The organism is Pseudomonas sp. EYE_354, from assembly GCF_023148575.1.
GTDB lineage: Bacteria > Pseudomonadota > Gammaproteobacteria > Pseudomonadales > Pseudomonadaceae > Aquipseudomonas.
Genome location: NZ_JAHXNQ010000004.1, coordinates 172,453 through 287,795 on the forward strand (window position 1 = coordinate 172,453; position 115,343 = coordinate 287,795).

102 protein-coding genes, 1 pseudogene and 1 riboswitch (2 of these 104 only partly in view) are annotated in these 115,343 nt (G+C 61.0%); of the genes and pseudogenes, 41 read left to right on the forward strand and 62 right to left on the reverse strand.

Annotated elements, in window-relative coordinates; all coding sequences use genetic code 11:
• Positions 1-1,350, forward strand: partial view of a glycosyltransferase gene (locus tag KZX66_RS07245; RefSeq protein WP_248077931.1) — the 3' end only. It extends 2,985 nt beyond the left edge of the window; 1,350 of the gene's 4,335 nt are visible here — the last part of the coding sequence; its start codon lies beyond the left edge, outside the window; it ends in the stop codon at positions 1,348-1,350.
• 104 nt (positions 1,351-1,454) lie between these two features.
• Here the strand turns inward: KZX66_RS07245 and ltrA are convergent.
• From ltrA to KZX66_RS07310, 13 genes and pseudogenes are all read right to left on the reverse strand, one after another.
• Positions 1,455-2,733 (reverse strand): annotated as a pseudogene (gene ltrA, locus KZX66_RS07250) (group II intron reverse transcriptase/maturase).
• Positions 2,734-3,241: 508 nt separating this feature from the next.
• Positions 3,242-4,642 (reverse strand): flagellar filament capping protein FliD, encoded by a 1,401-nt coding sequence (gene fliD, locus KZX66_RS07255; RefSeq protein ID WP_248077933.1) that lies wholly within the window; start codon positions 4,640-4,642, stop codon positions 3,242-3,244.
• 81 nt (positions 4,643-4,723) lie between these two features.
• On the reverse strand, positions 4,724-5,074 hold the full coding sequence (locus KZX66_RS07260; RefSeq protein WP_248077935.1) for a flagellar protein FlaG: 351 nt from the start codon (positions 5,072-5,074) through the stop codon (positions 4,724-4,726).
• Positions 5,075-5,150: 76 nt separating this feature from the next.
• On the reverse strand, positions 5,151-6,572 hold the full coding sequence (locus tag KZX66_RS07265) for a flagellin (RefSeq protein WP_248077937.1): 1,422 nt from the start codon (positions 6,570-6,572) through the stop codon (positions 5,151-5,153).
• A gap of 273 nt (positions 6,573-6,845) precedes the next feature.
• On the reverse strand, positions 6,846-7,775 hold the full coding sequence (locus KZX66_RS07270) for a ketoacyl-ACP synthase III (protein WP_248077939.1): 930 nt from the start codon (positions 7,773-7,775) through the stop codon (positions 6,846-6,848).
• A gap of 276 nt (positions 7,776-8,051) precedes the next feature.
• Positions 8,052-9,668: a flagellar hook-associated protein 3 gene (locus tag KZX66_RS07275; RefSeq protein WP_248077941.1), complete on the reverse strand. Its 1,617-nt coding sequence runs from the start codon at positions 9,666-9,668 to the stop codon at positions 8,052-8,054.
• Positions 9,669-9,682: 14 nt separating this feature from the next.
• The gene (flgK, locus tag KZX66_RS07280; RefSeq protein WP_248077943.1) at positions 9,683-11,731 is read right to left on the reverse strand and encodes a flagellar hook-associated protein FlgK; all 2,049 of its coding nucleotides are present in this window, start codon (positions 11,729-11,731) and stop codon (positions 9,683-9,685) included.
• Positions 11,732-11,741: 10 nt separating this feature from the next.
• Positions 11,742-13,010 (reverse strand): flagellar assembly peptidoglycan hydrolase FlgJ, encoded by a 1,269-nt coding sequence (gene flgJ / locus KZX66_RS07285; RefSeq protein WP_248077945.1) that lies wholly within the window; start codon positions 13,008-13,010, stop codon positions 11,742-11,744.
• 4 nt (positions 13,011-13,014) lie between these two features.
• A complete protein-coding gene (locus KZX66_RS07290; protein ID WP_248078194.1) occupies positions 13,015-14,103 on the reverse strand; it encodes a flagellar basal body P-ring protein FlgI in 1,089 nt (362 codons plus the stop codon).
• Positions 14,104-14,130: 27 nt separating this feature from the next.
• The gene (gene flgH / locus KZX66_RS07295; protein WP_065924947.1) at positions 14,131-14,826 is read right to left on the reverse strand and encodes a flagellar basal body L-ring protein FlgH; all 696 of its coding nucleotides are present in this window, start codon (positions 14,824-14,826) and stop codon (positions 14,131-14,133) included.
• A gap of 53 nt (positions 14,827-14,879) precedes the next feature.
• Positions 14,880-15,665, reverse strand: coding sequence for a flagellar basal-body rod protein FlgG (gene flgG / locus KZX66_RS07300; RefSeq protein ID WP_248077947.1), 786 nt, complete (start codon positions 15,663-15,665; stop codon positions 14,880-14,882).
• A 62-nt stretch (positions 15,666-15,727) separates the two neighbouring features.
• Positions 15,728-16,468 carry a flagellar basal body rod protein FlgF gene (locus tag KZX66_RS07305; protein ID WP_248077949.1) on the reverse strand — a complete coding sequence of 247 codons (741 nt, stop codon included), beginning with the start codon at positions 16,466-16,468 and terminating at the stop codon, positions 15,728-15,730.
• Between the two features lie 318 nt (positions 16,469-16,786).
• The gene (locus tag KZX66_RS07310) at positions 16,787-18,349 is read right to left on the reverse strand and encodes a sigma-54-dependent transcriptional regulator (protein WP_248077950.1); all 1,563 of its coding nucleotides are present in this window, start codon (positions 18,347-18,349) and stop codon (positions 16,787-16,789) included.
• Positions 18,350-18,607: 258 nt separating this feature from the next.
• Here KZX66_RS07310 and phhA point away from each other — a divergent pair, with 258 nt between their 5' ends.
• From phhA to KZX66_RS07325, 3 genes are all read left to right on the forward strand, one after another.
• Entirely contained in the window at positions 18,608-19,414 is an 807-nt protein-coding gene (phhA, locus tag KZX66_RS07315) for a phenylalanine 4-monooxygenase (protein ID WP_248077951.1), read from the forward strand.
• Positions 19,415-19,512: 98 nt separating this feature from the next.
• On the forward strand, positions 19,513-19,869 hold the full coding sequence (locus KZX66_RS07320; RefSeq protein WP_213547755.1) for a 4a-hydroxytetrahydrobiopterin dehydratase: 357 nt from the start codon (positions 19,513-19,515) through the stop codon (positions 19,867-19,869).
• Positions 19,869-21,068: an amino acid aminotransferase gene (locus KZX66_RS07325; RefSeq protein ID WP_248077952.1), complete on the forward strand. Its 1,200-nt coding sequence runs from the start codon at positions 19,869-19,871 to the stop codon at positions 21,066-21,068. Before KZX66_RS07320 ends, KZX66_RS07325 begins: the two co-directional genes overlap by 1 nt.
• 60 nt (positions 21,069-21,128) lie before the next feature.
• Here the strand turns inward: KZX66_RS07325 and KZX66_RS07330 are convergent, their stop codons facing one another.
• Positions 21,129-21,938 (reverse strand): UDP-2,3-diacylglucosamine diphosphatase, encoded by an 810-nt coding sequence (locus KZX66_RS07330; RefSeq protein WP_248077953.1) that lies wholly within the window; start codon positions 21,936-21,938, stop codon positions 21,129-21,131.
• A gap of 137 nt (positions 21,939-22,075) precedes the next feature.
• Between KZX66_RS07330 and KZX66_RS07335 the strand changes: the two genes are divergently transcribed.
• The 3 genes from KZX66_RS07335 to KZX66_RS07345 all read left to right on the forward strand — a co-directional run bounded on the left by KZX66_RS07335 (position 22,076) and on the right by KZX66_RS07345 (position 24,224).
• A complete protein-coding gene (locus KZX66_RS07335; protein WP_248077954.1) occupies positions 22,076-22,831 on the forward strand; it encodes an AraC family transcriptional regulator in 756 nt (251 codons plus the stop codon).
• 98 nt (positions 22,832-22,929) lie between these two features.
• The gene (locus KZX66_RS07340) at positions 22,930-23,814 is read left to right on the forward strand and encodes a DMT family transporter (RefSeq protein ID WP_248077955.1); all 885 of its coding nucleotides are present in this window, start codon (positions 22,930-22,932) and stop codon (positions 23,812-23,814) included.
• Between the two features lie 128 nt (positions 23,815-23,942).
• Positions 23,943-24,224: a hypothetical protein gene (locus tag KZX66_RS07345; protein WP_248077956.1), complete on the forward strand. Its 282-nt coding sequence runs from the start codon at positions 23,943-23,945 to the stop codon at positions 24,222-24,224.
• Positions 24,225-24,265: 41 nt separating this feature from the next.
• On the opposite strand, the gene KZX66_RS07350 is transcribed toward KZX66_RS07345, so the two are convergent.
• Complete coding sequence (locus KZX66_RS07350) at positions 24,266-24,553, reverse strand: SelT/SelW/SelH family protein (protein WP_248077958.1); 288 nt, start codon at positions 24,551-24,553, stop codon at positions 24,266-24,268.
• Positions 24,554-24,637: 84 nt separating this feature from the next.
• Here KZX66_RS07350 and KZX66_RS07355 point away from each other — a divergent pair, with 84 nt between their 5' ends.
• The gene (locus KZX66_RS07355) at positions 24,638-26,827 is read left to right on the forward strand and encodes a patatin-like phospholipase family protein (RefSeq protein WP_248077960.1); all 2,190 of its coding nucleotides are present in this window, start codon (positions 24,638-24,640) and stop codon (positions 26,825-26,827) included.
• A gap of 227 nt (positions 26,828-27,054) precedes the next feature.
• Here KZX66_RS07355 and KZX66_RS07360 read toward each other — a convergent pair whose 3' ends face one another.
• Both KZX66_RS07360 and recQ read right to left on the reverse strand, forming a co-directional pair.
• The gene (locus KZX66_RS07360; RefSeq protein ID WP_017527592.1) at positions 27,055-27,489 is read right to left on the reverse strand and encodes a MarR family transcriptional regulator; all 435 of its coding nucleotides are present in this window, start codon (positions 27,487-27,489) and stop codon (positions 27,055-27,057) included.
• A gap of 121 nt (positions 27,490-27,610) precedes the next feature.
• Complete coding sequence (gene recQ / locus KZX66_RS07365; protein WP_248077963.1) at positions 27,611-29,737, reverse strand: DNA helicase RecQ; 2,127 nt, start codon at positions 29,735-29,737, stop codon at positions 27,611-27,613.
• A 277-nt stretch (positions 29,738-30,014) separates the two neighbouring features.
• On the opposite strand from recQ, the gene KZX66_RS07370 reads away from it, so the two are divergent.
• The 3 genes from KZX66_RS07370 to KZX66_RS07380 all read left to right on the forward strand — a co-directional run bounded on the left by KZX66_RS07370 (position 30,015) and on the right by KZX66_RS07380 (position 34,591).
• Entirely contained in the window at positions 30,015-30,602 is a 588-nt protein-coding gene (locus tag KZX66_RS07370) for a YecA family protein (RefSeq protein ID WP_248077965.1), read from the forward strand.
• 20 nt (positions 30,603-30,622) lie between these two features.
• Positions 30,623-31,006, forward strand: a complete 384-nt coding sequence (locus tag KZX66_RS07375) for a YbaN family protein (protein ID WP_248077966.1) — start codon at positions 30,623-30,625, stop codon at positions 31,004-31,006.
• A 114-nt stretch (positions 31,007-31,120) separates the two neighbouring features.
• Positions 31,121-34,591, forward strand: coding sequence for a PAS domain-containing hybrid sensor histidine kinase/response regulator (locus tag KZX66_RS07380; protein WP_248077967.1), 3,471 nt, complete (start codon positions 31,121-31,123; stop codon positions 34,589-34,591).
• A gap of 11 nt (positions 34,592-34,602) precedes the next feature.
• On the opposite strand, the gene rmuC is transcribed toward KZX66_RS07380, so the two are convergent.
• Positions 34,603-35,967, reverse strand: a complete 1,365-nt coding sequence (rmuC, locus tag KZX66_RS07385; RefSeq protein WP_248078196.1) for a DNA recombination protein RmuC — start codon at positions 35,965-35,967, stop codon at positions 34,603-34,605.
• Positions 35,968-36,142: 175 nt separating this feature from the next.
• Complete coding sequence (locus tag KZX66_RS07390) at positions 36,143-36,466, reverse strand: sel1 repeat family protein (protein ID WP_248077968.1); 324 nt, start codon at positions 36,464-36,466, stop codon at positions 36,143-36,145.
• Between the two features lie 457 nt (positions 36,467-36,923).
• Here KZX66_RS07390 and KZX66_RS07395 point away from each other — a divergent pair, with 457 nt between their 5' ends.
• From KZX66_RS07395 to KZX66_RS07410, 4 genes are all read left to right on the forward strand, one after another.
• Entirely contained in the window at positions 36,924-37,229 is a 306-nt protein-coding gene (locus tag KZX66_RS07395) for a hypothetical protein (RefSeq protein ID WP_248077969.1), read from the forward strand.
• Between the two features lie 445 nt (positions 37,230-37,674).
• Positions 37,675-37,899, forward strand: a complete 225-nt coding sequence (locus KZX66_RS07400) for a hypothetical protein (RefSeq protein ID WP_003175353.1) — start codon at positions 37,675-37,677, stop codon at positions 37,897-37,899.
• A 279-nt stretch (positions 37,900-38,178) separates the two neighbouring features.
• Entirely contained in the window at positions 38,179-38,661 is a 483-nt protein-coding gene (locus tag KZX66_RS07405; RefSeq protein WP_248077970.1) for a hypothetical protein, read from the forward strand.
• Between the two features lie 146 nt (positions 38,662-38,807).
• Positions 38,808-40,094, forward strand: a complete 1,287-nt coding sequence (locus KZX66_RS07410; RefSeq protein ID WP_248077971.1) for an outer membrane protein transport protein — start codon at positions 38,808-38,810, stop codon at positions 40,092-40,094.
• Between the two features lie 65 nt (positions 40,095-40,159).
• Here KZX66_RS07410 and KZX66_RS07415 read toward each other — a convergent pair whose 3' ends face one another.
• The 14 genes from KZX66_RS07415 to cobO form a co-directional block, all read right to left on the reverse strand.
• Complete coding sequence (locus tag KZX66_RS07415; RefSeq protein WP_248077972.1) at positions 40,160-40,711, reverse strand: redoxin domain-containing protein; 552 nt, start codon at positions 40,709-40,711, stop codon at positions 40,160-40,162.
• Positions 40,712-40,746: 35 nt separating this feature from the next.
• Positions 40,747-40,869 (reverse strand): hypothetical protein, encoded by a 123-nt coding sequence (locus KZX66_RS26365; protein WP_282445859.1) that lies wholly within the window; start codon positions 40,867-40,869, stop codon positions 40,747-40,749.
• Positions 40,866-42,065, reverse strand: a complete 1,200-nt coding sequence (locus KZX66_RS07420) for an MFS transporter (protein ID WP_248078198.1) — start codon at positions 42,063-42,065, stop codon at positions 40,866-40,868. The genes KZX66_RS26365 and KZX66_RS07420 overlap by 4 nt, the downstream gene beginning before the upstream one ends.
• 63 nt (positions 42,066-42,128) lie before the next feature.
• Positions 42,129-42,533, reverse strand: coding sequence for a MarR family winged helix-turn-helix transcriptional regulator (locus KZX66_RS07425; protein ID WP_248077974.1), 405 nt, complete (start codon positions 42,531-42,533; stop codon positions 42,129-42,131).
• Positions 42,534-42,575: 42 nt separating this feature from the next.
• Positions 42,576-43,304, reverse strand: coding sequence for an adenosylcobinamide-GDP ribazoletransferase (locus tag KZX66_RS07430; protein ID WP_248077975.1), 729 nt, complete (start codon positions 43,302-43,304; stop codon positions 42,576-42,578).
• 2 nt (positions 43,305-43,306) lie between these two features.
• On the reverse strand, positions 43,307-43,882 hold the full coding sequence (gene cobC / locus KZX66_RS07435) for an alpha-ribazole phosphatase family protein (RefSeq protein WP_248077976.1): 576 nt from the start codon (positions 43,880-43,882) through the stop codon (positions 43,307-43,309).
• Positions 43,879-44,934, reverse strand: a complete 1,056-nt coding sequence (gene cobT / locus KZX66_RS07440) for a nicotinate-nucleotide--dimethylbenzimidazole phosphoribosyltransferase (protein WP_248077977.1) — start codon at positions 44,932-44,934, stop codon at positions 43,879-43,881. The genes cobC and cobT overlap by 4 nt, the downstream gene beginning before the upstream one ends.
• Complete coding sequence (cobU, locus tag KZX66_RS07445; RefSeq protein WP_248077978.1) at positions 44,931-45,452, reverse strand: bifunctional adenosylcobinamide kinase/adenosylcobinamide-phosphate guanylyltransferase; 522 nt, start codon at positions 45,450-45,452, stop codon at positions 44,931-44,933. Before cobU ends, cobT begins: the two co-directional genes overlap by 4 nt.
• Positions 45,440-46,906, reverse strand: a complete 1,467-nt coding sequence (locus KZX66_RS07450) for a cobyric acid synthase (RefSeq protein WP_248077979.1) — start codon at positions 46,904-46,906, stop codon at positions 45,440-45,442. The genes cobU and KZX66_RS07450 overlap by 13 nt, the downstream gene beginning before the upstream one ends.
• On the reverse strand, positions 46,903-47,892 hold the full coding sequence (cobD, locus tag KZX66_RS07455; protein WP_248077980.1) for a threonine-phosphate decarboxylase CobD: 990 nt from the start codon (positions 47,890-47,892) through the stop codon (positions 46,903-46,905). Before cobD ends, KZX66_RS07450 begins: the two co-directional genes overlap by 4 nt.
• A complete protein-coding gene (gene cbiB / locus KZX66_RS07460) occupies positions 47,885-48,793 on the reverse strand; it encodes an adenosylcobinamide-phosphate synthase CbiB (RefSeq protein ID WP_248077981.1) in 909 nt (302 codons plus the stop codon). The genes cobD and cbiB overlap by 8 nt, the downstream gene beginning before the upstream one ends.
• Positions 48,790-49,440: a 5,6-dimethylbenzimidazole synthase gene (bluB, locus tag KZX66_RS07465; RefSeq protein WP_248077983.1), complete on the reverse strand. Its 651-nt coding sequence runs from the start codon at positions 49,438-49,440 to the stop codon at positions 48,790-48,792. The genes cbiB and bluB overlap by 4 nt, the downstream gene beginning before the upstream one ends.
• A complete protein-coding gene (locus tag KZX66_RS07470) occupies positions 49,437-50,741 on the reverse strand; it encodes a cobyrinate a,c-diamide synthase (RefSeq protein WP_248077985.1) in 1,305 nt (434 codons plus the stop codon). The genes bluB and KZX66_RS07470 overlap by 4 nt, the downstream gene beginning before the upstream one ends.
• Positions 50,738-51,349, reverse strand: a complete 612-nt coding sequence (gene cobO, locus KZX66_RS07475) for a cob(I)yrinic acid a,c-diamide adenosyltransferase (RefSeq protein ID WP_248077987.1) — start codon at positions 51,347-51,349, stop codon at positions 50,738-50,740. The genes KZX66_RS07470 and cobO overlap by 4 nt, the downstream gene beginning before the upstream one ends.
• Positions 51,350-51,427: 78 nt before the next feature.
• Positions 51,428-51,674: riboswitch (cobalamin riboswitch) on the reverse strand.
• A gap of 99 nt (positions 51,675-51,773) precedes the next feature.
• Between cobO and KZX66_RS07480 the strand changes: the two genes are divergently transcribed.
• Positions 51,774-53,087: a sorbosone dehydrogenase family protein gene (locus KZX66_RS07480; protein ID WP_248077989.1), complete on the forward strand. Its 1,314-nt coding sequence runs from the start codon at positions 51,774-51,776 to the stop codon at positions 53,085-53,087.
• 43 nt (positions 53,088-53,130) lie between these two features.
• Here the strand turns inward: KZX66_RS07480 and KZX66_RS07485 are convergent, their stop codons facing one another.
• The 5 genes from KZX66_RS07485 to KZX66_RS07505 form a co-directional block, all read right to left on the reverse strand.
• A complete protein-coding gene (locus KZX66_RS07485; protein ID WP_248077991.1) occupies positions 53,131-53,670 on the reverse strand; it encodes a C40 family peptidase in 540 nt (179 codons plus the stop codon).
• A gap of 144 nt (positions 53,671-53,814) precedes the next feature.
• Positions 53,815-54,444 (reverse strand): NlpC/P60 family protein, encoded by a 630-nt coding sequence (locus KZX66_RS07490; protein ID WP_248077993.1) that lies wholly within the window; start codon positions 54,442-54,444, stop codon positions 53,815-53,817.
• Positions 54,445-54,656: 212 nt separating this feature from the next.
• Positions 54,657-55,361, reverse strand: coding sequence for a DnaA regulatory inactivator Hda (gene hda / locus KZX66_RS07495; protein ID WP_027603798.1), 705 nt, complete (start codon positions 55,359-55,361; stop codon positions 54,657-54,659).
• A 204-nt stretch (positions 55,362-55,565) separates the two neighbouring features.
• Positions 55,566-56,639 carry an AI-2E family transporter gene (locus tag KZX66_RS07500; protein WP_248077995.1) on the reverse strand — a complete coding sequence of 358 codons (1,074 nt, stop codon included), beginning with the start codon at positions 56,637-56,639 and terminating at the stop codon, positions 55,566-55,568.
• A gap of 36 nt (positions 56,640-56,675) precedes the next feature.
• A complete protein-coding gene (locus KZX66_RS07505) occupies positions 56,676-57,716 on the reverse strand; it encodes a DUF2066 domain-containing protein (RefSeq protein WP_248077997.1) in 1,041 nt (346 codons plus the stop codon).
• A gap of 355 nt (positions 57,717-58,071) precedes the next feature.
• On the opposite strand from KZX66_RS07505, the gene purM reads away from it, so the two are divergent.
• The 4 genes from purM to KZX66_RS07525 all read left to right on the forward strand — a co-directional run bounded on the left by purM (position 58,072) and on the right by KZX66_RS07525 (position 60,959).
• The gene (gene purM, locus KZX66_RS07510; RefSeq protein WP_248077998.1) at positions 58,072-59,130 is read left to right on the forward strand and encodes a phosphoribosylformylglycinamidine cyclo-ligase; all 1,059 of its coding nucleotides are present in this window, start codon (positions 58,072-58,074) and stop codon (positions 59,128-59,130) included.
• A complete protein-coding gene (purN, locus tag KZX66_RS07515) occupies positions 59,130-59,780 on the forward strand; it encodes a phosphoribosylglycinamide formyltransferase (RefSeq protein ID WP_248077999.1) in 651 nt (216 codons plus the stop codon). Before purM ends, purN begins: the two co-directional genes overlap by 1 nt.
• Before the next feature lie 8 nt (positions 59,781-59,788).
• Positions 59,789-60,502 (forward strand): DUF3108 domain-containing protein, encoded by a 714-nt coding sequence (locus KZX66_RS07520; RefSeq protein WP_248078000.1) that lies wholly within the window; start codon positions 59,789-59,791, stop codon positions 60,500-60,502.
• Between the two features lie 268 nt (positions 60,503-60,770).
• Positions 60,771-60,959, forward strand: coding sequence for a hypothetical protein (locus KZX66_RS07525; RefSeq protein ID WP_248078001.1), 189 nt, complete (start codon positions 60,771-60,773; stop codon positions 60,957-60,959).
• 167 nt (positions 60,960-61,126) lie between these two features.
• On the opposite strand, the gene KZX66_RS07530 is transcribed toward KZX66_RS07525, so the two are convergent.
• From KZX66_RS07530 to KZX66_RS07565, 8 genes are all read right to left on the reverse strand, one after another.
• Entirely contained in the window at positions 61,127-61,672 is a 546-nt protein-coding gene (locus KZX66_RS07530) for a DUF2058 domain-containing protein (RefSeq protein WP_248078002.1), read from the reverse strand.
• A 25-nt stretch (positions 61,673-61,697) separates the two neighbouring features.
• Positions 61,698-62,531, reverse strand: coding sequence for a nucleoside triphosphate pyrophosphohydrolase (gene mazG / locus KZX66_RS07535; RefSeq protein ID WP_248078003.1), 834 nt, complete (start codon positions 62,529-62,531; stop codon positions 61,698-61,700).
• An 8-nt stretch (positions 62,532-62,539) separates the two neighbouring features.
• The gene (relA, locus tag KZX66_RS07540; RefSeq protein ID WP_248078004.1) at positions 62,540-64,786 is read right to left on the reverse strand and encodes a GTP diphosphokinase; all 2,247 of its coding nucleotides are present in this window, start codon (positions 64,784-64,786) and stop codon (positions 62,540-62,542) included.
• Between the two features lie 123 nt (positions 64,787-64,909).
• Positions 64,910-66,262, reverse strand: a complete 1,353-nt coding sequence (gene rlmD, locus KZX66_RS07545) for a 23S rRNA (uracil(1939)-C(5))-methyltransferase RlmD (protein ID WP_248078005.1) — start codon at positions 66,260-66,262, stop codon at positions 64,910-64,912.
• Positions 66,262-67,164, reverse strand: a complete 903-nt coding sequence (gene cysM, locus KZX66_RS07550) for a cysteine synthase CysM (RefSeq protein WP_248078006.1) — start codon at positions 67,162-67,164, stop codon at positions 66,262-66,264. Before cysM ends, rlmD begins: the two co-directional genes overlap by 1 nt.
• Positions 67,165-67,270: 106 nt before the next feature.
• On the reverse strand, positions 67,271-73,177 hold the full coding sequence (locus KZX66_RS07555; protein WP_248078008.1) for an NEL-type E3 ubiquitin ligase domain-containing protein: 5,907 nt from the start codon (positions 73,175-73,177) through the stop codon (positions 67,271-67,273).
• A gap of 73 nt (positions 73,178-73,250) precedes the next feature.
• Positions 73,251-73,841, reverse strand: a complete 591-nt coding sequence (locus KZX66_RS07560) for a DTW domain-containing protein (RefSeq protein ID WP_248078010.1) — start codon at positions 73,839-73,841, stop codon at positions 73,251-73,253.
• Positions 73,842-73,845: 4 nt separating this feature from the next.
• Entirely contained in the window at positions 73,846-74,739 is an 894-nt protein-coding gene (locus KZX66_RS07565) for a LysR family transcriptional regulator (protein WP_028617381.1), read from the reverse strand.
• A 148-nt stretch (positions 74,740-74,887) separates the two neighbouring features.
• On the opposite strand from KZX66_RS07565, the gene speB reads away from it, so the two are divergent.
• The 4 genes from speB to KZX66_RS07585 are packed head-to-tail and all read left to right on the forward strand — an operon-like array spanning position 74,888 to position 79,209.
• The gene (gene speB, locus KZX66_RS07570; protein ID WP_248078012.1) at positions 74,888-75,838 is read left to right on the forward strand and encodes an agmatinase; all 951 of its coding nucleotides are present in this window, start codon (positions 74,888-74,890) and stop codon (positions 75,836-75,838) included.
• A complete protein-coding gene (locus KZX66_RS07575; protein ID WP_248078014.1) occupies positions 75,838-76,260 on the forward strand; it encodes a nuclear transport factor 2 family protein in 423 nt (140 codons plus the stop codon). The genes speB and KZX66_RS07575 overlap by 1 nt, the downstream gene beginning before the upstream one ends.
• Positions 76,261-76,281: 21 nt before the next feature.
• The gene (locus KZX66_RS07580) at positions 76,282-77,793 is read left to right on the forward strand and encodes a cytosine permease (RefSeq protein WP_248078016.1); all 1,512 of its coding nucleotides are present in this window, start codon (positions 76,282-76,284) and stop codon (positions 77,791-77,793) included.
• 33 nt (positions 77,794-77,826) lie between these two features.
• On the forward strand, positions 77,827-79,209 hold the full coding sequence (locus tag KZX66_RS07585) for a sodium:solute symporter (RefSeq protein ID WP_248078018.1): 1,383 nt from the start codon (positions 77,827-77,829) through the stop codon (positions 79,207-79,209).
• 132 nt (positions 79,210-79,341) lie between these two features.
• Here the strand turns inward: KZX66_RS07585 and KZX66_RS26370 are convergent, their stop codons facing one another.
• Positions 79,342-79,464 (reverse strand): PA1414 family protein, encoded by a 123-nt coding sequence (locus KZX66_RS26370; protein WP_003193089.1) that lies wholly within the window; start codon positions 79,462-79,464, stop codon positions 79,342-79,344.
• 143 nt (positions 79,465-79,607) lie between these two features.
• On the reverse strand, positions 79,608-80,501 hold the full coding sequence (locus KZX66_RS07590) for a LysR family transcriptional regulator (RefSeq protein WP_248078020.1): 894 nt from the start codon (positions 80,499-80,501) through the stop codon (positions 79,608-79,610).
• 105 nt (positions 80,502-80,606) lie between these two features.
• Here KZX66_RS07590 and KZX66_RS07595 point away from each other — a divergent pair, with 105 nt between their 5' ends.
• On the forward strand, positions 80,607-81,806 hold the full coding sequence (locus KZX66_RS07595; protein ID WP_248078022.1) for a YbfB/YjiJ family MFS transporter: 1,200 nt from the start codon (positions 80,607-80,609) through the stop codon (positions 81,804-81,806).
• On the opposite strand, the gene KZX66_RS07600 is transcribed toward KZX66_RS07595, so the two are convergent.
• From KZX66_RS07600 to KZX66_RS07610, 3 genes are all read right to left on the reverse strand, one after another.
• A complete protein-coding gene (locus KZX66_RS07600) occupies positions 81,718-83,160 on the reverse strand; it encodes an NCS1 family nucleobase:cation symporter-1 (RefSeq protein ID WP_248078024.1) in 1,443 nt (480 codons plus the stop codon). The genes KZX66_RS07595 and KZX66_RS07600 overlap by 89 nt on opposite strands.
• 198 nt (positions 83,161-83,358) lie before the next feature.
• Positions 83,359-83,757, reverse strand: a complete 399-nt coding sequence (locus KZX66_RS07605) for a DUF2177 family protein (protein WP_248078026.1) — start codon at positions 83,755-83,757, stop codon at positions 83,359-83,361.
• Between the two features lie 52 nt (positions 83,758-83,809).
• Positions 83,810-84,646 carry a S1-like domain-containing RNA-binding protein gene (locus tag KZX66_RS07610; RefSeq protein WP_233891841.1) on the reverse strand — a complete coding sequence of 279 codons (837 nt, stop codon included), beginning with the start codon at positions 84,644-84,646 and terminating at the stop codon, positions 83,810-83,812.
• Positions 84,647-84,968: 322 nt separating this feature from the next.
• On the opposite strand from KZX66_RS07610, the gene KZX66_RS07615 reads away from it, so the two are divergent.
• The 3 genes from KZX66_RS07615 (at position 84,969) to KZX66_RS07625 (ending at position 87,010) form a co-directional block, all read left to right on the forward strand.
• Complete coding sequence (locus KZX66_RS07615) at positions 84,969-85,148, forward strand: hypothetical protein (protein ID WP_017527541.1); 180 nt, start codon at positions 84,969-84,971, stop codon at positions 85,146-85,148.
• Between the two features lie 206 nt (positions 85,149-85,354).
• Entirely contained in the window at positions 85,355-86,077 is a 723-nt protein-coding gene (locus tag KZX66_RS07620) for a TorF family putative porin (RefSeq protein ID WP_248078028.1), read from the forward strand.
• A 66-nt stretch (positions 86,078-86,143) separates the two neighbouring features.
• On the forward strand, positions 86,144-87,010 hold the full coding sequence (locus KZX66_RS07625) for a DUF6279 family lipoprotein (RefSeq protein WP_248078030.1): 867 nt from the start codon (positions 86,144-86,146) through the stop codon (positions 87,008-87,010).
• Positions 87,011-87,079: 69 nt separating this feature from the next.
• On the opposite strand, the gene KZX66_RS07630 is transcribed toward KZX66_RS07625, so the two are convergent.
• Entirely contained in the window at positions 87,080-87,469 is a 390-nt protein-coding gene (locus KZX66_RS07630; RefSeq protein WP_248078031.1) for a transcriptional regulator, read from the reverse strand.
• Positions 87,470-87,621: 152 nt separating this feature from the next.
• On the opposite strand from KZX66_RS07630, the gene KZX66_RS07635 reads away from it, so the two are divergent.
• Positions 87,622-87,897 carry a hypothetical protein gene (locus KZX66_RS07635; protein ID WP_248078032.1) on the forward strand — a complete coding sequence of 92 codons (276 nt, stop codon included), beginning with the start codon at positions 87,622-87,624 and terminating at the stop codon, positions 87,895-87,897.
• Between the two features lie 49 nt (positions 87,898-87,946).
• Here the strand turns inward: KZX66_RS07635 and KZX66_RS07640 are convergent, their stop codons facing one another.
• Positions 87,947-89,293: a DEAD/DEAH box helicase gene (locus KZX66_RS07640; RefSeq protein ID WP_248078033.1), complete on the reverse strand. Its 1,347-nt coding sequence runs from the start codon at positions 89,291-89,293 to the stop codon at positions 87,947-87,949.
• A gap of 194 nt (positions 89,294-89,487) precedes the next feature.
• Here KZX66_RS07640 and KZX66_RS07645 point away from each other — a divergent pair, with 194 nt between their 5' ends.
• From KZX66_RS07645 to KZX66_RS07655, 3 genes are all read left to right on the forward strand, one after another.
• Positions 89,488-90,786, forward strand: a complete 1,299-nt coding sequence (locus KZX66_RS07645) for a mechanosensitive ion channel family protein (protein WP_248078034.1) — start codon at positions 89,488-89,490, stop codon at positions 90,784-90,786.
• Positions 90,787-91,042: 256 nt separating this feature from the next.
• Positions 91,043-92,503, forward strand: a complete 1,461-nt coding sequence (locus tag KZX66_RS07650; protein ID WP_248078035.1) for a PAAR domain-containing protein — start codon at positions 91,043-91,045, stop codon at positions 92,501-92,503.
• Positions 92,500-93,114 carry a hypothetical protein gene (locus tag KZX66_RS07655; protein WP_248078036.1) on the forward strand — a complete coding sequence of 205 codons (615 nt, stop codon included), beginning with the start codon at positions 92,500-92,502 and terminating at the stop codon, positions 93,112-93,114. The genes KZX66_RS07650 and KZX66_RS07655 overlap by 4 nt, the downstream gene beginning before the upstream one ends.
• 135 nt (positions 93,115-93,249) lie before the next feature.
• Here the strand turns inward: KZX66_RS07655 and KZX66_RS07660 are convergent, their stop codons facing one another.
• From KZX66_RS07660 to KZX66_RS07670, 3 genes are all read right to left on the reverse strand, one after another.
• The gene (locus KZX66_RS07660) at positions 93,250-94,128 is read right to left on the reverse strand and encodes a carboxylate/amino acid/amine transporter (RefSeq protein ID WP_248078037.1); all 879 of its coding nucleotides are present in this window, start codon (positions 94,126-94,128) and stop codon (positions 93,250-93,252) included.
• Between the two features lie 202 nt (positions 94,129-94,330).
• Positions 94,331-94,930, reverse strand: a complete 600-nt coding sequence (locus KZX66_RS07665; RefSeq protein WP_248078038.1) for an FMN-dependent NADH-azoreductase — start codon at positions 94,928-94,930, stop codon at positions 94,331-94,333.
• Positions 94,931-95,081: 151 nt separating this feature from the next.
• Positions 95,082-95,396: a 3-phosphoglycerate kinase gene (locus KZX66_RS07670; protein ID WP_248078039.1), complete on the reverse strand. Its 315-nt coding sequence runs from the start codon at positions 95,394-95,396 to the stop codon at positions 95,082-95,084.
• 49 nt (positions 95,397-95,445) lie between these two features.
• Between KZX66_RS07670 and KZX66_RS07675 the strand changes: the two genes are divergently transcribed.
• The 4 genes from KZX66_RS07675 to KZX66_RS07690 all read left to right on the forward strand — a co-directional run bounded on the left by KZX66_RS07675 (position 95,446) and on the right by KZX66_RS07690 (position 99,669).
• The gene (locus tag KZX66_RS07675) at positions 95,446-96,369 is read left to right on the forward strand and encodes a LysR family transcriptional regulator (protein ID WP_248078040.1); all 924 of its coding nucleotides are present in this window, start codon (positions 95,446-95,448) and stop codon (positions 96,367-96,369) included.
• Between the two features lie 14 nt (positions 96,370-96,383).
• Positions 96,384-97,187 (forward strand): alpha/beta fold hydrolase, encoded by an 804-nt coding sequence (locus KZX66_RS07680; protein ID WP_248078041.1) that lies wholly within the window; start codon positions 96,384-96,386, stop codon positions 97,185-97,187.
• A gap of 3 nt (positions 97,188-97,190) precedes the next feature.
• A complete protein-coding gene (locus KZX66_RS07685) occupies positions 97,191-97,754 on the forward strand; it encodes a peptidylprolyl isomerase (protein ID WP_248078042.1) in 564 nt (187 codons plus the stop codon).
• Between the two features lie 82 nt (positions 97,755-97,836).
• Complete coding sequence (locus tag KZX66_RS07690; RefSeq protein WP_248078043.1) at positions 97,837-99,669, forward strand: ABC transporter ATP-binding protein; 1,833 nt, start codon at positions 97,837-97,839, stop codon at positions 99,667-99,669.
• A 75-nt stretch (positions 99,670-99,744) separates the two neighbouring features.
• On the opposite strand, the gene KZX66_RS07695 is transcribed toward KZX66_RS07690, so the two are convergent.
• A complete protein-coding gene (locus KZX66_RS07695; RefSeq protein WP_248078044.1) occupies positions 99,745-100,869 on the reverse strand; it encodes a GNAT family N-acetyltransferase in 1,125 nt (374 codons plus the stop codon).
• 283 nt (positions 100,870-101,152) lie between these two features.
• Here KZX66_RS07695 and KZX66_RS07700 point away from each other — a divergent pair, with 283 nt between their 5' ends.
• Positions 101,153-102,499, forward strand: coding sequence for a putative porin (locus tag KZX66_RS07700; RefSeq protein ID WP_248078045.1), 1,347 nt, complete (start codon positions 101,153-101,155; stop codon positions 102,497-102,499).
• A gap of 121 nt (positions 102,500-102,620) precedes the next feature.
• On the opposite strand, the gene KZX66_RS07705 is transcribed toward KZX66_RS07700, so the two are convergent.
• The 5 genes from KZX66_RS07705 to aceK all read right to left on the reverse strand — a co-directional run bounded on the left by KZX66_RS07705 (position 102,621) and on the right by aceK (position 110,707).
• Positions 102,621-102,854: a zf-HC2 domain-containing protein gene (locus KZX66_RS07705; RefSeq protein WP_248078046.1), complete on the reverse strand. Its 234-nt coding sequence runs from the start codon at positions 102,852-102,854 to the stop codon at positions 102,621-102,623.
• Complete coding sequence (locus KZX66_RS07710; protein ID WP_248078047.1) at positions 102,848-103,462, reverse strand: RNA polymerase sigma factor; 615 nt, start codon at positions 103,460-103,462, stop codon at positions 102,848-102,850. The genes KZX66_RS07705 and KZX66_RS07710 overlap by 7 nt, the downstream gene beginning before the upstream one ends.
• A 27-nt stretch (positions 103,463-103,489) precedes the next feature.
• Positions 103,490-104,611, reverse strand: coding sequence for a beta-ketoacyl-ACP synthase III (locus tag KZX66_RS07715; RefSeq protein ID WP_248078048.1), 1,122 nt, complete (start codon positions 104,609-104,611; stop codon positions 103,490-103,492).
• Positions 104,612-104,952: 341 nt separating this feature from the next.
• The gene (gene hrpA, locus KZX66_RS07720; protein WP_248078049.1) at positions 104,953-108,864 is read right to left on the reverse strand and encodes an ATP-dependent RNA helicase HrpA; all 3,912 of its coding nucleotides are present in this window, start codon (positions 108,862-108,864) and stop codon (positions 104,953-104,955) included.
• A gap of 127 nt (positions 108,865-108,991) precedes the next feature.
• Positions 108,992-110,707, reverse strand: a complete 1,716-nt coding sequence (aceK, locus tag KZX66_RS07725) for a bifunctional isocitrate dehydrogenase kinase/phosphatase (protein WP_248078050.1) — start codon at positions 110,705-110,707, stop codon at positions 108,992-108,994.
• 389 nt (positions 110,708-111,096) lie between these two features.
• On the opposite strand from aceK, the gene KZX66_RS07730 reads away from it, so the two are divergent.
• The 4 genes from KZX66_RS07730 to KZX66_RS07745 all read left to right on the forward strand — a co-directional run.
• On the forward strand, positions 111,097-112,722 hold the full coding sequence (locus KZX66_RS07730; RefSeq protein WP_248078051.1) for a methyl-accepting chemotaxis protein: 1,626 nt from the start codon (positions 111,097-111,099) through the stop codon (positions 112,720-112,722).
• A gap of 64 nt (positions 112,723-112,786) precedes the next feature.
• Positions 112,787-113,683: a DMT family transporter gene (locus KZX66_RS07735; RefSeq protein WP_248078053.1), complete on the forward strand. Its 897-nt coding sequence runs from the start codon at positions 112,787-112,789 to the stop codon at positions 113,681-113,683.
• 69 nt (positions 113,684-113,752) lie between these two features.
• Positions 113,753-114,544 (forward strand): CPBP family intramembrane glutamic endopeptidase, encoded by a 792-nt coding sequence (locus KZX66_RS07740; protein WP_248078055.1) that lies wholly within the window; start codon positions 113,753-113,755, stop codon positions 114,542-114,544.
• 102 nt (positions 114,545-114,646) lie between these two features.
• On the forward strand, positions 114,647-115,343 hold the start of the coding sequence (locus tag KZX66_RS07745) for a PAS domain-containing methyl-accepting chemotaxis protein (protein ID WP_248078057.1). The gene runs 869 nt beyond the window's last position; 697 of the gene's 1,566 nt are visible here — the first part of the coding sequence; the start codon lies at positions 114,647-114,649; the stop codon falls past the right edge of the window.

The window sequence follows — 115,343 nt, forward strand, 5'->3', positions numbered from 1 at the left end:
ACCGCTGCCTGCCTGATGATCCGTACCGAGTTGTACCGCCAGGTGGGGGGAATGGACGAGACCCAGCTTGGAGTTTCCTATAACGATGTAGACCTGTGTCTGAAAGTCGGCCAGGCCGGGCAATTGATCGTATGGACACCGTATGCAGTGTTGATGCATGAGGCCAACGTAAGCCAGAACAAGGTCGACAAGACAAGACTGGAAGCCAAACGCGAGCGTTTCAAGCGTGAACAATCAGTGATGTACGAGCGATGGCTACCGCAGCTCGCAAGCGACCCGGCCTACAATCGCAACCTGACGCTGGAGGGCAGTGGCTTTGCTTACGAATGCCGCAGTGAAGTGAGCTGGCAACCCTTCGCCAGTCGCGCTCTGCCTTACGCATTGTGCTACCCCGGCGACTCTTTCGGCAGCGGACATTATCGGGTGCGTCAGCCCTTCGCTGCACTGCAAGCGGCGAGATTGATCGAGGGGGAAGTGAGCGACTTGCTGCTGCAACCAGTGGAACTGGAGCGTCTGAACCCGGACACGATCCTATTCCAGCGCCAATTTACCAAAAACCATCTGGAAATCATCCAGAACACTCGGTCGTTCTCCAAGGCATTCAAGGTTTACGAGTTGGATGACTACATCCTTGATGTACCCGCCGGCAACATAACCCGCGGACTGTTTCCCAAGGACACTGCCAAGCGTCTAAAGAAAGCAGTGGGCCTTTGCGATCGACTGGTGGTGTCGACCCAGCCGCTGGCCAATGCGCTGAATAGCTTTAATACCGATATCCGCGTGGTAGAAAACCGCCTGCCAATCCAGTGGTGGGGCGGCTTGGTCGCCCGCCGCCGGCAGGGCAGCAAACCTCGGGTCGGCTGGGCGGGAGGCTCAAGCCACGGTGCCGACTTACAAGTCATTACCGAGGTAGTCCGCGAACTGACCGATGAGGTCGAATGGGTGTTCATGGGTATGTGCCCGCCAGCCCTGCGACCTTATGTCCATGAGTTCCACAGCGGAGTCAATATCGAGAAATACCCGGCGCGACTGGCCGGTTTGAACCTGGACTTGGCGCTGGCTCCCCTGGAAGACAATTTTTTCAACGCCTGCAAAAGCAACCTGCGCTTACTGGAATACGGCGCGTGCGCTTTTCCGGTCATCTGCTCGGACATCCTCTGTTATCGAGGCGACCTGCCGGTGACAAGGGTGAAGAACAATGCAAAGGCCTGGGTTGCCGCCATTCGCGAACACCTCGCTGAACCGGACGCCAGCGCTGCGGCTGGAGATGCTTTACGCCGCGTAATCCTGGATCAATGGATGCTCAAGGAGCAACACCTGTTGGCCTGGCGCAATGCCTGGCTGCCTTGACTGGTTTTGCCACTCAATCGGCATAGGGGGCGGCCTTCATAGGCCTCTCCCCTGCCGCACCACCCGGCATGCGGGTCCGCACTGGGCGGTTCGAGAGATTGAGATTATGAGAGACGCACCAATCCCAGCCTGTCGAACCACGCCAGATCCAACGCTCGATTCAGCTCAAATAGGCTGTTACGCCACCAGCTATACGAGCTGGCCGCCACGTTTCCGGCCGATTGGCTGCTGGCTCCCAACGCCCGCAGTTCACGGTAGATCGTCGGACCGCGCTTCCGTTGCTTAAGCTGGATCGCTCGCAGTCGGTGTCGTATCCATTCATCCAGCTCTCGCCAGATTTTCGGTGTTTGCGACAACCCAAAGTAAGTTTTCCAGCCCAGGAGATACGGGCGTAGATTCTAGACAACTTGTCACAGACTGCGACCGCATGAGCGACGGGTGAGCTCGCGTATCCGTTGCTTGAACTGCTTGCGCGCCTTGACCGCTACCGCTCTTTTGACGCCTTGTGGAGATGCCCAGAAACTTGCAACCATACGCACGAGCCACCGCACTCTTGCTCTCGTTGACGCTCAAGTGCCGCTTTTCATACAGACGCTTCAGTAAAGCCATCACCCGCTGCCCCGCCCTGCGGATGCAAACGTACACGTTCGCATCGTCGGCGTAGCGCACGAAACAATGGCCTCGACGTTCAAGCTCTCGATCCACTTCGTCCAGCAGCACATTCGCCAGCAGCGGCGACAGCGGGCCGCCTTGCGGCGCCCCGCAGCGGCTTTTCTCGACCATGCCATGATTCAGCGTTCCTGCATCCAGATACGCACGAATCAGCCGGATAACCGCCCGATCCGCGACCCGCTTGCGTAAACGACCCATCAAAATATCGTGGTCGACCCGGTCGAAGAATTTCTCCAAATTAACATCCACCACCGCTTTGCGACCCGAGGATACGTAACGCTGAGCCGCCAATACGGCGTCCTGCGCAGAGCGTCCCGGACGAAAGCCGTCGCTGTGTTCACTAAAAGTCGGATCGAGTAATGGTTGCAAGACTTGCAGCAACGCTTGCTGGATCAAGCGGTCGGTGACCGTTGGAATACCCAACTCGCGTTCGCCGCCGTCAGGCTTGAGGATGACCACGCGGCGTACCGGACTGGGTCTGTAGACACCTGAGAGAAGCTGTTCATGAATCGCCGCCCACTGAGTCAGTAGATGTTCGGCCGTCTGTTCAATATCCAGACCGTCGACTCCTGCTGCACCTTTGTTGGCCTTGACCCGCTTCCACGCTCGCTTCAGGTTTTCTCTCGCAAAGGCTCGTTCCAGCAGCCCTTGGCCTGCGTTATAGGGTTTATTTTGCGGGCGATTGACCTCGTCGCTGATGGGACCTCTCACGGTTTCACCGCTCGTTATCTCCATCCGCCCCGCGTTTGGCAAGCATCTGACTTCCGGTCGTTCGCATCAACATGGCCTATGACGCTTTCTCTCGTTCGGCCCTTCGTCAAAAAAAGACTACTACGGCCTCTGCTGACTTCTCGCTCCGGCTAGCACCGTTGCCCTTTCAGGCACAAGGCGAGATCTCCCCAGGTAAGAACGCAATCCTTCCCCGCACAACCGCCGGATTTACGCAGCCTGATCTTTGACCACAAGAGCTTCGCGATTTTTGGCTCGCTCGCCTTGTATCCGGTTCTAGTCCATCGGCTCACGGTTTCGATTCACGCTTCCTCCCCACACTCAGTCACCCTCCTGCAGTTGCGCTTCACTTCGTTCGCTGTGGTCAGCTTATGGCGGAACTTTCACCCACAAGATTGCGCCCATGCTGGGCGCACCAAAAATAAAGCCCGGGTCAAGAACCCGGGCTTTATTTACAGTAAAACCTATTTCAGGACTAGACACCCCTCAATCAGCTGTCTTTCTGATTATTCAGGGCGTTGAGGGTGCCCATGACGTTGTTACTTTGCTGACGCAACTGCGCGACCAGGGAGTCCATGGCTGCATATTTGTTGGTAAGCGTAGTTTGATAGTCAGCGATACGCTGATCCAACGCAGCTTGTTGCTTGGTAAGGTCTTTGAGGCTATCGGACAGCGAGGACGCGCGCGTCGCCAGCAGACCGGTGGTGGGCTTAGCATAGTCTTCGGTTGCTGCGGTCAGACGCGCCAGCAGACCGCCCTTGCCATTGAAAATACTGCTGATGTCTGCAGAATTGGTTTTCATTGCATTGTCCCACTGCTTGTCATCGATCGACAGCATGCCAGTGGTCTGATCAGTCTCGACGCCGAACTGTGCCAGGGACTTCAAGGTCCCGCTGCCCGACAATGAGTTGAACTCGTTGCGGATCGACGCCTGCAACGTACGCATTGTGGAGTCGCCGGTCAGAGTGGCCGCGACTGGGTTACCAGCGGCATCCTTGGTCACCGCAGTTTCGGCGGTCATTGCCTTGAGCAACGCATTGTAGGTGTCGACAAATCCCTTGACGCCGGATTTGAGCGCGGTCGTACTGGTGCTTACAGAGATCGTCGAAGCATTACGTTTAGGGTTTGTAGAAAGATCGCCTGCGGTCGTCAGTGGCGAGACCGAGAGCAACTTGATACTAACGCCACTCACTGCATCGCTGATGTCGTTGGTCTTCGACTCGGCGGAGATACCGTCGATGGTGTACTTGGCGTTCTGCGGCGGATCGACGACCGTATAGCCTGTGTCGATGCCGGAATTACCCGACATAGTCAAGTCTGTACCCACACCGCCGGTGGTAGACGTCAGGATCAACCGAGAACCATTGGAGTCGTTGAGTACGTTTGCACTGAGGCCGGCGGTCGCGAATTGCGTGTTGATAGAGTCGCGCACCTGTTGCAGGGTCGCGCCAGGCGGCACACTCAAGTCGAAGTTCTTGCCTGACTGACTGATCGTCAGCGTGGTTGCCGAAGCGGTTTTGTTGACGACCGTTGACGCGCCACCGGAGAAACTAGCGGTCGTCAACTTTGAAGGCTTCGCCAATTGCGATACCACCAGGGAGAAAGAGCCGTTGGAAGCGCCCTGCCCTGCCGTCATGGTGGCGACCTTTTCATCCGAGGAGGTGCCGGTCAACCCACTGAAGCTGTTGTCGGTGCCCATTGTCTTAAGCGCACCACGAAATGCGTCCAAAGCCGCCTGAATCTTACCGATGGACGAAAGTTGAGTGGTAGCTTTCTGCGATTGAGTGTTGATCTGAAGCTGCTTCGGTGCTTTTTCAGCATTCACCAGCGACGTGATAATCGAACTGGTATCGATTCCAGAACCAACACCACTGACCGTTGTACCCGCCATCATCTTTCTCCTAATTCGGTAGTTGCCGTCTTCTTGACAGACAACGCTTCAAGAAATGACCGCAACAAGTTTCATGCCAGCTCAGACCTTTTCGTCGAACAGCACGCTCCGCACATTCGCCAAATCTTGCGCCAACTTCAAAGCAGTTTCCGACGGGATCTGACGAATGACTTCGCCGGTATCTGTGGCGATAACCTTGACAACTACCTGATGCGTGGAGTCATCAATTGAAAAGTCCAGGCTGCGTTGAGACGCCTGTACAAATTCTCGAATATCTGTAACAGCTTTTTCCAGGTCAGCCCGTTGCGGCTTACCTGCCGTCGGTGCAATGGCTTCGACCTTGGTTTTATCTTTGTCCGCGATAACCGGAGCAGGTGCGCTTTGAGGTGCAACCGGTGGATATGACGAGGCAAGTTTTACACTCATGTCCATGACCAATCTCCTCTACAACCGAAAAAGACGAAAGGGCACGTAAACGCGCCCTTCCGTCAGTCACCCAGCGCCGTTATTACTGAAGCAGCTTCAGTACAGCAGATGGCAGTTGGTTGGCTTGCGACAGGATCGCGGTAGCCGCCGATTGCAGTGTTTGTTGCTTGGTCAACTCGGCTGTTTCAGCAGCGAAGTCGGTGTCTTGTACGGTGGAACGTGCAGCGGTAGAGTTTTTCTGAATGTTGGTCAGGTTGTCCACGGTAGTGGTCAGACGGTTCTGAACAGCACCCAAGCCCGAACGAACGCTGTCAATGCCGCCAATAGCCTTGTCGATCACTGCCACTGCGGCCTGTGCGTTGAAGGCACTGGTCACGTCGGTTTGAGCGACGCTGGTTTTGGTCGAAGCAGCCGAAGTACCGGTAGCAGCGAACAGACCGGTTACACCAGCACCGTTCAGCGCGTAGCCTTTAGAGGAATCCAGGTTAACTGCACCGGTAGCGATCAGGCCGTTAGCCAGGGCAACACCTGTACCGTAAACCCCAGAGCCGTTTTTGGTAGCAACAGTGATCGAACCGGCAGCAGTCGAAGCACTGAAGTTCAGGTTCTCACCGGAATCGGATTTAACCGACAGAGTGCCTTTGGACTCGTCATAGTTAACACTGATACCGAGCTTGGCGGAGTTGGACTTCAACTGGTCAGCCAGGCTGGCGGTATCGGTTACACCGGTGAAGGTGGTAGCTTGGCCGCCAACAGTCATGGTGAACGAAGCCGGGGTAGTAGCGGCAGCAGCGCCGACTACGAACTGAGCTTCAGTGCTGGCGGTAGCCGACAGGCCGCCTACAGCGCCGTTCAGTTGGCTGGCGATGGTTTTGGCCGAAGAACCTGCTGCTACGGTAACGCTGGCAGTCTGGCCATTACCAGTGATACCAATTGCACCTGCTGCTACGCCTGTGGTGCTAGGCGCAACGCCGACGCTTTTGATCTGCTGCGAACCGATGTTGTTGGCTGCAACGTTGTCCAGGCTCAGGTTGATGGTTTCGTTGGCGTTGGCGCCAACCTGAATGGCTTTGGTGCCGTACGAACCGTCCAGCAACTTCTGGCCACCGAAGGTGGTGGTCTGGGAAATACGTGTCAGTTCCGAAGTCAGCGCCTGATATTCTTCGTTGTTCGAAGTACGGTCAGCGTCGCTCAGGGAGCCGGTAGCCGAGGACAGAGCCAGGGTACGCATTTTTTGCAGAATGTCGGTCGAAGCCTGCATTGCGCCTTCAGCGGTTTGCGCGATGGAGATACCATCGTTGGCGTTCTTGACTGCTTGGCCCAGGCCGTTAATTTGGCTGGTCAGACGGTTGGAAATCTGCAGGCCCGAGGCGTTATCTTTAGCGCTGTTGATGCTCAGACCAGTGGACAGGCGCTGCATGGAGGTTTGCAGCGAGCTGGCCGCTTTGCCAAGGCCGTTCTGGGTAGTGATCGAAGCAATGTTGGTGTTTACTGTTAAAGCCATGACGAAATCCTCGTTGGATGGATACTGCGGCTTCCGGCCCTGGCAACCGCCGGGTGTGGCCTGAGAACCTACGTAATAGTTATCGTCGTGGTAGCCGGTTGCTTGAGGATTTTTTTGATTTTTTTTACTGGCGCCGTGCCACCCCTTGCAATTCAAGGGCTTAGACCGCCCCCAACACCCGATTTTGCCGGTTTTTTTGACGCCAAATAAAAAACGCCGATGATCTTTTGATCATCGGCGTTTGCGTTTGCGGTAAATGGGGACTACGCAGCGTCACGGACGGTGAAGAATCGCCGAACCCCACGACAGCCCCACACCAAACCCGCTGATGGCTACGCGCTTCCAGGCGGCGTCCATCACGTGCTTTTCCAGCAGCAATGGAATGCTCGACGACACGGTGTTACCGGTCTCGACCATGTCCTTGATGAACTTGTCCACCGGCGCGTCTTCAAAGCGCCGCGCCACGGCGTCGACAATCGCCGCGCTGCCCTGGTGGATGCAGAACGCATCGATCTCATCGGCCTTGAGGTCCGACTCATTGAGCAGCTCGTGCAAATGCGCCGGCACTTTGAGCAAGGCGAAGTTGAACACCTGGCGACCGTTCATAAAGAACACACCATTACTGACCTTCAAGTGCGGCGCGCCGGAACCGTCGGTGCCGAACTTGGCCTTGCCGAGGTGCCAGGCGGCGTCTTCGCCCATCCAAGTGGCGGTGGCGGCATCGCCGAACAGCATGGTGGTGTTGCGGTCTTCCGGGTCGACGATCTTCGAGTACGGATCGGCGGTGACCAGCAGGCCGTTTTTCAGGCCGGCGGCTTCCATGAAACCTTTCATCGCGTAGATGCCGTAGACGTAGCCGGAGCAACCCAGGGAGATATCAAAAGCAGCAACGTGGGTCGGCAGGCCGAGCTTGTCCTGGACGATGGCCGCGGTGTGGGGCAAACCCTCTTCATCACCGTTCTGTGTGACCACGATCAGCGCGTCAATCGACTCGCGCTTCAAATTCGGGTTGTTGGCAAACAAAGCGTTGACCGCCTCGACGCACAGATCGGAGGTTTCCTGCGCCGCTTCCTTGCGCGGCAGAAACGCCGAACCGATCTTGCCAATGATGAATTCTTCATCCTTGGCGAATTTGGCACCCTGGGCGTAGTTATCGATCCCGTCTGCCGGCACGTAACTGGCGATGCTTTTTATGCCAATCATTGTGGCTTCCCAATACTAAATAGCTGGAGAACACCCCTCGGGCTAAGCCTGGAGTGCTGACAATAAAGGGGATAACCCCATAACAATCTCACTGAAAGCCGCCGCGCAAGGACCCTGCGACGACTTAGCCTTTTCACACGATACAGTGAAGATGCGCTTTATGACTCACAGGTCACTCAATTTTGTGCGCTTTGTGCAAAACGTTTCAACCGTTTGACCCCAGAAACGACAACGGCCCACCCCGTTTCCAGGGTGGGCCGTGTGGGGGCCAGCCGCTTACATCTTGTTGAACAGGCTCAACTGCGAGACTTTCACAAAAGCCAATTGCGAGGCTTCCAACATACTCTGCTGCAACGTCAAATTGATCGCTGCCTGCGCCGTATCCATATTACCCAGGTCGCTCATGGTGGTCGTGTTGGCCAGACCGATGCTGGTATTTTCCGCGGACTGTATATCCAGCGCATTCTGCCGGGCTCCCAGGGAGCCACGCACATTGTCGACCTGGGTACGGGAGTTGGACAAGTTGGCGATGGAAGCGTCCAGCACATCCTTGAGCTTGACCATGGCTCCAGGATTGCCGTCAGCAGGCTTTTCCAACTGCTGACGTAACTGACTAAGCGTATCCAGCGCATTCTGGGTTTTTTGGGTGGTAGCGCCTACCGAAAACTGGTCGCCGGATTGCGGGGTGTCACCACTCACATCGAAAGTGATGCCTGCCGCGGTCACCGTGGTACCGCCCGTTGGACTCAGCCCCGTAACCCCCGAAGCGATTGCCTTGCTGTTGGCGGTATAAGGCTGTGCGTAGACCTCGTAGGCCGTGGCGCTGGTGAACTTGATCACCGCCCCGCTGTTGGCTGGAAAAGTGCTGGCGTATGTTGTCTGGTTGGTGACGGCGCCACCAGTCAGTTGAGCCTTGGAAGCATTGCTCGGGGTGCGCGAGACACTGAAAGTGTCAGGCTTGGTTTCCAGAGTAAAGGCGCGATCCTTGACTACCGCGTCAGAGTCCGGGCCCGACGCTATGTTGCCGAGGTTGAGGCTGATATCGAACTTCACCCCACGCAGGTTCACGCTGGAACTGCCGTCCTTGGTGGAATCAAACGTGCCGTTACCTTGAATCTCCGAGGTGATGTCGTTGTTGTTTTTATCCAGTACTACGTATTGGGTACTGCTGGTGAACGTCAGCTTGTACGGCTGGCCTTCGGCGAACTTCTGGGCGTAGTCGGTGCTAGACGTCACCAGACCGGCAGACAAGGCCACTTTGTCGTCGTTGGCCACCGGCGCGGCAGGCGGTACCACCGTCGGCTGGATCCATTTCGCCTGGGTGCGACCGGAGTTGACAGCGCCTTCGAGGATGGTTTTGCCCGTGTCGCCTGCACTGATATTCAGCGTGTCGGAAACCTGCAGGCTCAGCGGCGTTTCATCGCCCTGGTAACTGTAGGTGCCATCATTGTTACGCGCGTATGGCGGAGTCTGGGTTTTCGCCCCGGAGAATAGATAGTTACCCGACGAGTCCTTGCTGTTAAGCAAACCCAACACCGAATCTTCAATGGCGCCAATTTCTCCGGCAATCGACCGGCGATCCGCGTCACTGAGCGAGCCTCCCGCACGCAGCGCCAGCTCACTGGCACGCTGAAGCGCATCATTAACCGCCGTTAGCACGCCTTCTTCATTGGTCAGGGAGTTTTTCAGGCTGGTAATGTTGCCATTGAACTGGCCCAACATGTCTTTCTGTTGCTGAAGCAGCAACAACCGTGCAGCCGCCACCGGATCATCGGCGGCGGTTTGCACACGTACGCCGGAGGACGCCTGGTCCTGGGACTTGACTACGCTGGAATAATTTTCCTGATACTTGGCGGTGCTGGTGTCGTAATACTGCTGTGTAGAAATGCGCATCGTCCCAGACTCCCTTAAAGACTATTGATCAGCGTGCTGAAGGTTTCTTGCGCAGCTTTGATGATCTGCGACGACGCTGTGTAGTACTGCTGGAACTTGATCATGTCGCCCGCCTCTTCATCCAGGTTGACCTGGGACACCGAGTTGCGCGCGTTCTTGTTGGCGGTCAGCAGTGCACCGGTGGCGCTGCTGTCGGTGCCGGCCGACGCGGCCTTGGCGCCGACGGTGGAAACCAGCTTGCTGTTGGCGCCGACCAGGCTGGCGCCGCCGCTGCCGTCAGTCGCCAGGCCCACGGTCGCCTTGGTCTGCAGGTTAAGCAGAGCCTGGGCGTTGCGGTTGTCGGACTTGCCGGAAGCATTGAACGAGAACGTGGTGCTGTCGCCGTTCGCCGGCGAGCCGCCCATCGTCGTGTCGAAGCTGAAGCTTTTCGCCGGTGTCACCAGGACTCCGCTGGCATCGCGCATCGGTACGCTGATGCTGATTTTATTGGCCTGCCCCGGAATGATGGTGCCGGAGCCGATCGGATCGCCCTGGGCGTTACTCAGTGTGTAGGACTGGGTGCCATCCGCCGCCGGCGAGCCGAACACCATCTTCACCGGCATCGAATGCTCAATAGCGGTACGCAGTTGCGCGGTGTCGGCGCCGCCCTGGATATCCAGGGGCACCGTCAGCGTCGGCGATGTGAACGTGCCCGTGCCTATGTTGGTCTTGCCGGCCTCGCCTTGCAGCGGAGCGGCAAAAGCAATCTTGCTTGGATCGGTCAGGACCGTGCCGATTTCCTTGGCGCCATTGGCGGTGGGGCTGACTTTGAAGCTGTCGCCGGCCTGCACCGCGCCGGTCTTGACCGCCAGCGTGAAGCCATCGATGACCGGCGGCGGCGTGGCACTCAGATCGTACGTGCCCATGGCTTTGCCATCGGAACGCAGCACGGTGATCTTATTGAGGTCGGTACCGTCGTTGAAGCTGACCTTGTAATCGAAGTTGGTCAGCTTGCTGCTGTCTTTAATAGTGACGCCCAACGCACCGTCGCCCAGATTCCCCTGGGCCGCCTGGCTGCGCAGGGCAACGGACGCTGCATTGTTGATGTCAGTGAACATCGAGGCGCCGAATTCACCATTCAGGTCCACGCCCTGGCCTAACTGACTGTTGATGGCATCGGCGGTGACCAACGCAATACGCCCCAGGTCATTGATCGCCGGCATCAACGCATCGCTGCGGTAACGCAACAGGCCGCCGATGCTGCCGCCACTGATCACACCGCCCAGGTCCAGCGTCGTACCGCCGGCCGCGTTGAGCTGGATCGTGTATTGGCTGGTATCCGACTGGCTTGGCACCGCGGAAATGGTGTTGGAGCGATCACCCAGCACCAGGGACTGACCGCTGCCCGTGCTGACACTGAATACACCGTTCTTTTCAGTGGCGGTCACGCCGATCAGCTCATTGAGCGAACGCACGGCTTCGGCACGCGCGTCCAGCAGGTTGGCCGGCGTGGTGTTTGACGAGCCTTGCACCTGGGCAATCTGCTTGTTGAGCGAAGCGATCGACGTCGTCAACTGGTTGACCTGATCGCTCATCGTGCTCAACTGGCCGTTGATGGACTCTTTCTGCTGGCTCAATTGGGTGGAGATCGAGTTGAACCGGTTGCTCAAGGTCTGGGCACTAGTGAGCAAGACCTGACGGGCAGATGTGTCGCTTGGGTTGGCCGAAGCCGTCTGCACCGCCGCAAAGAACGAACTGAGCACCGCCGACATGCCGGTGGTCTTGTCCGAAAGCGTCTTGTCGACCGCGCTCACCTGGTCCAGGTACGCCTTGGCATCGCTGTTGAGCGAGGTGCTGTTCTGGTACGCGGTGTCCAGGTATTCGTTGTACACCCGGCGCACGTCGGCCAAGGTGGTGCCGCTGCCGATGAACACGCCACCGTATTGGTTCGCCGTGTTCGCGCTTTGGGTGGTCTGCTGACGCGAATAGCCGGCGGTATTGGCGTTGGCGATGTTGTTACTCAAGACCGACAACGATCCTTGAGCGGCGTTAAGCCCCGACATCCCGATATTGAGCAAACTCATGGTTCAGACCTTATAAATGAGTGGTCGCGCCCGCGGCAGCGTAGTTCTGGTAACTGTTCATCGTTTTTGCGATCTGCGAGATCTTGCTGGCGTAGGCCGGGTCGGTGGCGTAACCGGCTTTTTGCAACTCGCGCACAAACTGTTCCGGGTTGTCGGCAGACTTCACAACTTCTTTATAGCGATCATTGCTTTGCAGCAATGTGACCAGGTCGTGGAAGCTGTCCTGATAGGAATCGTAGGAACGGAACTGCGCCGTCTCCTTGACCATCGCCCCATCCCGAAACTCGCTGGTGATCGCACGGGCCTGACCGCCCTGCCAACTCTGGCCGGCCTTGATGCCGAACAGGTTGTGGCTGCTGCTGCCATCCTCGGCGCGCATCACCGACTTGCCCCAACCGGTTTCCAGCGCGGCCTGGGCCACCAGGTACTTAGGATCGACCCCAATGCGCGCGGCGGCCGCCTCGGCCATCGGCAACATGGTGGCGACGAATTCATCCTGGGAGCTGAACGCTTTCTTCGCCGGCGCCAACGGCGGCTGGGCCACTGCGCGGCTGTAGATCTGCATGCGATCGCTGGGTACGGCAAAGCTGCGCGCGCTGCCTTTAATCACGTTGTCATCGGCCACACTATTGCGCAGCGGCGCGGCCTTGGCGTCGCTCGGCACCTGGGTGCTCGGCACGATACCGGCGAGCAGGCGGTCGGTCAGTTTGCTCGGCAAAGCGATGCGACGCTGGTTCATCAGCGCCATGTCGTTGCCATGGACGGCAGCGGCGTCGGCTTGAGGCTCGGCCACGCGGTAGGCCCACAACGGACGCTGGCCATTGGAGCGCCCCAACGGGCCCTCGGCCTGGGTACCGGCGGCGATCTGGGTCGGCACATCGACCTTCTTCACCGGTTCGGCCGCGGCCGGGCCCTGCAAGGTGGCCGCTTGAGCGTCCACCGGTTTGTTTTTCTGCATCTGCCGCATCAGCACGTCGGCCAGGCCAATGCCGCCGCCTTCGCGGGACATCGACACCGCCAACTGCTGGTCGTACATCTCTTGGTACTGCTTGGCCGCCGGCGTGTTCATCGGGTTGTCTTTACCCAGGGCTTCAGTGGCCGAGCGCATCGACTTGAGCATTTCACTCAAAAACAGCGACTCGAATTCCTGCGCCACTTTGCGCATGTTGCCTTCGCTGTTCTTGTCGCCGACCTTCAGCTGGTTCAAGCGATTCAAGTCGGAATACGAGCCCGAATCCGCCGTGCTGGTCAGGCCGCTCTTACGCATGTCCATAGCCATGGCCTTAAATCACGATCAGGTCGGCTTGCAACGCGCCGGCCTGCTTCAACGCTTCGAGGATCGCCATCAAGTCGCCTGGCGCCGCGCCTACCTGATTCACCGCCCGCACGATCTCATCCAGGGTGGTGCCGGGGCCGAATTTGAACATCGGCTTGGCTTCCTGCTGGGCGTTGACACGCGAGCGCGGTACGACCGCCGTCTGGCCGTTGGACAGCGGCCCCGGCTGGCTGACGATAGGGTCTTCGGTGATGGTCACGGTCAGGCTGCCGTGGGTCACCGCGGCCGGCGACACCTTGACGTTCTGGCCGATCACGATGGTACCGGTGCGCGAGTTGATGATGACTTTGGCCACCGCCTGCCCGGGATCGACTTCGAGGTTTTCCAGGATCGACAGGTAATCCACACGCTGGCTTGGGTCGAGTGGCGCGGTCACGCGAATCGAGCCGCCATCGATGGCCTGGGCGACGCCAGGGCCGAGCATGTCGTTGATTTTGTCGACCACACGCTTGGCGGTGGTGAAGTCGGAGCGGTTAAGGTTCAGGGTCAGGCTGTTGCCCTGGTTGAAGCCGCTGGGCACGGTGCGCTCCACCGTGGCACCGCCGGGAATCCGGCCGGCCGACGGTACGTTAACGGTGATTTTCGAACCGTCACGGCCCTCGGCATCAAACCCGCCCACCACCAGGTTGCCCTGGGCGATGGCGTAGACGTTGCCGTCGATACCTTTGAGCGGCGTCATCAGCAAGGTGCCGCCACGCAGGCTTTTGGAGTTACCGATGGACGACACGGTGATGTCCACCACCTGGCCCGGCTTGGAAAACGCCGGCAAGTCGGCGCTGATGGACACAGCCGCCACGTTCTTGAGCTGCACGTTGCCCGACCCCGCCGGCACCTTGATGCCGAACTGGGAGAGCATGTTGTTGAAGGTTTGCAGGGTGAACGGGGTCTGGGTGGTCTGGTCACCCGTGCCGTTGAGCCCCACCACCAGGCCGTAGCCGATCAACTGGTTGGAACGCACGCCGGAGATGCTGGCGATGTCTTTCAGGCGTTCGGCCTGGGCGACTGCGCTCAGGCTCAGCAACACTGCGGCCGCCATCAGCTGTTTGAATTTCAAAGTGGCCACCTAGAAAGGGAACAGCGGGCTGAGGAAGAAACGGTCGAGCCAACCGGGCTGACTCGCATCAGCAAAAGCACCGGTACCGGAATAGGTAATGCGTGCATCGGCAATCCGCGTGGAAGGCACGGTGTTGTCCGTGGAAATATCATCGGCGCGGACCATACCGGCAATGCGCACCAATTCGTCACCGGTGTTGAGGGTCATCCACTTCTCACCGCGCACGGCAATGATGCCATTGGGCAATACGTCAGCGACCGTCACGGTGATCGAGCCGGTCAGGCTGTTGCCCTGCCCCGCCGCACTCTTGCCGTCGGTAGCGCGGCTGCCGCTGTAGCCGGCGTTCAAGGTCAGGTCACCGTCGCTCAACGGGTTATTGACGTTGGGCACGGCGCCAAACAGCGAACTCAAACCAAGGCTGGCGGTGCTGTTCTTGCCCACCTGGGAGTTGGCATTCTTGCTGGCCTGGGTGCGTTCGTTCAGGGTGATGGTGATGATGTCACCGACCCGGAATGCCTTGCGGTCGCTGTACAGGTTCTGTTCGAAACCGGCCTGGTAGATCGAGCCATTGTTGGCTGCCGCCGGCAACGGCGTGCGCGGCAACACCGGGGCGTAGTACGGGTCATTGGGTTTTGGCGTCGGGGCGACACAGCCCGCGAGCACGGCAATCCCACTCAATGCCAGAACGGAAACATAGCGATTCATGACCCTAACCTCACGGTGTTGCAGACGCCGTCAGCGGCGCCCCATAGACTTGATTACAGATTCTGCGTTACGAACGAAAGCATCTGGTCGGCGGTGGAGATCACCTTGGAGTTCATCTCGTAGGCGCGCTGAGTGGTGATCATGTTGACCATCTCTTCAACGGTGCTCACGTTGGACGTTTCCAGGGTGCTTTGCAGTGTGGTGCCGAAGCCGTTCAGGCCAGGGGTGCCGATTTGCGGCGCGCCGCTGGAGGCGGTTTCCAGGAACAGGTTGTTACCCACCGCCTGCAGGCCGGCCGGGTTGATGAAGTCGGCGGTTTGCAGGTTGCCGATCACTTGCGAAGCCGGGTTGCCGGCCACGGTGATAGACACGGTGCCATCGTTGCCGACAGTGAAGGTCTGAGCGTTGTTGGGCACGACGATCGCCGGCTCCAGGGCAAAGCCATTGGCGGTCACGATCTGGCCGTTGGCGTCCAAGTGAAACGTGCCGTCACGGGTGTAGGACGTGGTGCCGTCCGGTTGCAGGATCTGGAAGAACCCTTTGCCGTTGATGGCCATGTCCAGGGGCTGACCGGTTTGCTGCAGGTTACCGGCGTTGAAGTTCTTCTGGGTGCCGACGATCTGCACACCGGTACCCAATTGCAGGCCCGACGGCAGCTCGCTGTCCTGGGTCGATTGGGCGCCCGGCTGGCGTTTGATCTGATAGAGCAGGTCCTGGAACTCGGCACGGTCACGTTTGAAGCCCGTGGTCGAAACGTTGGCCAGGTTGTTGGAAATGGTGGTCAGGTTAGTGTCCTGGGCAGACAGACCTGTTTTGGCAACCCATAGAGCCGGAAGCATGCTGTTCTCCTTCTTGCGCCTGTTTGTTGGCGCCGTACTTCAAAAATTGATTAGTGGGCTTGTCAGCTCATCTGCATGACGCGAGTCATGGCCTGATCATCTTCTTTAGCGCTGTTCATCATCTTGATGTGCAGCTCGAACTGCTTGGAAAGCGCCAGCACTGCCGTCATCTCTTCAACCGCATTGACGTTGCTCGCCTGCAGGAAGCCCGAAGTCAGCTTGACGTTCGCCTCGGCTACCGCCGGCTGGCCATCCTTGGTACGGATGGTGCCGTCCAAGCCTTTATTCATGTTTCTGAGATCGGGCTGCACCAGCTTGATCCGGTCCACTTCGGCCATCACCCGCGGGCCTTCGCCCATGGCGCGGATGCTGATGGTGCCGTCGGCGCCGATTTCGATCTTCTGCTGAGGCGGCACCGCAATCGGGCCACCGTTGCCCATGATCGGCATGCCGTTGCCGGCGCGCAGCACGCCCAATGCATCGACGTTCATGCTGGCGCTGCGCACGTAGGCCTCGCCGCCGTCCGGGGTCTGCACGGCCATCCAGCCGTCACCGTTAACCGCCACGTCCAGGTCACGACCGGTCTCGATCATCGCGCCAGGCGTGAAGTCGGTGGCTGGGCGTTCGGTCATGGCAAAGGCACGCGCCGGAAAGCTGTCACCGAACACCGGCATCGAACGCGCCTGTTCCAGGTCACGTTGAAAACCGTTGGTGGAAATGTTCGCCAAGTTGTTGGCATGGGCCTTCTGCGCCAGTGCATTCTGGCTGGCGCCGGTCATTGCCACATAAAGGTACTTGTCCACACTCTTTCCTCTTTCTGACGCAGGCTTGCCGCCCACCGCTGTACTGATGAGGCTTAAGCAATTTGCGAACCAACTTTCAAAAAGAGGACCAAGTGCAGACAGGACGGGGGTTTGGCGGCGGGGCTCGAGTTTGCAAGTGTTGCATAGAGTCGAAAAAACGGCGGACTACTGCCGCCTGCGGCAAGCCCCGGTCTCACCGGCGACAAAGATCCACTGCGGGAGCGGCTTCGCGCAGATGAGAGGCTGGCGTTGGTGAGCCGTTTTGTTGTGCTGAGCAGGCTTGCCCTGCGCCGGGCTGCGCAGCTGCCCTCTTGATGCCTATTTATCACCCTTGAGAATTTCATAATCGCGCAATTTATTGGCGATCGTCGTGTGCGACACCCCCAGCCGCTTGCCCAACTGGCGACTGCTCGGATGCTCGGCGTACAAACTCTCCAGTACCGCCTTCTCGAAGCGCCCCACAATCGTCTCCAGCCCCCCCTCCAGGGAAAAATCGCCAAGGGGCTGACGCACGCCGTAATCCGGCAAGCGAATATGCTCGGCCTTGACGGTCCCGCCTTCACACAAAGAGACGGCCTGGAACAGCACGTTCTCCAACTGCCGTACGTTGCCCGGCCAGTGATAGTGACTGAGCCGCTCCATCGCCGCCGGTGCCAGCCTGGGCAGCGGGCAGCCGATCTGCCGACTGGCCTGATCGAGAAAATGCTCGACCAGCGGCGCCAGCCCATCCAGGCATTCGCGCAGCGGCGGAATATGCAGGGACAGCACGTTGAGCCGGTGATAAAGGTCCTGGCGGAACTCGCCACGGGCGCAGAGTTCGGACAAATCCACCTGGGTGGCGCAGATCACGCGCACATCCAGATAGACCTCTTCATCACTGCCCACCCGGCGGAAACAACCGTCCTGCAGAAAGCGCAGCAATTTCGCCTGCAGGCGCGCACTCATTTCCCCCACGCCGTCGAGAAACAACGTACCGCCCGACGTCAGCTCCAATAGCCCCAACTTGCCTTCGGCCCGCGCACCTTCGAATGCGCCGGGGCCATAGCCGAACAATTCGGTCTCGGCCATCGATTCCGGCAAACCGGCGCAGTTGAGCGCCATCAGCGGCGATTGCCCACGCGGGCTGGCCAAGTGGCAGGCGCGCGCCAACAGCTCTTTGCCGGTGCCGGTTTCACCCTCTATTAATAGAGGCGCATCCAGCGGCGCCATGCGCCGGGCTTCACGCACCACCGCCGCCATGACTTTGGAGCTTTGGAAGATGCTGTCAAAGCCGCGCAACTCCTGCTTACGCACGTTGTAAATGCGCTCACCCACGCGGTCGGCGCGGTGCAGGGTCAGCACGGCGCCGGCCATGGCCTCGCTGTCATCGTGTTCGGACGATTGCAGGGGCGCGATATCCGCCAGGAACACGTCGCCCTTGACCTTGACCCGTAAGCCGTTGATCCGCGACTTGCTGGCGCGCACCAACTCCGGCAAGTCAAAATCCTCGGCGTAACGCGACAGCGGAATGCCCGGCACCTCGTCGACCCGCACGCCGAGCAACTGCGCGGCCGCACGGTTGGCGGCGACGATCGACCCGCCCATGTCGATCGACAGCACCGGAAACTCCAGCGCGCCGAGCAAAGCGTTGAGCTCCATATGCCGACGCTCGCTGGGCATAAGCCCTACCCGCTTCACACCGAACACACCGGCGATGGCCTCGAACTGCGGGCGCAGCGCCTGGAACTGCATGTTCACCAGGTTCGGGCAGAACAGGTAAATGGCATTGCCATGCTCCCCGCCGACCTCACCCTTGGCGACGTTGACGCCGTACTCCACCAGCAGGTTAAGAATGTCCCGCAGGATGCCGATGCGGTTCTGGCAGTGCACTTTGATACGCATGAAAAGGCCCGAAAAGGTGGGTAGGCGCCGCGTCTTTTTGTCGCTGAGCGCAGATAGTCGTCAAGATTATGTGACAGGTTGTGTGCTTTTCCCAGCCCGATACAGCGACCAAGCGCGTATACGTAACGAATACTTTACGAATAGCCGCGCATTTTCCTACGCCAGCACGTTCCAGACCGATGGAATCCCACCATCAACGGGGTATCAATACAGGCACAGCAGGACATAACAAAAACGAATGCCTAGCAGGAGAGCCGTATGAAGCAGACGCAGTACGTGGCCCGCGAGCCCGATGCGCAAGGTTTTATCCACTATTCGCCTGAAGAACACGCGGTGTGGAACACCCTGATCACGCGCCAACTGAAAGTGATCGAAGGCCGCGCCTGCCAGGAATACCTGGACGGCATCGACAAACTAGGGCTGCCCCTGGACCGTATTCCGCAATTGGGCGAGATCAACAAGGTGTTGGCCGAGACAACCGGCTGGCAAGTGGCCCGTGTACCCGCGCTGATTCCCTTCCAGACCTTCTTCGAATTGCTCGCCAGCAAGCAGTTTCCGGTGGCGACGTTTATTCGCACCCGCGAAGAACTGGACTACCTGCAGGAGCCGGATATTTTCCACGAGATCTTTGGCCACTGCCCGCTGCTGACCAACCCCTGGTTCGCCGAATTCACCCACACCTACGGCAAGCTCGGCCTGGCCGCGACCAAGGAACAGCGCGTGTACCTGGCGCGCCTGTATTGGATGACGATCGAGTTCGGCCTGGTGGACACGCCCGCTGGCCGACGCATCTACGGTGGCGGGATTCTGTCGTCGCCCAAAGAGACGGTGTACAGCCTGTCGTCCGAACCCCGGCACCAGGCGTTCGACCCACTGGAAGCGATGCGCACGCCTTATCGGATCGACATCCTGCAACCGCTCTATTTTGTGCTTCCCGAGCTCAAGCGCCTGTTCGACGTGGCCCAGGAAGACATCATGGGCATGGTCGAACGCGGCATGCAGCTGGGTCTGCATACGCCGCTCTTCCCCCCAAAGGCAGTCCCGCCCAAACCAGAGGCTGCGTGAACCTGAGGTTTTGCGGCCAGGTGAGTCTTTTCCCTGGCCCTGCGTTGCTTTAGGGTAACCCCCACTGATCTTCACTCATTCGAATTCAGGACACCCCCATGACCACCTTGAACCAAGCCCACTGCGAAGCCTGCCGCGCCGACGCCCCGCAAGTCAGCGATGAAGAACTGCCGGTGCTGATCAAGCAGATCCCCGACTGGAACATCGAAGTGCGCGACGGCGTGATGCAGCTGGAAAAGGTTTTCCTGTTCAAGAACTTCAAGTTCGCCCTGGCCTTTACCAACGCCGTGGGTGAGATCTCCGAAGCCGAAGGCCATCACCCAGGCCTGCTCACCGAATGGGGCAAAGTCACCGTGACCTGGTGGAGCCACTCGATCAAAGGCCTGCACCGCAACGACTTCATCATGGCCGCGCGCACCGACGAAGTGGCCAAGAGCGCCGAGGGCCGCAAGTAATGCATTTCGATGCCATTGGCCGCGTGCCCGGCGATCCGATCCTCGGGCTGATGGACCTGTACGCCAACGATACCCACCCGAACAAGTTCGACCTGGGGGTGGGTGTGTATAAGGACGATCAGGGCCTGACACCGATTCCGCAGGCGGTAAAACTGGCGGAGCAGCGCCTGGTCGACACCCAGACCACCAAGACCTACATCGGTGGGCATGGCAATGCGGCCTTCGGCGCGCGGATCAGCGAACTGGTACTCGGTGCCGATTCGGCCCTGCTTCACGCACGGCGTGCCGGCGCCACGCAAACCCCTGGCGGTACCGGCGCCCTACGCCTGAGCGCCGACTTTATCGCCCACAGCCTGCCGGGCCGTGGCGTGTGGCTGAGCAACCCGACCTGGCCGATCCACGAAAGCATCTTTGCCAAAGCCGGGCTCAAGGTCTGCCACTACCCCTACGTAGGCGCCGACAACCGCCTGGATGTGGCGGCGATGCTGGCCACCCTGGCCAGCGTGCCAGAGGGCGACGTGGTGCTGCTGCATGCCTGCTGCCACAACCCCACCGGTTTCGACCTGTCCCAGGATGACTGGCATCAAGTGCTGCAGATCGTGCGCGAGCGCCATCTGCTGCCATTGATCGACTTTGCCTACCAAGGCTTTGGCGATGGCCTGGAGCAGGATGCCTGGGCGGTGCGCCTGTTTGCCGCCGAACTGCCGGAAGTGTTGATCACCAGTTCCTGCTCGAAGAACTTCGGCCTGTACAGCGACCGGGTCGGCGCCTTGATCGTGTGTGCCGCCGACGCGGAAAAACTCACCGATGTGCGCAGCCAATTGGCGAATATCGCGCGCAATCTGTGGTCGACGCCACCGGATCACGGCGCCGCTGTGGTGGCAACCATCCTCGGTGACACGCAGCTCAAAGCGCTGTGGAGTGGCGAAGTCGAAGCCATGCGTTCGCGCATCGCCCAATTGCGTGCAGGGTTGGTCGAAGCGTTGGCGCCCCATGGGTTGGCCGAGCGGTTTGCCCATATCGGCGCGCAGCGTGGGATGTTTTCCTACACGGGTTTGAGTGCCGAGCAGGTCAAGCAGCTGCGCGAGAAGCACAGCGTGTACATGGTCAGTTCCGGGCGGGCCAACGTGGCCGGCGCTGATGCGACGCGGTTGGCGCTGCTGGCAGAAGCAATCGCGGACGTCTCGCGCGCCAACTGACAGGACACGCACTCAAATGTGGGAGCTGGCGCGCTTCCACATTTAACCTGAGCAGGGCTTTCAGCTTGCGGCCACCTGCGCTTTCAACTGCGCCTCTTTGGCCTGCGCATCCGCCAACCGATACAACTCGATCTGCCCGTCCCAGTGCTCGATCAACGCGGTGCACGACTCCACCCAATCCCCGCAGTTGAGGTAGTCCACCTCGCCGACTTTGCGGATCTCCGCATGGTGAATATGCCCGCACACCACACCATGTAATTCGCGCTTGGTCACTTCGTGGGCAATGGCTTCTTCAAAATCGCTGATGAAACTCACGGCCGTCTTGACCTTGTGCTTCAAATACGCCGACAACGACCAGTAGCCATAGCCGTACCGGGCGCGCCAGTGGTTCAACCAGCGGTTCAACGTGAGGGTGAACTCGTAGGCCGAATCGCCGAGAAATGCCAGCCAGCGGTGATAGCGGGTGATCACATCGAACTGGTCGCCGTGGATCACCAGCAGGTGGCGGCCGTCGGCGGTCACATGCACCGCCTCGTCCACCAGTTGGATATTGCCCAGGATCAGCTTGGAGTAGCGACGCAGAAACTCGTCATGGTTGCCGGTGACGTAGATCACCTCAGTGCCGCGCTTGGCCATGGTCAGCAGCCGGCGGATCACGTTGGTGTGGGCCTGGGGCCAATACATGCCGCCGCGCATTTTCCAACCGTCGATGATATCGCCCACCAGGTACACCTTGTCGGCGTGGTAACCCTTGAGGAACTGCGACAAGTGTTCAGCCTGGCAATCCCGGGTGCCCAAATGCACATCGGAAATCCACAGGGTTCGCACGCGTTGCTTGCGGCTGGGCTTGGTCAACTCGGCACTGGTCATGGGCATCACTCGACGCTGTTTTGACGAGCTTGCGCCCTGGCGATTAATAGCCCATGACAGCCGTGCGTCAGTCTGATGACAGCGCCCATCAATCGCCAAGCGTTGTAGACTGGCGCCCTGCGACCCAGGAGACCGCGATGAGCCCGACCCTCACGCTACGCCACTACCTCGAAGCGCCCATCGCCCATAGCCATGACCATGCGCAATTGGTGTTCGGCCTGTCCGGACATCTGGACCTGGAAGTCGAGGGCCGCGCCAGCCAGGTGCGTGAAAGCAGCGTGATGGTCCTGCCTTTTTCCGCTCATCACGCCTGCGGCAGCCGCGATGGCAGCCGCTGCCTGGTGCTGGACGTACCCACCGAACACTGGCTGCTGCAATCGCTGGGTGATCACGCCGATGCCAGCCGCCGCCTGCTCGAACAACCCGCGCGCCTGGCTCTGGATGCCCGGCAGCACCAATTAGTGCAATGGCTGGCCCACAGCCCGGTGAACGACACGTTGATCGTGCAGCAAGGTGCGGTGCTGTTGCTGGCCAGCCTCAATCAAGCGCTGGCGCTGGCGCAACCGCAGCCGGGCCGACGCCTGCCCTATGCCGCGTTCGATGCGCATATCCAACGGCACGTCGCGCACCCCTTGCAGGTGGCTGACCTGGCGCGCATCGCCGAGCTCTCGGTGGCGCGCCTGCATGCGCGTTTTGTCGCCGAATGCGGGCAAACACCCATGGACTACATTCGCAGCCGTCGCCTGCATAAGGCCTTGAACCTGTTGCGCGACACCTCGCTGCCGGTTGGCGAAATCGCCGAACGCGTCGGTTACACCTCGCAAAGTGCATTTGCCGCCGCCATGCTGCGCGAGTTCGGGGCGTCTCCGGGAGCCCTGCGGCGGTCTGGATAGCGAGAGTCTGGCGCTAAACATCGAGAGCCTCGCAACAGACGCCTGCCCCGCCACCCTCTAGACTGCGAAGCTGTCACCCCGTTGGTTCAAGGATCGCAATGACTCCCCGCTCAGCCCTCGGCGCCCTGCATATCGGCGCGTTAATGTTTGGCCTTACCGGCGTACTCGGCAAGCTGGCCGCCGCCTCACCGTCGATCATCGTATTTGGCCGCGCCGTGTTTGCCGTCCTGGCCCTGGCGATTTTCGCGCGATTCGCCAGCAACACGGCGTGGAAGCCACTCGAACGTCGCGACTGGCGCCGCCTGCTGGTGAGCGGCCTGCTACTGGCCGCGCATTGGGTGACATTCTTCATGGCGGTCAAGGTGGCCGGCGTTGCGGTTGCCACCCTGGGGTTCACAGCGTTTCCGGCGTTTACCGTGATCCTTGAAGGCTTGATCTTTCGCGAACGCATCCGCGCCAATGAAATCGTGCTGGTGGTGCTGGTCAGCATCGGGCTGGTGTTGGTGACCCCCGACTTCGACCTTGCCAGCCAAGCCACCGGTGGCCTGCTCTGGGGCATCGCCTCGGGCCTGTTGTTCTCGCTGCTGTCGCTGAACAACCGTGCCAGCTCCGGGCGGATTCCGGCGGTGCAGGCAGCGTTGTGCCAGAACGTGGTGGTCGCGCTGTGTCTGCTGCCAGTGGCGGCGCCGGGTTTGACCGAGGTACGCGCGCTGGACTGGCTGTGGATCGGTCTGCTCGGGGTGTTCTGTACCGGGCTGGCCCATAGCCTGTTTGTTGCCAGCCTCGCGGTGATCAAGGCGCGCACCGCCTCGGTGGTGTTTGCCATGGAGCCGGTGTACGGCATCACGGCGGCCTGGCTGCTGTTTGCCGAAACCCCGACCCTGCGCATGCTGCTGGGCGGCGTGCTGATCATCGCCGCCATCGTGCTCTCAGGGCTGATGGGCAGCGCCAGCCAAGCCAAGCAGCCCGCTGCAACGGCCTGATCTATACTCCGAACATCCGCAACAGTCTGCCGTCGTTCAACGGATAACCGACCGCTCGACGACAGCCATGACGCTTGAAGTTGCTGCACGCGAGGGTCACTCCATAAACGCGATGCAAGGGCTTGATCATGGAAATGCTCATCAACGTATTGGTTCAGATCATCAGCGGCACCATCGGCGGCAACCTCGCCGGCATGACCAAACAGAGCCTGGGCGCCGGGCTCAATACCCTGCTGGGCGGTATCGGCGGGCTGGTCCTGGGCCAACTCGTCTCGGTCATGACCGGTAGCCCGGGCGCTGAAGCGCTGGATGTGGCGACGGTCGGCAGCAATGTGGTCGGCGGCGGCTTAGGCGGCCTGGTGTTGACGTGGGTCGTGGGCTTGATCAAAAGCAAGATGGCCGAGAAATAGCAACGTACCGCCCGGTCACCGTCCGCCCGCGGCGGTGGCCGTCACGCTGTACGGTCGTTGTGCCCGAGGTCGCGTTGCGGGTCGATCTGATCGCGCACGCGCTGCTTGAGCACCTTGGCTTCCGGGAAACCACCGTCCAGCTTGCGCTCCCAGATCTGCACGCCATTGCACGTGATGCGAAACGCACCGCCGGTCGCCGGCTCCAGCGACACTTTGCCCAGGTCATCGGCAAAGGTGCTCAACAACTCCTGGGCCAGCCACGCCGCGCGCAACAGCCACTGGCACTGGGTGCAATAGGTGATGACAATCTCGGGTTTGCTCGCGGACATAATTTGACTGGCTCCAGGCATAACGAGGGAGGAGAAACGGGTGGCTATAATACCGGCCTTTATCGCCCAGCCTCGAGATTCATGATGCGCCGCCTGTTGTCCTGTCTTTTCCTGTGCCTCCTCCCTTTACTTGCCGATGCCGTAGAGCCGCCACGCCCTAAAATCGGCCTGGTACTGTCCGGCGGCGCCGCCCGTGGGCTGGCGCATATCGGCGTGCTCAAGGCGCTGGAGGAACAGGGTATCCATATCGACGCCATCGCCGGCACCAGCATGGGCGCCGTGATTGGCGGGCTGTATGCCTCGGGCTACAAGATCGATGAGCTGGAGAAACTGGCGCTGAGTATCGACTGGCAGCAGGCCTTGTCCGACGCGCCGCCGCGCGAAGACGTGCCATTTCGGCGCAAGCAGGATGACCGCGATTTCCTGGTCAAACAGAAGCTGAGCTTTCGTGATGACGGCAGCCTGGGCCTGCCGCTGGGGGTGATTCAGGGGCAGAACCTGGCGCTGCTGCTGGAAAGCATGTTCGCCCACAGCAGTAACACGCGGAATTTCGACAAGCTGCCGATCCCCTTCCGCGCCGTGGCCACCGACATCACCACCGGCGAAAAAGTGGTGTTCAGCAAAGGCCACCTGCCCCAGGTGATCCGCGCCAGCATGTCGATCCCCGCCGTGTTCGCCCCGGTGGAGCTGGACGGCCGGCTGCTGGTGGATGGCGGCATGACCGACAACATCCCCCTGGACGTGGCGCGGGAGATGGGGGTGGATATCGCCATCGTGGTGGACATCGGCACCCCGCTGCGCTCGCGCAAGCAACTGGCAACCGTGGTGGACGTGCTTAACCAGTCCATTACCCTAATGACCCGGCGCAATTCCGAAGAACAGCTCAAGGCCCTGAACCCCAAAGACGTACTGATCCAACCGCCCCTGGCCGCCTACGGCGTGACCGACTTCGGCCGCGCCAAAGACATGATCGACGCCGGCTACCGTGCCACCCGCGCCCTCGACCTACGCCTGGCGCATTTACGCCCCGCCGAACCCATCGACCCGACCCTGGTGGCTGCACGCACGCCGGGCGAACGAACCCCAGTGATCACCGCAATCAAGCTGGAAAACGACTCGAAAGTCAGCGACGACGTGATCCGCTACTACATTCGCCAGCCATTGGGCGAACCCTTGGAACTGGGTCGCCTGCAGACCGACATGGGCACGCTGTACGGCCTGGACTACTTCGAGCAGGTGCAATACCGCGTGGTGAAAAAGGGCCAGGAAAACACCCTGGTGATCAGCGCGCGCGGCAAGCGCAGTGGTACTGACTACCTGCGCCTGGGCCTGAACCTGTCGGACGACATGCGTGGCGACAGCGCCTTCAACCTCGGCGCGAGCTACCGCATGAACGGCATCAACCGCCTTGGCGCCGAATGGCTGACGCGCGTACAGATCGGCGACCGGCAGGAGCTGTACAGCGAGTTCTACCAACCGATGGACGCCGGTTCACGTTACTTCGTCGCACCTTACCTCAGCGCCCAGGCGCAGAACGTTGAGCTGATCCTGGACAACGACCCCATCTCCGAATACCGCCTGGAACGCTACGGATTCGGCCTGAACGTAGGACGCCAAATCGGCAACAGTGGCGAGATCCGCTTCGGCGTCGGCGAAGCCTGGGGCAAGGCGGATGTGCGCATTGGCGACCGCGACCTGCCGAGTGTGAGCTTCAGCGAAGGCTTCTATGAGCTCAAGTATTCCTTCGACACCCTGGACAACGTCTACTTCCCGCACACCGGCGAGGACATCGGCTTGGCTTTCCGCGAATTCGCACCAGGGCTGGGCTCGGACCAGCGCTATCGACAGTGGGAATTCAAGTTGGACAAGGCCATGAGCCACGGCCCGGACACGCTGGTGCTGGGCGGACGCTACGGGCGTACTCTGGACGATTCGGACGTGGTGATATCCAGCTTCCTGCTGGGCGGTGCGCGGCAGCTGTCGGGCTTCCGTCAGGATGCGATCTCGGGGCAGAACATCAGCCTGATGCGCGCGGTGTACTACCGCCGACTGACGCCGCGTTCGTACTTGCCGCTGGATTTCCCGCTGTACCTGGGCGCGTCCCTGGAGCGGGGCCGGGCTTGGAACAACGACAACGAATTCGACAGCGGCTACATCAATGCTGCGAGTATTTTCCTGGGCTTTGATACGCCGTTGGGACCGCTGAATTTCAGCTACGGGTTCAATGATGACAATCAGAGGGCGGTGTATCTGAATCTGGGACAGACGTTCTGATAGAACATTACCCCTATAGCGGCGTGTTATGGGGTGCGCAGGATTTTTGTGGTGAGCGGGCTTGCCCCGCGCTGGGGCGCGAAGCGGCCCTGAAAACCAGACGCAGCGGTTTATCTGGATAACTGCGGTAACGATGGTGGGGCTGCTTCGCAGCCCAACGCGGGGCAAGCACGCCCTGCCACTGCAAGCCAGCTCACCAAACCAGGTGCGCCAGGCATAAGCGCCGCCTAGGACTTTTCCAGATTCGCCAGAATGTGCCCATGCACCCGCATGCACACACGCAGGTCAGCCTCATCCACCCCCACGAACAGCTCATGGCGCAAGGCAGTGGCAATGGTTTCGATCTGCTCGATCAACGGGCGGGCGGTATCGCACAGCAGGATGCGTTTGGCACGACGGTCTTCTACCACGGCCTGGCGCTGTACCAGTCCCTGACCTTCGAGGCTGTCGAGCAAACGAGCCAGGGTCGGCCCTTCCACGCCAACGCTTTGAGCCAGCTCACGCTGAGTGGGCGCTTCTTCGAAACGGGCCAGGTGCAGCAGCACCAGCCAGCGCGCCTGGGACAAACCCAGACCCGCCAAACGGCGATCCAGCTCGGCGCGCCAACCACGGGACATTTGCGCCAACTGCATACCAAAGCGGTGTTGATCGGTTAACGGCATAAAAAACTCATGATTTAGACTGAAAATAAATTGTGGCTAATTATTAGCCAGCTAAGCATGAGCCATGTCAGTAGGCAAGAGTGGCTATGTACTGATTCGTTACATTGTCGTAATTGGCACACTAAATTTCGAATTCAGACTGCAAGGCGGCCCGTACACAGTACAAAACGCCTTCAGGAACGCGCCCGGTGAACAGCGGCGCGATCTCGGCCACGGGGGGCAATTCGCCTTCGCCATCCAGGAACGCGTCCTGGATCTCGCCGAGCAGATCTTCCGGCAAATCCAGGCCCTGCTCCAGCGACAACTGCTGATCGCCGATGGCTTCGGCGAGCAGGGTGTAGACGTTTTTCTCAGAGCATTGCAATTGGCCGGCGATCTGGATCGGGGTCATGCCGGCCCGTGCCAGACTGATCAGCTCGTGGCGGATATCGGCCACTTCCTTCGGCGCTTCGGCCTGGCCACCGAGCACTTCAAGGAACGCCTGACCATAACGTTCCAGCTTGCGCGCACCCACGCCACTGACCCGTGCCATTTCGGCCATGGTGGTGGGTTGCTCGCGCAGCATCTCCAACAACGTGGAGTCGGGGAAAATAACGTAAGGCGGCACGCTGTGTTCCTGGGCCAGTTTGCGGCGCAGCGTACGCAGGGCTTCCCACTGTTCACGCTCCTCAAAGCGCACCAGTTGGCTGGCCTGGCTGGTGCTGCTCTTGGCGGTGGTCTGCGGCTTGAGGTCGCGGCGCAGTTCGAGGCTGACTTCCCCCTTGAGCAGCGGGCGGCAACTGTCGTTCAGGCGCAGGCCACCGAACCCTTCGATGTCGATGTCCACCAGGCCACGCGCGACCATCTGCCGGAACAACGAGCGCCACTCGCCTTCGGCACGGGCCTTGCCCACGCCGTAGACCGACAGTTTTTCGTGACCGAAGCTGCGGACCTTTTCGTTGTCCTTGCCCAGCAGCACATCCACCAGATGGCCTACGCCATAACGCTGGCCGGTGCGGTAGATGGTCGACAACGCCTGGCGTGCGGGCTCAGTGGCGTCCCAGGTCTGCACGCCATCGGTGCAGTTGTCGCAGTGACCGCAGGGCTGCGGCATGTCTTCGTCGAAATACGCCAGCAAGGTCTGACGGCGGCAACGGGTCTCTTCACACAACGAAAGCATGGCATCGAGCTTGTGTTGCTCCAGACGCTTGTGGCGCTCGTCACCTTCGGAGTTTTGCAGCATCTGCTTGAGCATCACCACGTCCTGCAGGCCGTAGACCATCCAGGCGTCCGCCGGCAGGCCATCACGGCCGGCACGACCGGTTTCCTGGTAGTACGCCTCGAGGGACTTGGGCAGATCCATATGGGCCACGAAACGCACGTTGGATTTGTCGATACCCATGCCGAAGGCGATGGTGGCTACCATGATCAGGCCTTCCTCGTTGAGGAAACGCTTCTGGTGCGCCGAGCGTGTTTCATTGGGCAAACCGGCGTGGTACGGCAGCGCCGGATAGCCCTGCTCGCAGAGAAACGCGGCCACTTCATCGACTTTCTTGCGTGACAGGCAATACACGATGCCCGCATCGCTGCGCCGCTCGGAGAGAAACGCGAGCAACTGCTTGCGCGGCTGCTCCTTGGGCACGATGCGATAGAAGATGTTCGGGCGGTCGAAGCTCGACAGGAAACGCTCGGCGTTCTGCAGGTGCAGGCGCTCGACGATTTCTTCACGGGTACGCTTGTCGGCGGTGGCGGTCAGGGCGATACGCGGCACATCGGGGAAGAGCTCGGCCAACTGGCCCAACTGCAGGTATTCGCGACGGAAATCGTGACCCCATTGTGAAACACAGTGGGCTTCATCGATGGCGAACAGGGCGATTTCCAAACTCTGCAAAAACGCCAGCATGCGCGGCTGCACCAGACGTTCAGGGGCAAGGTAAAGCATCTTGACTTCGCCGCGCTTGATGCGTGCCGCCAGGTCGCGCTGCTGCTCGGCGCTGAGGGTGGAGTTCAGCGAAGCGGCAGCGACGCCCAGTTCTTCCAGGGTCGCCACCTGGTCGTCCATCAACGCGATCAACGGCGACACCACCACGGCCAGCCCATTGCGCAGCAGCGCCGGCACCTGGAAGCACAACGACTTGCCGCCGCCGGTCGGCATCAATACGAGGGCATCGCCCCCCTTGGCCACGCGCTCAATGATCGCACCCTGGCGGCCACGAAAACTGTCGTAGCCGAAGATGTCCTTGAGGACGCGTTGAGCCTGCTCGAGCATGTAAAACTCCAAAAATAGTCCCGAAAACCCTCTGCACAGGCTGGCCGAAAAAATACGGCTTGACGGAAAATAATCCGTAAGCGAAGTTTTCGCGGACTGTCGCCGAACCTGCAAGGGCATCACAAAACGCGGCAGTATACCCGAGCGTTATCCGCCAAAGGGCGCCGTTGACGAATTGCTGCCCGTCTCAAAAACCTGGCAAATCTGCATGCCGACTGGCTTGGGCGCGCAAGAACGCCTAGAATTCAGCATCGTTTATTCCCAAGGTAGTCCTTCAATGTCCTTCGCTGAGCAACTAACCCGCCTGCAAGCCTTCCTCGACGCCGATGAGCTGCATGACGAGGCGCTGGACTACGTGGCCGCCCACGGCTACCTGACCGCCCTGTCGATCTGCGCCGAAGAAGTCCCTGATCGTGAATGGATCGATGCACTGTTCGCCGAAGAGCCGCATTACGCCGACGCCGCTCAGCGCGAAGAAATCGAATCCACCCTGCTCGCCCTCAAAGCCCACATCGGTCGCCAACTGGCCTCCGACGAGGAATTCGAACTGCCTTGCGAGCTGGACCTGGGTGAAGACCCGGACGACTCCGACCTGCGCGGCTGGTGCATCGGCTTCATGGAAGGCGTATTCCTGCGTGAAGCCGCCTGGTTCGAAACCGCCGAGGAAGAAGTCAGCGAAATGCTGCTGCCGATCATGGTCGGTTCGGGTCTGTTCGACGACCAGCCGGAATTCTCCGACATCGCCAGCGATGCCAACCTGATGGACGACATGATCGTGCAGATCCCGGAAGCCCTCACCGCGCTGTACCTGCTGTGCAACGCTCCTGACGAAAAACCGGCGATCCTCAAGCCACGTCACCACTGAGTCGTTTGCCCGTGACACCCATGGGCACCCGCTCGCCGCTCCTGCGCTACGGGCTGCTGGCCATCGGCTGGCTGAGCGTAGCGCTGGGGGTGATCGGCATTTTCCTCCCGGTGCTGCCGACCACACCCTTCCTCCTGCTTGCCGCCGCTTGCTTCGCCCGAAGCTCCCCGCGTTTCTACCAATGGCTGGTGGAACACCCGCGCCTGGGCCCCTGGATTCGTGACTATCTGGACGGCAATGGCATTCCGCTCAAGGGTAAGGTCTACGCTATCGGACTGATGTGGCTGAGCATCGGTTTTTCGTGCTACCTGGTCCCCCTGCCGTGGGCACGCGGGTTCATGCTGACCAGCGCGGTGCTGGTGACGATCTATATCCTGCGCCAGAAAACCCTGCCGCCTCGCTAGACAGCGACATCAAGTCGCGCTCAGACCATGGTCGACACTGACTAACCCCAAGCATCATGCGAGACTGTCCAACCGGGCCTGGAATGCCCAGGTGTTCTTATGCTCGGAGTTACCATGACGCTGTCCAGCGGGCTTATCGCCGCCGTTGCCCTGGCCTATATGGCCATTATGTTTGCCATCGCTTTTTACGGTGACCGCCGCCGCGCGCCATTGCCGCCGCGCATGCGTGCCTGGGTATATAGCCTGTCGCTGGCGGTGTATTGCACCAGTTGGACGTTCTTCGGCTCAGTAGGCCAGGCCGCAGAACAACTGTGGGCATTTTTACCGATCTACCTGGGACCCGTGCTGCTGCTGATGCTGGCCCCCTGGGTCCTGCAAAAAATGGTGTTGATCAGCAAGCAGGAAAACATCACCTCCATCGCCGACTTTATCGCCGCACGCTACGGCAAATCCCAGTCTTTGGCGGTGGTGGTCGCGCTGATCTGCCTGGTGGGCGTGCTGCCCTATATCGCTCTGCAACTCAAAGGCATCGTGCTGGGGGTGAACCTGCTGATCGGTGCCGGTGCCGACGCCACCGGCACGCGCGCGCAGGACACCGCCTTGATCGTGTCCCTGGTGCTGGCCTTGTTCACCATTGTGTTCGGTACACGCAACCTCGACGCCACCGAACACCACCGCGGCATGGTGCTCGCGATCGCGTTCGAATCCCTGGTCAAGCTGTTAGCGTTTCTCGCGGTCGGTGCGTTTGTGACCTACGGCCTGTACGACGGTTTCGGCGATCTGTTCAGCCAGGCGATGCTCGCGCCCCGGCTGGAAGAATATTGGAAAGAAACCGTCAATTGGCCATCGATGGTGGTGCAAACCGGCGTGGCAATGATGGCGATCATCTGCCTGCCTCGGCAGTTCCATGTCACGGTGGTGGAGAACATCGAGCCCCAGGACCTGCGCCTGGCCAAATGGGTATTCCCCGCCTACCTGATCCTCGCTGCGCTGTTTGTGGTGCCCATCGCCCTCGGCGGCAAAATGATGCTGCCCGCATCAGTGCTGCCGGACTCATACGTCATCAGCCTGCCCATGGCCGAAGCCCACCCGGCGCTCGCCGTACTGGCGTTTATCGGCGGTGCCTCGGCCGCCACGGGCATGGTGATCGTGGCGAGCATCGCCCTGTCGACCATGGTCTCCAACGACATGCTGCTGCCGTGGTTGTTGCGTCGATCAAGCGCCGAGCGGCCGTTCGAAGTGTTCCGCCACTGGATGCTCTCGGTTCGCCGGGTCAGCATTGTCATTATTTTGCTGCTGGCCTATGTCAGTTACCGGCTGCTGGGGTCCAGCGCCAGCCTGGCGACCATCGGCCAGATTGCCTTTGCCGCAGTGACTCAACTCGCCCCCGCCATGCTCGGCGCGCTGTACTGGAAGCAGGCCAACCGGCGTGGTGTATTTGCCGGGCTGGCGGCCGGTACGTTCCTGTGGTTCTACACCTTGGTCCTACCGGTCACGGCGAAAAGCCTGGGCTGGTCCCTCAGCCTTTTCCCGGGGCTGACGTGGCTGCATTCACACCCACTCGGCCTGTCGGTGACCTCGCTGACGCTGGGCACAGTGTTTTCCCTGGCGGGTAACTTCACGCTGTTTGTGTGGGTGTCGATGCTGTCGCGCACCCGGGTGTCGGAACACTGGCAGGCCGGGCGCTTTATCGGTCAGGAAATCAGCCAGCGCGCCAATGCACGCACGATGCTGTCGGTACAGATCAGCGACCTGCTCAGCCTGGCCGCGCGCTTTGTCGGTGAAGAGCGCGCCCAACAGAGTTTTATCCGCTTCGCTTATCGCCAGGGCAAAGGCTTCAACCCTAACCAGAATGCCGACAACGATTGGATTGCCCACACCGAGCGCCTGCTGGCCGGCGTACTCGGTGCGTCGTCGACCCGCGCGGTGGTAAAAGCGGCGATCGAAGGCAGGGACATGCAGTTGGAAGACGTGGTGCGCATCGCCGACGAAGCGTCGGAAGTGCTGCAGTTCAACCGCGCGTTGCTGCAAGGCGCCATTGAGAACATCACCCAGGGCATCAGCGTAGTGGACCAGTCCCTCAAACTGGTGGCCTGGAACCGGCGCTACCTGGAACTGTTCAATTACCCCGAAGGACTGATCAGCGTAGGCCGGCCGATCGCCGATATCATCCGCTACAACGCCGAGCGCGGCCTCTGCGGCCCCGGCGAGGCCGAAGTGCACGTAGCGCGCCGCCTGCACTGGATGCGCCAAGGGCGCGCGCACACGTCAGAGCGCCTGTTTCCCAATGGCCGGGTGATTGAGCTGATTGGTAACCCGATGCCGGGCGGCGGTTTCGTCATGAGTTTCACCGACATCACCGCGTTCCGCGAAGCCGAGCAGGCCCTCACCGAGGCCAACGAAGGTCTTGAGCAACGGGTGACCGAGCGCACCCATGAACTGTCGCAGCTCAATGTGGCACTCACAGACGCCAAGGGCGTGGCCGAATCCGCCAGTCAATCGAAGACACGCTTCCTCGCGGCCGTCAGCCATGACCTGATGCAGCCGCTGAACGCCGCCCGCCTGTTCTCCGCCGCCCTCTCCCACCAGAACGAGGGACTGTCAGGCGAAGCCCGGCAACTGGTGCAACATCTGGACAGTTCGCTGCGCTCGGCCGAAGACCTGATCAGCGACTTGCTGGATATCTCACGCCTGGAAAACGGCAAGATCAACCCGCAGCGCCAGCCCTTTGTGCTCAATGAACTGTTCGACACCCTGGGCGCCGAGTTCAAAGCGCTGGCCCAGGAGCAAGGCTTACGCTTCCGCCTGCGTGGCAGTCGCTTGCGGGTCGACAGCGATATCAAGCTGCTACGACGAATCCTGCAGAATTTTCTGACTAACGCTTTCCGTTATGCCGACGGCCCAGTCCTGCTTGGCGTACGCAGGCGCCGTGGCGAACTGTGCCTGGAAGTGTGGGACCGTGGCCCCGGTATCCCGCAGGACAAACAGAAGGTGATCTTCGAAGAGTTCAAGCGCCTGGACAGCCACCAGACCCGCGCCGAAAAAGGCCTGGGCCTGGGCCTGGCGATCGCCGACGGCCTGTGTCGCGTGCTGGGCCATCGCCTCAGCGTGCGCTCCTGGCCGGGCAAGGGCAGCGTGTTCAGCGTGCGCGTGCCGCTGGCGCGCAACCAGACCAGCCCGCAGATCAAAGCGCCCCAGGAAAATGGCGTGCCGTTGAGCGGCGCGCAGGTGCTGTGTGTGGATAACGAAGAAAGCATCCTGATCGGCATGCGCAGCCTGCTGACCCGCTGGGGCTGCGAGGTCTGGACCGCCACCGACCGGGCACAGTGTGCGGCCCTGCTGGCGCAAGGCGTACGGCCGCAATTGGCACTGGTGGATTACCATCTGGACCACGGCGAAACCGGCACTGAATTGATGGGCTGGCTTCGCACGCAACTGGCGGAGCCGATTCCCGGCGTTGTGATCAGTGCCGACGGCCGCCCGGAGATGGTGGCCGAGGTACACGCGGCGGGGTTGGATTACCTGGCGAAACCAGTGAAGCCGGCGGCGTTGCGGGCATTGCTCAGTCGGCATCTGCCGCTTTAATCAAGCCGCGTTTATTCAGGCAGATGGGCGACACCATCGGCATCGGTCATCGCCCGCTCCAGCAGGTCCGCGGGCAGGCTTTTACTGGCCCGCGCACCGAGCAGCCTGAGTTGCTCGGTACGGCTGACCAGATTGCCGCGCCCATCGGTCAGCTTGTTTCGCGCCGCGCTGTAAGCTTTATCCAGCTGTTGCAGACGGTTACCCACCTCATCCAGATCCTGGATAAACAGCACGAACTTGTCGTACAGCCAACCGGCACGTTCGGCGATTTCCCGCGCGTTCTGGCTTTGGCGTTCCTGCTTCCACAGACTGTCGATCACCCGCAGCGTGGCAAGCAGGGTGGTGGGGCTGACGATCACGATATGACGGTCAAACGCTTCCTGAAACAGGTTCGGCTCAGCCTGCAATGCAGCGGAAAAAGCCGCTTCAATGGGCACGAACAACAACACGAAATCCAGGCTGTGCAAGCCTTCCAGTCGCTTGTAGTCCTTGCCGGCCAAGCCTTTGACATGATTACGCAGCGACAGCACGTGCTGCTTCAACGCTGCCTGACCAATCACTTCGTCATCTGCTGCGACGTACTGTTGATAGGCGGTCAGGCTGACCTTGGAGTCCACCACCACCTGCTTGTCGCCGGGCAGCATGATCAGCACATCCGGCTGGAAGCGCTCGCCATCCGGGCCCTTGAGGCTGACTTGCGTCTGGTACTCACGGCCCTTTTCCAGACCGGCGTGCTCCAGCACCCGCTCGAGGATCAGTTCGCCCCAGTTGCCTTGGGTTTTCTGGCCCTTAAGGGCGCGGGTCAAGTTGGTGGCTTCGTCTGACAGGCGCAGGTTCAGTTGCTGCAGGCGTTCAAGCTCCTTGGCCAGGGAAAAACGCTCGCGGGCTTCGTTCTGATAACTTTCTTCCACACGTTTTTCGAACGACTGGATGCGCTCCTTCAGCGGATCAAGCAACTGGCCCAGGCGCTCCTGGCTGGTTTCGGCAAAGCGTTGTTCGCGCTCGTCAAAGATCTTGCCGGCCAGTTCGGCGAACTGCGCACGCAGCTCATCGCGCGAGCCTTGCAGGTCGGCGAGGCGTTGCTGGTGGCTTTCCTGCTGCTCACGCAGTTCAGCACGCAGCGCGGCAGCCAGCGCGTCGAGACGGCGCAATTCGGTTTCTTTGGCGCTGCGGTCAAGGTTCCAGGCGTGGGCGGCGTCGCGGGCGTTGTCGCGATCGATCTGCAGCAGCTCGACCTCGCGGCGCACGGCGGCCAGGTCGGCTTGCTTGGCGGCATTGGCCTGGCTCAGGTCGCTGATTTCATCGCGGCTGGCGTCCAACTGCGCGGCAAGCCCCTCCTGGGCCAGTTGCGCGATGGCCAGGCGCTCTTCAAGCAGTTCCCAGCCGGTGGTGCGCGCGGTCAGTCGCCGTTGGAGCTGCCAGCACAGTGCCAATAACGGCACTGCCGCACCAGCAAGGCCCAGGGCGATACCTGTCCAGTCAAAAGCCATAGCCATTTCTGCCATCACCGAAAAGGAGCAAGGTTAACCAAGCATAGGGCCGGAGGACAGCTCAGTCTTCGACCTGACCCAGTTCACGCTGAGCACGGCGGTCGCCGGCACGGGCGGCCAAACGCAACAGGTCGTGGCCGATGCGGCGGTCGCGTGCATTGCCGCATTCACGGCACATCAACTGGCCCAGGCGGCTTTGCGCGGCAACCACGCCTTCACGGGCCGGTTGTTTGAGCAAGCGCCCGGCGAAGTGTTTGACGTTGGTGCTATGGCCCAGGCGCGGGCTGTCGAGCAACCACAGCGCAATCTTCAAGGAGAAGCGCTTGGGTGCGGTAACAGTCGGCGGGGTATCGGTAACAGGAGGTGATACTGAGCGAAACTTCATAAAGCACTGTGGGACAGAACGGAAGGCGCGCCACTCTACTCTTTTTTTCGTACAGGTAAAGCTGAAAAAACCGTGCACGCCCGTCCTAGAGCAAGCGCTCGGGACAATCCACAGAAGCTGTGGATAACTCAGTGGACAACCCGCCTTTAACTCTCGCAAACGCCCATGGAACGGGGCCCGCAGTCAAACTGACGATTTTTTCACCAATTAAAAAAAGGCAGATTTTTCATTGACTTAAATTTTCATTGCAGGCAAATGGCGCACCGGCCACGCACCTGAAAGCCTGGTTACATACTTCGCAACTAATGTGCACAAGTCATGCGCCATTGGTTATATAACCGGCTTTTTTTGAAGCAAAGGGCTTCAAAAATGTTACCGCCACGTCCCACCGGGGACTTTTCAAACCTCAAAAGGCTCGCCACACTGCCCCACCGACAGTGCGACAACGGAAGGGTCGATGAAAGGAATTCTATTATTTGCCGGGTTGTTACTGGTGATCTGTGCCATCTCCCTGGGTATCAATGCGGTGCTGCCCTCCCCGGATGGCGCGTTGTTTGCCATCGCCATTCTGCTATCGGCCGCGTTCACGGCCGTGAGCCTGTGCATTGAGCTGGGTGAAGGCCGCATCAATGACATGGGCGATGTGATGAAAGTCATCGAGACCGGTCGGTCCCTGCGCCTGACGCTCGCCGCTTACGGGCTGGGCTGTTCGCTGGCGGCAGCGGCCACCGTGCTGGTTTATCGAAGCTTGCTGGAAGGCTGATTGAAGTTTTTTTGATGCTCGCTCTTCCCTTGCTTGTTTCAATCCGTTACTATCCGCGGCGTTAGTACCAAGCTGAAAGTCAATTCTGGTCGAACAACTCCCCTGAACAACACGGGATCGACCACCTCGATGGTTTCCAGGTATCACTTGCGACGACACTGCCTTTGAACAAGCAAAGGGTGCCGCGAAGTTTAAATACTCTGACCGAACCAATCTGCAAATTGATCAGGATCTTCACCCTGGGCCCAGAACCTTTGCCCCTGTTGTGCTGCCTGCCCTCCTAAGTACCTACCTGCCAGCCCAAGCGCGCCTAATTTAATAGCGCTTCAAACTGGCTGCTTTGTTCCAGTCGGGTTCTTCGTTTGATCAATAGTGATCAACGTCACTGGAACGTTTTAACGTTGCACGGTTCTGAATCCGTGTCATTTGTAGGAACACCGATAATATGAACGCTCAAATCCATACTCAGGATGCCATTCGCACCCTCACCAACGCTTTTGCCCCAATGAACTGCCTGATCATGGCCGCTCGCAAAGGCTGCTTCAGCTTCACCCTGGTCAACGAACACGGCATCGCTCGTCACAGCGAACGCCTGTACCCCGATCAATACTCCAGCGCAGAACCGCTGCAGGCCGTGATTGAGCGTACCCGTCAGGCACTGGTTGCCTGATCGACCCGAGTTGCTGAAACACAAAAAACCCTGTTTAAAACACAGGGTTTTTTATGGCCTGCGATTTGGCACTTGAGCCCGCGGACTCAGTTCAAATCGATATAACCGTTATAACTCGCCCAATAAGATGTTTTAAAAACAGTCCTTTACATCATGAATATGACACTACACTTCAACTCAAGCGGCATGATCCGCTTCCGGCGAGCCTGAGATCCGATTCACTGCTGCCAAGCCCCCACTTCTCAGGACTCGCCGACCCTTTCTCGGATTGAGGCGCCTATGGGTATCGCAGCCAGTGAATTGTGTCGTTACGTGATCCGGCCAACATTGACGTACCTAGACCGTCACCACCCATCCGCCGAGTCTCTGCTGCTGGGGATTGCCGCCAGCCAGTCGGAACTGGGCTCGGCCTTGCACGACCGACGCGGCCACGGCCTGTACAGCATCACCGAACCGCGCCATCGCGCCCTGTGGGATGACTACCTGGCATTGGACCCGGAACGCGCCAGCCTTGTGCGCGGGCTGGCCAGCCAACACGCGTTCCTCAGCGCGCCCCAGTTGGAACTGACCGTCAACCTGCGTTACGCCACCGCCATTGCCTGGCTGCTGGTGGAACAACACAGCGCCGCACTGCCACCGCCTGGCGATGTATTGGCCATGGCACGTCTCTGGAAAGAAATTTTTCACCCCCAAGGCAAGCTGCGGGATTTCACGCGCGCCTGGCAAACCTGTGTTTCACCCTTGAATCACTCGGTTTGCTGATCGGGCAGTTTGCAAGATTCGCCGAAAAAACCTGATTCTGGTCGGATTGTCCTACAAAACAGCTCTATCTCGCGTGTTACAGCCTATAGCGCGATCTTAATTTTATTGATACTTTCCGCAGCGGTGATCACCCCGGAGTTCTAATAATGAAAAAAGTAATGCTCAAGACCACACTTAGCCTCGCCGTTGCCATGGCCTCCTCCCAACTGTTCGCAAGCGGCTTTGCACTGAACGAACAGAGCGTCAGCGGGATGGGTACCGGTTTCGCAGGTCGCTCCTCCTCTGCCGATGATGCGAGCACTGTCTACGGTAACCCTGCCGGTATGTCTCGCCTCAATGGTCAGCAGATCACCGGCGGCGTCGCGGCGATTGATGCCTCCACGAACATCAGCGATACCGGTGGCAACTCTCGCGGTTCCAACAAAGGCGACATGGTTCCCTTCACCGCTGTGCCATTTGGTTTCTACACCAACAAACTCAACGATCAGTGGGCAGTCGGCTTTGGTGTATACGCACCGTTCGGCCTGGTGACCGATTATGAAAACGGCTTCCAGGGCCGTGGCTTCGGCAGCAAGAGCGAAGTGAAGGTCATGACCTTCCAGCCTACTGTCAGCTATGCGTTCAATGACCGTGTGTCGATCGGTTTTGGTCCGACCATCAACCGAATTTCCGGCGTGCTGGAGTCGGACAAAACCCTGAACCCGCTCGTCTCCGATACCAACGTCAAGATCAAGGGTGACGATACCGCCCTGGGCTTCAACGTCGGCGTACTGGTTCAAGCCACCGATACCACACGTGTGGGCCTGACTTACCACTCCAAGGTCAAGTACAAGCTCGAAGGCCACACCACCGTCAGCGGTCCGGCCGCCACCCAACCGTTCCTGCGCAACAACCGTTATGACGCCTCGTTGAAGATCGACACACCTGAGTCCTACGACCTGTCGGTCACTCAAGACCTGACCGATGCCTGGAAACTCTATGGCGGTGCAACCTGGACGCGCTGGAGCCGACTCAAAGAAATCACCGTCAACAACGAAGGCGTGACCGCCGTCGGCGGTGGCGGACTCGCTCCGACCCAGCTCAGCGCAATCACCGAAGAGCAAAACTGGCACGACACCTGGGCCTACGCCGTGGGTACGTCCTATCAGTTGACCAAACAAGTCGTGCTGCGTACCGGCCTGACCTTCGACCAGTCGCCGACCAACAACACCAATCGCTCGCCGCGCATCCCAACGGGCGACCGCACGATCTTCAGCGTGGGCCTGGGCTACAAAGTCATGGATAACATGACCGTCGACCTGGCTTACTCGTACCTCAAAGAAGAAGACATCAAGATCAACCAGACTGCGGCTGCACCTTCGACCGCCAGCTACCGCGCCAAATACGAAAACAGTGCCAACGGTTTCGGCCTGGGCATGACCTACACCTTCTGATTCAGACAGGTGTAAAAAAGCCCCGCTCTCCTGCACAGGAGGCGGGGCTTTTCAGTGGGCGCAGATCAGGGTTTGGACGCTATCGCCTTCTCCACCGCCTCGATCAACTCCGGGCTGTCCGGCTTGGTCAGGCTGGAGAAATCGGCAATCACTTTGCCCTGACGATCCACCACGTATTTGTAGAAATTCCACTTCGGCGCATTGCTCTGCTGCGCCAATACCTTGAACAGCTGCACCGCATCCGGCCCCTTGACCTTCTGCGGCTCGGTCATGGTGAAGGTCACGCCGTAATTCACGTAGCAGACCTTGGCGGTCTCCTCACCGGTCTTGGCTTCCTGCTTGAAGTCATCGGACGGCACGCCGATCACTTCCAGCCCTTGGTCCTTGTAACGTTGATACAAGGCTTCGAGGCCTTTGAACTGTGGCGCGAACCCGCAGAAGCTGGCGGTGTTGACAATCACCAGGGGCTTGCCGGCAAAGCGCTGGCACAGGTCGATGGATTCCTTGGCGCGCAGCTTGGGCAACTGGCCTTCGAGCAAGGGAGGGCAATCGGCGGCCAGCGCCACACTGCCAAAAGCCGCCATCAGCACGGGTACAGCCAGCCAGCGCATATGCATGTCGAAATGTCCTTTAAAGAGTTCAGGCAGCGAACTTAACAGATCGACATACCCAGTTGCATCAACGCCAATCCGCCGCGCTGCCATCCCCACCATGCCACGGCCAGCAGCAGGGCAACGGCCGCTGCGCCGCCGAACCAATACCACGTCGAACTCATGCCGCCTCCATTTGCGCCTGCAATCGCGCGACCGGCCGCTCACGCACCGGCCAATTGAGGGCCGCGGCGAGCACGCTGAGCAGGATCGCCACTTGCCAGATCAAATCGTAGTTGCCGGTTCGATCATAGACCACCCCGCCCAACCAGCCACCCAGGAACGAACCCAGTTGGTGAAACAGAAACACGATCCCACCCAGCATGGAGAGGTTGCGTACACCGAACAGTGTTGCCACCGTGCCGTTGGTCAGCGGCACCGTGGACAACCATAGAAAGCCCATCGCCATGCCGAACAGATAAGCCGTGACCTCCGTGACCGGCGCCCACAGGAACAACAGGATCACCACGGCGCGCGCCAGGTACAAGCCCGTGAGCAAGCGCGGCTTGGACATGCGCCCGCCAAGCCAGCCGGCGGTGTAGGTACCGAAGATATTAAACAGGCCGATCAACGCCAGCACGGTGGTGCCCACCGTGGCCGGCAAGTGCTGGTCCACCAGATACGCAGGCAGATGCACGCCGATAAACACCACCTGGAAACCGCAGACAAAAAAGCCAAACGCCAGCAGCCAGAACCCCGAGTGGGAGCACGCCTCTTTCAAGGCTTCACGCAGGGTTTGCTGGCCCGCCATGACCGGCAGCGGTCGGTCCTTGAGCATGCTAACCAGCGGCAGGATCAGCGCGACCATCAAGCCCAGCACCAACAAGGCCGCCGACCAGCCCAGCCAACTGATCAGCCCCAGGGTGCCCGGCACCATGGCGAATTGGCCGAACGAACCGGCAGCGCTGGCAATGCCCATGGCGATGCTGCGCTTCTCCGGCGCCACCGCGCGACCGACCACTCCCAGGATCACCGAGAACGAGGTGCCGGACAGACCGATACCGATCAACAGCCCCGCACTCAGCGACAACGAGAACGCCGAATCGGACATGCCCATCAGCACCAAACCGGCGGCGTACAACACCCCGCCGACGAACACCGCCCTGGTGGCACCGAAACGGTCGGCCAACGCGCCGGTAAAGGGTTGCGCCAGGCCCCAGATCAGGTTCTGCAGGGCGATGGCGAAGGCGAAGGTCTCACGCCCCCAGCCGAATTCGCTGCTCATCGGCGCCAGGAACAGGCCGAAACCGTGCCGTACGCCCAGGGACAACGCCAGAATCAGCGCACTCCCTAAAAGGATCCAACCACTGGTGCGCCACATCGAGGTCATTTCTTATTCTCCGCTCGCGGGTATATACCCGCTTATGTTCGAACAAACCCGCGTTCAGGCGAGTTCATCCAGCAAGGCCAACAAGGTTTCGCGTTTTTCTGCGCCGAGCTTATCGATCAATTTCTGTTGCGCCGCCTCCCAGGCCGGCAAGGCAGCGGCCAGTCGCTCTGCACCGGCATCGGTCAACAGCACCAGACGGTTGCGCAAGTCATCGCCTTCGACCAACTGCACCAACCCTTCGCACTCCAGCACCCGCAGGTTACGCCCCAGGGTGCTGCGATCCAGACCCATGGCTTCTGCCAGGCTGGAAATGCTTGGCTGATCGAGGCGTTGCAGGTTACACAGCAAAGAATACTGGGCAACGTTGATCCCGAAGCCGTCGAGGGCGCCGTCGTAATGCCTGCTGACGCCACGGGCGGCACGTCGCAGGTTGGTGCATAAGCATTGGGAGGCAAGCATGGAACGTGTATATACCCGCGATTACGGAAATGCAAGAAAGTGTTACAGCGCCAGGCCCACCACGACAGCGGTCTCCAGCAGCTCCAACAGAGCCCCGGCGGTGTCTCCGGTGGTGCCGCCAAGGCGATTGACCATCAACTGACGCAGGCCCACAAAGCACAGCGCGGCGAGCAGCACGGCGATCCCGCCGCTGAAACCGCCGATAAGCAGGCAGGCCAGGCCACTGAGGATCAGCACCTGCTGGCCGACAGTTCTTGGTAAATGATCCGACAGCGCCTGGCCCAAGCCGCCTGCACGCACATAGCGCGTGGTCAGAAACAGCGCCAGCATCGACGCCCGCCCAATCAGTGGCGCCAAAATCAGCGCGGCGCCATTGTGCTGCTCGATCAGCGCCACCAACGCGCTGAACTTAAGCAGTAACACCAGGCCCAGGGTCACCACGGCAATTGGTCCGCTGCGCGGGTCCTTCATGATGGTGAGGGTGCGTTCGCGATCGCCGAAGCCGCCCAGCCACGCGTCGGCGCTGTCCGCCAGGCCATCCAGATGCAAGCCGCCACTGAGCAATACCCAGGCGGTGAGCAGCAGCGCCGCATGCAGCAGCAACGGCGCGCCTGTCAGCGCCAGGTTCAAGCCCCATAGCAGCAGCCCGAACAGCAACCCGACCATCGGATAAAACAGCAGCGAGCGCCCCAGCTCCTGAGGCTGAGGCATCCCCGGCAAGCGAATCGGCAAGCTGCTGAGAAACTGCAGGGCAATCCAGAAAGGCAACATGTTCAGCGGCCTTCCTGCAATACACCGTCGGCGCTGACACGCAGACTGAACAGCCCGCCATGACCCACCTCGACATTCAGCAATTGCTCACGGGGCAAGCCACGAGCGCGCGCCAGCAGCAAACGCATCACGCCGCCATGGCTGATCAACAACACACGCTCACCGGCATACGCCTGATGCAAGCGCGAGACGGCAGCTAAGACGCGCTCGGAAAATTCGCTGACGGGCTCCCCTTCCGGGGGCGTAAAGCCATAGGGATCGGCCCAGAACAGCCCCAACCCTTCGGCGTCGGTCTCCATTAACGCCGCTGCGCTGCGCCCTTCCCAGGCGCCGAAATGCAGCTCCTGAAGGTCCTTTTCCAGACTGACCGGCAGCTTGAGCCGCGCCCCCAGTTCATCGGCGAACCGTGCGCAGCGTTGCAACGGCGAGCTGATCAACCGATCCCAAGGCCCCTGCTCCGCCACAGCATCGCGCATCTGCGCCCAGCCTTTGGCGGTCAGTGCGTCGTCCAGGCTGCCACGCAGGCCGCCGCCCTGTTCGGTTTCGCCGTGACGCAACAGGTCCAGGTGCAAGGTCATGCCGGGCGGTCTGCGACGGCCGCTTCGGTAAAGGTCGCCATCTGACCGTGCAGCGCACACGCCAGACGCATCAGCGGCACGGCCAACGCCGCACCACTGCCCTCACCCAGGCGCAGACCCAGTTCCAGCAACGGTTGTGCATCGAGGCTGTGCAGCACATGGCGATGGCCAGGCTCGGCGCCCGAATGCCCGAACACCAACCAGTGGCGGCACGCCGGGTTCAGGCGCGTGGCGACCAACGCGGCGACCGTGCAGATAAACCCGTCGACCAGCACCACGACGCCTTCCTGGGCACAGGCAAGGTACGCGCCCACCAAGGCTGCAATCTCGAAGCCGCCCAGATTGAACAGGGTGTGTAACACCTCACCACGCTGCGCGGCGTGCAACGCCAAGGCGCGTTCGATGACGACGACCTTGTGGCTCACCCCTTGCGCATTCAAGCCGGTACCCGGGCCGGTGAGGTCGCTGACCTGGCAATCGAGCAGCGCACAGGCCAGCGCGCTGGCGGCGGTGGTATTGCCGATGCCCATTTCGCCGCCAATAAACAATTGCGCACCGCTTTCGCGGGCACGCAGCACGCTGTCGCGACCGGCGTGCAATGCGAGTCGCCCCTGGGCAGCGGTCATCGCCGGGCCGTACACGAAATTGGCAGTGCCCGCGCCGATGTTCAGGTGGCGCACGCCCGGCAGGCTCAACTCGGCGTTTACCGTGCCGAGGTCGACCACTTCCAGGCGCGCATCCAACTGCCGCGCCAACACGCTGATGGCGGCGCCGCCGCTGACAAAGTTATGCAGCATCTGCCCGGTGACTTCCTGAGGGAAGGCGGATACCCCTTCGGCAACCACGCCGTGGTCGCCAGCAAAAATCGCGATCCACAGGTGGTCCAACGACGGTTTGGCCTGGCCCTGCAAGCCGGCCAATTGCACCGCCAGCGCTTCCAGACGGCCAAGAGAGCCGGCCGGTTTGGTCAGTTGCTGCTGACGCGCCAGGGCCTGTTCGGACGCAACGGCGTCAATAGCCTTACACGGGTTGAGCCACCAGGTGTCAGTCATAACGCGGTACCTTTCAATGTCAGGGGCAGGCCGGCGACGGTCAGCACCACACGCTGACACCGCTCGGCCAAAGCTTGATGCAGCCAACCGGCTTCATCTACATAGCGGCGAGTCAATTCGCCCAGCGGCACGACACCCAGTCCGGTCTCGTTGCTGACAAAAATGATTTCACCCGGCAACGCGGCCAGGCAGTCCAGTAATTGCTCGCGCTCGAACGCCAGACGCTCTGGGTCTTCCAGCATCAGCAGGTTGGTCAGCCACAACGTCAGGCAGTCCACCAGCAGGCAGCGTTCGGGCGCGGCGTTCTCGCGCAGCACGCGTGCCAGTTCCACAGGTTCTTCGATCAAGCCCCAATGCGCGGGGCGACGCTGGCGATGCAAGGCCACACGGGCGTTCATCTCGCCGTCGAGGGGTTGGCTGGTGGCGATATAGATGACGGGCAACCCAGTGTCGCCGGCAAGCCGTTCGGCGAGACGGCTTTTGCCTGAACGGGCGCCGCCGAGGATCAGTTGGTGCATGGGGCAACCCCACACAGGCGGCGTAACAAATCGGTGTCCAGATGGTTCTCCACCAGGTCCGCCAGGCGCTCGATATCGCGCTCGCGCAGGGCGTGGTAATCCACGTCCTGCACATCCTGCAAACCGGCCCAGCGCAGCAAGGCACTGCACGCCGCCGAGGTCTCGAACAGGCCATGCAGATAGGTGCCGAGGATCTGCCCGTCAGCACTCCGGGCGCCGTCACGGCGACCGTCATCCAACTGCACGGCCGCGTTCGATAACCCATCGCCGCGCGTCACGCCCGCATGGATCTCATAGCCGCTGACCTCGGCGTCTTCCAGCACCAGGCGCCCACGCACATTGCGCAGCTGTTTTTCTTCTTCCAGGGTGGTGCTGAACGCCAGCAGGCCGAGGCCGTCGCTGGACCCGGCCGTGCCTTCCAGGCCAAGCGGGTCGTGCACCTGCTCGCCCAGCATCTGCAGACCGCCACAAATGCCGAGCACTTTGCCGCCATAGCGCAAGTGCCGCGCCACGGCGCTGTCCCAGCCATTAGCGCGCAAGTAGGCCAAGTCGCTGCGCACGCTTTTAGAGCCCGGCAGGATGATCAGGTCGGCGCCAGGAATCGGCTGGCCGGGCCCGACGAACTGCAAGTCCACCTGGGGGTGCAGGCGCAGCGGGTCGAAATCCGTGTGGTTGCTGATGCGCGGCAGCACCGGCACTACCACCTTGAGCACTTGTGCGGTTTTGTCGATCTGGCGCCGGTCGATGCCGTCTTCGGCTTCCAGGTGCAGGTCCATCACGTAAGGCAATACGCCCACCACCGGTTTTCCGGTGCGCGCCTCCAGCCAATCCAGACCGGGTTGCAACAGCGCGATGTCACCGCGAAAACGATTGATGATGAAACCCTTGACCCGCGCCTGCTCGCTGGGCGAGAGCAATTCCAGGGTGCCCACCAGATGGGCGAACACCCCGCCGCGATTGATATCGGCGATCAGCAGCACCGGGCAATCCACCGCCTCGGCGAAGCCCATGTTCGCGATGTCATTGGCGCGCAGGTTGATCTCTGCAGGCGACCCCGCCCCCTCCACCATCACCACCGGGTAGCGTTCGCTCAAGCGCGCGTGGGACGCCAACACCGCTTGCATCGCGATGGCTTTGTAATCGTGGTAGGCCACGGCGTTCATGCTGGTGACGGCGCGGCCGTGGATGATCACCTGCGAGCCGGTGTCACTGTTGGGTTTGAGCAGCACCGGGTTCATATCGGTGTGGGGTGCGAGATTGGCGGCCTGGGCCTGCACCGCCTGGGCGCGACCGATCTCGCCTCCTTCGGCCGTCACGGCACTGTTGAGCGCCATGTTCTGCGGTTTGAACGGCACCACTGCGACGCCTTGGCGCACCAGCCAGCGACACAACGCGGTCACCAGGGTGCTTTTGCCGGCATCGGAGGTGGTGCCCTGTACCATCAGCGTGCTCATGAAGCATCCTTATAGGCCGCCAGGGCTTCGTCGAGGCGCAGCCAGTCAGCCTCAGTGCCCGGCAGGCCGAAACGCAGGCTGCTGTTGTGCACGAACAGGCGCAGCAGAATGCCGCGCTGAGCCATGAATTCGAACATGCGCTCGGCGTGCGGGGTGATCAGCCATTGGAACAGCGCGCAACCGCCATGGGGTTGAAAGCCATGGCGCTCAAGCAGTGCGAACAAGCGCTGACCGGCCTCGATGCACCGTTCACGCTGGCGTGCGTGGCCAACGCTGTCGCGCAGGCAAACCTGACCCAGCACCCGCGTCGGGCCACTGACCGCCCACGGTCCGACTTGCTCGGCGAGCAACTTGAGCAGCCGACGTTCGGCCAATACAAAGCCCAGGCGCACCCCGGCGAGGCCAAAAAACTTGCCGAACGAGCGCAGCACAATCAGCCCGACCTGATGGGCCTGGCCCGCCAGGCTCAACTCGGGGGTTACGTCCATAAACGCTTCGTCCACCACGAGCCAGCCGCCACGCCGGGCCAGACGGGTATGCCAGTCCAACAGGCGCTGCGAAGACAGGCTCAAGCCAGTCGGGTTGTTGGGATTGACCACCACCAGCACATCCAGGCCATCGAGGAAAAAGTCGACTTCCTGCTCCTGCACCTCACGCACCACGTAGCCTGCGCGACGCCAGGCCTCGGCGTGTTCGGCGTAACACGGCGACAACACGCCGACCTTGCCCGCACGGCGCAGGCGCGGCAGCAACTGGATAGCCGCCTGGGAACCCGGCACCGGCAATAGATGCGCGGCGCGGTAATAGTCGCTGGCTGCCTGCTCAAGGCCGTCGTCGGTTTCCGGCAAGCGCGCCCAGGCGCGCAACGGAATCTCGGGGATCGGCCACGGCCAAGGCGCCAGGCCGCTGGAGAGATCAAGCCAATTGGCCTCGGCAATCCCGTACTCAACGGACGCCTTACGCAGCCGACCACCGTGTTCAAGCATAGAATTGCGCCCCCGCGCATAAGACCAGCAGCCACAACCATACGCCGCGCTGCACCAGTTGCCAGCCGCGCTCAATAGAATCGGCATCTGCAGCCGGGCCTTCGCCCAAAGGTGGACGTTGGTGCAACTGGCCGTGATAAATCGCCGCGCCGCCCAACTCGACGCCCAACGCGCCTGCGCCGGCCGCCATCACCGGGCCTGCATTGGGGCTGTCCCACGTCGGTCCCTGGGTGCGCCAGCATTTGAGCGCCAGCGCGGTTTTGCCCAATACCGCGTAGGTCAAGGCCACCAGACGTGCCGGAATGTAGTTGAGCACGTCGTCGATTTTCGCCGCCGCCCAACCGAAGCGCTCAAAGCGTTCGTTGCGATAGCCCCACATGGCGTCCAAGGTATTGCTCAGGCGGTAGAGCACCACGCCCGGCACACCGGCGACGACAAACCAGAACAGCGCGGCAAACACCGCGTCGCTGCCGTTTTCCAGCACCGATTCCGTTGCGGCACGGGCCACTTCGGTACTGTCCAGTTCGCTGGTCTGACGGCTCACCAGGTAGCTCACGCGCAGGCGTGCCTGATCCAGGTCATCGCTGCGCAAGGCCTGGGCGACAGGCATGACATGTTCGCCGAGGCTGCGCATGCCAAGGGCACAGTACAACGCCAGAATTTCCAGTGCCCAGCCGATATACGGCGCCCACGACAAGGCGGTGGCCAGCAGGGTCAGCGGCACCACCGCGACAAACCAGGCGGTCACACCATGGCTGCGCCAGCCCCGACCGCCGGAGTTGAAACGCTGCTCGATGCGCCCGGCAAAGTTGCCGAACGCCACCAGCGGATGCCAGCGCCTGGGCTCACCCAGCAGCGCATCCAGCGCCACCGCAGCGACACACAGCAAGGCCACACTCATTGACTCACTCCCCACCTGTTCTCAAACAACATGTCACTCAGCGGCCGTGGTTCGGTCCAGCCTTCGAGCTGCAACATCGGTGCCGGATAAAACTCGGCCACCGGGCCCAGGCACAGCACGGCCAGGGGTTTGGCGCCGGGCGGCAAGCCCAGCAAGTCGGCCAGCGCCTGGGGCTCGAACAACGACACCCAGCCCATGCCCAGGCCTTCGACGCGGGCGGCCAGCCATAGATTCTGAATGGCACACGACAGCGACGCCATGTCCATCTCCGGCAAGGTGCGCCGCCCGAAGATGTGGCGCTCACGGTCATCCATCAGTGCCGCGACCAGCACCTCGGCGCAATCGTGGATGCCTTCGACCTTGAGCTTCATGAACGCATCGGAGCGCTCGCCCAGGGCTTCGGCGGTGCGCACGCGCTCTTCTTCCACCAGATGCTGGATCTGCCCACGCAGGTGGCGGTCGCTGATGCGGATAAAACGCCACGGTTGCATCAGCCCGACACTGGGTGCCTGGTGTGCGGCCTGGAGCAGGCGATGCAGCAACTCAGGCGCCACGGTGCCGCCGCTGAAGTGGCGCATGTCGCGGCGTTCGGCGATGGCGCGGTAAACCGCCGCGCGGTCGGCCTGGGGGAACGCGTTGTCAGTCATGAGGGTTGCGGCGCAAAGAGCGCCGCCACTGCCGCTGGGTTGGACGGGAAGTAAAAGTGCACGTAGGACGCGGTCATCCGCCCTTGTCGGTAAACGGCCTCCGCCCCGCGCCCACCATTGGGGCTCAGCCCTCGGGCAATCGGCTGCCACTCGGTGTTGGTCAGGGAATGATGATAGGTATGGCCGCGCAGCACGCCTTCGGGCAACTCGACACTTTGCAGGGCCAGGGCCGCGAGTTTCTTTTGCATCACCGCATCGCCCTGGAGCAGGCCGAGCAGTTCAGCGCGGTGGCCATCGACATCGGTGAGCGAGTCCAGCAGGTAAAGCATGCCGCCACACTCCGCGAGCAACGGTTTGCCGGCGGCGTGATGGGCACGGATGGCCGCGAGCATCGGGGTGTTTTCCGACAGCGCCTGGTGGTGCAGTTCCGGGTAACCGCCGGGTAAATACAGGCTGTCGGCGGCGGGCAGCTCACGATCATGGATCGGCGAGAAAAAGCTCAGTTCGGCGCCCATCGCGCGCAACAGGTCAAGGCTGGCTCCGTAGGTGAAGGCAAAGGCCTCATCACGGGCCACGGCGATGCGTACGCCTGCCAGCAAAGGCTCGGCCTCGATCACCTGCGGCGCGGCGAAGGTCACCGGTGGTGGCAACGCCACTTCGCAACTGCTGCCCAGGGCTTGGGCGGCGGCGTCCAGGCGCACATCGAGGTCATTCAATTCGCTGGCCTGCACCAGGCCCAGGTGACGGCTGGGCAACTCGATACCGGTCTCCCGGGACAATGCGCCATACCAGCGCAGGCCCTCGGTGAGACTGCCTTCGAGCAACTGTGCATGGCGCAGGGTGCCGACGCGGTTGGCCAGCACGCCGGCAAACGGCAAGTCCGGCTGGTAGCGCGCCAGGCCTAACGCCAGCGCACCGAAGGTCTGGGCCATGGCGGTGCCGTCGATCACGCCGAGCACCGGCACACCGAAGTGCCGCGCCAAGTCAGCGCTGGACGGGGTGCCGTCGAACAGGCCCATCACGCCTTCGATCAGGATCAGATCGGCCTCTCCCGCCGCTTCCCACAGCAGACGGCGACTTTCCTGCTCGCCCACCATCCACATGTCCAATTGATACACCGGCGCACCGCTGGCGCGCTCGTGGATCATCGGGTCCAGAAAGTCCGGGCCGCATTTGAACACGCGCACCTTGCGCCCCAGGTTGCGGTGCAAACGGGCCAATGCAGCGGTGACGGTGGTTTTGCCCTGGCCGGACGCCGGTGCGGCGATCAATACGGCCGGGCAATGACGGGGCTGATTCAAAGTTCGACGCCCTTCTGTGCCTTGATACCGGCCTGGAACGCGTGCTTGAGCATGCCCATTTCGGTGACGGTGTCGCCCATTTCGATCAGCTCGGGCTTGGCGCCGCGACCGGTCACCACCACATGCTGCATCGGCGGGCGGGCTTGCAGGTCACTGAGCACCTGGTCAAGGTCGAGGTAGCCGTGCTTGAGGGCGATGTTCAACTCGTCCAGCACCACCAGGCCGATGGCCGGGTCTTGCAGCAATTGGCGCGACACGGCCCAGGCAGCCTCGGCGGCGGCGATATCGCGTTGGCGGTCCTGGGTTTCCCAGGTGAAACCTTCGCCCATCACATGAAAGCGTACTTGCTCGGGGAAACGTCGGAAAAACAGCTCCTCGCCGGTGCTGTTGCGCCCCTTGATGAACTGCACCACGCCGCACTGCATGCCATGCCCCATGGCCCGGGCAAGCATGCCGAACGCCGAACTGCTCTTGCCTTTGCCGTTGCCGGTGAGCACCAGCAGCAAGCCGCATTCGTTGGGGGAGTTGGCGATGCGCTCGTCGATCACGGCTTTTTTGCGCAGCATGCGCGCCAGGTGGCGTTCGTCGCGGTCGGGGGTATCGGTCATGGCAGCTCTCCGTTGGGGCTGAACAAAAACGGCGGGCAGGAAAAAACACAAACAGACAGCCAAGCATCGCCCACCGTGATGCTGTTGAATGAGTCAGGCCGGTCTCCGGGCTCATGAGTGGCGTCCTGTAGAGAACGGACCGACGCTGCGCCTTCCCATATCGCACGCGATACAGTGGCAAAAGGCAGCGATTTGACTCATTTACCGTTGCGGGGGCAGCGCCGGAATTGCGGCGGCACTGTGTACAAGTGCGCTCACTCACCGGCTTCCCTGTTTCACCCTGTCGACCCATCGGTCACAGAGCACCTGAAACAAGCGGCGAAGGTTAGTGGGTTGGGGGTGGAGCGTCAATGAAAGCTGGACGAGTACTTGAACCATCGCACCGCAGCGCTCCTCTACCCTTACAGGTATCAAGGAGAACACCATGCATAAAACCAGACTCGCCCTGCTGATCATGCTCGCCGGCACCCTCGTGGCTTGCGGCGAAAGCTCCACCCTGCAAGTCTCGGACGGCACCGGCCCGTCGCCCAGGCTGCCGGAGCCGAACAAGACACTGATCCCGACCGTCAACATCGCGCCGGCCATCGGCTGGCCGGAGGGCGCCAAGCCAACCGCGGCGGCTGGCACCCAGGTGGCCGCATTCGCCGAGGGCCTGGACCACCCGCGCTGGCTGTATGTGCTGCCCAATGGCGATGTGCTGGTAGCGGAAACCAATGCTCCGCCCAAGCCGGATGACGCTAAGGGCCTGCGCGGCTGGGTCATGGAAAAGGTCATGGGCCGTGCCGGCGCGGGGGTGCCGAGCGCGAACCGCATCACGCTGCTGCGCGACGCCGATCACGATGGCGTCGCCGAAACCCGCACGGTGTTCCTGGAAAACCTCAACTCGCCGTTCGGCATGACCCTGGTCGGCAACGATCTGTACGTGGCCGACTCGGACAAACTGCTGCGCTTCCCGTATCAGCCGGGCGAAACCGAAATCAAGGCTCAGGGCGCCAAGGTGGTCGACTTGCCCGGCGGCCCACTGAATCACCACTGGACAAAAAACGTGGTGGCCAGCAAGGACGGCAGCAAGCTGTACGTGAGCGTCGGCTCCAACAGCAACGTCGGCGAGAACGGCCTGGAGGCGGAACAGGGGCGTGCCGCGATCTGGGAAGTCGACCGCGCCAGCGGCCAGCACCGGATTTTCGCCTCCGGCCTGCGCAACCCCAACGGCATGGCCTGGGAACCGCAGAGCGGCAAACTGTGGACGGCGGTGAATGAACGCGACGAGATCGGCAGCGACCTGGTGCCCGACTACATTACCTCGGTCAAAGACGGCGGCTTCTACGGCTGGCCGTTCAGTTATTACGGCCAACACGTGGATGTGCGCGTCACGCCGCAGGACCCCGTCCTGGTGGCAAAGGCAATTGCGCCGGACTACGCAGTGGGCCCGCATACCGCCTCGTTGGGGCTGACTTTTGCCGAGGGCAGCAAGCTGCCGGCTGCGTTCAGCAACGGCGCGTTTATCGGCCAGCATGGCTCGTGGAATCGCAAACCGCACAGTGGCTATAAGGTGATCTTCGTGCCGTTTGAGAATGGCAAACCGAAAGGGCAGCCGGTGGATGTGCTTACCGGATTCCTCGACAAGGATGAGAAAGCCATGGGCCGGCCGGTAGGCGTGGTGATCGACAAGCAGGGGGATTTGCTGGTGGCGGATGATGTGGGGAATAAAGTGTGGCGGGTGTCGGCGGCTAAATGAGCCACTGCAGGAGGGGCGCCCCCCCCCCTCCTGCAGCGTTGCGTTAAGGGTTGCGTGCCAGATTGCCCGGCAGCACCCTTTTGGCGCTCAGGTAGGCATTCTGCCAATAGGCTTTGGACAAGGTGTCCAACTTCACCGTACCGCCGGTTTGCGGCGCGTGGACGAAACGGCCTTCGCCCACGTAGATCCCGGCATGGCTGACCTGCGAGCCACCGCCAGTGGCGAAGAACAACAGGTCGCCGGTTTGCAGGTTCTGCTCACTCACGTCCTGGGCGCGCATTACGATCAGCTCGCGCGTGGTGCGCGGCAGGGAGATCCCGGCGGCATCGCGGTAGACAAAGCCGATCAGGCCACTGCAATCAAAACCGGAGTCAGGCGTATTGCCGCCCCAGCGATAAGGCGTGCCGACCAGGCCCAGCGCGCGAAAGAGCACGTCTTCGGCCACAGGCGAAAAATTCTGGGTGGAATAGTTGAACACCGGCTTGGGCTTGACCGCGACGGGTGCGGGCGGCGGTGTGCGGCTGGCGCAGGCGCTGAGGAGCGCGGCGCAAAGCATTAGAATCAGGCGGGCCGAGGTCGACATGTGCAGAACAATCCTGGTCTGGATGCGGCTTTCGCTGCCGAACGCTGAAAACCAGAACGCGCAAGCAAAGCTCGCGCGAACGGATTACAACAATGTCCAGGGATTCTAGCGCTTACACGTCAAACTTCAAGTATCACTTTAAGTTTACTTACTGGCGGTAACCGTTGTCGGGGCCATGGCGAGTGCGCGCTTGGCTTCGATAAAGGTTTTGCTCCAGTAGCTGTCCCCCAGGTTGTCGACTCGAACACCGCCACTGCGACGGCTGCTGGAGTGGATAAACTGGTTGTCACCCAGGTAGATGCCGGCGTGACTGACACGACCGCGACCTGCCGTACTGAAGAAAAGCAGATCACCGGGCTTGAGGTTGTTGCGTGCGACCAACGGTGCTTTCACGTTGATCATTTCGCGCGTCGAGCGTGGCAGGTTCATGCCAGCCTCTTCACGAAACAGATAACCGATGAAACCGCTGCAATCGAAACCGGCTTCCGAGGTACCACCGAAACGGTAACGGGTACCGATCAGGGACATGCCGCGTTCGAGAATGCTGTCGGCCAGCACTGGAAGCTGGTAAGGCTTGCTGCCGGAAAAATCGGCCAGCTCTTTTTCCGTTGCCAACTCTTCTTCGTAAACAGAAGCAGACTGTGCAGCAACGAATTTTGCCTGATTTTGAACCTGTGGTTTTTGCTGTTCCGCCACCTGTTGAGGGTGGGAGGCGCAGCCAAACAACAGGGTAACGAGTGCGAGAGGCACGAGGGGTGCGAAGCGATTTAGCATGGGCACGACCGTGGCTGATGTGTAAAGAAGCCGAGACTATGCCTTCTATCACATCGATTTGCAAATTCAATCGTGCTCTATGTGACTTCTTGTTTGGACGCTGACATCTAAGCCCTTAACACCCTATACACGCCCTTCGCGTGGCCAAAGCGGCCCAAACGCGGGTTTTCTGACGCCTGAAATTTGCCAAAAGCCGCGAAAACAAAGGGCTGCTACCAGCCGAGGGTTTCCTTGAGAAAGGGAATGGTGAGCTTGCGTTGGGCCTGCAAAGAGGCCTGATCGAGCTGTTCGAGCAAATCGAACAACGCACTCATGCTGCGCGTGCCACGGGTGAGGATAAAGTGCCCGACCTCGTCGGTGAGGTGCAGGCCGCGACGGGAGGCACGCAATTGCAGAGCACGCAATTTGTCTTCGTCGGACAGCGGGCGCATCTGAAAAATCAGCGCCAGGGTCAGGCGCGACTTGAGGTCGGCCAGCTTGACCGGCAATTCCCGCGGCGAGGTGGAGGCGGCAATCAACAAGCGCCGACCGCTGTCACGCAAGCGGTTGAACAGATGAAACAGCGCCTCTTCCCAATCGGCCTTGCCGGCGACCGCCTGCAGGTCATCCAGGCACACCAATTCGTATTGCTCGAGGTTATCGAAGATGCCGATGCCGCGATCCATCAATTCGGCCAACGGCAGGTACACCGCAGGCTCACCCATTTGCTCAAAACGCAGGCACGCTGCCTGCAACAGGTGGGTGCGCCCCACGCCGTGCTTGCCCCACAGATAGATCAGGCTTTCAGTCCACCCGGCGTCGGCTTCGCAGAGCCGCTCGACATAGCCGAGTGCAGCGGCATTGGCGCCTGGGTAGTAATTGATAAAGGTGGCGTCATCACGCAGACGCACACCCAAGGGCAGCTGAATCGGTTTCATGCTGGCTGAACGGCGCTGTACGAACCGTTAGTGGCCTCTGTGTAAAGTTTGCAAAGTTTATACCCGTGACGCCGGGCGCACAATGCAGCAGACCACAAGCAAAATCAAAGGTTTGCGTTCACTTGCCGGTTTTGTGCAGATTGTTTGACGGCGCAGGCCCCTGAAGCACAAACCCGACATGGGCCGGGTTTGTGGGGGGAGCGATTACAACTCAGGGTCTTCGACGCCCGTGTATGCCTCGGAATCCTTGTACAAATCGTGCACATGGCGCACCAGCACCATGATCACCGCCGCCACCGGCAATGCCAGCAGGATCCCGGTAAAGCCAAACAACTCGCCACCGGCCAGGATCGCAAAGATCACCGCCACCGGGTGCAGACCGATTCGATCGCCCACCAGCAATGGCGTGAGCACCATGCCCTCCAATGCCTGGCCGACCATGAACACCGCGACAATACCGAGCATCGGATACAGGTCGCCGCCAAACTGGAACAACCCGGCCACCAGTGCCGCGCCAATGCCGATCACAAAGCCCATGTACGGCACGATGGCCGCCAGACCGGCGATCAGGCCGATCAACAGCCCCAGCTCCAGGCCAATCGCCATCAAGCCGGCGGCGTAGATGATCCCCAGGGCCAGCATCACCAGCAATTGACCGCGCACGAATGCGCCGAGCACTTCATGGCACTCCCCTGCCAGGGACACGATGCGCTCCTCGCGGTTACGCGGCAGCAGGCTGCGGATCTTCGCCATCATCACGTCCCAGTCACGCAGCAGGTAGAACGCCACCACCGGGATCAGCACCAGATTGGTCAACCAACCGATCAGCGCCAGGCTGGACGCCGTGGCCTGGCTGAGGATCACACCGACGATATCGGTGGTCTGGCCCATGTGCTCACTGATCGCCGCCTTGACCTTGTCGAACCTCCAGAAACCATCCGACAGCCCCAGTTTGGCCTGGACCCACGGCATCGCCGTGTGTTGCAGCCAGTCGAGCATCTGCGGCGCCAGTTCATAGAGGCGAAACAGTTGCTTGGCCAGCATCGGCACCAACACCAGCACCAAGACAGTGATGATCAAGGTGAACAGTGCGAACACCGCGACCACGCCCAGGGTCCGCGACAAGCCGGCTTTCTCCAAGCGATCCACCACGGGATCGAACAGATAGGCGAGCAGCAGCGCAACCAGGAACGGCGTCAGGATCGAATGCAGCAAGAACACAAAAACGCACAGCAGGACGATCCCGCCAAGCCACACCCAACGACGCGTATCCGCCATAAACCACTCCATCGCTTCTATATATAGAAAGAACTGTTACCAACGAAAACGCAGTTGCGCCTGTGGTTCGGGTGCAGCGGCCGGTTGCGCGCCTTCAACGACCGGCTGCGCAGCCTGTGCCTCACCGGCCGGGATCTCCTGCAACTTCGCCAGGCTCAATTGGCTGCGCAACTGATCGGCACTGCCGTTGACGCGATACACAATGCGATTGCCATCCACCCGCAGCGGCTGGCCCCCAAACGGCTCCAGCAAATGACCCAGCGCCGCATAGCGCTCCAGAGTCATCCCCTGCACTTCCAGCAATTGCTCGGTGCTCACGCCCGGCTTGACAGCAAAACGCGGCGCCAGCTTTTGGCTGACCGCCAGCATCACCGCATCGGCCACCGCGCCGGTATCCGCACCCTGGGCGGTGCCCTGCTCGCTCTTGTCGCCCAGCCACAGCCGCCATTTGGCTTGCCATTGGCTGCCTTCCTGGCGCGCGTGTACAGCCAGCAACGCATCGGCGCCGTAGCGTTCGGACGCGGCGCGCAATGGGGTGGCGTCGGCACTCTCCAGGTTCGGCGCCGTGGCGACCACCTGCTCATCAAGGTCGCCCAGGGGTAGGCGCAACGGCAGGCCACGGTGCTGGGCGGCGCGGCGCAGAGCCTGGGCGACGGCCTGACCATCGCCTACGAGGCTGCTGCCTTCCGTGGAATCGTTCAGCCACCAGCCAAGAATCGACGGCCGATTGCTGCCCCAGATCGACAGCCCGGCGTCACGCAGGGCGCGGTCGGTGCTGACCGGGTCGAAGTCCACTTGCAGGCTCTCGGGCGGGCCGGCGTCGTAGCCGTATTGGGTGATGATTTGCTGCGGGTCCTTGCGAATCGCCGCCAGACCGGGGCCGTCGGCGGCCTTGGCGTCGCCGGTCAGGCGGATCACCATCGTCTGCACGGCGCGCTGGGTCGCCTGGTCGCGCTCTTGCGGCGACTGGCTGCTGACCGGTTCAAGTACTTGATACAGGCCATTGAGGGTTTCGGCATGACTCGCCAGGCTGACCAATGACAAGCAGCCCACAAAAAACACATTACACAGACGCATGGAAGATTCCCGAACGACAAATTTAGCGGCTGGAACAGACCGCATGAACTCGGTTTGCCAAGGCTGTGACCACGGCCACCGACAAAACACTCACAGGGTCCTGATAAGTTTTCATGCTGTCACAACGATAGCGGCACCAAGGCTATACCTTAATACGGCCCGAAGCAGAGCCGATTAGCATTTTTTTAACCGGCTTTTTAGCCTATATGGCCCTGCCCGTCGGCCCGAGGATGGCCGCTGCCCCTCAAGCCTGATAAAATCGCGCGCCTTCGCAGACCGTCAACGGCTGGGCCTTTTACCAAAAGCGCCTGCCCGCTCGGTCGTTACCCAGAAATCCCCCCTAAAGGCCTGGATCATGAGCAAGCAACCCTCCCTGAGCTACAAGGACGCCGGTGTAGACATCGACGCCGGTGAAGCATTGGTCGAACGCATCAAGAGCGTCGCCAAGCGCACTGCGCGCCCCGAAGTCATGGGCGGCCTGGGCGGTTTTGGCGCCCTCTGCGAAATCCCGGCCGGCTACAAACAGCCGGTATTGGTCTCCGGCACCGACGGCGTGGGGACCAAGCTGCGCCTGGCCTTGAACCTGAACAAACACGACAGCATCGGCATCGACCTGGTGGCCATGTGCGTCAACGACCTGGTGGTGTGCGGCGCCGAGCCGTTGTTCTTCCTGGACTACTACGCCACCGGCAAGCTCAACGTCGAAACCGCTACCCAGGTAGTGACCGGCATTGGCGCCGGTTGCGAACTGTCGGGTTGCTCGCTGGTAGGCGGCGAAACCGCTGAAATGCCTGGCATGTACGAAGGTGAAGACTATGACCTGGCCGGTTTCTGCGTCGGTGTTGTAGAGAAAGCCGAGATCATCGACGGTTCCAAAGTGGCCGCCGGTGACGCCCTGCTCGCCCTGCCATCGTCCGGCCCGCACTCCAATGGCTACTCGCTGATCCGCAAGATCATCGAAGTGTCCGGTGCCGACATCGAAAACATCCAGCTCGACGGCAAGCCACTGACCGACCTGCTGATGGCTCCGACCCGCATCTACGTCAAGCCCCTGCTCAAGCTGATCAAGGACACCGGTGCCGTCAAAGCCATGGCCCACATCACCGGCGGCGGCCTGCTGGACAACATCCCGCGCGTACTGCCAAAAGGCGCCCAGGCGATTGTCGACGTGGCCAGCTGGCAACGTCCTGCCGTGTTCGACTGGCTGCAAGAGAAAGGAAACGTCAACGAAACCGAGATGCACCGCGTACTCAACTGCGGCGTGGGCATGGTCATCTGCGTGGCGCAAGAGCACGTAGACACCGCGCTGAACGTCCTGCGTGAAGCTGGCGAGCAGCCTTGGGTCATCGGTCAGATCGCCACCGCCGCTGAAGGCGCTGCGCAGGTTGAACTGAAGAACCTCAAGGCTCACTGATGTCCCAGACCTGTGATGTCGTGGTGCTGCTCTCCGGCACCGGCAGTAACTTGCAGGCCCTGATCGACAGCACGCGCACCGGCGACAGCCCGGTGCGTATCGCTGCGGTGATCTCCAACCGCAGCGACGCCTACGGCCTGCAACGTGCCAGCGATGCGGGTATCGAAACCCGCTCACTGGATCACAAGGCGTTCGACGGCCGCGAAGCCTTCGATGCCGCCTTGATCGAACTGATCGACGCGTTCAACCCCAAACTCGTGGTATTGGCCGGCTTCATGCGCATCCTCAGCGCTGATTTCGTGCGGCATTACGAAGGGCGCCTGCTCAATATCCACCCGTCCCTGCTGCCCAAATACAAGGGCATGCACACCCACCAGCGCGCGATTGACGCCGGTGACAGCGAGCATGGTTGCAGCGTGCACTTTGTCACCGAGGAACTCGATGGCGGGCCTCTGGTCGTACAGGCAGTGGTTCCGGTACAGTCTGACGACTCGGCGCAGACGCTTGCGCAACGGGTGCATACCCAGGAACACAGGATTTACCCGCTGGCCGTACGCTGGTTTGCCGAGGGGCGGTTGATTCTTGGTGATCAGGGTGCATTATTGGACGGTCAGTTACTCGCGGCCAGCGGCCACTTGATTCGAACCTAGGAGATTTTATGCGTCGCGCCTTGCTCTTCGCTTTTGCTCTGTTTGCCTTGCCTGCGGTGCAAGCGGCGGACCTTCACCCCTTCTCCGCCAGCTACACCGCCGACTGGAAACAGTTGCCCATGAGTGGTTCGGCTGAGCGCAGCCTGACCAAGAACGGCGACGGCACCTGGACCTTGAATTTCAAGGCCTCCATGATGATCGCCAGCCTGACCGAAACCAGCGTGATCCTGTTTGACAAGGACACCCTGCAACCCAAGAGCTATACCTTCGAACGCGGTGGCCTGGGCAAGGCCAAGAAGATCAACCTGGACTTCGACCAGAGCGCCAAGAAAGTCACCGGGTTTGAGAACAAAGACGCGGTCAACGTGCCCCTGCAAAGCGGCATGCTCGACAAGTCGACCTACCAATTGGCGCTGCAGCGCGATGTGGCGGCAGGCAAGAAGAGCATGAGCTACAACGTGGTTGAAGGCACTGACGTCGACACCTACGATTTCCGCGTGATTGGCCCTGAGAAAGTGCAGACCAAGGTCGGCTCCATCGATGCAATCAAGGTCGAGCGCGTGCGTGACCCGACCCAAAGCAAGCGCATCACCCAGATGTGGTTTGCCAAGGATCAGGGCGGCATCCTGGTCGCCCTGCGTCAGGTAGAAACCGACGGCAAGGAATACAACATCATGCTGCAGGACGGTACCGTTGACGGCAAGGCTGTCAAAGGCAACTGATAACGCTGATGTGCTGAACAAGAGCCTCGCGAAATGCGGGGCTTTTTTTCGCCTGGAGGTTGGGAATCGCCCGCGCAACACATGAAACTTTTGTCATAAAACCCAATGCCCGGCGAGCCAACCCCACGGTTTACAAGGCCTGCGGCACTGTTGCGTTTCCTGCAATAAATTGTTGCGCGCAAAACCGGTTTACTTAGCAAGCTAACAAAACATATAACAAAGGCCTGCGACGACTTGCCGCAGATCAACCAGAGATTGGAGCAAGCAGATGACTGTAAAAGTAACTGAGCGCGACGACGAACATATGTCCCACGAAGCCTTGGGCCATGGGATTCATATCTGGGATGTCTATCAACAAGACCTGCTGGTCGGCATGTTCCACAATGAGAGCGATGCTCATAACTACAAGAACGAACTTGAATCGCTTGAGATGAAACGCCAGGCACAAAGCTCCTGAATTATCCGAATGCTCAGGCCTTCGCTGCCTGAAAACACAAACCCCGCCTTTTGAGCGGGGTTTGTATGTTCAGGGCTGCTTCGCAGCCCGGCGCGGGGCAAGCCCGCTCACCACAGCACGCCCACTCATTACAGTCAGCAGGCGCGCTGCAGCGACGTTTTAATGCCTTACCACATCAGGTCATCCGGGATCTGGTAGGCCGCGTACGGATCGTCCTCATCCGGCACCTGGCTTTCCGTCAGGATATTGAGCTGCACGATACGCTCCGGTGCGCGCTCCTGGATCTTCAACGCCGCTTCGCGCGGAATCACTTCGTAACCGCCACCGTGGTGCACGATCGCCAGGGAGCCGTTGCTCAGCTTGTTGCGCATCAGCGTGTTGACCGACAGGCGCTTGACCTTCTTGTCATCCACGAAGTTGTAGTAGTCCTCGGTGGTCAGCTTGGGCAGGCGCGAGGTCTCGATCAGTTGCTTGACCTGGGCCGTGCGGGCCTTGGCCTCGGCTTTTTCCTGCTGCTGACGGTTCAACTCCTGGTCACGCTTGACCTTCTCGGCGTGCGCTTGCTGGGCCAGGCGCGCCTGGGTGTCATCCGCCTCGGCCTGGCCTTTGTGGACCAGACGCTGCTGCTTTTGTTTCTCTTTGCCGACCTGCTTGGCCTGCTTTTGGTTGACCAGACCTGCTTTGAGCAACTGGTCGCGAAGGGAAAGGCTCATGGTGCTTACTCACTTAGGCAACTGCTCAACCGCAGCTGGACACGTTCTTTTCCTGACGTTTGGCTTCGCCCCACAGGGCGTCCAACTCTTCGAGGGTGCAATCTTCCATGGGACGCTGGGTGTCGCGCAATGCCTGTTCGATAAATCGGAAACGTCGTTCGAACTTGGCATTGGCGCCGCGCAGCGCTGTTTCCGGGTCGACCTTGAGGTGACGAGCGAGGTTGACCGCCGCAAACAGCAGGTCACCCACCTCATCGGCAATAGCCAGCGCATCGTTATCGGCCATGGCTTCGAGTACTTCACCCAACTCTTCGCGCACGTTATCCACCACCGGCAACGCCGAGGGCCAGTCGAAACCGACCTGACTGGCGCGCTTTTGCAATTTGGCGGCACGGGACAAAGACGGCAAGGCGCCTGGCACATCGTCGAGCAGGGAAAGCTGCTCCGGAGCGTCGGACTTTTCTGCGCGCTCCTCGGCCTTGATCTGCTCCCAGCGCTGCTTGACCTGTTCTTCGCTCAGTTGCGGGATATCCAGCGGTGCATACAGATCGCCGGTGGGGAATACGTGCGGATGACGACGGATCAACTTGCGGGTGATGCTGTCGATCACCCCGGCAAACTCAAAGCGCCCTTCTTCGCGCGCCAACTGGCTGTAATACACCACCTGGAACAACAGATCGCCCAGTTCACCTTGCAGGTGATCGAAGTCGCCACGCTCAATGGCATCCGCCACTTCATAGGCTTCTTCCAGGGTGTGCGGCACGATGCTGGCGTAGGTTTGCTTGATGTCCCACGGGCACCCGTATTGCGGGTCCCGCAGGCGGTTCATCAGGTGCAGCAGGTCTTCAAGCGAATACATCGGGCTACTCATGATGGTGTGCGATTACGCCGGGTCTCGATGATGTTCGGCAACTGGGAAATCCGCCCCAGCAGCCGCCCAAGCGCGTCCAACCCCGGGATCTCGATGGTCAGGGACATCAATGCGGTGTTGTCCTCCTTGTTCGAGCGGGTGTTGACCGCCAGCACGTTGATCCGCTCGTTGAGCAGCACTTGCGACACGTCGCGCAGCAAACCGGAACGATCGTAGGCGCGGATGATGATGTCCACCGGGTAGGTGAGCACCGGCACCGGGCCCCAGCTGACCTGGATGATCCGCTCCGGCTCACGTCCGCCCAGTTGCAGCACCGAGGCGCAATCCTGGCGATGAATGCTCACGCCACGGCCTTGAGTGATGTAGCCGACGATCGCGTCGCCCGGCAGTGGCTGGCAGCAACCGGCGATTTGCGTCAGCAGGTTGCCCACCCCCTGGATCTGTATATCGCCGCGCTTGCCGGGCTTGTAGCCAGTGGCTTTGCGCGGGATCAGTTCCAGCTGTTCATTGCCGCGCTCCGGCTCGACCAGTTGCTGGGCCAGGTTGACCAACTGCGCCAGGCGCAGGTCGCCGGCACCGAGGGCTGCGAACATGTCTTCGGCGATCTTCATGTTGGCCTTTTCGGCCAGCTTGTCGAAGTCCACCTGAGGCAGGCCCAGGCGGGCCAATTCGCGCTCGAGCAGGGTCTTGCCGGCGGCGACGTTCTGATCGCGCGCCTGCAACTTGAACCAGTGCACGATCTTTGCCCGTGCCCGCGAGGTGGTGATGTAGCCCAGGTTCGGGTTCAGCCAGTCACGGCTTGGCGTGCCGTGTTTGCTGGTGATGATCTCGACCTGTTCACCGGTCTGCAGGCTGTAGTTGAGCGGCACAATGCGCCCATTGATCTTGGCGCCACGGCAGTTGTGGCCAATTTCGGTGTGCACGCGGTAGGCGAAGTCCAGCGGCGTGGCGCCCTTGGGCAAGTCGATCGCGTGGCCGTCGGGGGTGAAGATGTAGACCCGGTCCGGCTCGATATCCACCCGCAGCTGTTCAGCCAGGCCGCCGATGTCGCCGAGTTCTTCGTGCCATTCCAACACTTGGCGCAACCAGGAGATTTTCTCTTCGTACTGGTTGGACCCGGCTTTGACGTCAGTGCCCTTGTAGCGCCAGTGCGCACACACGCCCAGCTCAGCCTCCTCGTGCATGGCGTGGGTGCGAATCTGCACTTCCAGCACCTTGCCCTCGGGGCCGATCACCGCCGTGTGCAGCGAGCGATAGCCGTTTTCCTTGGGGTTGGCGATGTAGTCGTCGAATTCCTTGGGAATGTGCCGCCACAGGGTGTGGACGATGCCCAGCGCGGTGTAGCAGTCGCGCATTTCCGGCACCAGCACGCGCACCGCGCGCACATCGTAGATCTGGCTGAAGGCCAGGCCCTTGCGCTGCATTTTGCGCCAGATGGAATAGATATGCTTGGCGCGGCCACTGATGTCGGCGTCGACGCCGGTGGCCTGCAGTTCAGCGCGCAACTGGCCCATCACGTCGGTGATAAAGCGCTCGCGGTCGAGCCGCCGCTCATGCAGCAACGTGGCGATCTGTTTGTATTGATCGGGCTCGAGGTAGCGGAAGGACAGGTCCTCCAGCTCCCACTTGATATGACCAATGCCCAGGCGGTGGGCCAGCGGTGCGTAGATATCGAAGACTTCGCGGGCGACGCGGTTGCGCTTCTCGTCATCGGCGGTCTTCACCGCACGGATCGCACAGGTACGCTCGGCCAGCTTGATCAGCGCGACGCGCACGTCGTCGACCATCGCCACCAGCATCTTGCGCAGGTTCTCCACTTGGCCCTGGGTGCCCAGCACCATGGACTGGCGCGGGCTGAGGCTGGCGCTGATGGCGGCCATGCGCAGCACGCCGTCGATCAGCTTGGCCACCACGGAACCGAATCGCTGGCCTACCGTGGCCAACGGGATGTGCCCCTCACGCACGCCGCGATAGAGCACGGCGGCGATCAGCGAATCCTGGTCCAGCTTGAGATCGGCGAGGATCTCGGCGATTTCCAGACCGGTGCGAAAGCTGGAAGTGCCTTCGGCCCACAGGTTCTTCGCCGCGTTGTCTTGCTGCTCAGACTCACGAGCGAACTCGCAGGCTGCTTTCAAGGCTTCACGGTCCAGTGCCGGGTCGACACTGATGGCATGATCCAGCCATGCCTCGAGATTGATACTGCCGTCAGTGTTGATCGGCTGGTGTGCTCTCACCTGTACCATCTTGCTTACCTTCCCTACGACGCACCTTCGGTGCGCCAAAATCATCGCCGACCTTTTTACTGCGATCTCCGTGGCAGCTCATAGGCCTTGGAGAACGCAGGCCAGTCGGATTAAACGGGCATCCTAGCCCGCTTCAAATAACGCCATGGCCTCGACATGCGCTGTCTGCGGAAACATGTCGAGGATCCCGGCACGTTTTAGCCGGTAGCCCTGCTTGACCAACTCAACCGTGTCCCGCGCCAGCGTGGCCGGGTTGCAGGACACATACACCAGGCGCTTGGCCCCCAGTGTGGCGAGCTTGCGCACAACCTCCTGGGCACCCTCGCGAGGTGGGTCCAAGAGTACCGCAGAAAAGCCCTGTTTGGCCCATTCTGCGTCAGTCAAAGGCTGGGACAAATCGGCCTGAAAAAACCTCGCATTATGCAAATTGTTGCTGACGGCGTTGAGTGCCGCGCGGTCCACCATGGTCTGTACGCCTTCCACCGCCACCACTTCTCGCACATGGCGAGCCAGCGGCAGGGCGAAATTGCCCAGGCCGCAGAACAGGTCCAGCACCCGCTCATCGGGTTGCGGCGCCAACCAGGCCAGCGCCTGGGCAACCATCGCCTCATTGACCCCGGCGTTGACCTGCACGAAATCCCCAGGCCGATAGGCCAGCTCCAGATCCCATGTCTCCAGGCGCAAGCCCAGGGCCAACTCAGGCGCAACCGGTTCCGGCCGGCCTTCACCCTGCAGCCACAGTTGGGCGTCATGGAAGACGCAAAATTCTTTGAGTATGTGCAGGTCCGCCTCGGACAGCGGCGCCATATGCCGCAACAATACGGCCACGGACGAGCCACTGAACAATTCCACATGCCCCAGCGCCTGCGGTTTGCTCAAGCGCCGCAACATGTTCGGCAGACGCTGCATGATCGGTTGCAAGGCCTGTACCAGCACCGGGCAATCGTCGATGGCGACGATGTCCTGGCTGGCCACGGCACGAAAGCCCACCTCCAGCGTTTTCGCTTTGGCATCCCAACGCACGGCCACACGGGCGCGGCGTCGGTAACCGAATTCGGGGCCGCTCAGCGGTGCGGCCCACTCTTGCGGTTCGACACCCGCCACACGGGACAGTTGCTCGGCAAGCATGCGCTGTTTCAGGGCGAGTTGTTCGTTGTGGGGCAGGTGCTGCACGCTGCAGCCCCCGCAGCGGCCAACATGGGCGCAAGGTGCGGGGCGGCGCAGTTCGCTGGCCTTGAACACCCGCTCGGTGCGGGCCTCGACCACTTTGCCGTGGGTACCCAGTACCCGTGCTTCGACGTCTTCGCCGGCCAGCGCGCCATTGACGAACCAGGTGCGCCCTTCAAAGAACACGATGCCCCGGCCGTCGTTGGCCAGGCGTTCGATGGTCAGGCGTTGTTTCTTGCCCACCGGAATCTGTGGGGCCCGGCTGCCGCCCGTCGGTTGGAAGCGCAGGCCTCTCTCATGCTTGGCCATCAGTTGGGTTCGTCAAAAATGCCGGTCGACAGGTAACGGTCGCCTCGGTCACAGATGATCGCGACGATCACCGCGTTTTCCACTTCTTTGGACAAGCGCAACATCCCCGCCACAGAACCGCCGGAGGACACGCCACAGAAGATGCCTTCTTCACGGGCCAGACGGCGCGTGGTGTCCTCGGCTTCACGCTGGGCCATGTCGATGATGCGATCGACCCGCGCCGCGTTGTAGATCTTCGGCAGGTACTCTTCGGGCCAGCGGCGAATGCCAGGGATCGCCGCGCCTTCCATCGGTTGCAGGCCGACGATCTGGATCGCCGGGTTCTGCTCCTTGAGGTAGCGCGAATTGCCCATGATGGTGCCGGTGGTGCCCATGGAGCTGACGAAATGGGTGATGGTGCCCTGGGTCTGGCGCCAGATCTCCGGGCCGGTGGAGGTGTAGTGCGCTTGCGGGTTGTCGCCGTTGGCAAACTGGTCCAGCACCTGGCCACGGCCTTCGGCGGCCATGCGTTCGGCGAGGTCGCGCGCACCCTCCATGCCCTGCTCCTGGGTGACCAGGATCAGTTCGGCGCCATACGCCGTCATCGCGGCTTTGCGCTCGGCGCTGGAGTTGTCGGGCATGATCAGGACCATCTTGTAACCCTTGATCGCGGCCGCCATGGCCAGGGCGATCCCGGTGTTGCCCGAGGTGGCTTCGATCAGGGTGTCACCGGGTTTGATCTGCCCGCGCAACTCGGCGCGGGTGATCATCGACAGCGCCGGGCGGTCTTTTACCGAGCCGGCCGGGTTGTTCCCTTCGAGCTTGAGCAACAGGGTGTTGCTGGTTTCACCCGCCATGCGTTGCAAGCGGACCAGGGGTGTATTGCCGACGCAATCGGCGATTGTTGGGTACTGCAAGGTCATGGCGTATTCGCAATCCAGACTGCGGGGGCGAACATCATACCGGGAAAGATCGACGGGCCATATCACGCAAAGTGCGGTGCTTATGGCTTATAGGAATAAGCGCCGATCAACCGCTGGTAAACCGTTGCCACTCCTCCCCCGTCAATTGCGCGATCAAGGTATTCGCCGCACTGGCCCGTGACACTTGAACGCTGCTCGCCCGCAGCAGGTAATCACCTTCGGCCATCTCCCCGCTTTCCACCTGCGCCAGCGCCTGTTCAAGTTCGCGATCGTATTGGCCCAGACGCGCCTCGAAACGCGCGCGGTAGTTGCGTTCCAGAAACTGCACCCAATACTCCTCCTGCGCCAGCAACGCGGGCCAGTCGTGCTGCGCATGCGCCGCCATCACCCGTTGACGCATCGTGGCAAACGCGCCCAAATCCGGTATCTGCAGCGCTCGGTCCAGTCGCTCGTGGAACCCAAGGGGCAGATCCAGGCTCGCCGACAACGCAATGCGACAGGCAAGCATACGGCTGCTCGCCAAGCGCCAGGTCTGCTCGGGATCGGCACGCAGCACAATCGCCTCAATGGCCTTGAGCCGATGCCACGCGCGAAAGCAGTTCAACACCGGCGCGGCCTGCGCGCCTGGCGCACGCGCAAGCAATTGGATGGGCAGGAACTTGAGCTCCAGGTCATTCAAGGACAGCAGCCAGCCATCGGCGCCTCGATGGTGCTCGAACCGATGCTGAAACAACGTCAAGGCCAACAACTCGTTCTCGTTGGCGCTCTCGATCAACTGCCACACGCGGCGTGTCAGGTCCTCTCGCAGCGCCCGATATCCTGGCGTCGTGAGCAATGGATAATCCGCAATGTTGTTCAACAGCGCGAAGAAATGCTCGGACATCGGGCGTTGCTGCAACTGCTCCCACAGCGTCTGATGACGAGGAACCTCACTGACAGACAACACCGCCAGCCAGCGGTCTGGCCGTGCGCGCGCTGACGCTAGGTCACCATTCAAGCCAAAGTAAATATCCGATTGCCCTGGCTGATCACGGTAACGTCGCAGCAACTGGAGCGAGCCCTGAGACAGGGGGTTGCCGTGCAAATTCATGCCGCGATGGACATTCGCAAACAGGTACAGGTCATGACTGGTCAATACCGATATTCGGTTGTCGCGAAGATCGAACACCTCAAGCGCTCTCAGGGTGACGGCCCCGCGAGGCAGGTGCTCCAACTGGGTGTTACGCAGGTTGAGCACGCGCAAGTTCACCAACGGATACAGGTTCAAATGCTGCCCCAGCCGCAACGGGTTGTTTGATAAGTCCAGTTTTACCAGGCTGGTCAACTCAGACAGCAATGTCACATCACCGAGCCGTGGTTTGATCCGGTTGCTGGAGAGGTTCAGCAGCGATAAATAGCGCAACTGGGCCAACCCCAAGGGCAAGTGCTCCAAATAATTGTGATCAAGCAGGATCCAGCGAACTTGCGGAAAACACCGCAGAAAACCGCTCGGCACGGTCGTCAGCTGGTTACTTTTAAGGCTCATCACTTTGACGTGGCCAAAGTACGCCCCCAGCTGCGGCAGGTCGTTCAACGCCAGGTCATCAAGATTCAACTCGTAGGGTACGCCGCGGCTGGAGTCCTCTTTACGCCAACAGCGCCGAATACGCTCGGCGGCTTCATGGCGCGCCGCCTGCTCGGTGATCACTCCTCGTGCACGCCAGCGCTCGAGCGCGTTATCCATGACCTCCCGTTCCTTGAACAAAAAGCCAATCGCCTGGTCCCGCTCGCGTACCGAATCGCTGAGGTTCTCCAGTAATTCGAGCGCTTGCCGATCGGTCTTCGCCGGAAACAATTGGCGCAACCGGGCCAGCTGTTCACGGTCTACCGGTCCCAGTTCGTCACCGCCGCTCAAGGGATAGCCGATCCGCCCGTCAGCCAGGCGACGCGGCGGGTTGTACCAGGGGTGCCGACTTATTTCGAGCAGCGTGTCTGCAAACGCCCCATGACGGGTCAAACGGTGGCCAATCTGCGCGGTAAGCTCTTCGATGGCGCCTGGGTGAGCGTACCCGAACGCCTCACGTTCGGCGGGCGTAAGCAGGTCTAACAGCACAGCAAGGAAAGCACCGGGGTTGCCCGTCGGTTGCCGGCCATCCTTGCCGCCGGGGATATACGCCTGGTACTGCGCGGCAATGGGCTCCAGCACTCGGACTTGCGTGGTGTCGACGGGGCCGATGCTGTCAATCAGACGCCCTCTTTCCCACACCTCGACACGTAAATCACCCGGCCAGCCCTGAATGTCCGGCAAGGTGTGCAGGATCAACCTGGCGCTGTCCTCATTCATCGCTGCCGACAGATACACCCCCTCTATCGCCCGGTTTTTGCGCAGGTACCGCAACCACCAACGCACGGTGCGCATCATGCTCAACGGCACGCGCCCCGCCTCCAGACTTTGGCGTTCCATCGCGGTAGCCGCGCGTACCATGTCGTCGACGATAGCCGCGGTCAAAGCGGGAAAATCGCGCTGTATCACCTGCCCCGACGGCTCGGACGACAGCGCGCTTTTGTGCGTCAGCGTTTTGAAAAAAAGGCGTTCCATTTGCGCCTGATCGAGTTCGACCTTGCTTTCAAGCACCGTCACCTGATCGGCACGCCCCACCCCGGCACGCCCCACCAGCGCGTCCGCCTTGTCGGGGCCGACCTCCCCCAGCAGTTCATCGAAAAAGTCCCGCCCAACGTCCACCCCGGCTTTGACCCGTTGATGAGCATTGAAGCGTTCGAGGGTGTCCAGCAGCATTATGGGTGGACGCTCATTGCGTACATGCACGCGGCGCAGCATGGCTGCCGTCACACCGCTGATCTGCTGAATCTGTTCGATGGCATCCGGTGAAAAGCCACGCACCCTGGGCCCCAGGCGGTAAAACGGCTGCTGCCCGTCCCAGGTCAGCGGGTTTTCCCATTCATGCCGCCAGGCGCCAACGCCGTTATGAGTCAACAGCGGTGCATAGGCATCGATCAGCGACGGGTGCCGGATACGCCAGGGTTGCAGCGGCCCGGCCTGATCTACCTTGAAACTCATGCCCTCGATAAACACGTAGCGGTCGGTTTGCGAAGGGTAAAGACCCAGGGCGTCGGGCTCGGAAAGATCGAGCGGCGCGGTACTGGCGTAGGCAGCAATCTCGCGTCGCCCCAGAAAAAACGCACCCTGCGGTGCACGATTGCGCAGCAGGGTGCGGGCAACCCGATGCCGCAGCTCGCTGATCGCCTGGCTGGCGTTCTGCCCAAGCCGGAGCAGATTGCGTTCGGTCAGTTGGCTCACCACAGCCTCATAAAAACTGTCGACACCGGCCAACACCGCTCCGGTACGCGAGGTACGGTGGTCAAACACTGAAAACCGCCCGCGGCGCTGATCGATCACGACGATCGTTCGGTCCCATGGGCCTTTAGAAACATACGGCACTGCCTGGTCCGCGGCGCACACCACCAAGCCCTGGCCCGTCAGGTCGCACACCAAGTCAGGGGCAAGTTGCGCCACCCAGCGTTGGGTTTGCCGGTCGAAGCGACGCGGATGAAAGAGCCCATCGATAAGGGTCTCTCGGCGGGCCACCTGGCGGGCGGCACGCAGGGCGTTATACAGCGCCTCGGGTTGCAGTTGCGAAAACAGCAGTTGCGTCTGTTGATGCTCGGACAGCGGGTGTTCGCGCAGTACATCCAGCAGCCGTGCCCGACTCAGGCCGGGGTGCAGCGCCCGCAATTGGGTGATCACCGCCGGCACCGCCGGGTCATCACCCACGCTGTCCGGCAACAATCGACGCACCGAGGCAGCGGCCCCCTCAGCCTGGGCTCGGGTGGCGTCGGCAAACTGCGTCAGCGCATCGAACAAGTCGACTTTCACGGCCTGGGCCAACGCCGCCAGTTGTTGGCGAAGCGCAGGCCCATCCGCCGCGAAAATATCCGGCAACAGGGCCTTGATCGCCTGAGGCAAATGGACGCTCAGTCGACGCGGTTCGGCATAGGCGAATTGATAGTTTTCCAGCACGCTGACGCTCACCGTCTGCGTCGACGGTTGCCCTCCATCCTTGCTGTAGCGGCGTATTTCCAGGCCTTGGGCGTTCCTGATACTCAACGACGTATCCACCGGCCAGCGTTCCAACTGGGTAAGCAACGGCGCCATCACGTCAACGGCACCGACCGGCACCGGCGCCGTCACATCGGCACCGCCCGCCACCCACTCGATCAAGGTGTCGGCCCTGAACCGCTGCACCGCCTCGACCAGTGAAGCTGACGGCGGCGCACCGTCCCAAACCCGGTTCAACACCTCCCGCGAGGTGCTGCTGGTCTCAAGCAGCGCTTCCAGTTGCCGGGCCGGCGCTTCCTGACTGCCCAGCATGCGCTCAAGCAGTTGCGGGCTTGTCAAAGACTGCGGCGCAGCCACAGCGCCAGGCATTTGCGCCAATCGACGATGCAACCGCTGATGGCGACGCTGCACGCTCAGGGCCAGACGCGTATGCAACCGGCCACTGATCAGTAAATCAGCCAGGTCGGTGAAGCCCTGGAGCAATTCTCCGGACTCACCTTGCAGCGCCTGGTAAGCCCCCTCGCGAAACGATTGCTCCAATGCCACGAACATTGCGAACGCACGCACCCGCCCCAAGCCTTTCAACGCACCGGGAACCGGGATCAACAACAGGTTGAGAATTTCATTGATCAGGGTCTGGAACAGTTCGATCACGGTCGGCATAAAGCCCGGCGTTTCATTGGCCAGCTCCTGCAGGTTGGCCCGGCAGCGCTCGATATAGAAATCGTTGAGGCTCACGACCGGCACCTTGTGCACCTCGTCACGCACGTAGCCGATGCTCTTGATGCCGTCGATCCTCGGGATCGATTGCGCGAGGGAGTGAATCAATTTGGCGAACCCCTGCAGGTTGCGGGGCGGCGGGGTGGATCGGGCGATTTTTTTCAGACGGGCGCAGTCACGCAACGCCATCATTTGGTACAGCCAATCGACCTCTCCCAAGCGGTAGAAGGCCTGGAAGTGCACATGAAATTCCTCGCAGGCCTTGCGATGGCTGTCGTGGTGACGCATCGCTCCGCCAGGCCTGTTCGGGAAAAAGCTGAAGGCCCCCGGGCAGCCATCGACGGCAAACACGATGTGGGGAATGTTCAGGCTGTCCCCTGGGGGAGCGCCCACGTATTGCCCGGTCAAGCCAATGTTCTGAGGCACCCAGCTGTAGCTGTCGATGCCGTACGGGATGAACAACCGCATCTCCTCCACCCGGCCCCAAGGCACCTCCCCTGCCAGCGCCCGTCTGACACACTGGTATTTTTGCCTGTCGATACGGCAGACCCCGCCGCTTCTATGCGCGTCTATCAGGGCAAACTCAAATTCCGCCCGCGCCAGCGCGATCATCAGCGTGCCCAGCACGCCGCCAGGCTGCAGCGCCTGACCGACCTGGGCTTTGAGCTGACCACCGATATCGAGCCGGCGCACCAGCGCGATGAAATCCCCGGCGCTGGCGTTAATGCCAGGGTCCAGGTAACTGGCGTCGGCCAGGCCGGTGCGTCCGGGGTAACTCCAACCGGTGAGGCCGTCGTAGTTCATACACGCGGCGTCCCACAGCGTGATACTGGCGACTTTCACCACCTCGTTATCCTGGGCGGCACGGCGCACCCGGTCCGAGCGCTGCAGGTAACGGGTGTGTATCCGCGCGGCGGTGGGATCGACCTCCTCGCCAGTCAGGGTTTTCAGCTCGCTGCGAAGTAATGCCAACGCCTGGTGCTGGAAGAGTTCAGTCAGTTGGCCAATGGCTTTCTCCTGGGCGCTCTGCGCATCGATCCAGGCTTTCTGCAGGCGCACGTACTCGAGCTTTTCCTGGTCGTCGAGCCTTTCGAGAAAACGCCCAAGTTTGGCGCGCTGCACGTCCAGGGTTTGCAGGACAGACCACTCGGCAGCGGCCATCACGGGCTCGCGACGCTGGGCCATGAACACCGACAGCGGGTCATCCGAGACGGCGGGGGTAAGCGGTTCGACCATTTCTCTATTCCTGAAAAAAGGTCAGCCTATCCCGCCGCATTCCAGCACACCGGTAGCTATGTAGCGCGCTGCATCACGTGTGGTTTTTCTCGAAAACCGCGCGGCCCATCGCCGCGATCTGCCCGTCGATCAGTGCTTCGAACGGTGCGAGCAACGCCTCGAACGAACGCGGTGCTTCCAACACCTGCAACGCCTGCGCAATGGCCTCCACCGTCGACAACGCGCCCGGCCCCGGCGCCTTGCGCAGGCGGTAACGGGAGACGCTACCCGCGGCCAGGGTGACCCTCGGCAACGCCGCCAACAGCGGATTGAGATGCAGCAGCTTGCGCGCCTTGCGCCAGGTGCCATCGGGCACCACCAATAACAGTGGTTGATCGCTGGACGCGTAGGTGCAAAGCGGTTGGGCGTCATCGGCCGGGAACAACAGCCGCGCCTGATAGCCCGGCGGGTTCAATAACGTGGCCAGGTCATCGAACACTTCGCCCACCAGCAACTGCGCATTGTTGAGCCCCAACGCCGCCAACCGCGCGGTATTGAGCGCATGGTTGACCTCGCTCGGATGCTGCAACAGCAACACGCGGGTGCGGCTGTCGAGGCTGGGGATCAGCGCGCAAAGGCAATGGGTGATGGGCCTGAGACAACGGCAGCATTGGGGTCTGGACATGGTTTCAGGCCTGATTGAGCTGGGCTTTGAGTAAGTCGCGGAAGGTCTGGATCAGCGGTTCGCGGCTGCGCCCACGGCGCATGATCATCGAGAACGGCGCCTGGTAGCCGAAGGTCGCCGGCAGCAGCACGCGCAGGTCGCCCTTGTCGGCCCAGGCCTGGGCGTAGTGCTCGGGGAGGTAGCCGATATAGGCGCCGGACAACACCAGGATCAGTTGCGCCTCCATACTTTCCACCGTGGCCGCGCTGTGCTTGAACCCGTGGCGCGCCAATTCCGCCTGGCTCCAGTAACCGCGCCCGACCATGCGCTGCTGGGTGATCACCTGTTCGGGAATGCGCCGCTCGTTGAACAACGGATGCCGCGTGCTGCAATACAACCAGTGCTGCTCTCGGTACAGGGGCATGTAGATCAGCCCGCTCATGCGGTTGGAAAACGCGCCGATGGCCAGGTCCAGACGATTGTCCTGCACGCCCAGCTGCAATTCGTAGGGGCTCATCACCGACAGATGCAGGTGCACCGCCGGGTGTTCCAGGCTGTAGGCGCCGATCACCTCGGCGAACGGCAGCGCCTTGTCGCTGACCGTCGAATCGAGCACGCCGAGCTTGAGGGTGCCGCGCAGCTCGCCTTTGAGCGCGGCGGCGTATTGCTCGAAGCCTTCGAGCTCGCCCAGCAGGCGCAAGGTTTCCTGGTGGAACAACTCGCCCTTGCTGGTCAGGCTGAAGCCGCCGCGACCGCGATGGCACAACACCAGGCCCAGCGCCGCTTCGAGCTGGCTCATATAGGTGCTGATCGCCGATGTGGACAGGTTGAGTTCGTGCTGGGCATTGGCGAACCCCTGGTGGCGCACGACGCTGACGAAGATGCGCAGGAGTTTCAGGTCGGGCAAGGCATTGGCCATGGTCGGCTCCGGGGTTGATCGGGGGAGTCTACCCGCCCGTAATAGTTTAGAAAAATCTGAACTAAGTATTTGCCCCAGCCGATTCTTCGCTCTCTGCGCTTTTCGCAGAATCGAGCCCTGATAAACACAACAACGATGAGGCACTCCCGTGGACAAGATTTTCCACCAACCACTGGGCGGCAACGAAATGCCGCGCTTTGCCGGCATCGCCACCATGATGCGTCTTCCCCACCTGCAAACGGCCAAAGGCCTGGACGCCGCGTTTATCGGCGTACCCCTGGACATCGGTACTTCGCTGCGCGCCGGCACCCGCTTCGGGCCCCGGGAAATTCGCGCCGAATCGGTGATGATCCGCCCGTACAACATGGCCACCGGCGCCGCGCCATTCGACTCGCTGTCGGTAGCCGACATCGGTGACGTGGCGATCAACACCTTCAACCTGCTCGACGCCGTGCGCATCATCGAAGAGGCCTACGACGAGGTCCTCGAGCACAATGTGATCCCCATGACTCTGGGCGGCGACCACACCATCACCTTGCCGATCCTGCGGGCGATCCATAAGAAACACGGCAAGGTCGGGCTGGTACACATTGATGCCCACGCCGACGTCAACGACCACATGTTCGGCGAGAAAATCGCCCACGGCACCACCTTCCGCCGCGCCGTCGAAGAGGGTCTGCTTGATTGTGATCGCGTGGTGCAGATCGGGCTGCGCGCCCAGGGCTACACCGCCGAAGACTTCAACTGGAGCCGCAAACAGGGTTTTCGCGTGGTCCAGGCCGAAGAATGCTGGCATCACTCCCTCGCCCCGCTGATGGCCGAAGTACGCGAAAAGGTCGGCGGCGGCCCGGTGTACCTGAGCTTTGATATCGACGGCATCGACCCAGCCTGGGCACCCGGCACCGGCACCCCGGAAATCGGCGGGCTGACCACCATCCAGGCGATCGAGATCATCCGTGGCTGCCAGGGCCTCGACCTGATTGGTTGCGATCTGGTAGAAGTTTCGCCGCCTTACGACACCACCGGCAACACCTCGCTGCTCGGCGCCAACCTGCTGTACGAGATGCTTTGCGTACTGCCCGGCGTGGCGCATCGCTGATGAGCACGCAGGAGGTGGTGCAGGCCGCCGCCGATCTGGTAGCGGCCTTCGCCCGCAATGACCGCGCGGCCTACTTCGGCGCGTTCACGGCCGATGCCAGCTTTGTGTTTTACACCCTCCCCCAGCCGCTGCTCAGCCGCGATGCCTACCAGGCGTTGTGGGACAGCTGGCGCCGGGACGAGGGCTTCGAGGTGCTGTCGTGCACCTCAAGCAACGCCTTTGTCAGCGTACAGGGTGACGCGGCGATTTTTGTGCATGACGTGGCCACCGAGCTGCGCATGAACGGGGAGCAATTCTTTAGCCAGGAACGCGAGACCATTGTCTTCACACGGCAAGGGGCTGGCACACAACAAAAACAAGGCCTGTGGCTGGCCTGTCACGAACATTTGTCCGCTATGCCGGAAGGGCTGCCGCCCCCTTAGCCAATGTGATCGGAGCTGATCATGAATAATAAAAACAACTCAAACAGTATTCGCAAAATAGAAACCAACGGGGTCGAACAGATCCCGGATCACGAACGCACCGCCAGCCCCAAGGATCTGTTTCGGCTGGTCTTCGGCGGTGCCAACACATTTGCCACCGCAGTGCTGGGCTCGTTCCCGGTGCTGTTCGGCTTGTCGTTCCAGGCGGGTGTCTGGGCGATTGTGCTGGGCGTGCTGGTGGGCGCGCTGATCCTGGCGCCCATGGGCCTGTTCGGACCGATCAACGGCACTAACAACGCCGTGTCTTCCGGTGCGCACTTTGGGGTGCATGGGCGGATCGTCGGTTCGTTTCTGTCGCTGCTGACGGCGATTGCCTTCTTCTCACTGTCGGTGTGGAGTTCGGGTGATGCACTGGTCGGCGGTGCGAAACGTCTGATTGGCCTGCCGGAAACCGACCTGACCCTGGGCCTGGCCTACGCGGTGTTTGCCCTGCTTGTGCTTACGGTGTGCATCTACGGCTTTCGCTTCATGCTGTGGGTCAACCGCATTGCGGTGTGGGCCGCGAGCCTGCTGTTTCTGCTGGGGATCTTTGCGTTCGCGCCGGCCTTTGACAGCCACTTCGCCGGCAGTGTCGCCATCGGCCAACCCGGCTTTTGGGCGGCGTTTATCGGAGCGGCGCTGGTCGCCATGAGCAACCCGATTTCCTTCGGTGCGTTCCTCGGTGACTGGTCGCGCTACATCCCGCGCGAGACGCCGAAAATGCGCATCATGCTGGCCGTGATCGCAGCGCAGATCGCCACTCTGATCCCGTTCCTGTTCGGCCTGGCCACTGCGACCATCGTGGCGATCAAGGCACCGGACTACATCGCGGCCAACAACTATGTGGGCGGCCTCTTGGCCGTGGCACCGACCTGGTTCTTCCTGCCGGTGTGCCTGATCGCGGTAATCGGCGGCATGTCCACCGGCACCACCGCGCTGTATGGCACGGGGCTGGACATGTCCAGCGTGTTTCCGCGCCTGCTGTCACGGGTCAAGGCCACGCTGCTGATTGGGGTGATGTCGATTGCCTTCATCTTTATCGGACGTTTCGCCGCCAACCTGGTGCAGAGCGTGTCGACCTTCGCCGTGCTGATCATTACCTGCACCACACCGTGGATGGTGATGATGATCATCGGCCTGATCGTGCGTCGCGGCTTCTATTGCCCGGATGACCTGCAGGTGTTCACCCGTGGCGAAACCGGCGGGCGCTACTGGTTCAGCCATGGCTGGAACTGGCGCGGGCTGGGGGCGTGGATTCCGAGTGCGCTGGTGGGCCTGTGCTTCGTCAACCTGCCGGGGCAGTTCGTCGGGCCGCTGGGCAACCTGGCCGACGGCATCGATATCAGCCTGCCGGTAACGCTGGGGTTGGCGTCGGTGGTGTACCTGACCTTGCTGCGCTTGTTTCCGGAACCGGCCTCTGTCTATGGGCCGACTGACCCTCGCAGCCAGTGCAAGGACTCGCTCGCCAAACCGGCGATGCCACACGCCGCCTGACCTGATAAAAAAGACAATCGGAGACACGCCGTCATGGCTTTGGATTTATTCGTCGTACTCATCTACGCCGCCGGCATGCTCGTGCTCGGCTATTACGGCATGCGCCGCGCCAAGACCCACGAAGACTATCTGGTGGCCGGCCGCAACCTGGGCCCGTCGCTGTACATGGGCACCATGGCCGCCACGGTGCTGGGCGGCGCGTCCACCGTCGGCACCGTGCGCCTGGGCTATGTGCACGGTATCTCGGGCTTCTGGCTGTGTGCCGCGCTGGGTGCCGGGATCATCGCGCTGAACCTGTTCCTGGCCAAGCCGCTGCTCAAGCTGAAGATTTTCACCGTCACCCAGGTGCTGGAAAAACGCTACAACCCCATGGCCCGACAGGCCAGCGCGGTGATTATGCTGGCCTACGCGCTGATGATCGGCGTGACCTCAATCCTGGCCATCGGCACCGTGCTGCAAGTGCTGTTCGGTCTGCCGTTCTGGGTCTCGGTGTTGCTCGGTGGTGGTGTGGTGGTGGTCTACTCGACCATCGGCGGCATGTGGTCGCTGACGCTGACCGACATCGTGCAGTTCGTGATAAAGACCGTCGGTCTGATGTTTATCCTGCTGCCGATCTGCCTGTACCGCGTCGGCGGCTGGGATGAACTGGTGGCCAAGCTGCCGGCATCGAGCTTCAACTTTACGGCAATCGGCTGGGACACGATCATCACCTACTTCATGATCTACTTTTTCGGCATCCTGATCGGCCAGGACATCTGGCAGCGGGTGTTCACCGCCCGCGACGAAAAAGTCGCCAAGTACGCAGGCTCCTTCGCCGGCTTCTACTGCATCCTCTACGGCCTGGCCTGTGCCCTGATCGGCATGGCGGCACATGTACTGATTCCGGACCTGGATAACGTCAACAACGCGTTTGCCGCCATCGTCAAACTGTCGCTGCCCGATGGCATTCGTGGCCTGGTGATCGCGGCCGCACTGGCGGCGATGATGTCCACCGCCAGCGCCGGTTTGCTGGCGGCCTCCACCGTACTCACCGAAGACCTGCTGCCGCGTTTGCGCGGCGGTAAACAGTCGAGCCTGAGCGTCAACCGGCTGTTTACCCTGCTGACCGGCTGCGCCGTGCTGGGTATCGCGCTGGTGGTGAACGATGTGATCAGCGCCCTGACGTTGGCCTACAACCTGCTGGTGGGCGGCATGCTGATCCCGCTGATCGGGGCGATTTTCTGGAAGCGTGCGACCACGTCGGGAGCGATCACCTCCATGACGTTGGGCTTTGTGACGGCACTGGTGTTCATGTTCAAGGACGGCTTGGACGCGAACACGCCGATCTACTACAGCCTGGCGGTGGGGTTGGTGAGCTTTGTGCTGGTGAGTGTGCTGTCGCGCAGGCCGGAGGCGGCGGCGACTCGGGTGGCGTGAGGCACAGGAGGATCCCAGGGGATGGGATATCAGAGGGGTGCGCTCAACGGCGCGTACGCGCCGAGGTATCACGCACTCCCTTGACGCGCAGACGCGCAAGGCTGCAATCGCAGAAGCGCGTCAGGCGTTACCTTACCTGCGGCGGGGACGGCGCTGCTCATCATCCGTGCGAATCGGCACAGGTTGCAGCGGTGGCTCGATCAGGCCCAGCGCTACGCCGAGGTCGTGGAGCCAGTTTTGGATTTTCTCTTTCATGGTTTGCCCCCTTTGAGGGTAATGCTGGTAGGCGCAAGTTCTGTCGCCTTTTCCTACACTGATAGTAGCCCTAAGTCCTACGTATTGCTTGAACGAAACCACAACGAACTATTACAGAATCCATCCAAATGCTGACGGATCGATCAGGCGATGGCCCGTGTGTCTTCGAACAGCGCAGCCTTGCCGTCTTGCTGCAGTTCTATCCACGCGTTGAGGTTAGCGCCGAGCATACCCTTTCGCCACATCAGCCAGGTGGTCGCAGTGGCAAATTGCCCTGTCAGCGGATGAACGGACACGCTGCCCCTGCCTGGCAGGCTGTCGAGCATGGATTGGGACATCATCGCCACGCCGGACCCGGCGATCACACAAGCGAGCATGCCTTGGTACGATTCAATCTCAATCGCCCGACCCATGGCCACTCGCTCGTTGGAAAACCAGCTTTCCAGGCGTGCGCGATAGGCGCAACTGCGTCGGAAAGTGAATACCGAGCGTCCGATCACATCCTGAGGACCGCGCACCGGTGGATGATCGGCTTCGCAGATCAGCACCAGCTTTTCCTCGCATAACTGCACGCCGTCCAGCGTCGCAATGCTCGGTGGACCGTCGACGAATGCTGCATCCAGACGCCCGGTGATCAACCCTTCCAGCAGCTCACCGCTGGGGGCCGATTGCACCTGCAAGTTCACCATCGGGTAGGCCTTGTGATAACGCGCCAGCAGCTTGGGCAAATGCACCGCGCCGGTGCTGTACATGCTGCCCAGCACGAAGTCGCCGGCCGGCTGCCCACCCTGAACCGCACCATGGGCTTCGTCGTGCAGCGCCAGCAGGCGCGTGCTGTAGTCCAGCAACACTTTGCCGGCGGGAGACAGCTGCAAGCGCTGGCGCTCGCGCACGAACAGGTCGACACCGAGTTGTTCTTCCATCTGTTTGAGCCGGGTCGACAGGTTGGACGGCACGCGATGCAGGCGCTCAGCAGCACGGGTGATGGAGCCCTCTTCCGCCACGGCCTGGAAAATGCGCAATTGACTGAACTCCATAGCTTTCTCCAAAACTGAACAAGTTACTCACTATTATTCATTTTTACAGAAAGTCAATGCGCCTTAGGCTGAAGGTCACTCTTTCCCCTGACAGGACACTTGACCATGTCACCCCTGATTAGCCTGGTTGCCAGCGCCGTCGCCCTGATGATGGCCATGGGCATTGGCCGTTTCGCCCTCACGCCGCAACTGCCACACCTGCTCAGTGAAGGCCAGATCGACCTGACCGGCGCCGGGCTGATCGCTGCCGCCAATTACCTGGGGTATCTGGTGGGCGCGGTGGATTCGATTTTCGCCCGCTCCCATCACCACGTGCGCGCACGCTTGTACGGCGGGTTATGGCTGTGCGTGCTGCTGACGCTCGCCTCGTATTGGGCGCACGGCTTCTGGCCGCACCTGCTGCTGCGCTTTGGCACCGGCGTTGCCAGCGCCTGGGCGTTGGTGATGATCACCAGTTTGAGCCAACCACTGGCGCTGGCCGCCGGTCGCCCGCGGCTGGGCGCCCTGGTATTTGCCGGACCAGGGCTGGGGATTCTGTTGACCGGGCTGCTGGCGCTGGGCGCTAACCGACTGGGAAAAGACTCCGCCACCCTGTGGCTGGTGTACGCCGGGGTGGCGCTGCTGATGCTGCTGGCCATCCTGCCCTTTCTGCCAAAACCGATCGCCTCGGTCGCGCATACCGCCTCTACAGAGAACAACGGCAGCATCGTGCACTTGTGCTGGATCTATGTGCTGTTCGGACTGGGCTACATCATTCCGGCGACCTTTCTGTCACAGATGGCCAGCGCGCAGTTCAACGGTGCCTGGCAGGCCGACCTGTTCTGGCCATGCTTTGGCCTGGCGGCGGCGATTGGCGTAGGCGTGGCGAGCCTGCGCCGCAAGGACCCGAACACCACACGCCGCTGGCTGATGACGACGCTATGGCTGCAAGCGGCCGGCGTGTTCGCCTGCCTGCTGGGCAATGGCTGGGGGCTGGCACTGGGGGTGTTGTTATGCGGTGGGCCGTTCCTGGCCTGCATGCAGTTGGTGATGGCACGTTTGCGCGAAGTGGCGCCACACGGCTACCAGCGCGGCACCGGGCTGCTGACCGCCAGCTTTGCCATCGGCCAATTGAGTGGGCCATTGCTGGCCTCCGTAAGCAGCCATCTAAGCGGCGGCCTGCAACCGGCGCTGGTAATCGCCGGTGCATGCCTGTTACTGGCGGGCGGCGTGCTGGTCAGCCGGCCACCAGCGGTGTCGGCGCGCGCACCTGCTCACGCCGTGCCAGCACCAGGAAAAACAGCCCTCCCAGGAAGCACCCGGTGAACCAGGCAAAGTTGGCCATGCCCTGCAACGCCGGAGTGAAGGTGATCGCTACACCCACCAGCGTTGCGGGTACCAGCGCTTTGACCGCCGTCCAGTTCACGCCGCCGTCGAAGTAATAACGTCCGCTCGGGCTGTCATCGAACAGCGCATCCACTTCGATCTTCTGTTTTTTGATCAGGTAGAAATCCACCAGCAGAATCCCGAACAGCGGCCCGATAAAGGCGGCGAGGATATCCAGGGTGTAGTGGATCATCAGCGGGTTATTGAACAGATTCCATGGGGTGATAAAGATCGAAGCCACGGCGGCAATCATCCCCCCGGCGCGCCAGCTGATTTTGCTGGGCGCCACGTTGGCGAAGTCAAACGCCGGTGAAACGAAGTTGGCGACGATGTTGATGCCAATGGTGGCCGTCACAAAAGCGAAGGCGCCCAGCAGTACGGCCATGCTGTTGTCGATTCGCGATACGGTGGCGATCGGGTCATGGAGCATTTCGCCAAACACCGGCAAGGTGCCCGAGACGATCACCACGGTGACCAGGGAAAACGCCAGAAAATTCACCGGCAGCCCCCAGAAGTTACCGCGACGTACATCCTGCATGCTGCGGCAATAGCGGCTGAAATCACCGAAGTTCAGCGTTGGCCCGGAGAAGTACGACACCACCAGCGCCGTGGCCACGATCACCTGGCCAAACGCTTGCCAGCCAGACAAGGATTTTTCCGACAGGGTAAAGCTGATATTCGCCCAGCCGGCTTTCCACACGATCCACCCGGCCAGGGCAAACATCACCGCATACACCACCGGCCCCGCCCAATCGATAAAGCGACGGATGGATTCCATCCCGGCCCAGAACACGGCGGCTTGCAACACCCACAGGCTAAGGAAACCAAACCACCCCAGGTAGGAAAGGCCGGCGAAATGCGGTTCTGCATACACCGCCATCTGCGGGAAGAAACGCAGCACCACGATGATCAACGCGCTGGAGGCCAGGTAGGTCTGAATGCCGTACCAGGCCACCGCGATCAGCCCGCGAATGACGGCGGGGATATTCGCACCAAATACACCAAACGCCAGCCGGCAAATCACCGGATACGGCACTGCGGCTTGCTGACTGGGCTTGGCCACCAGGTTGGCGATCAACTGCACGATGCAGATACCGGCGAGCAAGGCGATCAATACCTGCCAACTGGCCAGGCCCAAGGCGAACAGACTGGCGGCGAACACGTAGCCGCCGACGCTGTGCACGTCGCTCATCCAGAACGCAAAGATGTTGTACCAGGTCCACTTTTGCGGCAGTGGGCCCAAGTCCTTGTTGTACAGGCGTGGGCTGTAGCCTTTGGGCAATTGCTCGGTCATCGCTTGGCTCCTCGAAATACCGGCCTGCGCTGCCGTGGCGGGTGCATACGGCAGGCGGCATGGTTTGTATACGAGAGAGTCAGCAGAATACGTGCCAATGGCACACAATCCCCTTGCAACTGCGGCCCAAAGGGGGGTTTTGATGATTTAGCTGCTGGGCTGGTGCTCAGCAACGGTGCACAACAATCCTGTACACAATCAGCGGTGCACCCGTTGTGCACACAGGTAGCCGGCCGTACAGCAAGCGGCAGTCAGGAACGTACCCCAGGCCATGTCCATCAGCGCCAACTGAGCGGACCAGCCTTGCAGCGTGGCCCAGTTGCTCAAGTCATAGGTGCCGTAGGCCACCAGGCCCAGCAAGGCCCCCAAACGCGCCGCGCGCTGCCAACTGGCGCTGGGCAATACGACGAACATCACGCATCCGAGGACATACAAGAGATAGAACAGCGTTGCCGGCAACAGACGGGGCTGATCAAGCATCAGCGGTCCCAGCAGGGATTTGTAGGTCGGCCCCATAAGGACCCCGAGCCAGAGGCCGTCCAGAACCAGGAAGGCGAGCAAAGTGCCGAGGTAGGCAAACAGCGTTTTCTTGGTCATTAAGGCAGCCTCAGTAGACGCCAATGGGCGTCTACAGCAGAACCAAGTGCACTCAGCTTAGTTCAATGCGATCGGCATGAATCACGATCTGACCTTGCTTGTAGAGCGCACCAATGGCTTTCTTGAAGTTGCCTTTGCTCACGCCGAACAAGTTGCTGATCACGGCCGGATCGCTTTTATCGCTCACTGGCAGGCTGCCGTTGTTTTCACGCAACTTGGCGAGGATCTTCGAGTTAAGGCTGGAGGCCGCTTCCTGCCCCACCGGTTGCAGGCTCAGGCTGATGTTGCCATCGGCGCGGATCTCTTTGATAAAGCCTTTTTCTTCCTTGCCCGGACGCAGGAACTTGAACACTTCGTTCTTGTGGATCAAACCCCAGTGCTTGTTGTTGATGATCGCTTTGAAGCCCATGTCGGTGGCTTCGGCGACCAGCAGGTCGACTTCCTGGCCGACTTGGTAGTTGGCCGGGGTCTTGTCCAGGTAACGATCAAGGCGCGCAGTGGCGGTGATGCGCTTGGTGTGTTTGTCGAGGTAGACGTGCACCACGCAATATTCACCGGCGGTCAACTGACGTTTTTCTTCCGAATACGGCAGCAACAGATCTTTTGGCAAACCCCAATCGAGGAACACGCCAATGCTGTTTACCTCAACCACTTTCAAACTGGCAAATTCGCCCACTTGAACTTTGGGTTTTTCGGTGGTGGCGATAAGTTTGTCATCGCTGTCCAGATAAATGAAAACGTTAAGCCAGTCCTCATCTTCACTGGGAATATCTTTGGGGATATACCGATTAGGCAAGAGGATTTCACCGTCTTGCGCACCATCGAGGTATAAACCGAAGTGAGTGTGTTTAACCACTTGTAAGCTGTTGTAGCGCCCGACTAGAGCCATTTCCAATACCCTCATTGCGTGGGCGGCATTCTACCCGAGTTGCGCCCGCCACGCGCGCGCACCTTAAAAATCGCGGGCTGGCGTGGCGTTTCAGTGGCATGACCCCGCTCGTCCGATCGTTTGGCTCAATCAGGCCACGTCAACAGCAGCGTTTCGCCCCGTGGTTTCGAGTTAAAACAGCAAGTTAGCGGCTTATTTCATCGATAAACTTTGCCGTTGCACCGGTGTAACACTTATTCACCGGGGATATTTGCCAAGCAATTGTCAAGTATTTCCTGTACGATGCCTGGCCAAGTTAATTTTCTACAGGTTAGTGGCCGCCATGCGCGTAAAAGCATCCAACAGCAAAGCAAAGCCAGCTCCCGCCGTTGAAACCAGTGAATCGATCAACAACCAGATCGCCGCGTTCCTCAAGTCCGGTGGCGAAATCCAGCAAATTGCCAAGGGCGTGAGCGGCCAGACTTTCGGCCCATCCAAGCAGATCAGCCTGGGCAAAAAGTAAAACCCGCGCACATATCTGGTCCCTAAGCGTCTTGCCCTCAAGGCGCTAGGACTAGAGCCTGAACCCCCCTCCCAACACATTCAATATCACGCTAATCGACGAACGGGTCCCACCGCCTGGCATACGTCGGTATGCTTGCACACGTCTAAAACGGGCGTCTGCCCGATTTCCTCCGTCACTGCTCCTCGCTTTTCATGGAGTGAAGCATGCTCAAACCCTGCATCTTTTTGGTCAGCACACTCGTCGCTTGCCCCCTCGCCGAAGCGCAGATTTTCCAGCGCGAATTGGGCGATTTCGACCTTAAATTAGGCACCACCCCCAGCCGCAGCATGGCCCAGGGCCTGGTCAAACCCACCTCGCCGGGCAGCGACTCGTTCCACGGCGGCCTGGACCTTAGTCACGACAGCGGCCTGTACTTCGGCCAGTTCTCGCCGAACATGGGCCTGTCGTCGGCAAGTAGCCTGGAGGTCGACTCCTATATGGGCTTCAAGCACCCCTTCGACCAGACCCTGGGCTACGAGGTGGGTCTGATCCACTACAGCTACCCCAAGCTCAGCCCGCTGAACAGCCAGGAGTTCTACGGTGGCCTGAACCTGTTGGGCAATCGTTTCGGCGCCTCCTTCAGCAACGACCCGGACCGCCAGGACAGCACCCTGTTCGCCGACCTGGGCGGCACACAACCTTTCGGCATCGGTGTGAGCATGAAGTACACCACCCATCAGTTGGGCACACCGGCGTCGGTTGCTGGCGGCACCATCAGCAGCTTCAGTGACTGGTCGGTGCAACTCTCCCGCGCCTGGAAAGGCATCGACCTGGACCTGATCTACAGCGACTCCAGCCTCAGCGGCGGCGATTGCTCGGCCTACTCCGGACACAATTCGCAATGTGACGGCCTGTTGACCTTGAAGGCTGTACGGCCGTTTTATTGATGGGCTGAACTGTCACGCCCGCCGTGGGTTCACATGCGTTAATCCCCTCTGCGCAAGGACACGCCCATGCTGCGTCGGCTCAAACTACTGCTGGTACTGCTGACCCTGAGCCTGGTGCTCGCCGGCTGCAATCGCGTGGGCCTGGCCTATCGCAACCTCGATGTCATCATCCCCTGGACCCTCAACGATTATCTGGACATGAATGCCGGGCAAAAGAGCTGGTTCAACGACACGCTCAAGGAACACCTGGCCTGGCACTGCACCACACAGCTCCCCGGTTACCTGGACTGGCTTGACCGGCTGCAGCAGATGGTCGATGACAACCAGGTCACCGACGCCGCACTGCAGACCCGAACCCAGGAAGCCAAACACGCCATCGCCGAGGTTGCCCGCGAGATCACACCGTCAGCCGTCGAACTGCTCCAGGGCCTGGATGACGAACAGGTGCAGGCCATGAGTGATGCCTTGGCCAAGGACCTGCGCAAACGCCAGGACGACTATCTCAAGCCGCCGTTGGCCCAGCAGATCAGAGAGCGCGCCGAGCGCATGAACAAGCGCCTGGACAGTTGGATGCGCCCTTTAAGCGCCAGCCAGCAGCAACGCGTAATGGCGTGGTCCGACGCCCTGGGCGAGCAGAACACCGAGTGGATCGGCAACCGCGCCCATTGGCAGGCGCAATTTATCGAGGCCGTGCAGCAACGCCACAGCGCTGACTTCCCGCAGAAGATGCAACAATTACTGGTGGACCGCGAAAGCCTGTGGACCCCGGAATACCGCGCGGCCTATGCCCGCACCGAATCCGCCGCACGCAGCCTGCTGGTGGACGTGATGGCTGAAAGCACCAAGCCACAACGTCAGAAACTGACCCAGAAGATCGACAAGGTACGCAATGATTTCCAGGCACTCAAATGCCTGAAAAGCGCGCAGTCCTGATGCAATGGATACAGATTACCGTCCAACCGTTTCACGCCGGCACCCCACAGGTGCCGGAACGTGAGGGCATCAGGCAATCTGGGCCTTGGACGCCACGTGCGCGAACGTGTCCGGGTCCAGCGCGTCCGGCTGTTCATCGAGCACCTGACGTGGGTGGTCGTTGCCTGGAATCGAGCTGTCGATCAGCGCGAGCAACTGCGATCCCAGCGGCGTCAGAATGAAATTCTCGCCATTACCGCCCTCCTCTTCGGGCCGCGACTCGATAAAACCGCGCTTGAATAACAGCGCCTCATAATCGGCGGCGGTTTTTTTCAGCGCATCCAGATTGCCGGTGTCCTCGCCTGCAGTGGCCTTGTCGGCCGCTTCCTGTTCGGCGTATTTACGCGGGGCGAAGCTGCCCTCGCCGTTCTGCACTTCATGCAGCAGACGTTCGATCAAATCCCAGTTGTAAGTCGTCATCCTGATTCCTCCTGCAGGCATGGAAAGTAGCCCGTCAAAGGTGTGACCTGTGGCGTCATCCGCCGTTCAGCTGATCGGACGGGCGTCATTTCTCTGAACTTTGCAGACGTTCGCCCCCTCAACCGCACATCATCGCCAAGGAGGTCCGCCCCATGAACAGCCTGAAAAATCTGGCCATTGCCGCCACCCTGCTCACCACCCTGCCCGCCTGGGCCTGCACGCCCGACGAAGCCACGGCCAAACGCGAGCAATTGGCCAAAGAGGTGACTCAGCTCACCGAACAAAACCCCGGCAAAGCCAAAGAGATGAACGCCGAACTGCAGAAAATGGACCTGGACACTGAAAGCGCGGAATTCCCCGACAAGTGCCAGTTGATCGACGCTCGCTTGAAAGAGCTGAAAGAAGCCGCCGCCAAGGCCAAAAATTGAAGGCCTAAAAAAACCGGACATCGTCCGGTTTTTTTACAGCCGCCCGACCTTACTCGGCGGCCGGTGCTTCTGGCTTGCGGCGCTTGAGCGGGGCCATGCCATCCTTGCTGACGAGCGACAGGTTGTCGGTCTTCGGACGGTTGGCGATCTTGCGCTTGGTCGGCGACTTGGCACCGGTTTTCTTCTTGTCGCCCTTGGCGTCGGTTTTTTTCTTCTTCACGCCAACCGCCTTGCCCGACGCCTTGACCTTCTTCGGCCCGGTGTAGGTGCCTTTGACTTCCTTGATGGTGCGGCGCTCGAACGACTGCTTGAGGTAGCGCTCGATGCTCGACATCAGGTTCCAGTCGCCGTGGCAGATCAGCGAGATGGCCAGGCCATCGTTGCCGGCACGCCCGGTACGGCCGATACGGTGCACGTATTCGTCGCCGCTGCGTGGCATGTCAAAGTTGATCACCAGATCCAGGCCGTCGACGTCCAGACCACGGGCCGCCACGTCAGTCGCCACCAGGATCTTCACGCCGCCCGCCTTGAGGCGGTCGATGGCCAGCTTGCGGTCCTTCTGATCTTTTTCGCCGTGCAGCACGAACGCCTTGTATTCCTGGGCCACCAGACGACCGTAGATGCGGTCGGCCGCGGCACGGGTGTTGGTGAACACAATGGCCTTCTGATAGGTCTCGTTGGCCAGCAGCCAGTTGAGGATCTGCTCTTTGTGCACGTTGTGGTCGGCGGTGACGATCTGCTGACGCGTGGTCGCGTTCAGGTCGCTGACGTTGTTGACCTGCAGGTGCTCAGGGTTGTTCAGGACCTTGGCGACCATCTCGCGCAGGGTCGAACCGCCAGTGGTGGCGGAGAACAACATGGTCTGCTGGCGGTTGACGCATTCAGCAACCAGGCGCTGTACGTCATCGGCAAAGCCCATGTCGAGCATGCGGTCGGCTTCGTCCAGCACCAGCACTTCGACTTCCTTGAGGTCGAGGTTGCCGGCGTTGAGTTGCTCGATCATACGGCCCGGGGTGCCGATGAGGATGTCCGGCACCTTGCGCAGCATGGCCGCCTGGACCTTGAAGTCTTCGCCGCCGGTAATGATGCCGGACTTGATGAAGGTGAACTGCGAGAAGCGCTCGACTTCTTTCAGGGTCTGCTGGGCCAGCTCGCGGGTCGGCAGCAGGATCAGCGTCTTGATGCTGACGCGGACCTTGGCCGGGCCAATCAAACGGTTCAGGACCGGCAGGACGAAAGCGGCGGTCTTGCCGCTGCCGGTTTGCGCTGTCACCCGCAGGTCACGCCCTTGGAGCGCGAGCGGGATGGCCGCTGCTTGCACAGGCGTAGGCTCGACAAATTTAAGCTCGGCCACGGCTTTGAGCAGGCGTTCGTGCAGGGCGAATTGGGAAAACACGGGTGCTACCTCGAAGAAATACAAAATATCAGCTGCATAGGTTACCGGTTTCGGGCGTCCAAACCGAGTTTCTTTACGCGAACGGCATGAATCAGCTGCTTTTTTGCCCCGGTATTTGCCTGCAGGATCAACTTTGTCGCACTTAAATGCTCTAATCGCCCCATCTTGTCCTAACAGAAGAACTGGTTTCACCCATGGATATCAAACAGCTCTGGCTCAACGTCCAAGACCTCTGGGGCGCCCTCGACGAACACCCGGTGCTGCATGCCAGCCTTGGTTTCCTGGTGTTGCTGGTGGTGGCCCTGCTGCTCGGGCGCATCGCCCGTTACCTGATCCTGCATGCCGTCAAACTGCTCGGCCGCCAACCTCCGCTGCACTGGCTCAACGACCTGCGGCACAACAAAGTCTTCCACCGCCTGGCGCAGATGACGCCTTCGCTGGTGATCCAGTTCGGCCTGTACCTGGTGCCGAACCTGAGCAAAACCGCGATCCTGTTCATCGGCAACGTGGCCCTGGCGTTCAGCATTCTGTTCATGGTGCTGGCGATGAGCGCGCTGCTCAACGCCCTGCTGGACATTTATGCGCGCACCGAACACGCCCGCACCCGCTCGATCAAAGGCTACGTGCAGTTGGCGAAGATGGTGCTGTTCGTGTTCGGCGCGATCATCATCGTCGCCACCCTGATCGACCGTTCGCCGCTGTTGCTGCTATCGGGTCTGGGTGCGATGTCGGCGGTGATCCTGTTGGTCTACAAGGATACCTTGCTGTCATTCGTGGCCAGCGTGCAGTTGACCAGCAATGACATGCTGCGCGTGGGCGACTGGATCGAAATGCCCCAGGTCGGCGCCGACGGCGATGTGGTGGACATCACCTTGCACACGGTCAAGGTGCAGAACTTCGACAAGACCATCGTCTCCATCCCCACCTGGCGACTGATGTCCGAGTCGTTCAAAAATTGGCGCGGCATGCAGGCCTCGGGTGGGCGGCGCATCAAGCGCAGCCTGTTTATCGATGCCAGCGGTGTGCGTTTCCTGCGTGATGACGAAGAAGTCCGCCTGACCCAGGTGCACCTGCTCACCGATTACATCGGGCGCAAACAGGCCGAACTCAAAGCCTGGAACGAAGCCCAGGGGCACAGCGCGCAACTGTCAGCCAACCGCCGGCGCATGACCAACCTCGGCACGTTTCGCGCCTATGCGCTGGCGTATCTGAAAAGCCATCCGGACATCCAACCGAACATGACCTGCATGGTGCGCCAGATGCAAACCACCGCCCAGGGAGTGCCGCTGGAGATCTACTGCTTTACCCGCACCACGGCCTGGGCCGATTACGAGCGCATCCAGGGGGATATCTTCGATTATTTGCTGGCGGTGCTGCCGGAGTTTGGCTTGAGTTTGTATCAGCAGCCGAGTGGCAATGACTTGCGTGCGGGGATGTTGCCGGCCGTGCTGGGGGCCAGCCATTTGCCGCCCTCGGTACAAGCCTTGACCTAGTTCTATCCCCTCAAATTCCTCGCTCTGAAAGTTCAGCCTCATTGAGGCTCAATGAGGCTACACCTGCATGCACTCCGCTACAACGGATCAGGATTAAAGCTGCTTACCGGTGAAAAAACCAAGTGTCGACATCTCGATCCAGGCTGCTCGTAGCGCCTCAGAATAAACCTACACCAAACCAAGAATCGTCCGACTACCCGGTTCTTGTAGCCTCGCCTAGCGTGCTGGTCCCAGTTAACAAAAGGACATATCTGGCATGCGACGCTATTTAATTACCCGAGGCGCCAAAACCACTGCTGGCGGTACAGTAGTCGACGGTTTGAGGGGCTTCGGCATTAACGGGGTAGAAATTGCCCTTGAAGGGCACGAGGTGCGTTGCCCGGCGTGCCAGACCGCAGGCGCCATTGTTTGTGTCGGCCCGCGGCTTAAAATGGATGCGCATGGGCGAAAAGTTGCGCTTTCGGACGATATTTGTCTGTGCAAATGCGACCCGGCCCCTCGTCTGATTACCGACCAGTTCGATCGGTATCAGACCGTTACTGCCGCAGATACTTCGGTACTAAGTAGAGCCGCTCCTGTATCGCCCCCAACGCAAGCTTCATCGACCACGCCCCGTACATCGCCCACTTCACTCTCAAGACCTGCGACTCCAACATCAAGCGAGATCCTCGAGTCTTCCTGCGAGCGCAATTGGCGCTTCTATCAAAAACAGGCAGAAGACATTGTCGCGCCGGGAGGCACGCTGATCGCCGATCCCAGGTTGCGCAACCGAGTGATCAACTCTGCTTACGCTCAGCTCTGGCGGCTCGACAAGCGTTTTCAGTGGGCGGGGCTCGCGGCGTTTGCGTCCAAGCAGGTGGGGTGCGGCTTGCTGCATGCGGCTGACGCCATCGAGAAGATTCAGGTGGAATACGAGGCGGCGCAGCAGTTGAGAAGGAGTGCCCGGAAAGGGGTGTGGGGGTTGTTCAGCACCGAAGAGCGTGAACGGCGAGCGAAGCTGCGTGAGTACGAACAGCGGCAGCGCGAATACGAACAGGCCGCCCGCGATAATCCAGTACCTGATGTTGATTGGCGGCGAGAGGGCGAACCGCTATCAAGCGTGCAGCAGCTTTATCAGCATGTGTACGAGATGATGGCGATGGGGAATACCACGCTGTTTCTGGACGTGTTTCCGTTGCATGCGTTTTATAGGGATCGGGGGTTGGGGAGGCTTGAGACTTGTCTGTCCTCGCGTCAGAACATTTTTGAGGATGAGCCGCAGGCGGTGTTGTGGCCGGTGGGACAAGAGAAGTTGAGATTTGGGGTTGATTATCCGGAAATATTGCAGGCATTCAAAGCCATTGACGAAGGCGATATCACCAAAAGCGTTGAGCAGCTAGCTTGGCACGAACAGCAAAATATCCTTCAACCGACACTCTATAACGATACAAAACTAGTAGCCCTGCTGAGAAGTAACCACTTTTCATACATCACTGACATACCGTCCGGAGCAGCCCAGGCCCTAGAACTGACGCTTGCCAGCCAATGCAGCACATTCAATGACAGACGCACGGTTGTTTTTAGTCAGCACCCCTTCGCCAACCTTGCCGATATCAATCAACGCATGGATTTCGTACTCAAGGCTGCTGCACAGTTTGACGATTTGCTACATGGCGCGGAGCTGCAGCTAATCGAACAGGCAATTGAAGACATCGCCGAAGGCAGGGGTGTCCTATGAACTGGCTCTCAGCGGTGAATGGGCGAAATTGCACTCTTGTATTATTCGCTGCCGCACTGCTGGTGGGGATGATACGTTTCTTTACCCATACGTCAGAAATCGCACTGCTACTTGGCGAGCCTTGGGAAGACATGCGTCAGCGCTCTAGTGCATCCATTGCCCCCGCCATACCCGGACATTTTTGGGGAAGACTCACGAAATCTGATGCCCGCCTTCGCTTCATGGATTCTGAATATGGATTTGTGACCCCCCAGGCTCGTTTCTTCACAGTGAGCTTCGACAGCAATGAGAAGGTTAGTAGTGTCCGTCTATCCCCTCAAGTTGAACCGCTTCTGCTCGATGACACACTTAAGGTAGTTCTGGATCTGCAGGAGCAATGGCGCAAGGCAGGCTGGGAGCCGATCCGCGTCGCGTCCAACCCTCCATTCGCCGATACTCCAGAGTGGCGAGCTCGGCTGCGAAACGTGAATCGGGGCGGCTCGTCCTATTGGCGAGCAAATAATAAGTACCAAGTGATGCTAGTGGTGGGACGATTCAGAGACGATAGACACCCGACAGAGGAGCGTTACCTCATGACCCTTTCACTGGCCCCCCCATGGGGGCCTGAATGATTCTGCGAGGCGCCTAGGAACCAGAAATTACACTGATTATCGACGAACTTTCGGAAGGCATCCGCTAACGCTCCAACCAAGCCGGCAAGGTATTGAAGCAGGTCAGTTCGTTACCGTAAAAGACCTGGGCATTCATTAAGTTTTGCGTGGCGCAACAGCCCCCGCAGAACGCACACCCAACCGACTGATCCACACCGCCCCCAGAATCACCAACCCGCCCAATGCCAACCGCCCGAGCGGCTCGTGCTGGTTCCAGATCAGCAAATTCAGCAACAACCCCACTGGCACATGCAGGTTATTCATCACCGCCAACGTGCCGCCATGCACCAGGCACGCGCCTTTGTTCCACCAGTACATGCCGAGCGCGGTGCTGACCAGGCCCAGGAATACCAGCACGCCCCATTGCAGCGGCGCTTGTGGCAGGAAGTCGGCCTTGGCGAACAACAGGAACGCCGGCAACACCACCAACAGCGCGCCCAGATAGAAGTAGCCGAAACGCCGGTAGTGCGGCAGGTCACTCGGGTAGCGCGCCACCAAGTGCTTGTACATCACCTGCCCGGCCGCGTAGGTGAAGTTGGCCAGTTGCAGCAGCAAAAAGCCCATCAGGAAGTGCGGGGTGATCTGGTCGAATCGAATCACCGCCGCGCCCGCCACCGCTACCAGGGCGGCAACCAGTGCCCACGGGTTGAAACGTCGGTTCAGGGCGTCTTCGATCAGGGTCACGTGCAGCGGCGTGAGGATGGTAAACAGCAACACCTCCGGCACGGTGAGTACGCGAAAGCTCAAGTACAGGCACACGTAGGTCACGCCGAACTGCAACGCACCGATCACCAGCATGCCGCGCATGAATGCAGGTTCCACCGAGCGCCAGCGGGTCAGCGGGATAAATACCAGCCCGGCCAGCACCACGCGCATCAGCACGGCGAAGTAGCTGTCGACGTGACCGGCGAGGTATTCGCCGATCAAGCTGAAGGAAAATGCCTGAATCAGGGTGACAACCAGTAGATAGCCCATGCGCGCCTCATTTCGAATGGGCGCGACATTAAAGGTTTTCGGGGCTTGAAGAAACTCGGGGCAAAAAAAACCCGACCTCGCTAAAGCGTCAGTCGGGCAGGAGCACTCAGGAGCAAAAAGTGCAAAGGGAGGTTCTTACGCGTACTTGAAGGGTTTGCGTGGAGCGATATAAACATCACCCGATTACCTGACGATTAACGGATCAGGCCACCTGCGCCAGTAAGGCCTTGGCGTGGTTGATGCCCTTCTCGTGGAAGTCACCACTGAGGTTCACCCCTTCGGCATGAATGAAGGTCACATCGTGAATCCCGATAAACCCCATGACCTGGCGCAGGTAGGGTTCCTGGTGATCAGAGCTGGCGCCGGTGTGAATGCCACCCCGTGCGGTGAGTACGATCGCGCGCTTGCCGTTCAGCAGCCCCTGGGGGCCGGTGGCGGTGTATTTGAAGGTCACGCCCGCTCGCAGCACATGGTCCAGCCAGGCTTTGAGGGTGCTGGGGATGGCGAAGTTGTACATCGGCGCGGCCATCACCAGCACGTCGGCGGCCAGCAGTTCGTTGGTCAATTCGTCTGAGCGGTCGAGGGAGGCCTGCTCGTCGGCGTTGCGCTGATCCGCCGGTTTCATCCAGCCACCCAGCAGGTTGGCGTCCAGGTGCGGCACCGGGTTGAGGGCCACGTCTCGCACGGTGATCTGGTCCGCCGGGTGGGCCGCCTGCCATTGGCTGATGAATTGCCGGGTCAGTTGGCGGGAGATCGAGTCCTGCTGGCGGGCGCTGCTTTCGATGATCAGAACGTTGGACATGGCTTCGTAGGCTCCATCTGAAACTGCTGTAAGTCGATGGAGAAAAGATTAACCAAGGCTCATTCGATAAAAAAGCGCAAAAAACTGCTCCAACCCATCTAGAAATTTGTTGATAAGCGGAGTATTCCTGTAGACATGCTCCGCTGCGGCTTTATTTTGGCGCGCAGGCCAGGGCAATGCGCATCTTGATAATGGCGCGGTTGAACTTGACCGTGGTGTTGGTGCTTTTGCCCGCAGGCACTGTGACGGTACGCCGACGCGGTGCTTCCGGGCCGTTAGTGAAGGTTACCGAACACACGGCGTCTTTCGTGCCGTAGTTGTTTAGCTGAATCGAGCTGATGTCGCCGTCCACATCGGAGGCGGTGTAGTCCACGCTCACGCCATCGATCTTCTTTGTCACGTCGATGGGGTAGGCCAATGCACTCAAGGGCAGCAGCGCCAGCAACACACAACACAATTTTCTCATTCGGCAGTCTCCAATAAGGACTGCCAGCTTAGGACAAGAGGAACCCATCTTGAAAGCGCCCCGCGTTACCCTCGATCAATGGCGCACGCTGCAAGCCGTGGTCGACCATGGCGGCTTCGCCCAGGCCGCCGAAGCACTGCACCGTTCGCAGTCCTCGGTGAGCTACACCGTGGCCCGCATGCAAGACCAGCTCGGCGTGCCGCTGCTGCGCATCGACGGGCGCAAGGCGGTGCTCACCGACGCCGGTGAAGTGCTGCTGCGCCGCTCCCGACAACTGGTGAAAAACGCCAGCCAACTGGAAGACCTCGCCCACCATATGGAACAAGGCTGGGAGGCCGAAGTACGGCTGGTGGTCGACGCCGCCTACCCCAACGCGCGCCTGGTACGCGCCCTCAGCGCGTTTATGCCGCAGAGTCGCGGTTGCCGCGTGCGCCTGCGTGAGGAGGTGCTGTCCGGCGTCGAAGAACTGCTGATCGAAGGCGTGGCCGACCTGGCGATCTGCGGTTTCAGTATCCCCGGTTACCTGGGCACGGAAATGAGCGACGTGGAGTTCGTCGCCGTGGCCCACCCGGAACATCCGTTGCACCGCATGAACCGTGAGCTGAGCTTCCAGGACCTGGAAAGCCAGATGCAAGTGGTGATCCGCGACTCCGGCCGCCAGCAGCCACGCGACGTCGGCTGGCTCGGCGCCGAACAGCGCTGGACCGTCGGCAGCCTGGCCACCGCCGCCGCCTTTGTCGGCAGCGGCCTGGGCTTTGCCTGGCTGCCGCGGCATATGATCGAGCGCGAACTCGCCGAAGGGCTGCTCAAGCAGCTACCCTTGGAACAGGGCGGCAGCCGCCACCCGACGTTTTTCCTGTACTCAAACAAAGACAAACCCCTGGGGCCGGCCACGCAGATCCTCGTGGAATTGCTGCGCACGTTTGACACCGCCCCCCTGGACGCGCCTTTCGCCGCTCCCCGGCAAGCCTGAAACGGAGTTCATGCATGGCCTGGTTCGACCACGAAGGCTGCACCCTGCATTACGAGGAATACGGCCACGGTCACCCGCTGGTGCTGATCCACGGCCTGGGCTCCAGCAGCCAGGACTGGGAACTGCAGATCCCGGTACTGGCAAGGTCCTACCGCGTGGTCGTGGTGGACGTGCGCGGTCACGGGCGCTCCGACAAACCCCGAGAGCGCTACAGCATCAAAGGGTTTACCGGTGACCTGCTGGCGCTGTTCGATCATCTGAACCTGCCGCCCGCCCATGTGGTGGGCCTGTCCATGGGCGGCATGATCGCCTTCCAGTTGGCGGTGGACGAGCCCGCCCTGGTCAAGAGCTTGTGCATCGTCAACAGCGCGCCTGAGGTCAAGGTGCGCAGCGCCGATGACTATTGGCAGTGGGCCAAGCGCTGGACCCTGGCCCGTGTGCTCAGCGTGAACACCATCGGCAAGGCCTTGGGCGATCGGCTGTTTCCCAAACCGCATCAGGTCGACCTGCGCCGCAAGATGGCCGAACGCTGGGCAAAAAACGACAAACGTGCTTATCTCGCCAGCTTCGATGCGATTGTGGGCTGGGGCGTGCTGGAACGACTTTCCAGAATTACCTGTCCAACTTTGGTCATCAGCGCCGACCACGACTACACCCCCGTGGCGCACAAAGAAATCTATGTAAAACTGCTGCCCAACGCGCGACTGGTGGTGATCGAAGATTCCCGCCATGCCACGCCGCTGGATCAACCCGAAGTCTTTAACGCGACCTTGCTCGACTTTCTAAAGACCGTCGACACCACTACCCAGGATCACTGACCCATGCTGAAAAAAATCGCCTTCTTTGCCGGTTCCGTTCTGTTCGCTGCCAACCTGATGGCGGCCGAGCCGGCCAAGGCCCCTCAAGTGCTGATCTCCACCACCAACGGCGACATCGAAATCGAACTGGACCCGGTCAAGGCGCCGATCAGTACCAAAAATTTCCTGGCCTATGTCGACAAGGGCTTCTACACCAACACGATTTTCCACCGCGTGATTCCAGGTTTCATGGTCCAGGGCGGCGGGTTCACCCAGCAGATGTCGCAAAAGCCGACCGAAGCACCGATCAAGAACGAAGCCAGCAATGGCCTGCATAACGTGCGTGGCACGCTGTCGATGGCGCGCACCTCGAACCCGGATTCGGCCACCAGCCAGTTCTTTATCAACGTGGCGGACAATGCCTTCCTCGACCCAGGTCGCGATGCCGGTTATGCCGTGTTCGCCAAAGTGGTCAAGGGCATGGACGTGGTCGATATCATCGTCAACTCCCAGACCACCACCAAGCAAGGCATGCAGAACGTGCCTGTCGATCCTGTCCTGATCAAGTCGGCCAAGCGCATCGACTGAGGTCGGCAGGCAGCTCCGCACGCGGCTCACGAGGCCGCGTGCGCATTTGAAAGGAGAGCCCGTCCGGCGGGCGTCAACCCTAATGCTCTATCGTCGCTTTGAACAACTGATCGATATTTTCCGCGACGCGCCCAGCGCCGCCCCTCCCGATAAAGTCCTGCCCTTCTACCTCTACTACCTGCGCCAGGTGTGGCCATGTTTTGCCGCGCTGCTGGTGGTGGGCCTGATCGGCGCGTTGATCGAGGTTGCGCTGTTCAGCTACCTGAGCCGCATCATCGACCTGGCCCAAGGCACGCCGCCCGCCAACTTTTTCCAGGTGCACAGCACCGAGTTGATCTGGATGGCCGTGGTCGCCCTGCTGCTGCGCCCGATCTTCGGCGCCCTGCATGACCTGCTGGTGCACCAGACCATCAGCCCCGGCATGACCAGCCTGATTCGCTGGCAGAATCACAGCTACGTGCTCAAACAGAGCCTGAATTTCTTCCAGAACGACTTCGCCGGGCGCATCGCCCAGCGCATCATGCAAACCGGCAACTCCCTGCGCGACTCCGCCGTCGCAGCCGTGGACGCGATCTGGCACGTGGCGATCTATGCCATCAGTTCCCTGGTGCTGTTTGCCGAGGCCGACTGGCGCCTGATGATCCCGCTGGTGACCTGGATCGTCTGCTACAGCCTGACGCTGCGTTACTTCGTACCGCGGGTGAAGGAACGCTCGGTGATCTCCTCGGAAGCACGCTCCAAACTGATGGGGCGCATCGTCGACGGCTACACCAATATCACCACCTTGAAACTGTTTGCCCACACGCGCTATGAGCAGGAGTACGCCAAGGAAGCAATCATCGAGCAGACCGAAAAAACCCAACTGGCCAGCCGCCTGGTGACAGGTATGGACGTGGTGATCACCACCATGAACGGCCTGTTGATCGTCACCACCACCGGGCTGGCCCTGTGGCTGTGGACCCACTCACTGATTTCCGTGGGTGCGATCGCCCTGGCCACCGGCCTGGTGATCCGCATCGTCAACATGTCCGGCTGGATCATGTGGGTGGTCAACGGCATTTTCGAAAACATCGGCATGGTGCAGGACGGCCTCAAGACCATTGCCCAGCCGCTGGCGGTGGTCGACCGTGACAACGCCCCGCGCCTGACGGTGCCCCATGGCCAGGTTCGTTTTGAGCAGGTGGATTTCCACTACGGCAAGCAGAGCGGGATCATTGGCGGCTTGAACCTTGAGATCAAGGCCGGTGAAAAAATCGGCCTGATCGGCCCGTCGGGTGCAGGCAAGTCGACCCTGGTCAACCTGCTGCTGCGCCTGTACGACCTGCAGGGCGGGCGCATTTTGATCGATGGCCAGGACATCGCCGAGGTGGCCCAGGAATCCCTGCGCGAACACATCGGCATGATCACCCAGGACACTTCGCTGCTGCACCGCTCCATCCGTGACAACCTGCTGTACGGCAAACCCGACGCGACCGATGAGGAGCTGTGGGCCGCGGTGCACAAGGCGCGTGCCGATGAATTCATCCCGCTGCTGTCGGATGCCGAAGGCCGTACCGGACTGGATGCCCATGTGGGCGAACGTGGGGTGAAACTGTCCGGCGGGCAGCGTCAGCGCATCGCCATCGCACGGGTGCTGCTCAAAAATGCGCCGATCCTGATCATGGACGAGGCCACCTCAGCGCTGGACTCCGAAGTCGAAGCCGCGATCCAGGAAAGCCTGGAGACCTTGATGCAAGGCAAGACTGTGATTGCGATTGCCCACCGCTTGTCGACCATCGCCCGCATGGACCGCCTGGTGGTGCTGGAGAAAGGCCACATTGCCGAGAGCGGCAGCCACACCGAGTTGCTGGCCCACAAGGGCCTGTATTCACGGCTGTGGCAGCATCAAACGGGGGGCTTTGTCGGTATCGACTGAAGCCTGCATGCCATCAAAGGATCGGAGGGGCTTGCCCCTCCCACGCCTGATCGCCCGCGAACAGAGCGGCGAACCTTACACCTGCCGATACGGCAACGCCGCCTTCGCCTCTTCGGCATACGCCAGCACCCCCACGCGCTCGCGCTCGAGAAAATCCTCCACGGCCGTCTTGAGCCCCGGATGGCGCAGGTAGTGCCACGAACGGGTGATCACCGGCTCGAACCCGCGAATCAGCTTGTGCTCGCCCTGGGCTCCGGCGTCAAAACGTTGCAGGCCGTGGGCGATGGCGTAGTCCATGCCCTGATAGAAACAGGTTTCGAAATGCAGGCGGTCGAACTCCGCCAGGCAGCCCCAGTAGCGCCCATAGAAACTGTCGCCGCCGATCAGGCTGAAGGCCATGGCCACCGGCCGCGTACCTTGTTTGGCCAGCACTACGCGGATCGCCTCGGGCATGCGTTCGGCCAGCAGGCTGAAAAACGCGCGGGTCAGGTAGGGGGATTGGCGGCGTACCGCGTAGGTGTTGGCGTAGCACGCGTAGACAAAATCCCACTGCGCCTCGCTCAGCTCATGGCCCTCCAGCCACTGGAAGTCGATGCCCTGCCCCGCCACTTGCTCACGCTCTTTGCGCATCTGCTTGCGCTTGCGTGAACTCAGAGCGTCGAGGAAATCCTGGAAGTCGCGGTAGCCGCGGTTCTGCCAATGAAACTGGCAGCCCAGGCGCTGCATCCAACCGGGCTGGAGGGCCAGTGCCTGATCGGCCAATGCATCGGTGAAGTTGATATGGGCGCCGGAAAGCCCTTCGATTTCCAGGTAACCCGGCAGGCTGTTGAGCAATTCAAAGCCATCCTCGGCGCTGGCCGCCAACAGGCGCGGGCCGCTGACGGGGCTGAACGGAACGGCGGTGAGCAGTTTGGGGTAATAGTCGATGCCGGCCCGCGCACAGGCGTCCGCCCAACCATGGTCGAACACGTACTCTCCGTAGGAATGCCACTTGCGATAACCGGGCAGCGCCGCCACCAGCCGGTCACCCTCCCAGTGCAACAAATGCTCGGGCTGCCAGCCGGAATGCGGGCCCACGCTGGCGCTGTCTTCCAGCGCGCTCAAGAACGCATGCCGCACAAAGGGCTGGGCCTGTGGCACCAGTTGATCCCAGGTCTGCGGGGCAATTTCGGACAGGCTGATCAAACGTTGCAGCGGCATCGACATCCTCACTACTTCGGGGCAGAAAGCCTGGCGAGTATCGCTTATCGCCGCCCCCGGCACACCCTCAAATCCCGCGACACAGGGCTAAAGCAATAGTTCCGAACATGAAAAATTTGTCATGTACATGACATCACTTAGCCACTGCTCCGTCATAAACCATCGCGATACTGACGCCTGTTTTTAGAGCGCCAGGTTCTACCCGGCGGCTATTTTTTCCGTCCGTCATCGGTCGGTTGTGTCCTGGATGGTTTGCCATCCCTCCTCACTTTCGGAGATTGATATGCGTCTTGCTTCCACTAAAACTGCGGCGGTCCTGTGCGGCGGCCTGTTACTGGCCCTGAGCGTTCCGGCCAGCGCTGCAGTCGACGCTAAGTTGCTCGACATGCTCAAGGCCAACGGTCAAATCACCGCTTCGCAGTACACCGAACTGCAGAACGAGTTGGCCAAAGACCAGAAAGAACAGCAGATCGCACGGCAAGCTCAACAAGAGACCAACGAGCAGATCGCGGCCACCGCGAAAAAGACCAACGAACTGAGCAGCTTCGACCAGAAGCTGGCCTGGGCCGCCAAGACTCAGCTCAAGGGCGATGTACGTTTCCGCCAGGAAACCGTCAAGATCGACGGCACCCCCAACAACGGCGGCAAGGACAAGGACCGTCAGCGCATCCGTGCCCGCCTGGGCGCCTACACCGAAATCAACTCGCAAGTGGACAGCGGCATCCGTATCGCCACCGGCAGCAGCGAAGACGCCCGCTCCACCAACCAGGACCTGGATGGCTACTTCAACAAGAAGTCGCTGTGGCTGGACCTTGGCTACATCGACTATCACCCCGACCAGATCAAGAACCTGCACGTGATCGGCGGCAAGATGCTGCAACCGTGGGTCAGCATGGGCGATGTGATCTGGGATAGCGACATCAACCCGGAAGGCCTGGCCGTGACCTACAAATACCCACTGGGCGGCAGCGCCGAGCTGTTCGGCAGCCTGGGTAACTACAGCCTCAAGGACAACGTCAACGGCGAAGGCGTGCAATTTCGCAACGACCTGCGCATGACGGCCGGCCAGTTGGGCTCGCGCTTCGCGCTGACCGACAACCTGAAGTTGACCGTGGGCGGCAGCGTCTATGCCTTCAAGAACGACGAAGACAGCCGTTGCCCGAGCGCTGGCTCAACCCAATGCCTGACCCCGGCTGAAACCATCGCCAACACCACCGCCGGCAACGCCAGTGAATACCGTCTGTATGAAGGTTTCAGCCAAGTGGATATCGGCGGCCTGGCCGTGCCGTTGTCCTTCTACGGTCAATACGTGAAGAACAACGAAGCCACCGACAAAGACAAGGACACCGCCTGGTTGCTGGGTGCCAAGTCCAAGGTGTTTGGCTTCAACCTGGACTACAACTACCGTGACGTGCAGCGCTATGCCGTGGTCGGTGCCTTCACCGACTCCGACTTCGCCGGCGGCTTCACCGGCGCACGTGGCCACAAGTTCAAGGTCGGTTACGACATCGACAAGAACTTCGCCGTCGGCGCCACGTACTTCCTGACCAAAGCCGATTATGCCAGCGCCACGGGCTACCGCGACGCCAACGCCAACACCCTGCAGTTGGACGCAGAAGCCAAGTTCTGATTGTCAGTGTCATACGCCTCGGGCCAGGACGGCCCGAGGTGGTTGCAGCAGGTTTGCGCGGGAGGATCGATCCCCATCATCCGTTCGATCATCCCGCACACGTTGCCCTTATTCCCCGCCTCTACTGATCCTTGCGCCACTCGGCAGCCAGCCGTTGCGCCAGTGCATCAGCCTCCTTCACCGGCTCCTGCGGCATGATCCTCAGCGTCGCCTGCATCAGGCGCATCTGGCGGATGAACCGCCGACAGTTCGGGCAGAACATCAAGTGATGACGCATCAGCAAGCGCTCGCGAAAGCTCAATTGCCCGTCGAGGTAGTCACTGGAACGCGCCACTTGTTCTTTACAGGTCAGCATTCGCCCGTTTCCTCAAAATGCTCCACCGTGGCGAAGACTTTAAGCCGCGCTCGATGCAACAGCACACGGACATTGGAGAGCGACAGCGTCAGAAGATTACAGATCTCTTCCAGCTCCAGGCCCTGGCGCTCACGCAGCACCAGCACGCTGCTCTGCAATTCAGACAAACTTAGTAACGTATGTTCCAGGCATCTACGCAATTCATCTTCGGTCAGCAAAGCTTCCGGTGTGTCCTGGTGCCAGGCATACGGAGCAACGGCCCAATGACCGTCGTCAGGCGCGAAGCGATCATCACCAATAGTGCCGTGGGGCGATGGCAAATCATCGAGCAGTACCTCACGACGATTCTGCTTGTAGCGCCCTTTTGCGGCGTTGGCGGTGATGGTCAGCAACCAGGTCTTGAGACTGGAACGCCCTTCAAACCTGGCCAGGTTGCGCACCACCGACAGCCATGCGTCCTGCACCACTTCATCGGCATGACGCTGGCCGACGATCGCATAGGCCACCGCGCGCATGGCGCTCTGGTAGGTGGTGACCAACTCCTTGTAGGCCTGCTGCTCACCCTTGAGCAAGCGTTCAAGCAGGTGCGTATCGTCCGCTGCTGCCATTAAGACCTCGAGAGTGAATACGCAGGATCAACGCTTGCGCAGGATCACGCTGCCGATCGAATACCCGGCACCAAACGAGCTGAGCACGGCGACGGAGCCCTTGGGCAGATCATCCTGATAGGTGTGAAAGGCAATCACCGAGCCGGCCGAGCTGGTATTGGCGTACGTATCGAGAATCACCGGCGCTTCTTCCACCGTGGCTTCGCGGCCCAGCAATTTCTTCACGATCAGGTGGTTCATGCTCAGGTTGGCCTGGTGCAGCCAGAAGCGCTTGACGTCGGCCACGTCCAACTGGTTTTCCTGCAGGTGCACGCCGATCAGCTCGGCCACCATCGGGCATACGTCGCGGAAGACTTTGCGGCCTTCCTGCACGAACAGCTTGTCGGGGGCGCCGATGCCCTCTTCGGCCGCGCGGTTGAGGAAGCCGAAGTTGTTGCGGATGGTGTTCGAGAACTTGGTCAGCAGCTTGGTGCTCACCACCTCGAACTGATGCTCGGAAGTTGCCAGGTCGGCACGTTCGAGCACGACCGCCGTTGCCGCGTCACCAAAGATGAAGTGGCTGTCGCGGTCGCGGAAGTTCAGGTGGCCGGTGCAGACCTCCGGGTTGACCATCAGGATCGCCCGGGCCTGGCCAAGCTGGATGCTGTTGGCGGCGTTCTGGATGCCGAAGGTGGCCGAGGAACACGCCACGTTCATGTCAAAACCGAACCCGGCGATACCCAGGGCTTCCTGGACTTCGATAGCGATAGCCGGGTACGCGCGCTGCAGGTTGGAGCAGGCCACGATCACGCCGTCGATGTCGGCGGCGGTCTTGCCGGCGCGTTGCAGGGCCTGTTCGGCGGCGCCGATGGCCATCTGGCAGAGCACCGACCACTCGTCGTTGCTGCGCTCAGGCAGACGCGGGGTCATGCGCTGCGGGTCGAGAATGCCGTCCTTGTCCATCACAAAGCGGCTCTTGATGCCCGATGCCTTCTCGATAAAGGCCGCGCTGGACTCGGTCAGCGCCTGCACCTCACCGCGCTCGATGGCGTCAGCGTTGTCGCGGTTGAACTGTTGCACGTAGGTGTTGAAAGACTGCACCAGCTCTTCGTTGGAGATGCTGTTGGCAGGGGTGTAAAGGCCAGTACCACTGATGACGACGTTATGCACGGTCGTTCCTCTAGATCTGTCAGGCAGAAGATATTGGTACCGTCGTACCAAACTTTAAGTAGTTTTATTCCGCCTGGCGGACATCAAACTGGCAACGCTTTATTCCATCGCGCCACGGCTGCATACCAGCCCATCAAGGCGATTCCGGCATTTATGGTCGCGAAGTTTGCCACAAACCCAGGGATTTGGCGCCATATGCCGGATGAGCGAATTTCAATGTGAGGGGGGCTTGCTCCCCGATAGCGGTGTGTCAGGCCCAGATTGTGTAACTGATTCACCGCTATCACAGGCAAGCGCCCTCTCACAGTCGGTGCCGACTGTTCCTGCACACCGAGGAGGGATCAGGCCTCGACCAGCGTCCACTGCTTGCTCAAGCGCTTGTCGGAAATCGGCACCTTGGTGCCCAACTGCTGACCGAACAACGACACGCGGTACTCCTCCAACCACCAGCGATACAGCTCCAACTGAGGGTCGCGCTTGCCTTCCTGGGCGTGTTTTTTCAGGCGGTTCTGGTACTGCACCCACAGCCCACTAAGCTCACCGCTCCACACCCGGTCCTTTTGCACCTGGCTCGGCAGTTTCTCCAGGCGCAGTTCGATGGCCTTGAGATAGCGCGGCAGTTCCTTGAACCATTGCGCCGGGGTTTCCCGCACAAAACCCGGGTACACCAAGTGGTTCAGTTGCTGCTTGATGTCGTTGAGGGCCACGGCCTGGGCCAGGTCGATCTTGCCTTTGAAGCGCTTTTGCAGGCCGTGCCAGAGTTTCAGCACCTCCAGGGTCAAGCGCGCCAGGCGTTCGGCGTACTCGGTCCAACTGCCGCGCTTGCGCTCGGCCAACGCCGCCAGCCCCGCGCCGTCACGTGGCAGGCTGGTTTCGCCTTCAAGCACGCAGCTGTCGAGGCTGGCCAGCAGGATATCTTCCACCAGCGCGTCGATACGCCCCAGTTCGCGGTACATCAGGCCCAACTCGGTCAAGCCGGGCAATTTGCCGCGCAGGAATTTCGCCGGTTCCGCCAGTTGTTGCATGAGCAGCCGTTGCAAGGCGCGGCGATGCTGGAACTCGGCCTCGGCAGCGGTGGAGAACCGCCCTTCCTTGACCGTACCGCTTTCTTCCACCAGCGCCGGGTACACCGTCATCGACAACCCCGCAATCTGCTGCTGGGTCTTTTCGGCCACCGGCGCGAACGCCTTGGCTTGCACCGGTTGCTGGCTTTTCGCGGTCTGCGGCACGGCCAGGGCGGCCTGGCTGGCTTCGGCAAAGCGTGCCGTCAGTTCAGCCAGGTCACGGCCTTCGCCGAGGAACTTGCCCTGGCCGTCGACCACTTCCAGGTTCATCTTCAGATGGTTTTCCACCTGCTGCGCCGCCTCGGCCCAGGCTTCATCGCTGACCCGCGCGCCGGTCATGCGCAGCAATTCGCGGCCCAGCGCGTGGGGCAGCGAACCCTGGGCGAATTCGATGCGCTGCAGCGCTGCCTTGACGAAGTCCGGTACCGGCACGAAGTTTTTGCGCAGGGCCTTGGGCAGGTTGCGCACCAGGGCGATGCACTTGGCTTCGATCACTCCCGGCACCAACCATTCCAGGCGCTCCGGCGGCAGGGCCGGCAGCAATGGCGCCGGTACGCGCAGGGTCACGCCATCGCGCGGATGGTTGGGTTCAAAGTGGTAGCTCAAGGCCAGGGCCAGGTCGCCCAGGTGCAAGGTATCTGGATAGTGCGCGGCGGTAACTTCACTGGCCTCGCGGGCCAGCACGTCTTCCTCGCGCATGATCAACAGGTGCGGGTCTTTCTGGCTGTTGACCTTGTACCAGCTGTCGAAGGTGGCGGTCTGGTGGATCTCCGCCGGCAAGCGCGCATCGTAGAAGGCGTACAGGGTTTCTTCGTCGGCCAGGATGTCGCGACGGCGCGCCTTGGCTTCAAGTTCGTCGAGCTGTTCGAGCAATTGCTGGTTGGCGGTGAGGCACTTGGCACGGGACTGAATCTCACCGCGCACCAGGCCTTCACGGATAAACAACTCGCGCGACACCACCGGGTCGATCGGCCCGTAATGCACCGGCCGACGGCCCACCACAATCAGCCCGAACAGGGTGATCTGTTCAAACGCCACCACTTGCCCGCGCTTTTTCTCCCAGTGCGGCTCGAAGTGGTTTTTCTTGATCAGGTGCCCCGCCAGCGGCTCGATCCAGTCGGCGTCGATCTTGGCCACCATGCGCGCATACAGCTTGGTGGTTTCCACCAGTTCGGCGGTCATCAGCCATTGCGGGCGCTTCTTGCCGATACCCGAAGAGGGGTGAATCCAGAAACGCCGCTGGCGGGCACCGAGGTAATCGCCGTCTTCGGTCTTCTGGCCGATCTGACTGAGCAGGCCCACCAGCACCGCCTTGTGCAGTTTGGGGTAGTCGGCCGGTTCTTTATTGAGGGTCAGCTGCATGTCGCGGCAGATCAGGCTCAACTGGCGATGGGAATCCCGCCACTCGCGCAGGCGCAGGTAGTTGAGGAAATGCTTGCGGCACCAGTTGCGCAGCGGGCTGGCGGTGAGCGCCTGGCGCTGTTCTTCAAAGCCACGCCACAGGTTGACCAGCCCGGCGAAGTCCGAATCCGGGTCCTTCCACTGGGCGTGGGCCTGGTCGGCGGCCTGCTGGCGTTCCGGCGGGCGCTCGCGCGGGTCCTGGATCGACATGGCGCTGGCGACAATCAGCACTTCCTGCAAGCTGCCCAGCTTGGCGGCTTCGAGCAGCATGCGGCCCATGCGCGGGTCCACCGGCAGGCGTGCCAACTGGCGACCCAGCGGCGTGAGCTGGCTGTTGCGGTCCACCGCCGAGAGTTCCTGCAGCAGGTTGAACCCGTCGCTGATGGCCTTGCCGTCCGGCGGCTCGATAAACGGGAAATCGGTGATCTCGCCCAGGCGCAGGTGCAGCATCTGCAGGATCACCGCGGCGAGGTTGGTGCGCAGGATCTCCGGGTCGGTAAATTCCGGGCGTCCGATGAAATCTTCTTCGCTGTACAGGCGGATGCAGATGCCCGGCTCGACCCGGCCGCAGCGGCCTTTACGCTGGTTGGCGCTGGCCTGGGAAATCGCCTCGATCGGCAGGCGCTGCACCTTGGCGCGGTAGCTGTAGCGGCTGATGCGCGCGGTGCCGCTGTCGATCACATAACGGATGCCCGGCACGGTGAGCGAGGTTTCCGCGACGTTGGTCGCCAGCACCACACGGCGGCCCGGGTGGGACTGGAAAATCCGCTGCTGCTCGGCCGGTGACAAACGCGCGTACAGCGGCAGAATTTCGGTGTGCTTGAGCTGGGCCTTGCGCAGCATATCGGCGGCATCGCGAATCTCGCGCTCGCCCGGCAAAAACACCAGCACATCGCCGGGACTGCGCCGCTCGCTGCGCTCATGGGCGGCGATTTCATCGAGGGTGGCGAGGATCGCCTGGTCGACGGTCAAGTCGTCCTCGACGCGGTTGCCCTCCTCGTCCTGCTCCAGGGTCAGCGGGCGGTACCAAGTGTCCACCGGGAAGGTACGGCCCGAGACCTCGACAATCGGCGCATCGTCGAAGTGCTTGGAAAAGCGCTCAAGATCGATGGTGGCCGACGTGATGATGACTTTAAGGTCCGGACGCCGCGGCAGCAGGGTCTTCAAGTAGCCCAGCAGAAAGTCGATGTTCAGGCTGCGTTCGTGGGCTTCGTCGACGATGATCGTGTCGTAGCGTTCCAGGTAGCGGTCGTTCTGGGTTTCCGCCAGCAGGATACCGTCGGTCATCAGCTTGATCAGGGTGTTGGAGTCGCTCTGGTCCTCGAACCGCACCTGATAGCCGACCAGCGCGCCCAAGGGCGTGGCAAGCTCTTCGGCCACGCGGCTGGCGACGCTGCGCGCGGCAATCCGGCGGGGCTGGGTATGACCGATGAGGCCGTACTGGCCACGCCCGATCTCCAGGCAGATTTTCGGCAATTGCGTGGTTTTACCCGAGCCGGTTTCGCCGGCAATAATCAGCACCTGATGCTTTTGCAGCGCCTCTTTGATCTCGTCGCGCTTGGCCGCGATCGGCAAGCTGTCGTCGTAGCGGATCACCGGCAGGCTGGCGCGCCGCGCCGTGACCTGGGCGCACGACGCTTGCATACGCGCGACCCACTGCGCCAGCTTCTGCTCATCGGGCTTCTTGCGCAGCTCAAGCAACTGCCGGCGCAAGCGGTGGCGGTCGGCGAGCATGGCGTGATCGAGGTTTTTGAGCAGTTGGTCGATAGCGGGCGCTTGGTCAGTCATCAGGTACTTACGAGGGCGTCTGTTTATGCACGGCCCGCGATTGTGGCAGAAAAGCAGTGGCTAGCGGCAAGCTTCAAGCGGCAAGGAAGAGCAAAACCGCTTTTACTTGCAGCTTGTCGCTTACCGCTTAGCGCTGCTCTTTTCTGCGATACGGGAACACATCGATCACCTTGCCGGCGCGAATCGCGTCCTGCAGGCCTTTCCAGTAGTCGGCGTTGTACAACTCGCCGTGCAGTTCGTCGAACAGCTTGCGCTGGCTGGCGTCGGCGAACAGGAACGGCGGAAATTCTTCGGGGAACACGTCCAGCGGGCCGATGGAGTACCAGGGCTCGGAGGCCATTTCATCCTCGGGGGTACGCGGCGCGGGAATGTGGCGGAAATTGGCTTCGGTGAGGAAACAGATTTCGTCGTAGTCGTAGAACACCACACGGCCGTGACGAGTGACGCCGAAGTTTTTCAGCAGCATGTCGCCGGGAAAGATATTCGCCGCCGCCAGTTGCTTGATGGCCAGGCCGTAGTCCTCCAGGGCTTCGCGCACCTGGGCGGGGTTGGCGTGCTCGAGATACAGGTTGAGCGGGGTCATGCGCCGTTCGGTCCAGCAGTGGCGGATCAACACCGTGTCGCCCTCCACTTCGACCGTGCCGGCGGCCACCTCAAGCAGCTCGGCCAGGCACTCGGGCTCAAATTTGCTCAAGGGGAACCGGAAGTCGGCGAACTCCTGGGTATCGGCCATGCGCCCCACGCGGTCGACGCTTTTAACCAAGCGGTACTTCTCGATCACCGTGGCGCGGTTGACGTTCTTCGACGGCGAAAAGCGGTCTTTGATGATCTTGAACACCGTGTTGAAGCCCGGCAGGGTAAACACGCTCATGACCATGCCGCGTACGCCGGGGGCCATGATGAATTGATCGTCGGTGGTGGCCAGGTGGTTGATCAACGCACGGTAGAACTCCGACTTGCCGTGCTTGTAGAAACCGATGGAGGTGTACAGCTCGGCAATGTGCTTGCCCGGCAGGATGCGCTTGAGAAAGCCGATGAATTCCGCCGGCACCGGCACATCGACCATGAAGTAGGAGCGGGTGAACGAAAAGATGATCGACACGTCGGCTTCGTCGGTGATCAGCGCATCTATCTGGATGCCCTGCCCTTCGCGGTGCAGCAACGGAATCACCAGCGGCCATTGTTCATCACGGGTGTAGATGCGCCCGACCAGGTACGCGCCTTTGTTGCGGTAGAGCACCGAGGAAAACAGCTCGACCTTGAGGTCCGGGTCCTTGCAGACCCAGTCCGGCAGGTTTTCCCGCAGTTGCGCTTCCAGGCGCAGCAGGTCGGCGGCAAGGTCGGCGTAAGGCTCACTGAAGCGGTAGTCCGCGAACACCTGCGCGAGCATCTCGGGCAGGTTGCCGGCCGGCGTGTAGGTGCGGGTTTGCGCGGCCCGCGCGCGACGCAGGCTGGGCCGGGTGGTGTGGATGAACATGCAGCCGTCGCTGATCAGGTCATGGCTGAACAGGCCGCAAAAGATCGAGTTGTACCAGGTCTCGGACAGTTCATCGTCAAAACGCAGGTCGATCAGGCCGATGTAGGCGCTTTTCACCAGCGGCCACAGGTCGATGTCCAGCAGGTCGGCCTCATCGAAACGGGCGCGCAGGCCGCTGATCACCGCGAAGACTTTCTCTTCATACAGGTTGATCCGCGCCGCCGATGCCGCCTGGCCCTGTTGCCACTGGGCCTTTTCGAAACGCTCACGGGCGCCATCGGTGATCTGGCGAAAGTGCTCGCGATAATCATCGAAGCCATCGAGGATCGTGCGGGCAATCGCGGCGGCGGGCGTGGGTTGCGACATGCGGGAAACCTCGGGCGGGCATCTGGAAGCCCTGAGCTTAGCCAGTGTATGGAGCGAGGAGAAGGGGCACTTTGGGCGCGTCGTTGTACAACTTTGTGTACTTCGTAGATTTATTTTCGGTTTTTGCAAGCTGACCATATGGTCAGTTAACACACCATGACGCCGCATTGAGTTCTCGCCGCAAGCCTGCAAAGCCGCGGTCTGGCACCGCGGCCCTGGAAACTCCGAGGGGTTTCAGAGCTGGCTACGAGCCATCATTTTGGATCCAACTAAGGGAAACCCTGATTACCACGTTGATGGCACTTTGATATACAGCGCGCCCTCTCCCTGCCTGACTAGGTCATAAGACCGATCCGGGAACAGGTTCTACTTGCCCAAGGAGCATTGAAATGTCGTTGAGGAACATGCGGATCGGCTTGCGCGCCAGTCTTAGTTTTGGCGTGCTGGCCGGCCTGCTGGTGATTGTCGGTTTGTTTGGCCTGGGCCAGATGGCCAAGCTGCGTGAAAGCGCACTGGTGATCGAGGCTGCGTGGATGCCCAGCATCGAGAACATCCACGACAGCGCAGCCTATGTGGCCAGCATCCGCCTGGAAGCCTTGCGCCTGGCGACCACCGATGAGTCGCGGGTACGTGACAACAGCAAAAACCAGATCACCCACCTGCGCAGCGAGCTGCAAACCCTGCTCGATCGCCACGAAACCGTGCTGAACAATGACGAAGAGCGCCAGATGCTCGCCGAGGTGAAAACCAACGTCGCCGATTACCTGACCATCGTGGGCCAGATGATTGCGCTGGTGGACAAGGATCGGCAGCAGGACGCCATTGACCTGCTGACCAACCGCCTCGCACCGCAGGGCACGCTCCTCGGCCAGAGCCTGGAAAAACTGATTGTGTTTAACCAGAACGGCGTCGACGTCGCCACCGAGGCCGCCGCGCAGGTGTATACGCGCGCGCAGTGGGTGGTCGGCCTGATCATCGTCTTCGCACTGATCGCCACCCTGTTGCTGGCCTGGCTGCTCACGCGCAGCATCACCGCCCCCATTGGCCAGGCACTGCGCGTGGCGCGCAACATCGCCGCCGGCGACCTGAGCCAGCCGATCGTAGTGCACGGCCACGACGAAGCGGCGCAACTGCTGACCGCACTGGCCACTATGCAGGTGCAGTTGCACAGCACAATCCGCGGCATCAGCGACTCGGCGCAGCAGTTGGCCTCGGCCGCCGAAGAAATGAGTTCGGTGATGGAACAAAGCACCCGTGGTCTGCAGGCGCAGAACGATGAAATCGAACAGGCTGCCACGGCGGTCAACCAGATGAGCGCGGCCGTGGACGAGGTGGCGGGCAACGCGGTGTCCAGCGCCGAAGCCTCCCAGGCCTCGGATGAAGACAGCAAGCACGGGCATTATCAGATCAGCGAAACCATCAGCTCGATCCAAAACCTGGTGGACGAGGTGCTCGGCGCCTCGACCAAGGCCGAAGGCTTGGCCGCACAGTCCCAGGACATCAGCAAGGTGCTGGAGGTGATACGTGGTATTGCCGGCCAGACCAACCTGCTGGCGCTCAACGCGGCAATCGAAGCCGCACGTGCCGGTGAAGCTGGACGCGGCTTTGCGGTGGTCGCCGATGAAGTGCGTTCGCTGGCCCAGCGCACCCAGGACTCCACCGAAGAAATCGAACAGATGATCACCGGCATCCAGCAAGGCACCCAGGACACCGTCGATGCGCTCACCAGCAGCGCCGAACACGCCGGCCAGACCCTGCAACGGGCCAACAGCGCCGGCAGCGCCCTGGAAAAAATCACTGCGGCCATTTCCCAGATCAGCCAGCGCAACCTGGTCATCGCCAGCGCCGCCGAGCAACAGGCCCTGGTGGCGCGCGAGGTGGACCGCAGCCTGGTGAACATTCGCGACCTGTCCACCCAGACCGCCGCCGGCGCCGCCCAAACCTCAGCCGCCAGCCAGGAACTGTCGCGCCTGGCGGTGGACCTCAACGGTTTGGTGACGCGGTTTGTCGTGTAATCAGTGATTGTGTCGCGCAGGCCGCTGGGCAACACTCGCCGCCTTATTGATGCTGGAGCGTTGCGTGAGACCTGTCGACACCCTCTACCTGCTGGGGCTGGCTGCCATTTGGGGCGCCAGCTTTCTGTTCATGCGCATCATCGCGCCGGAGATCGGCACCGTGCCGACCGCGTTTTTCCGCGTGTCGATTGCCGCCGTCGGGTTGCTGGTGATGCTGGCGGTGATGCGCGTGAAATGGGACTTCCAGGGCAAGTTCAAGACGGTCCTGTTGCTGGGGGTGATCAACTCCGGGATTCCCGCGACCATGTACTCGGTGGCGGCCCAAGTGCTGCCGGCCGGTTACTCGGCGATCTTCAATGCCACCACGCCGCTGATGGGGGTGTTGATCGGCGGGCTGTTTTTCAGCGAACGCCTGACCCCGTCGAAAATCGCCGGGGTGTGCCTGGGCCTGTTCGGCGTCGGCGTGCTGACCCGTGCCGGGCCGGTGGCGTTTGACCTGGAGTTATTGATGGGTGCGCTGGCCTGCCTGCTGGCGACCACCTGCTATGGCTTTGCCGGCTTCCTCGCCCGACGTTGGCTGGATCAACGCGGCGGCCTGGACAGCCGCCTGTCGGCCCTGGGCAGCATGCTCGGCGCGACGCTGTTTTTGCTGCCGCTGTTTGCCTACAGCGCCATCAGCCATCCGCCCGCAAGCTGGGGTGGCTGGCAAGTGTGGACGTCGCTGCTGGGGTTGGGGCTGGTGTGCACGGCGTTTGCCTACGTGTTGTACTTCCGCTTGCTCACGGCCATCGGGCCGGTGAGATCGATGACCACCACGTTCCTGATCCCGCCGTTCGGCGTGCTGTGGGGCGCGTTGCTATTGGATGAGCCGTTGTCGATGGCGCATGTGTATGGCGGGATGTTGATTGGCGGGGCGTTGTGGTTGGTGTTGCGGCCGGGGAAAGTGACCAAGGCACTCTAGGCAGGTTTCATGTGGGTGCACAGGGGCGGCAGCTATAATCGCGCCCAGATTTTTCAAAGGATTCTCCCAATGATCGCATTGCCCTGGCTGTACCTGGCGCTTCTTTCCATTGGCTACGTACTGGCGCTGGTTTACGGGCAATTGGGCCTGCTCGCCGTGGTGTCCGTGGCGCTGTTGCTGATCGCCGGGTATGCCGTGCGCCGGCAACACACGCCATGGGCGCGCTACCTGGGCCATGGGTTGTTTATCGTATTGGCCCTGGGCCTGGCGATGCACTGGCTGCCGGGGTTCTACAACGGGCGCGGGATCGCCCCGCAGCGTTTCACGCCCGACGCCGTGCCGTTCTCGATGTATTTGAATCAGGACAAGCCGCTGATCGGCTTCTGGCTGTTGCTGGCCTGCCCGTGGATCGTTGCGCGGCGCGGCCTGCGCCTGTCGATCTGCGTCACAGCGCTGGCGCTGGCCCTCACCGCCATCGCCGCCCTGGGCGGCGCCGCGTTGCTGGGGGTGATCAGTTGGGCGCCGAAATGGCCGGACCAGGCCTGGCTGTGGGTGCTCAATAACCTGTTATTGGTCACCCTGGTGGAAGAAGCGCTGTTCCGTGGCTACATTCAAGGCGGCTTGAGCCGACGCTTCAAACACCTGCCCTATGGCGACAACGTTGCGCTGCTATTGGCTTCCTTGCTGTTCGGCCTGGTGCACCTGGGCGCGGGCTGGCACTGGGTGCTGCTGGCGAGCATTGCCGGGGTCGGCTACGGGTTCGCCTATCGCTTTGGTGGGCTGGGGGCGGCGGTTGCCACGCACTTCGGCTTGAATCTGCTGCACTTCGGGCTGTTTACCTACCCGATGCTGGCGGGTTGATCCCTCTGGTCCAGGGATCAGCCGGTCGATTGTTGCAAAAATAAGTTAAATAACCCCCTCTTCCGGCCGATACCCACTGAAAGCCTTGCGGATTGAACAATCATGCGTAATAACCAACCCGTTACCCAGCGCGAACGTACCTTCCCCGCTCAGCAACGGTTGATCTCCACCACAGATGCCAAAGGCGTGATCACCTACTGCAACGACGCGTTCGTCGAGATCAGTGGGTACACCCGTGATGAACTGCTGCGCGCCCCGCACAACCTGGTACGTCACCCGGATGTGCCGGCGGCTGTATTCGGGCATATGTGGTCGACGCTCAAACAAGGCTTGCCATGGATGGGCATTGTCAAGAACCGCTGCAAGACGGGCGATCACTACTGGGTTAATGCCTATGTGACGCCGGTCTTCGATGGCAATCAGGTGGTCGGCTACGAATCGGTGCGCATCAAGCCCACCGCCGAGCAGATCCGCCGGGCCGAAGCGCTCTACCAACGCATCAACCGGGGCAAGTCGGCCGTTCCTCAGCGGGACAAGTGGCTGCCAGTGTTGCAGGACTGGCTGCCGTTTATCCTGATCAGCCAGTTGAGCTTCATGATCGGCGCCTCGCTCAATTCCCACTGGGGTTTTGCCCTGGCTGCGGGGTTGTCGGTGCCGTTGGGCCTGCTGGGCCTGACCTGGCAACAGCGCGGCCTCAAGCGCCTGCTGCGCCTGGCCGAGCAGACCACCTCCGACCCGTTGATCGCGCAGATGTACACCGACAGCCGTGGCGCCCAGGCGCGCCTGGAGATGTCGATCC

Bases quoted from the DNA above. Each gene is read 5' to 3' on its own strand.
- KZX66_RS07580 (WP_248078016.1), top strand. From the start codon at position 76,282: ATGAATAATAAAAACAACTCAAACAGTATTCGCAAAATAGAAACCAAC.
- KZX66_RS07700 (WP_248078045.1), top strand. From the start codon at position 101,153: ATGCGTCTTGCTTCCACTAAAACTGCGGCGGTCCTGTGCGGCGGCCTG.
- KZX66_RS07375 (WP_248077966.1), top strand. From the start codon at position 30,623: ATGGGCACCCGCTCGCCGCTCCTGCGCTACGGGCTGCTGGCCATCGGC.
- KZX66_RS07530 (WP_248078002.1), bottom strand. From the start codon at position 61,672: ATGAGCCTTTCCCTTCGCGACCAGTTGCTCAAAGCAGGTCTGGTCAAC.
- bluB (WP_248077983.1), bottom strand. From the start codon at position 49,440: ATGACTGACAACGCGTTCCCCCAGGCCGACCGCGCGGCGGTTTACCGC.
- KZX66_RS07360 (WP_017527592.1), bottom strand. From the start codon at position 27,489: ATGCCGTTAACCGATCAACACCGCTTTGGTATGCAGTTGGCGCAAATG.
- KZX66_RS07520 (WP_248078000.1), top strand. From the start codon at position 59,789: ATGCGTCGCGCCTTGCTCTTCGCTTTTGCTCTGTTTGCCTTGCCTGCG.
- KZX66_RS07390 (WP_248077968.1), bottom strand. From the start codon at position 36,466: ATGAAGTTTCGCTCAGTATCACCTCCTGTTACCGATACCCCGCCGACT.
- KZX66_RS07405 (WP_248077970.1), top strand. From the start codon at position 38,179: ATGGGTATCGCAGCCAGTGAATTGTGTCGTTACGTGATCCGGCCAACA.
- mazG (WP_248078003.1), bottom strand. From the start codon at position 62,531: ATGTATTCGCTTGAAGACCTGCTGCACCTGATGAACCGCCTGCGGGAC.
- KZX66_RS07450 (WP_248077979.1), bottom strand. From the start codon at position 46,906: ATGAGCACGCTGATGGTACAGGGCACCACCTCCGATGCCGGCAAAAGC.
- KZX66_RS07420 (WP_248078198.1), bottom strand. From the start codon at position 42,065: ATGTGGCGCACCAGTGGTTGGATCCTTTTAGGGAGTGCGCTGATTCTG.
- KZX66_RS07340 (WP_248077955.1), top strand. From the start codon at position 22,930: ATGACTCCCCGCTCAGCCCTCGGCGCCCTGCATATCGGCGCGTTAATG.
- KZX66_RS07505 (WP_248077997.1), bottom strand. From the start codon at position 57,716: ATGCGTCTGTGTAATGTGTTTTTTGTGGGCTGCTTGTCATTGGTCAGC.
- phhA (WP_248077951.1), top strand. From the start codon at position 18,608: ATGAAGCAGACGCAGTACGTGGCCCGCGAGCCCGATGCGCAAGGTTTT.
- flgJ (WP_248077945.1), bottom strand. From the start codon at position 13,010: ATGGCTATGGACATGCGTAAGAGCGGCCTGACCAGCACGGCGGATTCG.
- KZX66_RS07335 (WP_248077954.1), top strand. From the start codon at position 22,076: ATGAGCCCGACCCTCACGCTACGCCACTACCTCGAAGCGCCCATCGCC.
- recQ (WP_248077963.1), bottom strand. From the start codon at position 29,737: ATGCTCGAGCAGGCTCAACGCGTCCTCAAGGACATCTTCGGCTACGAC.
- KZX66_RS07500 (WP_248077995.1), bottom strand. From the start codon at position 56,639: ATGGCGGATACGCGTCGTTGGGTGTGGCTTGGCGGGATCGTCCTGCTG.
- KZX66_RS07415 (WP_248077972.1), bottom strand. From the start codon at position 40,711: ATGCATATGCGCTGGCTGGCTGTACCCGTGCTGATGGCGGCTTTTGGC.
- KZX66_RS07350 (WP_248077958.1), bottom strand. From the start codon at position 24,553: ATGTCCGCGAGCAAACCCGAGATTGTCATCACCTATTGCACCCAGTGC.
- cobO (WP_248077987.1), bottom strand. From the start codon at position 51,349: ATGACCGATACCCCCGACCGCGACGAACGCCACCTGGCGCGCATGCTG.
- KZX66_RS07325 (WP_248077952.1), top strand. From the start codon at position 19,869: ATGCATTTCGATGCCATTGGCCGCGTGCCCGGCGATCCGATCCTCGGG.
- KZX66_RS07430 (WP_248077975.1), bottom strand. From the start codon at position 43,304: ATGTTGCCTTTCTGGATTGCCCTGCAGTTTCTCAGCAGCTTGCCGATT.
- flgK (WP_248077943.1), bottom strand. From the start codon at position 11,731: ATGAGTTTGCTCAATATCGGGATGTCGGGGCTTAACGCCGCTCAAGGA.
- relA (WP_248078004.1), bottom strand. From the start codon at position 64,786: ATGGTACAGGTGAGAGCACACCAGCCGATCAACACTGACGGCAGTATC.
- KZX66_RS07680 (WP_248078041.1), top strand. From the start codon at position 96,384: ATGGCCTGGTTCGACCACGAAGGCTGCACCCTGCATTACGAGGAATAC.
- KZX66_RS07630 (WP_248078031.1), bottom strand. From the start codon at position 87,469: ATGACGACTTACAACTGGGATTTGATCGAACGTCTGCTGCATGAAGTG.
- KZX66_RS07665 (WP_248078038.1), bottom strand. From the start codon at position 94,930: ATGTCCAACGTTCTGATCATCGAAAGCAGCGCCCGCCAGCAGGACTCG.
- KZX66_RS07330 (WP_248077953.1), bottom strand. From the start codon at position 21,938: ATGACCAGTGCCGAGTTGACCAAGCCCAGCCGCAAGCAACGCGTGCGA.
- cbiB (WP_248077981.1), bottom strand. From the start codon at position 48,793: ATGAGTGTGGCCTTGCTGTGTGTCGCTGCGGTGGCGCTGGATGCGCTG.
- KZX66_RS07400 (WP_003175353.1), top strand. From the start codon at position 37,675: ATGAACGCTCAAATCCATACTCAGGATGCCATTCGCACCCTCACCAAC.
- KZX66_RS07710 (WP_248078047.1), bottom strand. From the start codon at position 103,462: ATGGCAGCAGCGGACGATACGCACCTGCTTGAACGCTTGCTCAAGGGT.
- KZX66_RS07695 (WP_248078044.1), bottom strand. From the start codon at position 100,869: ATGCCGCTGCAACGTTTGATCAGCCTGTCCGAAATTGCCCCGCAGACC.
- KZX66_RS07690 (WP_248078043.1), top strand. From the start codon at position 97,837: ATGCTCTATCGTCGCTTTGAACAACTGATCGATATTTTCCGCGACGCG.
- KZX66_RS07655 (WP_248078036.1), top strand. From the start codon at position 92,500: ATGAACTGGCTCTCAGCGGTGAATGGGCGAAATTGCACTCTTGTATTA.
- KZX66_RS07395 (WP_248077969.1), top strand. From the start codon at position 36,924: ATGAAAGGAATTCTATTATTTGCCGGGTTGTTACTGGTGATCTGTGCC.
- KZX66_RS07705 (WP_248078046.1), bottom strand. From the start codon at position 102,854: ATGCTGACCTGTAAAGAACAAGTGGCGCGTTCCAGTGACTACCTCGAC.
- KZX66_RS07605 (WP_248078026.1), bottom strand. From the start codon at position 83,757: ATGACCAAGAAAACGCTGTTTGCCTACCTCGGCACTTTGCTCGCCTTC.
- purN (WP_248077999.1), top strand. From the start codon at position 59,130: ATGTCCCAGACCTGTGATGTCGTGGTGCTGCTCTCCGGCACCGGCAGT.
- KZX66_RS07345 (WP_248077956.1), top strand. From the start codon at position 23,943: ATGGAAATGCTCATCAACGTATTGGTTCAGATCATCAGCGGCACCATC.
- KZX66_RS07270 (WP_248077939.1), bottom strand. From the start codon at position 7,775: ATGATTGGCATAAAAAGCATCGCCAGTTACGTGCCGGCAGACGGGATC.
- cobD (WP_248077980.1), bottom strand. From the start codon at position 47,892: ATGCTTGAACACGGTGGTCGGCTGCGTAAGGCGTCCGTTGAGTACGGG.
- cobU (WP_248077978.1), bottom strand. From the start codon at position 45,452: ATGCACCAACTGATCCTCGGCGGCGCCCGTTCAGGCAAAAGCCGTCTC.
- KZX66_RS07320 (WP_213547755.1), top strand. From the start codon at position 19,513: ATGACCACCTTGAACCAAGCCCACTGCGAAGCCTGCCGCGCCGACGCC.
- KZX66_RS07560 (WP_248078010.1), bottom strand. From the start codon at position 73,841: ATGTCCAGACCCCAATGCTGCCGTTGTCTCAGGCCCATCACCCATTGC.
- KZX66_RS07355 (WP_248077960.1), top strand. From the start codon at position 24,638: ATGCGCCGCCTGTTGTCCTGTCTTTTCCTGTGCCTCCTCCCTTTACTT.
- KZX66_RS07480 (WP_248077989.1), top strand. From the start codon at position 51,774: ATGCATAAAACCAGACTCGCCCTGCTGATCATGCTCGCCGGCACCCTC.
- cobC (WP_248077976.1), bottom strand. From the start codon at position 43,882: ATGACCTTGCACCTGGACCTGTTGCGTCACGGCGAAACCGAACAGGGC.
- KZX66_RS07425 (WP_248077974.1), bottom strand. From the start codon at position 42,533: ATGCTTGCCTCCCAATGCTTATGCACCAACCTGCGACGTGCCGCCCGT.
- KZX66_RS26370 (WP_003193089.1), bottom strand. From the start codon at position 79,464: ATGAAAGAGAAAATCCAAAACTGGCTCCACGACCTCGGCGTAGCGCTG.
- KZX66_RS07615 (WP_017527541.1), top strand. From the start codon at position 84,969: ATGCGCGTAAAAGCATCCAACAGCAAAGCAAAGCCAGCTCCCGCCGTT.
- aceK (WP_248078050.1), bottom strand. From the start codon at position 110,707: ATGTCGCAACCCACGCCCGCCGCCGCGATTGCCCGCACGATCCTCGAT.
- KZX66_RS26365 (WP_282445859.1), bottom strand. From the start codon at position 40,869: ATGAGTTCGACGTGGTATTGGTTCGGCGGCGCAGCGGCCGTTGCCCTG.
- KZX66_RS07635 (WP_248078032.1), top strand. From the start codon at position 87,622: ATGAACAGCCTGAAAAATCTGGCCATTGCCGCCACCCTGCTCACCACC.
- cysM (WP_248078006.1), bottom strand. From the start codon at position 67,164: ATGACCTTGCAGTACCCAACAATCGCCGATTGCGTCGGCAATACACCC.
- KZX66_RS07620 (WP_248078028.1), top strand. From the start codon at position 85,355: ATGCTCAAACCCTGCATCTTTTTGGTCAGCACACTCGTCGCTTGCCCC.
- rlmD (WP_248078005.1), bottom strand. From the start codon at position 66,262: ATGGCCAAGCATGAGAGAGGCCTGCGCTTCCAACCGACGGGCGGCAGC.
- KZX66_RS07275 (WP_248077941.1), bottom strand. From the start codon at position 9,668: ATGCGCATTTCTACACAGCAGTATTACGACACCAGCACCGCCAAGTAT.
- KZX66_RS07645 (WP_248078034.1), top strand. From the start codon at position 89,488: ATGGATATCAAACAGCTCTGGCTCAACGTCCAAGACCTCTGGGGCGCC.
- KZX66_RS07370 (WP_248077965.1), top strand. From the start codon at position 30,015: ATGTCCTTCGCTGAGCAACTAACCCGCCTGCAAGCCTTCCTCGACGCC.
- purM (WP_248077998.1), top strand. From the start codon at position 58,072: ATGAGCAAGCAACCCTCCCTGAGCTACAAGGACGCCGGTGTAGACATC.
- KZX66_RS07555 (WP_248078008.1), bottom strand. From the start codon at position 73,177: ATGGTCGAACCGCTTACCCCCGCCGTCTCGGATGACCCGCTGTCGGTG.
- fliD (WP_248077933.1), bottom strand. From the start codon at position 4,642: ATGGCGGGTACAACGGTCAGTGGTGTTGGTTCTGGAATCGATACCAGT.
- KZX66_RS07610 (WP_233891841.1), bottom strand. From the start codon at position 84,646: ATGGCTCTAGTCGGGCGCTACAACAGCTTACAAGTGGTTAAACACACT.
- KZX66_RS07525 (WP_248078001.1), top strand. From the start codon at position 60,771: ATGACTGTAAAAGTAACTGAGCGCGACGACGAACATATGTCCCACGAA.
- KZX66_RS07265 (WP_248077937.1), bottom strand. From the start codon at position 6,572: ATGGCTTTAACAGTAAACACCAACATTGCTTCGATCACTACCCAGAAC.
- KZX66_RS07485 (WP_248077991.1), bottom strand. From the start codon at position 53,670: ATGTCGACCTCGGCCCGCCTGATTCTAATGCTTTGCGCCGCGCTCCTC.
- KZX66_RS07585 (WP_248078018.1), top strand. From the start codon at position 77,827: ATGGCTTTGGATTTATTCGTCGTACTCATCTACGCCGCCGGCATGCTC.
- KZX66_RS07380 (WP_248077967.1), top strand. From the start codon at position 31,121: ATGACGCTGTCCAGCGGGCTTATCGCCGCCGTTGCCCTGGCCTATATG.
- cobT (WP_248077977.1), bottom strand. From the start codon at position 44,934: ATGACTGACACCTGGTGGCTCAACCCGTGTAAGGCTATTGACGCCGTT.
- KZX66_RS07670 (WP_248078039.1), bottom strand. From the start codon at position 95,396: ATGAGAAAATTGTGTTGTGTGTTGCTGGCGCTGCTGCCCTTGAGTGCA.
- hda (WP_027603798.1), bottom strand. From the start codon at position 55,361: ATGAAACCGATTCAGCTGCCCTTGGGTGTGCGTCTGCGTGATGACGCC.
- KZX66_RS07575 (WP_248078014.1), top strand. From the start codon at position 75,838: ATGAGCACGCAGGAGGTGGTGCAGGCCGCCGCCGATCTGGTAGCGGCC.
- KZX66_RS07565 (WP_028617381.1), bottom strand. From the start codon at position 74,739: ATGGCCAATGCCTTGCCCGACCTGAAACTCCTGCGCATCTTCGTCAGC.
- KZX66_RS07600 (WP_248078024.1), bottom strand. From the start codon at position 83,160: ATGACCGAGCAATTGCCCAAAGGCTACAGCCCACGCCTGTACAACAAG.
- KZX66_RS07410 (WP_248077971.1), top strand. From the start codon at position 38,808: ATGAAAAAAGTAATGCTCAAGACCACACTTAGCCTCGCCGTTGCCATG.
- KZX66_RS07740 (WP_248078055.1), top strand. From the start codon at position 113,753: ATGATCGCATTGCCCTGGCTGTACCTGGCGCTTCTTTCCATTGGCTAC.
- KZX66_RS07660 (WP_248078037.1), bottom strand. From the start codon at position 94,128: ATGGGCTATCTACTGGTTGTCACCCTGATTCAGGCATTTTCCTTCAGC.
- KZX66_RS07590 (WP_248078020.1), bottom strand. From the start codon at position 80,501: ATGGAGTTCAGTCAATTGCGCATTTTCCAGGCCGTGGCGGAAGAGGGC.
- flgH (WP_065924947.1), bottom strand. From the start codon at position 14,826: ATGAATCGCTATGTTTCCGTTCTGGCATTGAGTGGGATTGCCGTGCTC.
- KZX66_RS07730 (WP_248078051.1), top strand. From the start codon at position 111,097: ATGTCGTTGAGGAACATGCGGATCGGCTTGCGCGCCAGTCTTAGTTTT.
- KZX66_RS07595 (WP_248078022.1), top strand. From the start codon at position 80,607: ATGTCACCCCTGATTAGCCTGGTTGCCAGCGCCGTCGCCCTGATGATG.
- KZX66_RS07650 (WP_248078035.1), top strand. From the start codon at position 91,043: ATGCGACGCTATTTAATTACCCGAGGCGCCAAAACCACTGCTGGCGGT.
- flgG (WP_248077947.1), bottom strand. From the start codon at position 15,665: ATGCTTCCGGCTCTATGGGTTGCCAAAACAGGTCTGTCTGCCCAGGAC.
- hrpA (WP_248078049.1), bottom strand. From the start codon at position 108,864: ATGACTGACCAAGCGCCCGCTATCGACCAACTGCTCAAAAACCTCGAT.
- KZX66_RS07685 (WP_248078042.1), top strand. From the start codon at position 97,191: ATGCTGAAAAAAATCGCCTTCTTTGCCGGTTCCGTTCTGTTCGCTGCC.
- KZX66_RS07490 (WP_248077993.1), bottom strand. From the start codon at position 54,444: ATGCTAAATCGCTTCGCACCCCTCGTGCCTCTCGCACTCGTTACCCTG.
- KZX66_RS07625 (WP_248078030.1), top strand. From the start codon at position 86,144: ATGCTGCGTCGGCTCAAACTACTGCTGGTACTGCTGACCCTGAGCCTG.
- KZX66_RS07310 (WP_248077950.1), bottom strand. From the start codon at position 18,349: ATGCGTATCAAAGTGCACTGCCAGAACCGCATCGGCATCCTGCGGGAC.
- KZX66_RS07290 (WP_248078194.1), bottom strand. From the start codon at position 14,103: ATGGCGGCCGCAGTGTTGCTGAGCCTGAGCGCAGTCGCCCAGGCCGAA.
- KZX66_RS07260 (WP_248077935.1), bottom strand. From the start codon at position 5,074: ATGGACATGAGTGTAAAACTTGCCTCGTCATATCCACCGGTTGCACCT.